The organism is Anaerobacillus sp. MEB173 (genome assembly GCF_052119505.1).
Taxonomy (GTDB): Bacteria; Bacillota; Bacilli; order Bacillales; family JBJMAU01; genus JBJMAU01.
This window is the reverse complement of the sequence record NZ_JBJMAU010000002.1, coordinates 1-115,343: the sequence shown is the minus strand read 5'-3', so window position 1 is coordinate 115,343 and position 115,343 is coordinate 1. Positions and strand designations below refer to the sequence as shown.

Sequence of the window (115,343 nt, the reverse complement as noted above, 5' to 3'; positions counted from 1 at the left end):
AGTATTATCTGTTAGCGGGTGGAGATTTTGCTACACTATCGAGGATTCTTGGACATTCAAGTGTAGATGTCACCATGAAAGCATACTTGGATTTCAGCGATGCTGAGGTTTCGAAGAAGTACCAGAAACATAGTCCGTTAAATTCATTGGATCTATAAAGGAGGTTACAACAATGGTGAGTGGCACTAAAACAAATAGCACTCACATCACGATAAACACAGAATTATTATTTACAAATGTTGAAACAGCAAGGAAGATGTATCGATTATCACCAACAGAACATGCAATTTGCATTGTGTATAACGATGAAAATGCACTTATTGCTCTATCAGTAGAACAAGCAGAGGAAACAGCGCACTCTTTACTGGAGTTGTGTCAATTAATTAAACAAGACGTAAACAAATCAGTAAACAAGTAAACAAAAAAGAGGCAGGAGCTGCAACTCCTGCCTCACACTGATTTGTCCCTTTTAGCCACGTCAATAACTAAATAGGAAACTATACTAACCTTATTTTATCGAAAAAAATTCGATAATGCAAGGGTTATTAAGTATTGCCTTTTTTAGGTACAAGTTTCCCAACGTGGTAGCCGTTAACACGTTGTAAAATAAGAAAACGTCAGGTATTGATCCAGCCAATGCAACTAAATGGAGATAGGCAACAAAGACACTCCCTATTGTGTCTGTTGCTGAATGGTGAAAGCTACCAGTAAGTGCTGTACGAAGGAAGGACAGTGGCAGATATGCCAGCAAGGTTTAATCATTCATGTAACTCTTATTCATGTTATATGACCACTCAGGGCTGTTTGAAAGTGCGTAGATTAACGAGAAGAATATTCTCCGACAAATAGGGTGTTACTATGACGAAACCATAGCATGATATACAAAAGTACAGTCGCTTGCCTATTGTCATTTGATTATTTTTATCATCTGACAGTAGGCAACAACTATGCCCTAATCCAAGTTTCCATGCAATCAACCAAAAGTATAAAAAATTCAAACCAAATGCAAGATAAAAATTAAGAAAGTTTAGTTGGTTTTGGTGGAGGATAGAGCCAGAGAAAATGAATATACGCATATGGGTATAATTGAGCAGATCAAAGGAAATCGATTTTACATGAGGATATAATTGAATCACAGGAGGTGATAAGATGACAACACTAGGACAAGCACTTACAGAAGCATATGAGGAAATGGATCAGGAAACTAAGGACGCATTGGATAAAGTAAATGAAGAGTATGAGCGAATGGAAGACATTGAAGATGATTATGTTAACTGGATGAAATAAATGTAGAAAAAAGTTTGCGGATTTCAAACTAATCGGTAAAATGAGATATAAGGGAACATTACTAGATGTAATATTATAAAATATAACTAAAACACGAACATTATTAGCATATTGTATTGTAACGTTCGGGAATTGGTGATATACTAAATTTACAGTTAATATTACATTTAGTAATGTTATTCACTAAAACATTAATCGAAAGGAGATAATCATTTGAACGTTGAGCAAGCACTATCCAAGTTAAAAGAAGCTGGTGTAACAGATAGTATTCAAACTGTTAGAAGGTGGCTGAGAGAGGGTAAAATCAAGGCTACAAGGTCAGAGTTTCGCAAAGCAGGATACTTGATTGACCATGAGGATTTGCAGAGATTTATCAATCAGAGGACTGGAAAAGACAAGGATAATGAGATTGAAGAATTGAGAAAGGAAATTGAAATGTTGAAGAAACAGAGGGATCTGTACCAATACTTTGTGAGCAATACCATATCGTTTGAATCAGAAAATCTAGTTTAAAGTAACATAGTACAACATTACATACGGTAACATTAAAAAAATTTAGCTATAGTTTGACTTTGACTAACTTTGACTATATACCTGTTCTTTGACAATTTAATACGAAAATTATTCCATATTGGAGGTGATGAATGTGAACAAGTCAGGCCGTGACATTTTAATTTTTAGTCAAGTTTTGGCAGGAAAATTATTAATTGAAGGATGTAAATTATTGAAGGTTGTGCCGAACAAAAACAATCCTGAATTATCTGTATTCTATTTCCCAAACACTGGATTTGTTAGACATAAAGCTAGTAAGTACATAAATTTAGATAATAATTAAACTAATCAAATTAAACTAATCTAATCGGAATAATAATATTTTAAACTACTGGAGTTGATTTAATGAAAATAGAAAATCTAGGGGAAGGTCAAATACTCAAGAATTACAAAGAGTTATGTGAAGTATTAGAAGTGTCAACTAAGACTGGCAACGCTAAAAAAGCACAATTAAAGGAATTAGAACGACATTTCAAATATCATAAGCAAGGTCACAAATACATAATAGAAGAAATTTATGATTCACCAAAAGAAAAGAAGGTCAGAAGAGGTAATAACGATATATTCAACAGTCACCTTCAGAAGTTGTTCATGGAAATTTTACTCAGTCATGATAGACAAGTCATTAACATCACAAGGAATAGGTTACTCAAATCAGCAGGGATGATTAATGAAAACTATGTTGAATGCTCCGATAAAGTCACACTGTTACATGATTATTCAGAAGTTGATAAGAAAATTATTTATGATTTCTACAACATAACAAGGGGCAGCTTTAAGAAACTAGTTGAGTCTGTTCTAGATAATTTACAAAAGCAATCACTACTCACATATAAGGTAATCACAATTGTCTGCATACGTGAAGATGATGAAGATGTACATAGACCAGCAGATTTAGATGAATTAGAAATAATATCCGATTGCGAGGAAAGTATTCTCAAGCAAATGAATTATGAAAAGTTATCAGAAGTAAGGGTTTCGTCACACTGGCATAAATTCAAAAAGGAAGCTAAAAAATTATTACATGATCAAAGTGACATTAACTATTATTACCTTGCCTATGAAGTCACACTTAATGAAAAGATGACCAGTGAATACGACAACTCACAGTTAATACATAAAGAAGAATTAAATCAAACTCACACTGACAAATTGCTTGTTAATGCTGAGAAGAGACATGAAAAAAGCAAATTATTTACATCGACAAAGAAAATAGATAGATACAGAAGAAGTAAGAGTTACATAGATGATTTTGAAAAATTAACTAACATACTTATAACTTATAATAAGCCTAATTTAATTCAGCAAATGAAAGAGAAGCAAAAGCAGAAACTAGAAGAGGAAATGGAAGATATTAAGTTGCTTGAATTGTTTGGATAGAAAATTTGTCCGTTCAAACTTCCTATATATATAAATACAATACATAACTAGGAACATTAAATGGACAAATTTTAATTTTATCAATTTTACATAATCGAATCAAGAAAAATATAAAAGAATCGTTATAGTTGGAATAAGTGACGATAGGAACGCATTCCAACTCCGTGTAGGAATTGACTGACCGTAGGGAAGTCAAGGGGGTCACGGGACACCCCGATCTTTTGAACTTGAATTAAACAAATTATAAATAATCTAAAGGAGTCGATTGTAAATGAAAAAAGTAAATGAAGTGGTAGCAAGTGAGATGGAGAATAAAGTAGTTGAAATGTTAGAAGAAAAGAATCTTAGTAAGCAAATTTATATTTATAGCATAAGCACAGACAATTTCATGAATGATGATGAGCATGAATTACATAGTGAAAAGCAAAGTTTAACCTTTTGCAAAAATAAACATATGGAAGAATTGAACAAGCTTGGGAACAAGAAAAGTTTAGAGCAAAAGGATATTGATAAATATTTGACCAAGCGAAATGAGATTAAAAACGATGAGTACAATGAAGCTATTATAAATTACTTTCTATTTTATGTTGATGCTGAACTTGAACAGGAATTATTTACACTATACTTAAATGGCTCTAAGAAAAAGGAGATTAATCGAAAGAAAAAGGAGTTATTCAAAAGTGTTAATGAGCGTATTGATTTACTTGATGGAATGGTAAAGAAACAACTTGATAAACATGAAGGTATTCGTACATTAAGAAAAGGGTCACTAAATGATAAAAATAAGATTGCTCAATTTGAATCAGCTTTAACACGAACACTTAATGTTGAAGACGATGAGACAAAAGATATTATTATGATTCGTACTTTTCATTATTCAGTGTTTAAGAATTTAGTAGAACATGGATTCAAGGGTGAATTTGGCGTGTACTATCGGTATTTTACGTCTAGTGCAGGAGCCATTAGAAATAAGAAATCAATCTTCATTAAGGAAACAGTGTTCGAGAAAATTAAAAACAAGCTATTTGCAGGGTTAACAACTGATAAGATAAATGAGCGTGGAGGGATGAACGTTAACAAATGGAATGCGTACACTGCCCTCACTATGACGGCTTCAATTCCATTTCATGACTTTTGTATAGACAAATGCATAGTTGTCGAAGACTTTGAAACTGATGTATGGGGTGAAGTTGATCATATTAATTCAGAAACCTATGAAATCAAACGTATTGAAAAGAATGTACCAATACCTCATACAGATGGAGCAGGAATAATGTTGACATCTGTGAGTAATAAAGCTATGCAGATCAGAATGCCTTACTTTAAAGGGTTGCTAATCCCTACAAATATACATAAATTCCTTGAAAGCTATGATGGTGCTAGTCCAAAAGTGAAGGACATCTATAATAAAGAGTGGGATATAATTAAAGATGAAATTTCTATAATATTCACCAAGTCACAATTTAAGGCTTGGAAATTCTTCATAAATGAAAATGATATTACGAAAAGTTGGGATGATTACAAGGCAACCTTCAAGAAATATCAATGTGAAGCTAGTATTGCTTCAACAGAACAAGAGGATCACGATGATAAGACGTTATCATATCAAGTACTACAGACACTCACAGACATGTCAGATGAGCAGTTGACAAGAATTGCTAGTAGAACAAGAAATGACATTGACAAAATGGGAAATGATCTTGATGTAATGATGGAAGTATTAGGTGTAACGGATAATGAAAATAAGAATAGTTTCCAACAGGCACTAGAAATTTATCCTAATTTACTCAATGATGTACATAGTAAAGAAGTGATTCGTGATACAAGGAAATCAATGATTAAACGTGCAATGGCAGGTAAATTGTTACTTGATGGTAATAAGAGAACATTCATTGCACCAGATGTCTATGCTTTCATGCAATGGCTATTTGCTAAAGAAGAGAAGCCTACAGGATTGTTAGCAGATGGTCAAGTTTCATGTAGATTATATGAGGATGAGGAACGTCTAAATGTGCTTAGATCACCGCACTTGTACCGCGAGCATTCACTGAATCAGAATGTTATCAATGATGACACAAAAGAGTATTTTATCACTGATTGTATTTATACGTCTACACATTCACTTATTAGCAAATGTCTGATGTTCGATGTGGACGGTGATGAAGCCTTGATCGTTAACCAGTCTGACATCGTGGATTTGGCTGAAAAACAAATGGAGAATATTGTTCCTCTTGATTATGAACTGGGTACAGCAAAGGCAGATGAAATTACTAATCCAAATATCTATAAAAGTTTAATTTCAGCTTATGAAAAGAATATTGGGGAGGGAGCAAATACAATAACTCGCTGCTGGAACAGTGATGTTTGGAGTAAGAATGATGAGAAGGCTAAAGAAGAAGCAATCCGTGTTATCCGTTGGCTAACATTTGAAAATAACGCAACCATCGATTACGCAAAAACTTTATGGATGCCAGAACGTCCAGATGACGTAGATGAAATTATCAAGAAATATACAGGTGGTAGAACTCCTCACTTTTTCATCTACTCGAAGGATAAGAAAGAAAAGAATGTAGCAGCCATTAACAATAGTGTTGTGAATAGATTAAATAAAAATAAAATCATTCCATCCACTAGAAAACATATTAAATTTGAAGAAGTGATTGAGGGATTCGACTACACAAAATTACTATACAATTCTAGTGTAAATATTGAAGGTAAACTAGCTACTGACATTATTAAAACATACGATGAATTAAATAAGAATAAGCATTGGGAAATTAAGAAACAAGCTAAACTACAAGACAAGAGCATTAAAAAGGTTGAATTCCATGTCATTAAGAAGATTCGAAATGAGCTTAGAAAAATAAAGAATGATGATATTTACATAACGGATGTATTAGTAAAGTATCTATATGAGAAAGAAAGCGAGAACAAAACATTATTATGGGATGCTTTTGGAAGTGTAATTGTTTGGAATCTAAAACGTAATGTACAGGAAGTAGTAGAATGTCTGGATTGTGGTTGTGAAGTAGATAAAACAAAGCAGAGACAAATAAGATGTGAATGTTGTCAAAAAGAGAGAAATAAGTACATGGAGAGGATCAGAAAGCAAAAAAGTCGGGCAAAGAAAAAAGTGTCCTGATGAGTTTCTGTAATGAAAAATAGCATGTCTAAGATAGCCTTATATTATCTTAGTATCGTAAGGTTAGAGATTTAAATGAAAATACCACTCTAAGGGAAGGCGATAAAAAGTTAATGGATCGTTAGAGGGCAATGTTATTGCCTTCTCTTTTATTTTCTTTTTGTCACTATGTACATAACCATTTGTTATTTTAGAAAATTATTAAAGTGTATTTTTCGATAAGCGCACAGATAATATAGAAGGTGATAGCTCTGAATCGTGTGTGCTTATCAAAGAATACTAGTCTGTAAAGTAGCAGACAACTATTTAAGACGGAAAGATCAGTTGAGACGAGATAAGAAGGAGTCACCGCCAGTAATGGTTGAAGGTGGCTTTTTGCTTATCCTTTTTTATTTTATGTAAGTTTGCATACTTATGGCTAATTATAATTATCATCTTACATTACATAGTTTATCAGAGTTAATTAGCTAATGCAAGTGAATTTTAAAAATTTATGGTTATGCTTTGTCCGAAAAGCACTAAGGAGATAATATGGAACAAATTATTGTAGAAAATGTTATTGAAGAAGTAGTTAACGCAGCGACAAAAAGACAACGTTATAAAGATTTGGCAATCAGTCGAGTAGGGGAGACGAGATTAAATAGACTTGGATCAATGATGATTGTTGACGAATATAACAATAGTCAGGATATCTGGGTACGATTTCCGCAAGGCAATATGGTTAAGTGTACATGGACTCAATTCTTGGCTGGTAATGTTAAGAATGTATGGGATCGTAGTTTGTATGGTGTTGGATATATTGGAGAAGGAAAATATAAGATTTCTGTAAATGGAGTACCTACTAAAATTTATAAGGTTTGGGCTAGTATGATACAAAGATGTTATAGTGTAAAACTTCAAGAAAAGTGTCCAACATATAAAGGCGTTACTGTTTGCGATGAATGGCACAACTTTCAAAACTTTGCTAAGTGGTACGATGCAAATATTTATGATATTGAAGGTTGTAGAATGGAATTGGATAAGGATATTCTTTGCAAAGGAAATAAAGTATATTCACCAGATACATGTGTTTTTGTTCCACATCACATTAATAATCTGTTTGTAAAGCGTGATAAATTACGTGGAGACTTACCGATTGGCGTTAAGTTATGCAGTCGATATGATAACAAATACGAGGCTAGATGTAGTAATAATAAGGGGCAACGCGTTTATATTGGGCGATATAATACACCTGAAGAGGCATTTCAGGCTTACAAGGAATACAAAGAGAAGTTAATAAAAGAAGTGGCTGAAGAGTTTAAAGGCTACATTCCTAATAAACTCTATACAGCAATGCTTGACTATAAAGTTGACATCAATGACTAATCTATTGGCGTAGATTAAATCATTTTCTATAACTATTGGCGTGGTTATAGTATAACATTTGATCGGAAAAATATACAAGTATGAAGTGAGGTGAATGTGTGATGGATAATTTGTCAGAGATTATTTTTGAATTACTGGATAAAGTTGATAAATTAGAAAACAAGATTGATGATTTAGAGTTTAAGAATACAATACTAGAAATTAAAGTCGCAGGTCTTAAAGATTCGTTAACTCTTACTCGTATTAATTTAGATCAAGGTGACATAGCGCAGGATTTAAAGTTGAGTGAAGTTAGGGATGAAATTAGAGAGTTGAAGCGTAAAAGAAATATATTGGGGTTATAGTTGTACATAATATTGTCACAATTGAATGATACATAAGATAGGAATATTGACTCCTTTTGTCCAAATAAGTAAGAAATTGGATGAAGGGAGGGTTTGTTGATGAGTGATTATACTGGCAGTTGGCATGTTGATAGAAGGTATACAAATTTTAGGAATGATGAGTTTATCTTAGATGTAGTTAGTAAAGGTGAAGGGTTTTATGTTATTGCTGAAAAACTCAAGACTGGTGAGAAAGAAACAGGATCACATAAAACAAGTGAAACAATAGCAATCAATAAGGCGTTGGACAAATTTTAATATTGGTAATTAGTGAAAGGCTACTCAAGTGATGAGTGGCTTTTTTATTTTTGTTTTGGAGTGAAAGTTAATGAAACAAACTAATCCATTCTACAAATCAAAGAAGTGGAAGCGTAAACGTGAAAGCATATTGAAGCGTGATGATTATGAGTGCAGGGAATGTAGGAGATATGGGAAGGTTCATGAAGCTAATACAGTTCATCATATCAACACATTAGAAGATAGACCAGAACTAGCCTTATTGGATGATAATCTGATTAGCTTATGTAATACACATCATGAAAAGATGCATGAGAGGATGTCAGGTGAACTTACAGCGCTTGGATGTGAGTGGATAGAAAGAGTGAAGGATAAAGTTAATCCCCCCACCTAAACAGCGCTAGAATAGGCTTATAGGAACCGGCGGAGGGGAACTTTTTCCAATAGACTGACTTCAGAGATAAAGGGGTGATAAAAAAATGACAAAGACAAAACGAGCAATTGAAAATGAAGTTAAACGGAAAATGAAGGAACTTGGTACATACAAAAAAGAATACGACCAAATTATTAAAATTTACTCAGGTATGCTTTATCAATATCAAATATTTGAAGAGCAATTTGAAGAATCGGGATTTAAAATTACTGAATCATACACTAACAAAGCTGGAGCCACAAATGAGAGAAAGGTTCCGCTTTTAACTGCAATGGAAAGTTTAAGAAAAGATATTGCTTCATACTCCGATAGACTTTGTCTCAATCCTAAATCTCTTGAAACAGTCACAACTGAGAAAGCTAATGGATCAAAATTAGCATCGGTGTTGAGTAATTTAAAATGAGTGAACATAAGAACTATGATACTGTAATGGAGTATGCTAAAAGCATTATTGAAGGTAGAAAGTTAGCTAACAAAGAACAGATTCAAGGCTGTGAAAGATTCTTTAAATACATAGACAATCCTGATTATGATTTTAGACCAAAAGAAGCTGAGTTTATCATACAAATAATTGAAAATACATTTGTTCATGCTCAAGGTGAGCGATTAGATGGCACTCCATTACGTGGAGAGCCTTTTTTATTGGAGCCATTTCATAAATATCAGATTTACAACATTATGTCATTCTTCTATAAAGGAACAAATGAACGAGTTATAAAAGAATGTTTCATTTACATACCAAGAAAGAATATTAAAACAAGTTTTGCAGCAGCTTTAAGTTGGGCGTTGAGTTTATATCATAGAAAGTCAGGTAGTAAATGTTACATAGTTGCATCGGCTTTAAAGCAATCATTAGAAAGTTTTAACTTTATTAATTACAACCTTGGTCAGATGGGTGAGAAAGAAAATTTCCGTGTCATTGATAACAATCAAGAACATAGTATCCAAGGTGATTTAGGTGATGGGTCTATTTTCATTCAAGCATTAGCTGCAAATCCAGACCGACAAGATTCTTTGAACTGTAATATCGCGATAGCCGATGAAATACATGCTTACAAGACACCGAAGCAGTATAACATCATCAAGGAAGCAATGAAGGCTTACACAAATAAATTGATGATTGGTATTACAACTGCTGGTGATGACATGACTAGTTTTTGTTATCAGAGATTGCAATATTGTAAAAAGATATTAGATGGCACAGTTAAAGATGAGGCGTACTTTGTATTTATTGCTAAAGCTGATGAGAATGAACAGGGTGAAGTTGATTATACAAATCCAATTGAACATGAGAAAGCAAATCCTGCTTATGGAGTTTCAATCAGACCAAAAGACATAATGAATGATGCACTTCAAGCTCAGAATGATCCGCAACAACGAAAAGATTTCCTTGCTAAATCATTAAATATCTACACATCTGCTATGAAAGCTTACTTTAATATTGATGAGTTTAAAGTAAGTGATAAAAAGTATGATTGGTCATTAGAACAACTAGCAAAGTTACCTATTGAGTGGTATGGCGGTTGTGATATGGCAAAGTTACATGATCTTAATGCAACTGCTCTATATGGAAGTTATGGAGATATAGATATTGCTGTTACTCATGCATTCTTTCCGATTACTCAAGCTTATAGAAAAGCAGACGAAGAAAATATTCCACTGTTTGGTTGGAAGGATGATGGACTACTAACAATGCCGAATACACCTACAGTCAGTCATAGTGATTTGGTAAGTTGGTTTGTTCAAATGAGGAATAAAGGATTCAATATTAAACAAGTCGGTTTTGATAGAAAGTTTGGTCAAGAGTTCTATTTGGCAATGAAACAAAAACGTTTTAACATTGTTGATCAGCCTCAATATTTTCATAAGAAGTCTCAAGGATTTAGACGAATAGAACAAAAAGCAAAAGATGGTAAGTTTTATTATTTACATTCATCTGCTTATGAATATTGTTTACAGAATGTAAGAGCCATTGAGAAAACAGACGATATGATCCAGTATGAAAAAGTTATGCCTGAACAACGCATTGATTTATTTGATGCGTCTGTTTTTGGTGCTGTTCGAATGCTTGAAAACATGGAAAGAGCCTCCACTGCTCAGAAGTGGTTAAAGAAGGGAGGTGAATAGATGAGTTGGTTAGATTACTTCAAACGTAGTAAAACACAACCAAGTAATGCAAGGAGTTGGTTTCTAACTCAAGAAGCACATGATACTTTAACCATTTCAGGGTATAAAAGATTGTCTGATAATCCTGAAGTGAAAATGGGTGTACATAAAATAGCAGAACTTATATCTTCAATGACAATTCACCTTATGCAAAATACAGATGATGGAGATATAAGAGTTAAAAATGAATTATCTAGAAAACTAGATATCAATCCATATAGCTTAATGACTCGTAAAGCTTGGATTTATAACATCGTTAATACTATGTTATTAGATGGTGATGGAAATAGTGTTGTATTTCCTAGATTTAAAGATGGATATATTGAGGAGTTAATACCGTTCAGTCCTTCAAAGCTAACATTCATTGATACTGACAATGCATACAAAATTCAACATGGAAATAAAGCATACAATTATGATGAAGTATTACATTTCACGATTAATCCTGATCCTGAAAGACCATATATCGGTCAAGGTTATAGGGTGGTTTTAAGAGATATTGTTAACAACCTTAAACAAGCAACAGCAACGAAAAAAGGATTCATGAGTGGAAAGTATATGCCTTCTCTTATCGTGAAAGTTGACTCGTTAACTGCTGAATTAGCAAGTGAAGAGGGGCGCGATGCAGTATACGACAAGTATTTAGAATCATCTGAAGCAGGTAAACCTTGGATTATTCCAGCCGAACTTTTAGAAGTAGACCAAGTTAAACCGTTGTCGCTAAAGGATTTGGCAATTAATGAAGCAGTTGAATTAGATAAGAAAACAGTAGCAGGGTTACTTGGAGTACCTGCTTTTTTTGTTGGAGTTGGAACATACAACAAAGATGAATACAACAACTTTATTAATTCAACAGTACTTCCAATCGCTAAGGGACTTGAGCAAGAGTTGACTAGAAAGCTGTTATATAGTCCTGATTTGTATTTCAAATTCAATCCAAGAAGTTTATATGCTTATGACCTTAAAGAATTAGCTGATGTTGGCTCCGACATGTATATAAAAGGGATAATGTCAGGTAATGAAACTAGAGATTGGATAGGTTTATCACCAAGAAAAGGACTTAGTGAACTAGTAATTCTAGAAAATTACATTCCATTAGATAAGATTGGCGATCAATCAAAACTGAAAGGTGGTGATGAAGGTGAATAGAGATACAGAAAGACAATTTAGAAGTGTTGCATCTGATTTAACAACAAGAGCAGAAGAAGATAAAGACATGTACATTGAAGGTTATTTTGCTGTATTTAATAATGCTACGGAATTGTGGCGTGGTGCATTTGAAGAGATTGATCCAAGTGCATTTGATAAGACATTGGGAAATGATATTCGTGCATTAATTAACCATGACACAAATTTAGTTTTGGGTAGAAACAAATCTAACACATTAGAATTGAAAGTTGACTCTCATGGATTATGGGGACGAATCAAAATCAATCCTAATGATTCTGATGCAGTAAACATGTATTCAAGAGTGAAACGAGGGGATGTAGATCAGTGTAGCTTTGGATTCAATATTCTCAATGAAGAAACAGAATTTCGTGAAGATGGAACAGTTAAGTGGATTCTAAAAGAAATTGACTTGCATGAGGTCAGTGTAGTTACATTCCCTGCATATTCAGATACAGGTGTACAGGCTCGTCAAGCTGAATACAACCAACATTTTGAACGTAAACGGGAACAAAAGAAAAATCAATTAAAGGAGAGGTTGAATAAATGCTTAAACAATTAATGTTATCGAAGAAAATTGAACAAAGGAAGTCATCACTTGCTGAATTACTAGTGACTGGTGAGAGTTTAACAACTCGTTCACAAGAACTTGAAGCTTCAATTAATGAAGCTAATACAGATGAAGAGGTTGTTACTGTAGAGGAAGCAATTAACAAGTTAGAAGATGAAAAGAGAGATTTTGATGAAAAGAAAACTAATCTCGAATCAGAAATTACTCAATTAGAAAGTGAATTAGATCAATTAAATAGTAAAGAACCAATTAAAAATGAGAGGGGAAATAAAGAAATGACAAAAGAAATTCGTAATGTAGTAGGGGAATATTTTACACGTGAGGTTGAAGAGTTTTATGGAGAATTACGTTCGCGATTAGAAGCACGTTCTAATGGTCAAGTATTACCAGCAGGTGAAGCAGGAGCGGAGTTAGTTATTCCTGATATCGTTGTTAGCCGTATTCGTAAGCGTATTGGTGACTTCACAACACTTTATCCATTAGTAGACTTAGTTAAGGCAGGTGGTCGAGTTAAATTAATTCTAGATGTAGACACTGCAGAAGCAACATGGTTAGATCAACGTGGAGCGCTTCCTGAGAACGATGATTCTGCTCTTACTGCTGTTGAATTTGATGGATTTAAAGTTGGTCGCGTAGTTTACATTGATAATTCATTACTTGAGGATTCTATTATCAATCTCGATGACTATTTAACTACTCGTATCGCTCGTAGTATTGCGAAGGCAGTAGATAAAGCAATTGCAGTTGGTGGCGGTGCATCTGTAAAGCAACCTGAAGGAATTATTCCTGCTATTCCTGTTGCAAATCAAGTAACTGCTTCTCCAACTTATGCAGAAATCATTCCACATTTAGGAAAGATTGATACTGGTGAAGATGCAAGTGGTGAAATTATTGCGGTGATGCATCGTCAAACTTACTACGCTAAAATTGCAGCATTAACATTAAACGTCAATTCAGAAGGTAAAGATGTTGTACAATTACCTAACCTTGCACAACCAAATTTCCTTGGTTTACGTGTAGTGTTTAGTAACTATGTACCACAGGACACTATTATCTTTGGTGTGTTTGATAAGTATACACTTGTTGAGCGTGAAGGAACACGTGTTGACATGAGTGGTCACTATAAATTCCGTGAGGATCAAACTGCTGTACGTGGTGTTGGTCGCTACGATGGAAAACCTGTTATGCCTGAATCGTTTGTACAAGTTACATTAGTTGAAGGAGCATAAAACACTCCTATAACTTGAAAGGGGTGAAGTAAATGAGTAAATACATAGTTGTAAAAGACTTCACCGATTTAGAAGATAATAATCACGTTTACCGAACGGGGGATAAATTCCCTCGTAAGGGACGTGTTAAGAAAGAACGACTTGAAGAATTGTCAAGTACACAAAATAAACGCGGTATTATCTTGATTGAAAAAGTCGGTGATGAATAATGAATAAAATAGAAGAGACTGTATTGCCAATAGTTAAAGAAAGAATTGGAATACGTTCTACTGTTCGAGATAACTATTTAATGTTTATCGTTGAGGGAGTAGTTAAAGAATTGGAAGAAGAGAAGGGGTTGGTGCTTAGTGCTACTAACCCTTATCATTTTATGTTTGTTGTAGATTATTCCGCTTGGAGATATGCAAATCGGGATAGTATGGATGGTATGCCGAGACACCTTCAATTCAGATTACACAATCTCATTTTGAACGGTGGTGTTAAAGATGACATTTGATTATGAGTTATCTTTAATTAATTCTACTAATGATACAAATGAAATTGGAGATGTAGTTTCAAGTGAAACGAAAGTAGATGTATTATGTGATGTGTTGTCTGTAACAAGGACTGAGCATTATTCAGCAGAAGCATCTGGATTAAAACCTGAAATTGTATTCATAGTTAATAAATTTGAGTATGACAATCAAAAAGAAGTTGAATTTGAAGGCAAAAAATACAGCGTTATAAGAGCGTATACACCTAAAAAGTCAAAAGATATTGGTGACTTTGAAAACATTGAGTTAGTTTGTCAGGGTGTGATTAACAATGGCACTTCCTAAGAGCGTAACAAAAGTTACTAAAGATGGTATCAAGTTTGTTGATAATGTAGATCGAACTAAATTTGTACTTTCTGAGCTTATACGTGCAGCGTTAAGAGATACAGCAAAATTACTTAGAAAAAGAATGATAGATAAGTTAAAGAACCTTAGAGGAATGAGAAGGTCAAAGCGTATATATAAAAGCGCTCAATACTGGCTTAGACGTAGAGAAGGTGATTTAGTTATTGGATTTAAGCACGGTACGTGGTACGGTGTTGACCAAGAATTAGGTACAAAAGGACAACCTGCTCGAAACATCCTAAGAGAAACAGTGAATGAGAATATTGATCAAATACGTTTGATACAGGGTAAATATCTCAGTGCTATCGAAGACGAGAATAGGGCAATTGGATTAATTGATGTTAATGGGGACGAAGTAAAAAGTCCAGAAGGTGAAGAATGATGATTGGAATAAGAAAAGCATTATTACCTTTCCTCAAAGAAATCCATCCACAAGTCTATTTTCAATTTGCTCCAAGTGATGCTCCATTTCCTTATCTAGTTTATGATTTACCAATGATTATAGATGAAGGTGAGTATGGACAACAGATTATAACACTTGATGTTGACGGATGGGATCGTCCAGTGAAAGGTGATACAACTGATTTAGAAATGTTAATGAGTAAAGTAAATGATTTGAATAAGAAAACGTTGACTACTGATGAATTGGTAGTCTCTTTTTATTTAGATCAGAAAATGACTTTAACAGATAATGATAAGAGTATTAGAAGAAGAAAGTATGTCTTCACAGGAAGATTAATAGAGAGGGGATAATAAATTGTTTTCGAAATTAAAAAAAGAACAAGTTGAAAATATTCAGATTGATCATGGATTAGTCTTTGTAAACTACGGAACAGATTCACAACGGCAATTGGGACCGACAAAAGGAGGATGTTCTTTTACAGCTTCAAAAGTAATTCGTGATATTGATTTTGACGGAAGTATGGGGAAAACAAAAGGCTTACAAGTAATTGAAGAGATGGGCGCAATGCTTTCATTCGCAATTATGGATACTTCACTTTCAACATTAGCTGTAGGTTTACCTGATGCAGAGTATGATGAAACTTTAAAAATCATTAAAAATGGTCAAGGTGGAGTTATTCCAACTTCAAAATATCTTGAAAATATCACTATGTTTGCAAAAACAGCAGGTGGTAAATACAAAAAGATTACATTGTTTAACGCATTAAATGAGAGTGACTTAGTATTATCTACTGCACCAAAGGCAGAAGGTGAGATTCCGTTTGAGGTTAACGCCCATTGGAATCCTGAAGATGAAAATGATTTACTTTATTCAATTGAAGATGTTGATGCATATGAGCCAGATTCTATTTAGAATTTGGTTCTTTATTTTTATGAGGAGGATCGATAAATGAAGGTAAATACAGAACAAGCATTTGATATGTTACCTTATGCTGTTGAATTGTACGAGAAATTAGACATTGAAGCGTATCGAAAGAAATTAGCGACAAAGTACAAAAATAAGAAGAATGTTGATGTTACTAAGGTTGGAATTGAAGTAATTATGTACATTGTAAAAAATTCAATGAAAGTTAAAGAGGAATTCTTCCAAATTGTCGCTATTGCCGAAAATAAGTCAATTGATGAAGTAAAAGCACAATCACCAATTAAAACAGCAATGACTTTCAAAGAGATTTTCTCAGATGAAGAATTAATGGCTTTTTTCAAAGCAGCTATGCAGTAGGATATTCTGAAACATTAAACCTACTGTGTAGCAATTATGACTTTAATTTAATCATGAGATTGCCAGTTGGAAACATAAATAAGTTACTTGTTGATGCACATGAAAAGGATCAAGAAAAAGTCGTTTGGGAACTATGGTTGTCATTATATCCATCTATGGTAACTCAAAAGATTGATTTCATTGAATTTGATGAGTTTAAGAAGAAGTTGAAACAAAATGCAACAAATCAATCTAATAAATCGAGTGAAGAAATTGAAGATGAAATGTTAAAAGTGGTGGCTCTTTACGAAAAGAAAAAGTAATTGGTTCGTTATCTCTAAAGAAAGGAGGTAATTAATTTGGAGATTTTTAAGTTATTTGGTTCAATCATGGTTGACAATGATAAGGCTGATAAAAGTATTGATTCAACTGGAAAGAAAGCTGGCAAATTAAAGGATACATTTGGTAAAGCAACTAAAGCTATTGCTGTAGGTGCAGCAGCGGTTGGAACAGCGGTAATCGGTGCAGGTGTGGCAATGGTTGGATTGGCTTCAAAGGCTGGAGATTATGCAGATAGAATACTTGATTTAAGTGCGATAACTGGCATGTCAACAGATAGTATCCAAGAATGGCAACATGTGGCAAAGATTGCAGGAGTTGAAACGGAGAGTGTAACAAAGGCACAAGAAAAACTAACCAAACAAATGAGTTCACTTGAAAAAGGAACTGGTAAGGGAGCAGAGGCGCTTAATAAACTTGGAATGAGCTATGATGATTTAAATTCTCTTTCACCAGACGAACAAATGGATACACTCATTAAGAAACTTAGTGAAATTGAAGATCCAGCTGAGAGAGCTAGAGTGGGTACAGACCTATTTGGTGGTAGTTGGAAAGATTTGGCTCCGATAGTCGATATGGGCGCAGATGCAATTGATGGAGCGAAGCAAGAGGCACACGATTTTGGAACAGTTTTAGATGAAACGAGTCTAAACAACGCAAACAATTTCAGGATTGCGATGGATCAAACAAAGGCGGCACTAGGGGGACTTGGTTTGCAAATTGGCGCTGGTGTTGCTCCCATGCTTACCGATGTTATGATCCCTGCTGTACAGGCTGTAATCCCCTACGTAGTTAAGTTTGGTGAAACTGTTGCTGAGTGGATTAAGGTTGCAATTAAGTGGATTGGAAATATTATTGAATGGGTCAAGGGTTGGCAAAGTGAAAATGCTTCATTGCTAGACAATATACGTGAAAAGTTTAAAGGGTTCTTTGATGCTGTAATTGGCTTTATTTCATCATTTATTGAATTAGCAAAGAAATCATGGGATAAATACGGTAAGGACATAATTGCTATTCTAAAATCAGCATTCGATGTGATAAAGAATATTTTTAATACGGTGTTTACACTACTTACAGATATTTTTAAAGTTTTCTCAAAGCTATTCCAAGGTGATTGGAAGGGACTATGGGAAGCGGTCAAAACATTATTTAAAAATATTTGGGACAATATCCTTTCATTACTGAAGAGTTTGCTTGATTTAATTATTAATGTACTAAAAACAGCACTAAAAGTAATAATTGATGCTGTGAAAAGTTACCTAAACTTAGTATTTGATGTTTGGAAAAATATTTTCAACTCAATTTTTACATTTGTAGGTAATATAGTAGGTAAGATTAAAGATTCAATTGTAAATGGCATAACAAGAGCCAAAGATTCAGTTTTATCGGTTTTCAGCGGTTTGAAAACAGGAATAATGAATACTTGGAATGGTATCTATAGCGGTATCAGATCGGTAATAAATAAGATTATTTCAGCTATGAACCGTATGATTGGCGGATTAAACAACCTTAAAATCAATATACCTGATTGGGTGCCAGGATTCGGTGGTAATACATTTGGAATTAACATTCCTAAAATTCCTATGTTGGCAAAGGGTACAAACTATCATAGAGGTGGTTTAGCAATTGTTGGTGAGCAAGGAGCAGAATTAGTTGATTTACCAAGAGGATCAAAAGTTTTCTCAAACAATAAAACGAAGAAAATGTTAGATAGTGAACAACCTGTACAACACATAACGAACATTACAGTCGAAGGTAATATTGACCGTGATTTATACGATGAGTTCATGAGAAAGCAAAGAGATGAAACTAAAATAAAAATGACTGCGAGAGGGGTGAAAGGCAGATGATACATAATTTCAAAGTAGTAAAAGGTGACAAAGTTTATGATTTATGGGATATGGGTGTAATAGTAAATTCCTTTATTGTTGAATCTCCTTCACCTGTACATAATGTTGAAACTATTGAAGGAAGACACGGACATGTGAACATGGGAATGACCTATGAAGGGCGCAGAATACATACGCGAATAACAATGAATGCAAAAGATAATGAAAGTTATCTGTTACTTAGAAATGAATTATTTCGGCTATTTGATAGCTTACAATCTTTTTACATACAACCAGACAATGAAAAAAGTAGACAATATTTAGTTAAAACTGATTCAACTTATTCATTTGAGAGGTTTGCTAATTCAGGTGAGACAAGTATTACATTTGTAAGTGCAAGTCCATTTGCTGAATCAATCAGTACAACACTAGATCCACTAACATTCAGGAATGACCACAAAATTAATGATATGGGACTACAATTAACAGAAAAAGACTACATACATACTACAAATACTTTCTCCATCTATTCCTCATCTGACACTATTACTGATCCAAGGGAGCATTCACTCATTATCACTTTCAAAGGTGCAAGTAATAATTTACAAATCAAAAATAATACTACAGGTGATACGTGGCAATATAACGGAACGACAATGAGTGAAGATATCATTGTACTAGATGGAATCAGAATGTTTAAAAATGGAACAAGTATTGTCCGTGATACTAATAAAAAATTAATAACGCTTGCTTCATCATCATGGAATGAATTTGAGATTAGCGGAACACAAGGAGAATTTGAGATCAGTTTTGATTTCAAGTTTTTTTATTTTTAAAAATTTATAGAAAGGGGTTAACAAATGACTTATACAAAACGTAATGATGTTGGAGATACGATATCATATAGAGCCGTGACTCGTTCTGGAAAAATTATTGATTTAACTGGATGTACAGCCATATTTAAAATGGAATCACGCAGTGGTGAATTATTAGTAAACGCTGAAGCGACAATTGATGTAGAAAATTCTACGTTAACATATCAACTTCGTGAAGGTGATTCGATCATTTCGGGTATACATAGAGGAGAATTCACTCTATTTTTTGAGGACGGTGTTACTCAGAAAACTTTTCCAGAAGATGGGTTTTTACAGATCAATATTACTAAAGATATTAATACTAATCGTGATACTGAATTAGTTGAAAGAATAGCAGTTGAAGTTACATTAATCGAAGATTTCAAGAATGCTATCTCAGCAGACAATGAACAATTCAAATCTCAAGCAACATCTTTATTAAATCAAACTGAAATGGCTAGAGATACATCTATTCAAGCTACAGACGATGCAATTACAGCTACAAATAATGCTAATGATAAAGCTACTTTAGCACAATCAAAAGCTGATTTAGTTGATCAACGATTATCAGAATTAGCAGGTGTGGAAGTTGTAGATGTAAATGATCGATTAACAGGTGTAGAGGAATCTATATTTACAAAGGATGCAATCCATTCAGGATTTGTTAATTTAGGTGATATCACATACTTACCAACAACAGTAAATACAATTCGTTTAGGTAAATCAGTAGCAAATGTTAACGGTTTTCGAGTAGAGATACCACAAACGGATATTGTACTTCCAAATGCACCTCTTACAGGTAAAGAAAACAACTTAGTTTATTTAAAAGGTGAGTTTTCAAACTACACAATGTCATGTGTTATTGAAACTGCAAAAGCTTCTAAGCTTGAAGATTTAGGTTATGTTCGCCAATCTAAGGATAAAGGTTTATACGTAAAAGATGGATTTTACGGGATTCCTATTGCGGTGATTAAGCGTAGAAATAGCGGTGGATATAGTGAGCAGAATTTGAATGGTGGTAGGAATCATATTAAGTTTGACATTGACCTTTCAACTAGTTTAGTTAATGGTCAATCAAAGATTTTTCCACTTAGAGCAGGTTTTACAACTAAAGGCGTTCAAATTGGTGATATTTTTAAAACAACAATTCCTGTATTCCGAGTAGTAAGAGTCATAGACGATAGTAACTTAGAAGTACTAGGTCTAACAAGCGTAACTAACTCAAGGCTAACAGTTGACTTAGATACAGCATTAAGACCCGATAACCTTTACGCCAACATCATCGCCCAACGTGACCTAACTGACCTACGCCACCAAGTATCACTAACAGGAGTAGATAAAAACTATCTTTTACAGAAAGAATTTGACCGTGTAATGCGTGGTGAAGGTGTTAATGAAGTCCTGCACAAAGAACGCTATAACTTAGAACGTGCGCCACATGATACGCCTGTACAGTTAATGCCTACGAAGGTAGCAACGCCTGATGGGGATAAGTGGATGGTGAATGAGTTGGGGTTAATAGGTAGATTTGACAGTTTACAGGGATGGACTAACTGGGCTAATGGTGGAACTCTATCGACAAACTATGTTTTATATGGTCAGAATAGTTTAAGAATATCCTCAACTAGTCAAAACAATGGGGTATGGAGAGAAGTATCTGGACTGTCTAACGATAAATATTATTTTGTTGCCTGTAATGTATTTATTGAAAGTTATACATCGGGAAATTTCCATTTGTGGGCAACTGAAAGTGGAACAACTAATAGTATACCTAATGTCAGTATGAAAGTTAACAGTTCATTAGTAGGACAGTGGCAAACATTAAGATTTAAAATCACAGGTAGAAGTGCGTTTCGATTATTTATAGCTAATGGTACTAGTTCTACATCTATAATTCATATTGACGGAGTTCGCCTATACGAAATCTCCCAAGCCGACTTCGATAAAATTGACGTTTTACCTGAATTTACAGGTGAGGAATTAGCGAAGAGATTTCCTTATGTGGATAGTGTGCCGAATGTGTTGGAGAATTTAGTTCCAACCGATGTTCTACAGTGGAGACAGGGTGGGTCTAATAATGTAGCAACTAATTCATCTATCAATGTTATCGGAGGGGGGACTTATTTTGTAGCATGTGACCAAAACTATCAGATTGGATTTGATGAAATTGATTCTAGTGGGAACAAGACATGGAAAAATTTCTCATCTAGCAGGTCTGTAACTCTTAGTTCCTCTACAGTACGAATCGATTTAGTGATTAGAAAAGTAGATTATTCTAATATAACACCTAGTATCATTTCAGAAGCAAAGCCACAACTAGTCAAAGGCTCACAACCTAACCCAGTATTCGTTCCATACGGCAAACACTACCTACCACACGACTACGCAACAGGACAAACGAAAACTCGCTTAGATTTATCGGGTAAAAGACAAATTTTATCGGATGCTCAAACGTCTGAAAACGTAGTAGATACGGTAAATCATGAAAGCAATAGTACGCTACCTCATATTGCAACAACGCAAGCTACAGTAGGGCAGTGGAGCGTAGGAGATACAATCAAGGTTAAGAGTACAGAAAGTGTATTAACAGGGGTTATTGATGCGGATACTGCTTTTGTGCAAGTTGTTGAACCTAAAGTAGGTCAAACAAGTCCTATAACAATAAAAGTTAATGATGTAAGTAAGCTATCAGTAGGTGATAAATTAAGACGATTCAACCCGACTACAGATTTATCATCGTTTGAATTTAATGTAGATGCGATTAATGAATCTACAAATGAAATTACGTTGTCTTGGGGTGGGGGAACACCTGGGTTTAATGCTCAACCACTTTACCTAATCGAATCAACCGCTTCCACATCATCACCTTCTGTAACAGCAACAGGCATCGCAGGAACATGGAGTGGTTTAGGTACTAAAGAAATGACGTACACAATCTCTACTGCACCAACTGACAATAAAACGAACATTTTAATCAACTATTCTCGTAACTATCCGAGTGGAAAAGGGATTGAACATGTACCGAGTGAAGTGTTAGAAGCGGAAGTTAACGGACAGAAGTTAACAAAGCAAGGAAATACGGTAGTGGTTAGAGCGAATTTTGAGGGGAAAACATTGGGAAATGTGGATAGAATTCCACACATGTTCAAGTCATACGGAACTATAACATTATTATCACCCTCAAGCTCTTCGTGGATCGAGAGAGCGGATTCTAAAATATCTAGTTTGGACAGCGCTGTATATTCTAGTGGAACGACCAATGACAATGGTATAGCCAAACACCTATTCTCCTTCAACCTCATTCGCTTAATCGAGGACAAGTTCGGTGAAGGATTCTTTGCGGATTGTTTGACAACTGCGGATAAGGTGGCGAAGTTGAAGAATGTATTAAGTAGGATTACAGCTAATTGGTATGGTTATGGTAGTAGTCCGAGTGGAAATAAGGCTACTCTAAAAGGTTGGGCGAATAACTCTTGGTTCGGTTCTCATGAACATACAAGTGGCTCAATTGATAAATTAACAAGATCTGTAAGAACAACTGACGCGGGGTTTGGTAATTTCATAGATAGTAACGGTTTCACAGACTTCCTAGCTCACGCAGAAGCATCAGACGGTACAACAGCTTCAACTATCCACACAGACTACGTAGAGTTAGAAGTAGAACTAAACGCAGCGGAAACAGGTTACGAAGTCTTACAACCTGTTCATAAAATGCCTGTTTTATCGGATAGTCCGTTGTTGCATAAAGAGGGAGAGAACATTCTTCCACCGTTTACTGACTCAAGATGGAGTCTCAGTGCTAATGCGAGAGTGTTAGATAATCCGTATGAGTTGGAATTGAGTGTTAATGATGGTAGCATTAGGTTTTCTGATTTATTTCTAAATGTGCAACAAAACACACTATATTCGTTCTCAATTCAAACTAATTCAGAGTTAACTAGAGCATACTTTCAATCAGTAGACTCAAACGGTACAACAACTAACTTAGGTACTGTAAACGGCTCTGGCAGTTTAACAAGAGCAGTTCCGACCAATAGATTAAGAATAAGAATTGATAATAACAGTAATAATGGAACATTCACATTCAAGCAACCTAAACTCGAACTAGGTTCACAAGCAACGCCATTCACACCTTCTAAAATTCGCAATAAAAGACGGAATTTATTGGACTTTAGAGGGAAGGTTGCAGGTAGTACGTGGGAGAATCCTAATAGGGCTTATCAAAGACCAAGAGCGACATTCGATTCTCCAAGTGATTTTATCGCACATAGCAATTCATCCGAATTTACTTCCTTTGACTATGGTAATGTGAATAAATTGGACGGTAACTTATCTTTCTTTTCATCTGTTACTGAAGGTATTTACAGACAAAATCTCTACGAGTTTGACCTATCACACTTAGGGTTATCGTTATCCGAACTAAAGAAAGCTCTCCGTAAAATAACAATTTCAGTTACAGGTTGGGGTGTCGGTGACAATGCAGGGGTGTTGACTTATGGGGCTAACTTGAAGATTTGGAGAGCAAGTGACTCAGTTTGGTTGAGCCAAGCTATAAATACATCAAATAGTCCATCAACAATGGCTTGGACAAATTCAACTAACTCTACTTTGTTGACGAGAATAACAAACAACCAAAAAATATATGTTCTTACGCACTCTACACATCCAGCAGGCGCAAGTAGCCCAAGTGAAATTTACAGTGATTACATTAAGTGTGAAGTTGAACTTTCTGACTATGTGGATTACCATAAAAGCAACATTTTAAAGATTCGCCCATCTACAAAAGAGATTAAACTGCAATATCCAACAGTAGATCATCGTGGAGGAAGAACAGATGATATCTCACTATTCTATAATCATAAACCTAAGCAGAAAATCACATCATTAGGTTCAAATGTGACTGAATTAACGCAACCTAACGAAATGTACATTACAACAGTCGGAACAGGTAAAGCGACAACTGAAACTAACCGATTAATCTATGAAATCCTGAACAATTCACACGAATATCTTGGACAAAGTTTACACGGATTTATTCAAAAGGGATTGAAGAAATTACCAATTGAAACAGATGAATTATTATCACAGTTGCCTGAAACTAATCACGCAGCTTATTTGGCGTTGACTCCAAAGTTAGTTAAGGATGTAAATGACCAATTGTATATGCGTATTTTCTACAAGGAATCAAAAGAGAATAGCGGTCATATTAACTTAACTAAAACAATTGACATTCCTCTCAGCAAGAATGTATTAGTGAAAGGGGATAACTAATTATGAATATTGTAATTGAAAAGGCTAATGGAAGGGTTGTCGGTGTAAATCGACAGCCTTTTAATGCTAGTGAGACGGTTATTGAAGGAATTAATCCATTAGATATACCAAGTAAAACAATTGAATATATGCTTGCAGAAGATAAAGTAGATGCAGATGGTAATTCACTTTATTTATTACCGCAACCAGATATTGAAGTAATTGATACAATCACAACTACTATTGAGATAACCGAAGTGACGGATAGACCAATTATCATTAAGAAGACTCGTCAAGTTCCTTTACTCGATGCTGATGGAAAACAAGTTGAATATTTTCCTGAATATACACGTATTGAACGAGAAGAAGTAATTGATGAAGAAACAGAAGAGGTTACTATTATTGAGCATGAGATTGTTGAAACATCTGAAACTCCAATTCTTTGCTGGACAACCGAAGAATACGTTGAACCTAAAACTGACAGTGATGGTAATCCACTGTATCTAAAGGATATCGATGAGGAAGTTGTTACTTTTGAGTCGCAATCTCCCTTGGAAATCACAGCAGAACATGAAGATTGGAATGAAGATTTAGAGAAAATTAGAGTTGAAGTCAATAAAACAAAGGTTGTTACGATTCAATCAGATCCAACAGAATTTACTTACAGTGATATTAAACCAATTCTCGATGAGAAAAATGCAGCTAAAGAAAATGAACAGATGCAATTGAAAGAAAATGTAAATACATTGGAAACTCGAACACAAGGAATGCAGGAGATTGATGAGTTTACATTAGATAAAACTTTTAAATTAGATGATAGAACTACTGGTCTTCAAGACATTGATGAATTTACATTAACTACTTTGATGCAATTGCAGATGCGTATTGAAGAACTAGAAAGTAAGTTGGATGGGGGTAGTGGAGAATGAGTGAAGAATTAATTGCAATTTTTGAAGATAAACGTTGGAACGTTCAAGATCAGAATTATTGGTGTAAAATGTGGGGATTTGGGTTTAGAGGAGTAAAAGAACCGTTCTTATACATTATTCAAGAGGGATTATGTAGCACATTTGAGCAGTTGTATCAAGATTACTTAGAGAGTAAATAGAAAATAAAAATGAACAGGATGAGGTGGTGAATATTGCTTACAATTACAACTTTAAATAATGAAACTGAGTTGTTAACTGATTATAAAGAATTACAACTTAAAGAGAGAGTGAATAGCGAATATACACTCTCTTTTATTTTGTTTCAAACAGATAATAATGAACATGCATATCCACTTGTTCAAGAAGAATCAATTGTCGAATATAACGGTCAAGAGTACAGAATCAAACAAGTCAATGAACGCTCAAGAGGAAACAAAGCAATTAAAGATGTACAGGCTCAACATGTATATTTTGATTTGATTGACGAATATCAGTATGAGTTGATTGGCGGTAATAAAACAATTAATGAATTAGTTGAATTTGCTCTTAATGGCACAGATTTTACATTTGAAATTGCTGATTCATTTGATGTACAGATTGTATTTAATTATGGAGAAAACAATGTCATTACACTAATCAATCAAATACTTGAAGTATTTCAATGTGAAGTTGAATTACAGAACAGACACCTAGTATTCAAGAAACAGATTGGAAGAGTATCGGATTTTCAGTTCCGTTACAAACACAATCTCAAAGCAATTAATAAGACAATTGAAACAAGAAACTTAACAACAAAAATCAGAGGCTATTGGCAAGGTGGATTTGTCAATTTCACTAGTCCAATGGCGGATATATATGGTATTAGACACGCTGAGCCAATACGTGATGACAATATAAGTGATGAAGCAACAATGTTACAGATATTAGAACGTAGCATTAATGACAAGCCAGAAATCAGTTTCACAATCGATTTTGTAGAGCTTCAGGAAGCTGGATATCCTTTTGATTCTCCAATGGTGGGCGATGATATTATACTTGTCTTTGAACCTTTGAACATTGATATTTCAGCAAGAATAATGGAAACAGATAAAATTGTTGATTGGAATGGGAATGTAATTAGATCACAAGTTACTCTTGCAAACTTCAAAGAATCAACTACAGATATTAATGCATTACTTCATGAAACTGTTAAAGAAGTTGAGAAAAGTAATGTAATTAATCGTTCAAGAATTGAGCAGACGAATGAGAAAATTTCTATGGAAGTTGAACGTATTGAAGGTGAAATTTCAACTGCTAGAAGTGATTTTAACATCACTGCAGCTGAGATACGTGGTGAGGTTAGTTTAATTGAAACAACTTTAGATGGGAAAATATCTGATAATACTTCTTTAATCTCACAAACTGCAAGCACAATCAACTTACGAATAGATGGGGTTGAAAGTGGTTTATTTGAAGAAGTAAGTGACCTACAAGAACATGTTGATAGTGAGTTTATTTTGGACAGGCAAAGAATGAGTACAATAGAGTTAAACTTGGATCAAATATCATTAGGTGTTAGTTCAAATACTGACTCAATTGTTTATTTATCAGATGAAGAGATTCCAGCATTGAAAAACAGGATTAGTACAGCAGAACAGAAAATTACGGACTCGGCTATTATCTCAACCGTAACTGGTAGCACAACCTATCAGAATGATTTAGGCGCAAAAGTTGATACGACAACTTACTCTTCAAAAGTTACTCAATTAGAAGATAGTATTTCATCAAAAGTAAGTTCAACCGACTACACAGGAAATACAATTGCATCATTGATTAATCAAACAGCCACGACCATTTCATTATCTGCAAGCAAGATAAATTTAGATGGAATTGTGAGAGTGGCAAGTACTTTAGACGTTGGATATAACTGGTCTGATAGTACAACAAAGAGAATTAGATTTAGAGGTGATTTAGGAGGGGTTTCAATAGAATCTCCTGCTAACACTGACAGTTTAGTTCTCAATTCATTAGGTGTAATTGATATGTACGCCAATTACGTATATATAAACAATAATCGAGTGTTGACAACTGCGGATTCCGTCACCGCTAAGTTCGGGTAGGTGATGTAGATGTCAGTAACTTTAACTTATATAAGGAGTACGTCTAGTTCAGTTACAGTTGAAGCAAGGCACACTTATTCAAGTGGGTCAAGGGCTTATTGGGACTATAGAGTAACAGGTACTACAAGTTGGCTAAATAGAGGTTATACATTATTATCTCCTAGCACTTACCAACAATACGAATTTACTAGTCTCCAATCATCTACAAGTTATGAGTTTAGAGTCAGAATAGTAGACGGCAGTAAAGCGGATTTACCAGTATTAGGGTCAGCAACTACAAGTGGTTCAACTACTGCATCCGCACAACCACCTTCATCACCTTCTTGGGTATCAGCATCTGCTATTAGTAAAAGTAGAGTTGATATGAGCTGGGGGACATCCAGTGGAGCAACAGGATACCATGTCTATGTTGACAATGTGTATAAGGCATCAACAACTTCTACAAATTATTCTGTAACAGGGTTAAGTGAATATACACAATATAAATTTAGTGTAGTTGCTTATAATTCAGCAGGGGATTCAGGTGAAAACTTCGTTCATGAAAGAACACTAGATGAAACAGCGCCTTCAATATGGAATGTTCAAGGAACTTCAAGATCAACGGAAATCGATGTAACATGGGATGCATCCGACAGTCATAGTGGATTAAGCTATTTCCGTGTATATCGAAGCGTAGGTGGGTCAACATCATACAACACTGTTAATAGTGGCTCAGCTAGATCGTATACTATGACAAGTTTAACAGAAAACACAACTTATACTGTTTGGGTTCGTGCCTATGATGGGGCAGGTAATTATACTGATTCATCGAGTAAAACAATTACAACTCTTAGTGGTAGACCTTCAAATTGGGCATGGTCAACAAGTAAAACATCGGGAGGTAATTTTAATTTAACGGCAACGGAATGGAACAATTTTCAAAACAGAATTAACGAATTCAGAAAGTGGAAAAGTTTATCAGAATATCAGTATAATTCTTATGGTTCATATACTGAAACTAGTCAATTTACTAGAGGGTCAAGTGGGCAAAACTATATGGCATATCAATTCAACCAATGTAGGAACGCTATTAATAGTATGATCGACACAGGAACAACGTTTAAATATAGTGGAGATACAGTAACAGCGAGTGATTTAAACACTCTCAGAGATAAATTAAACTCATTATAAGGAGATGAGAATATTGCAAATTGATGCAAATAAAGTAATTGATAAATTATTACTGAAGATTATGCAACTAGAAAAAGAGAACGTTATTTTATCAGTTCAGATTGATGAGTTAATAGGTTTAAATAATAAGATGAATAAGATAGAGGAGGCAAATAAATAATGATTACAAACCTTGAAAAAGATATTCGTGTACAAATGATTAACAATAGACTGCAAAACTTATCTAGACAATATTTTGAAGTGAAATTAGATTTAGTGCAAGCGGAAGCGAATGGATCAACTGGAGAGATTGAACATCATACTCAAAGGTTGACACAATTAGAAAAGTCATATGATGCAATTAAATTATTGTTGGATGAAGCCGAATAAGTAAGGCTTTTTTATTTTTGTCTAAAAGGGAGGGTGAGGAGTGGAACAAGCAAGTAATTTAGTAACTGGAATTGATATTACAATGGTTGTCGGGAATGTATGGTATATCGCACTTGGATTTATTTTGTTCGATATTATTACAGGGTTATTAGCGGCAGCTGTAGAGAAAAAGATAAACAGCAGTATTAATTACATAGGGATAATTAGGAAGGTAGGCTTATTTGTAGCTATAGCTTTTTTAGTTTTTGTCGATGCTTATATGGGTTCAAGTGGTTACATTATAAAAATTGGAGTTGGATTAATTGTAGTGTATGAAGGTATGAGTATTATTGAAAATTTCAGTCGTATAGGTATCAATCTAAAGTTTCTTACAAAATACTTTGATCCAAATAAAATTGGCAATGGTAAAGAAGGTGATAAGGAATGAATAGCTTTGTTATCAGTTCTGGACATGGTAAGTATGTTAGAGGTGCTGTAGGTTATATAGACGAGGTTACAGAAGCAAGGAGAATTACTGATAAGGTTGCTCAATATCTTAATCAATTAGGCTGTACTGTACATAAATTTCATGATGATACGTCTAGAAATGTAAGAGACAATATCAATACTATTGTTAGATACCATAATAGCAAGCAACGTGACTTAGATATTTCTATTCACTTTAACGCAGGAACAAAAGAAATAGGTGGAGTTGAAGTCTTATATTTGAGTGATGGGAATAGATCAATTTCAGCTAAAGTTTCCGCAGCGATTTCTGAAGCAATTGGAATTCGAGATAGAGGGGCTAAGAAAAGAACGGATTTAGGCTTTCTGAATAACACAAATAAACCAGCGATTCTTATTGAAGTTTGTTTCGTGGATACAAAGTCAAATACTGATGCTTATCAAAAATACTTTAATGAATGTTGTATAGCGATTGCTGAAGCTGTAACTGGTAAGCAATTGAAAAAAGGAGTTGTTAATGTGAGTACAAATCAGACTGTAAGTAGTTGGGCTGAAACGGCTCATAAGTGGGTAGTTGATAATAAAATTAGTGATGGATTACGCCCAAAAGATACAGTGACTCGTGAGGAAATGTGGACTATGCTGTATCGATTGGCGCAGATGAAGTAAGTGTTCACATTTTTGTAACAAAAAAACTATTTCAAATTATCTGAAATTTTATTATGATTAATTTGTCCTCTATCACTAGGACAAAAACCTTTAAAAGTAGTACCCTTTGAATAATAGCGATTCAAGGGAGAAAGTTGGTTTAACCAATTTTCACACACGTCCTTAGGTATGTAGTTTACCAGACTACTACCTAAGGGCTTTTAATTTTGTGAACAAAGCAACTATAAGAAGGAATTTACTGGATAAAAATAGAACTAATTACCTGTTACTAAAAACAGGAGGGGAAATTTATGAAAAAGATTATTTTATTTACAGTGGCATTACTTATAGCTTTTTCAGCAGGGACTATGGCATCATCTGGTGTGAATTTATTTGTTAATGGTAGTAAGATTACAAATGTTGAGGCAAAGATTGAAAATGGCGTTACCTATGTTCCTCTAAGAGCAGTTTCCGAAATGCTTGGTGCAAAAGTCAATTGGGATCAGAAAACAAGAACTGTAACAATTACTGGAGAATCAAGTTCAGGTGGAACAGCTACACCACCATCTAACTCTAATCTTTCCCAAACAGTAAACGGTGTAACAATCAAAATAGATAAAATTGAGCAAGACAATGATTCTTTAAGGTTGTATGTAACATACACGAATAATTCAAGTAAAGAAATTATGACGGGTGACAGCCTTGCTAAAATCGTAGCAAATGGAAAACAATACGCTTATGATATTGATTTTAACTTTGATAGATACTATGAAACTGGTGTAGATCATGCTCAGGATTTTATTGAACCAGGTGTCACAGAAAAATCGGTAATTTTCTTCAAACCAGTTAATGCAGATACGATAAACATAGTTTTAAATGCACACTTTGAAGATTATCGTTATAACAACGTTAAAATAAAGTGAAAAACAAGCCTCATTCCTTAATTGGGATGGGGCTTTTTTGCTTAAATATCAAAGAAATCATCTGATTTGGCATTAGGATCTATTTCTTTACGTATCACATTCATTACCTTTTTTATAGTTCGCGCAGTAGGTTCGTGATCAGAATCACCAGAGCATAAACGACTTATTGTATTTCTTCCAAGTCCTGATTTCTTTATTAACCATTCTTGTGATATTCCATTCTTATCTAAAAATTTACCTAGTTTTGAGCGTGGTTTTCCAAAAAATAAACCAAACATTTTAAATCATCTCCTATATTATTTTATCTAAAGTATGGACAAGGAAATGATATCTTAAACCAAATTTGGTGAAAGTTATTACTAAGTTTGGTGAAACATGTACATGCAGTCTGCATAAGTTAATAATAAATCAGCTACTTAATTAACTAATTGATTTAAAAATTAAGTTTCTAATGAAGTAATGTTAATTCATTATTAGTCTACTTTTCGTTGATTTAATAGGTATTTTGAATTTGTTTAAAGAAGGGAGGAAGAGGGAGCGAAGCGAGTGGCGACCAATGCCCATTTGAATTTAGTTTTATACGTGGAAATCAAAATTTCCTAAATTATTTTCGGGAGGAATAAAATTGAAAACTCAGGTGATTGACTTCAGAGAATTTGTCAGCGGTGAATATAGACAACAAAAGAAAATCATTAATTCTATCCCATTATTTACATTAGCTTACAATCCATTTGTTGTTTCACCTTCTTCAATTTTTAGTCCACCACCAATGATAACAAAAGCTTATCTACTTATGATTAGCGTTGGAACATTGTTAATTGGAATGGCAACAATCGAAAAATATCTAGGAACAAATGGTTTTACTAAGATAGCAAGTTCAATTTTTAATACGATTCAAACTTTAATGCCACTGATTCTGATTGGAGCGATAATATACTTTGTTTTTGCAAATCCGTTATTAGGAGGTCTGTAACGTGATTAAAGGGTTTTTAGAGAAGCAAAAAGCAAAAGGGAAGTTATTACAAGCATTTAGAAGTGGTGAGCTGTATCTCACTTATAAGAGTGGAAAGAATACTCATTTAATACTTCCTATCATTCATTATGTGGGGATTGATAAAGAGGCTCAGTTATTGACCTATGTATTCTCCATTCCATTAGGATTAGATCCAAAAGAAGTCATCAAGAAGCGGTGGTTGTTTGAACAACAGTTTGGACAGAATTTAGAAATTGAACAAGAGAATAAGCGATTTACTTTAAAGATATTCGGTAAAAGTTATCCTAAAAAATTAAAGTGGGATTTTGAAAAATTAACTGAGTCATTCGAAGGTCAGATTCCAATTCCGTGCGGTATAGATAGACATGGAAGAATTATTTGTATTGATCTTGTTGAAAATCCTCATCTATTGATAGCAGGTTTTACTGGCTCAGGGAAGTCAACACAAGTTAGGTCAATACTTGCAACACTAATTCAATATTTTTCTCCTGAAGAGTTGGAATTATGGTTAATTGATATGAAAATGGTGGAGTTTCAGTTCTATCGCAATGTAAAGCATGTTAAAGAAGATATTGTTGTAAAAGGTAAAGACGTAAAACCTTTACTTCAAAAGATTGATGATGAATTAGAACGTAGACAGGAATTAATGTTTAATGAAGGAGTTACTCATATTACTCAACTTAAAGAGAAGCAGCCATTTATCATTGTTGCAATCGATGAAGTAGCAAGTTTACCTAATGATAAGGAAATTGATGAATATTTAGTTGAAATATCAAACAGAGGTCGAGCATTGGGAGTTTATTTAATCCTTTCATTATTAAGACCTGATTCGAAGAACATTGATAGTCGATTAAAAGGTAATTTAACGTGTACTATGGGATTTAAAGCAAGAGATCGAATTAATGCAAGTGTAATTGGAATGAAGGGTGCTGAAAATTTAGCTGGTGATGGTCGTTTCTTAATGAGCATACCTGATTATGATGATTTAGTTGAATTGCAAGCACCGTATTTAAGTGAAAAAGGCTTAGAAAAATTATTAAAGGATTATAAGAAAACTGATGAAGAGATAAAGAAGGAAGTGGAACAGAAGCAAATTGATGAGGTAAAGGGAGAGTTAAGTGAAAAGAATATTTTCGGGGTGTTGGATAATGAAAAAGCGTGATAAAGCTATCCTAGAAGATTTAAATCGTTTCCGTTGTCTTTCCCGTGATGATATTGTTGATCTTCATTTTTCTAATTTAAAATATCCTATTCCAACAGCTAATAATGTATTAAAAAGAATGAGGTTACAAGGTCATATTAGAGCTGTGACAGATCGGCAACAGTTTATCTATTTACCTGCTGAATCTGGTATGAAAAATGACTCAGCAAAAATACCTCACTTCTTGAAGATTGTTCAATTTTATCGTGATGTAAGGAAACATGATAAGCCAACAATCTTCAATGTAGAACCTAAGTATGGTAACAAAGGAACAGTTGAACCAGACATTTTCATGTTATGGAAAGGTGCGCCCTTCTTTGTTGAAATACAAAGATCAGTCTATTCTAAAAAGGTATTTGATGCAAAAATGGAACGTTATAAACAATTTTTCGATAGTATGATATGGGAGAATGAAACATGGCAGCCAAAAGATAAAAAGTATTTCCCTTACATTTGGATTATTACTGATACTCGTTACAGTGTTGAAAATAAACCATTTAAAGTATTCCAATCCCGCAATGTTAAAGAATTTCTTGAATCATTAAAGTAATAAAGGGAGTGTTAAAATGACTAAGCGTAAGATGATTAGTTTTGACACCGATGAAGAGCATCTATTGAATCATGCGTTGAGTCAAGAAAACTTCTCAGAGTATATTAAACAATTGATCAAGTTTGATATGGAGAAGAAATCATTTAAGGAGCAAGTGAGAAAGCCAAATATCTATGAAGTTTATATAGCTAAATTAAAAAAGACTACTTAGTTTATTCTAGGTAGTCTTTTCTTCTGGCTTATTATGTTCTATTAGATCAGAAATGTCACATTCAAGCGCAATACAAAGTTTGTCTAGAGTATCAACAGTAATTGAATTCACATCACCGTTAACCCACTGAGATATAGTATTAGGTCTTACACCTGATTCTTTTGATAACCAATACATAGTCTTACCTTTACTTTCAAGCAATTCATTAAGTTTAAATTTAATCAATGTTATCACCACCGAAACAATATTTAATTAATTTAATTATATCACATATTAACTCTTGACGTTAATAACTTAATGAGTTACTATTAACTCAACAAGATAACAACTCTACAAGTTATTAGTTGAGGAGGTTAATATATAATGACAATTAACGAGTTCTTAGAATTTGTTGGAGGATTAGTTTTATTAACAATGATTTTAATTATTCCATATTTTGTAACATTGTTTTTATAAAAACCTCAGTTAATCACTTGGAATTTGTAGTATTATTGTAATATAGTTAAAGGTTTTGTAATAATTCAAATAATTAAAAGGGAGAGGGTTTAGGATGACAATGGTAGCTGAGAAGAAAAAGACGTTTGGGGAGTTAAAATTAGTATTTTCACATGACGGTGATGTAGTGGATACTTTGGACAATGTTAATGAGTTAAATATAGATTTACATGAGTTGCAAATGTTTCTACATAGCAAAGGACACAAAGTTGATTTGCATGATGTGAATGTGGAGATTACAGAGGAATAATTGTAAATTAATGCTTGTCCATTTCTCGATAACTGTGTTATATTATAGAAAATTACTAACGCTATTGACCAACAAACACACAAATTCCATACCAATAAATAAGAGAAATTATAATTATTGTTAATTGAACAAACCCTTGGTACATAAGGCTCTACACTGTAAGCGTTTCAAAAGCGAAGCCAACAAACTCAGAATTTATCGCGATGGTTGCTGATAAATTACGGATTGAGCATAAGGTAAGCTGAAAGGGTAAGGGAGAATAGAGTTAAAAGTTGAAAGTTGAAAAGCTCCCAAAATTGGGAGCTTTTTTCGGTGTCGGTACACTGTACTATAGATCGAACTGACAATGGGCTATTACGTAGTAACATAGTCAAGAAAAGCTCCCGTCCGGGAGCTTTTTTAGTTTAGCTTACTGCTTCTTTGATTGTTTGTTGGATGGCGTTTCTTAATGTTTGCATTTCGATATCATTTAATGGAACAAGTGGTAATCGTACGCTGCCTACATTGATGCCGTTCATATTTAATGCCGCTTTTACCGGTGTTGGGTTTGGTGCAGCGAATAATGCTTTCATCATCGGCAGTAGGTCACGATGCATTTGAGCTGCTGTTTTTACATTCCCATTCTTGTAGTTTGAGACCATTTCTTGCATTTGATTCCCAAGGATATGTGAGGCTACTGATACTACTCCAACGCCTCCTATGGCAAGTGTAGGTAATGTTAAGCCGTCATCACCAGTATATAGGCTGAAATCTTCTGGTGTTTCACTTATAATTTGGGTCATTGCATCTAAATCACCACTCGCTTCTTTCACTGCTACAATATTTTTAACTTGTGACAGTCTGACAACTGTTTCTACATTAATGTTAATAACACTTCGGCCTGGGATATTGTATAGCATTACAGGTAGTGTTGTTGATTCAGCAATTGTTTTGAAATGCTGGTAAAGCCCTTCTTGAGAAGGTTTATTATAATATGGTGCAACGAGCATGATTCCGTCGACACCTGTTTCTTCTGCTAATTTTGTTAACTTTATTGATGCATTTGTATTATTTGATCCGGTACCTGCAATTACAGGTACTCGTTTATTGACAACTTTAACTACAAAACTAAAAAGTTCAACCTTTTCTTCTGTCGTTAAAGTAGGCGATTCACCGGTTGTTCCTGCTACAACGAGCGCATCAGAACCGTTCGTAATAAGATAGTTAATTAAAGTTTCACAAGCATTGTAATCAATTTCACCATTTACATCAAAAGGGGTAACCATTGCTGTTGCTACTTGACCAAAACACATTGAAAATTCCCTCATTTCGTTTAGTATTTTCTAGTAATCCTTTGTCATTAGTAATTAAATCCGCTTATATTCATAATTGTTTTAAAAATAAAAAAGCACCAATGAGGTATCTCATTGGTGCATAGGAATCGTTGTTCTATGCGTGAGATAGCCCTCCATATAGTTGATCTATATGACAGTTCTGCACTTATTCAATAACAGAACCAGCTAACAAGAATAATGAGTTCTTGAAGCTTCGGCAAAGGCCCCCTTTCAGCAATGATCAAAAGAGCTCATTCTCCTCCCATTGCATACTGATGGTCTTTGCACCTCTATCCTCACTTCAAACGTACTAATTGAAGTTAAGAAAAATATTAATTTGTATATAATTTAACAAATATTAAGACGAAATGCAATGGTTTTTGAAAAATACTAAAAAGATATTTACTTTCAATTTTAACTTCATTTGGTTGAAAACGGATTTCGTTGCTCATACTAAGTGTAGTTACGTTTAGGAATATATGTAAAACTGAAAATCCTCAAAAGGGGGGAATCGGTTTGTTTTATAACCAACAGGAGATTGAGGGAATTGCTTACCAGGGAAAACGAACAAAAGTATTAGCGGAGCGATTGCCTTCTAGAAGTATTGCTGTTATAAGTCATGAAGACATCGATGTTGTAGCAGCAGAGACACTGATTGAAAAGAAAGTTCAAGCCGTTCTTAATTTAAAGATATCAATGACCGGTGAGTTTGATCATAATGGTGTGCAGTTACTTTTAAAGTCGAATATACCAGTCTTTGATCTTCAAGTACAAGGTGATGAGATTCATATTGATGGGAAACAAATAAAAATAACAAATAATTTATTATTTGTTTTTGATAAACAAAGATATTGGAAAAAAGATGTGACGTTAAAAGAATATGACATCAATATGGTTGAACAGTTAAAGGAAAAAGCAACAGAAAAATTTCCACAACAATTTGAAAGTTTCGTCCGAAATTCATTTTCTTTTGGAGAAAAGGAATTGACGAATTTTATAAAAGGGTTTCCAGAATTAGTTGACTTTAAGGAAATGAAGGGTAAGGATGTACTAATTGTTGCCAGGGGTGGCAGTTATTTAGAGGATTTAAGAGCGATACGCCCTTTTTTAAAGGGAAAGAATATGGTTCTTATTGCGGTCGATGGCGGGGCGGATGGTTTATTAAAATTTCGGTTAAAGCCTGACTTTATCATTGGTGATATGGATTCAGTCAGTATGAAGGCACTGCGTTGTGGTGCCACGCTTGTTGCCCACTGTTACCCAAACGGACATTCACCTGCAAGTGCAAGGCTTTCTGCTGCTCGGTTACCTTTTCAGCGTTTACCTTTCATTGGCACGAGTGAGGATGTTGCCCTCCTTTGCGCTTATTGTGCAGGAGCAAATATGATTTATTTAATTGGAAGTCATCTTAGTATGAATGAATTTTTGGAAAAAGGGAGAAAAGGAATGGGTTCTAGTCTTCTAACAAGGATGAAGGCAGGACATCAAGTGATTGATCTTAAAGGTGTACATCACTTATATAAGAAACATGTTTCTGCTTTTGAGCCAATTCCATTTCTGCTGCCAGCTGTTGTACTTATGGGTGTTTTATTATTCAATCCGAAATTCGAATTGTTAGTCTCAATTATCATGCATTGGTTAAGGATGGAGGTATTTTAATGAGAAAAAACCTCGTTCATATAGGTACATTAATATGTACTCTTTGTATCGGAATCGTCGTAGGTATTTCCATGGACAAGCAGTGGTTAACTGACCAGCAATTATCCTATGTAAGTGCGATTCAATCGGAAAATAAACAATTGCAAGAGCAACAAGAGCAATGGTTAACATTTGTAGAGGATGAATTAAAACAAATGAATATTTTCATCCCTTCAAAAAACGAGCAATATCAAGGGATTGCACAGTTATTAACTCACATTGGGATTGAAGCTGAGAGAATGTACAGCTTAGATGCTGTCTTGCAAAATAAAGGGATTATTATTACGTTAGGTGAAGAAATGGACTTCCCGACTGATATTCCACACCTTTCGCTTGAGATGATTCCAGAGCAAGAGAAGGATATAAATCAATTTTATGTATCACTATTACGCTTGAAAGAGAATATAAACAAAAACGACGAATAAGGGGCAATGTCTGTGAAAGTGAGTGTGATTATTCCAGCTTATAATGAAGAACATTTGTTACCAAAGACATTGCAGTGCTTGACGCATTGTTCTTGGGCAGATGAAATCATTACGGTTAATGATGGTAGTAATGATCAGACGGCAATAATTGCTGAAATGTATAGTGATAAAACCATTCATCTGCAAAGTAACTTTGGGAAGGCATATGCACTTAAGCAAGGATGGAAGATAGCGAGTGGTGACCTTATTATGTGTCTAGATAGTGATCTCGCACATTCAGTCATCGAGGGGGAGAAGCTGCTCAACCCAATAGTGAGTGATCCAACTGTTGATTGTGTAATAGGGAAACTTCCAACTCCTAAACGAAAAGGATTTGGAATGATGAAGAGAAGAGCGCAGAAGATTATTTATTCAAAGACCGGACAATGGATAACCGCTCCTCTATCAGGTCAAAGGGTATTTAAAAGAAAATGGCTAGAACTATTAATGAAAAAAGGTTATGTCGGATATGGTGTCGAGGTAGCGATGACGATTGACCTTATCAGTGCTGGTGCAAATGTCATCGAGACAGATACAAATATTTATCATAGAGAAACAGGGAAAGATTTATCTGGTTTTTTTCATCGGGGTAAACAATGGTTAGAGATGGAACGGACATTACGGAAAATGGAGTATAATTCATGACTATCTTAGTTATTACAGTCTTTTATATCGTGATTGCCCTTTTAATGAATGATTTGTATAGAAAAATGGGTTGGACAGTTAGAAATTTTGAAGGGAAGGAAATTCCATACAGCTTAGGGATGATGGTTGTTGTAGCTGCGTTAGTTATTATTACAATAGAATCAGTGACTCCGGAGTATATGTATTATATTAGTATTATCTGGTTATTAGGTTTTATTGATGACCGCTATGGCCTGCCAACACCGAAAGGATTGAAGGGGCATTTCCGTCTTTTTTTACAAAAAGGGACAATGACTACCGGACTGCTTAAGGTCGTCGGTACAATATGTGCAGGAATTTTCATGCTTGCATTACTACAGCCAGATGGTTGGTTTTCTTTTATTCGTTATTCATTCTTATTGCTATTGACGCCACATGTAATGAACTTATTTGATACCCGACCGTTACGGGTTTGGAAACTGACGATTCTTCATGTGGGTTTTTTTCTTACTTTGTTTTTTTCCTTACCTTTTTCGGTGATGTTCTTTTTAGTTGTGGTTACTCTCTTATTTTATATAGCTGAAGGGAGAAAATGGACGATGTTAGGAGATAACGGGGCAACGGCCATCGGAGCAATATTATCATTGCTAATAATCACACATGTAGAACCAACTATACAATGGGGGCTTGTTATTTGCTATGCAGGTTTAACGATTACAGCTGAAAAAATATCATTTACGAATTGGATCGAAAAGACGACGTGGATTAAGCGAATCGATAAGTGGGGAACTTCTTGAAACAATGTAAAATTTAAAATGTAGAATGTAGAATTAAGAATTAAGAATTGTGTGGGCGGATGCTTGGAAGTCAGTTTAGCGTTTAGAATTTAGAGTTTAGGGTTGAAAGTTGAAAGTGAAATGAAGAAGCGATCTTTTTGGGATCGCTTTTATTGTGGTTTTTTTTGAAATCTTGGTGCTACTTTGTTTCTTTTTCGGTCACGATGGAAGATGAAGCCGCCAATAAATGCTAGTCCGCCAATAAAAAGTAATAAACCGGCAATGAACTGGATCCATAAAGCTGGAAACGGTGAATGAAGGACATTAAAGAATATATCGCGCATAAGCTTTATTCCTAAACCTGCAAAAAATCCCGGGATGACTAAAACGAGTAACGCAATTAAACGCATAGTAAGAACCCTTTCATTAATAAAATATCTATCATTTATTGTAACTGAACTTTTCTTTACTGTCTATTTGTCATCTTACAAATAAAACGGTATGATGATAAGGAGAACTATGCAAAAAATTGCAGTTTTTTTTGGGGTGATCAAATGAAGAATATCATGATTGTTGGAGCTGGTAAGGGTGGAATGGCTCTATTAAAAATAGTAAGAGAAGCAGGGAAGATGGATGTTGTTGCTGTTTCAGATATCAACATTGATGCCCCTGGAATGATTTTAGCAAGAACATTAGGAATAAAATCCGATACGAACTGGAAACAGCTCTTAACTAAAGAAATTGATGTTGTCATTGAAGCTACCGGTAAGCAAGAGGTATTTGATGAAATTCTTAAACATTGCAGTCCGAATACAGTTCTTATTCCTGCGTCTGTTGCCAGTCTTATTTTTAATTTAATAGAAGAAAAAGAAGCGTTAATAACAAAATTAACTGAGCACTATACAACCCAGGACATTATTTTGAACTCTACACATGATGGAATGATGGCAATTGACCACAATGAGCGAATCACATTATTGAATAAGAGTGCAGAACGAATGACTGGTTTAGTGCGGTCTAAGGTGATTGGAAAATCTATTAAGGAAGTCATGCCATCAAGTTTATTACCAAGAATTTTAGAAACGAGAAAAGAAGAATCAAACCAAAAGCAAATCTTAGAAAATGGCCGTAAAATTATCACAACACGAGTGCCTATGATCGATAATAAAGGCCAGATTATCGGGGCATTAGCTGTTTTTAAAGATATAACAGAGATTGTGAACATGGCTGAAGAGGTTACAAACTTAAAAAGTATCCAAACAATGTTAGAAGCCATTATCCAATCATCTGACGAAGCAATTTCGGTTGTAGATGAAAATGCAAATGGTCTTATGATTAATCCTGCTTATTCGAGGTTAACGGGCCTTTCACCTATTGAGGTAATCGGAAAACCGGCAACAGCGGATATTTCCGAGGGAGAAAGTATGCATATGCACGTGTTAAAAACGCGTAAACCCGTTCGAGGTGTTCGCTTAAAAGTCGGACCGAAAAAGCGGGATGTTGTCGTTAATGTTGCCCCTGTGATTGTTGATGGCAAATTGAAAGGTAGTGTCGGTGTCATTCATGATATGTCGGAAATCAAATCATTAACGGATGAGCTAGAAAGAGCAAGGCAAATCATTCGAACTTTGGAGGCTAAATATACATTTGATGATATTATTGTCCGGTCTGAGGAGATGAACTTTGCTATTCAACAAGCAAAATTAGGTGCAAAAACACCAGCAACAGTGTTACTCCGTGGCGAATCAGGAACAGGGAAAGAGCTTTTTGCACATGCGATTCATAATGCGAGTGACCGCAAGTATAACAAATTTATACGAGTCAATTGTGCAGCGATATCTGAAACATTACTCGAAAGTGAACTCTTCGGGTATGAAGAAGGAGCATTTTCGGGTGCAAAAAGAGGTGGAAAAAGAGGTTTTTTTGAGGAAGCTAATGGAGGAAGTATTTTTCTTGATGAAATAGGAGAGCTTTCTAGTAATACGCAAGCAAAGCTGCTTCGGGTATTGCAGGAGAATGAAATTGTCAGGGTAGGTGGAACGAAGGCTATACCAATTAATGTGCGCGTGATTGCTGCAACGAATGTTAATTTAGAAAAAGGTATAATTGATGGTTCATTTCGGGAAGATTTATATTATAGACTTAACAAATTACCAATACATATTCCTCCCTTAAGAGAGAGAAAAGAAGACTTACCGGTCTTGTGCTCTTACTTAATTTCAAAAATTAATCAAGATTATGGTCGAAATGTTGAGGGGATTACGGATGAGGCCCTTAAACATTTACAACAATATGAATGGCCGGGAAATGTAAGGGAATTAGAAAATGTTTTAGGACGAGCCATGATCTATATGCATTTTCATGAAATGTTTATAGATAAGCGGCATATTCCGCCATTACAAATGAATGAACAACAAATGAAACAAGGGCAAGTGAACAATCAAATTACTTTGTCAAACAAAGACTGTACATTAAATGAAATGATTGAAGAATATGAGAAGAAAGTAATCGAACAAGCGTTAAAAGAGAATAAAGGTAATAAGACTGCTACTGCAAAATCGTTACAAGTATCGATTCGCAATCTATATTATAAGATTGAAAAATACAATATTGAAAATAATAGCATGCAATAATTTGCGCGATGTGATAAAAATTGCATGGTGGTGTGATGATATTTAAATGGTAATGTAGCGTAAATTAAGCGCTTTCATGATTATGGGAAGTTGGCACGAGTCTTGCATATATAAAAGGTGAACATAGAAAGGTGGAGATTTAGTGAAGTTGGAGCAATTAATTGATGATGCAAAAGGCCTTCAGAAAAAGATAGTGGCTGTTGCGGCTGCACATGATGAAGAAGTTATTGCAGCAGTAGCGGCAGCGGTCGAAAAAGGGCTTGCTTCATTTATACTTTTCGGAAATGAAGAAAAGATTAAATCTCTCCTCCATCATTGGAATTGTCTCAATGAAAATCAAGAAGTTATAACAATTATTCATACTCATGATGACACTGAAGCAGCCCAAAGCGCTGTTCGGGTTGTGCATGAAGGAAAAGCACACGTATTAATGAAAGGGATGGTGGCTACTGCCGTAATTTTAAAAGCAGTTCTAAACAAAGAATTTGGGTTAAGAACAGGAAATGTATTATCACATGTTGCCGCATTTGAAGTTAACGGATATGAACGCCTTTTATTTATCACTGATGCTGCAATGAATATTTCTCCGGATTTAAAACAGAAAATGCAAATTATTACAAATGCTGTTGAGATTGCCAGGAAAATTGGTGTGGAAACTCCAAAAGTTGCACCGGTTAGCGCTGTAGAAGTTGTTAACCCGGATATGGCAGCTACATTAGATGCTGCAGCATTAACACAAATGAATAAGAGGGGTCAAGTCAAAAATTGTATTATAGATGGTCCTCTTGCACTTGATAATGCTGTATCACTGGAAGCTGCACAACATAAAGGAATACAAAGCGATGTTGCAGGTCAAGCGGATATTTTGCTTGTTCCTTCGATTGAAGTTGGAAACGTGCTGTATAAATCATTAGTCTACTTTGCAAATGCAAAAGTTGGTGGAATTATTGCAGGTGCCAAGGCGCCAATTGTCTTAACATCAAGGGCAGATTCTGCAGAAAGTAAATTGTATTCGATTGCTTTAGCGGTTCGTTCTGCTTACTAAAAGAGAGAAAAATAAGAGATCATTTATCTAGCGATTATACGCTAAATACAGGAGGAGTCTGACATGGAACTTTTTAAATATATGGAGAAATATGATTACGAGCAAGTAGTAGTTTGCCAAGATCAACAATCAGGATTAAAAGCAATTATTTGTATCCATGATACAACTCTTGGGCCAGCACTTGGTGGTACAAGAATGTGGACATATGCTTCAGAAGAAGAAGCTTTTGAAGATGCATTACGCCTTGCAAAAGGAATGACGTACAAAAATGCAGCGGCTGGTTTGAATTTAGGTGGAGGAAAAACTGTTATTATCGGTGACCCGCGAAAAGACAAAAATGAAGAAATGTTTCGAGCCTTTGGACGTTACATTCAAGGACTAAATGGTCGTTATATCACGGCTGAGGATGTAGGAACAACAGTGCAGGATATGGATTTAATCTATGAGGAAACAGATTATGTAACAGGTATTTCTCCGGCGTTTGGCTCATCAGGAAACCCTTCTCCAGTAACAGCTTATGGTGTTTATGTAGGGATGAAAGCCGCTGCTAAGGAAGCATTTGGAACAGACTCATTAGAGGGAAAAACAGTTGCTGTCCAAGGAGTAGGAAATGTAGCGTATACGCTTTGTAAACATCTTCATGAAGAAGGTGCAAAACTAATTGTAACTGATATTAATAAAGATGCTGTAAAACGTGCTGTAGAGGATTTTGGTGCAAAAGCAGTTGATATTAACGATATTTACAGTGTTGATTGTGATATTTATGCACCATGTGCACTAGGTGCAACGATAAATGATGAAACAATTCCACAATTAAAAGCAAAAGTTGTTGCTGGTGCAGCAAATAACCAATTAAAAGAAGCGCGCCATGGCGATATGCTGCAAGAATTAGGGATTGTTTATGCGCCTGACTATGTTATTAATTCCGGTGGAGTGATCAATGTTGCTGATGAATTAAACGGCTACAACCGTGAACGCGCACTAAAGAAAGTAGAGCTTATTTACGATAAGATTTTAAAGATTTTTGAGATCTCTAAGCGTGATCAAATTGCCTCACATTTAGCTGCTGACCGTTTGGCTGAAGAGAGAATTGAAAAATTAAGAAAGTCACGCAAACAATTTTTGCGTGATCCACACAGTATTATAAGCCGACGAATTAACAGGTAAAACAAATGTAAAATGTAGAATTTAGAATGTAGAATTGTTTGAGGGTGGTTTCATAGATGTACTTGATGCCATGTCCCTGTGAAACTACTTCAACAATTTTATTTAGCTCTTTCAAAGAGTTGCAGGTTTTTAATTCTAAATTCTAAATTATAAATTGAGTTTAAAATTCTCAATTCTAAATTAATCATTTGGAGGTTTGATTCTTGCAACCGAGAGAATATCGCATATTAGCTATTAATCCAGGTTCAACCTCAACAAAAATCGGTGTTTTTGATAATGAACGTTCGATATTTGAAAAAACCATTCGTCATGACAGCGAAGTCATTAATCAATTTGAACATATTATTGATCAGTATTCTTTTCGGAAAGAAACCATTTTAGAAGCATTGCATGTTGAGGGGATTAATATCTCTAAACTTCATGCAGTTGTTGGCAGAGGAGGATTGTTACGTCCAATAGAGGGCGGGACATATGTAGTGAATGATTCCATGCTGGCTGATTTGCGAAAAGGATATTCTGGAGAACATGCTTCAAATCTAGGAGGGATATTAGCCTATGAAATTGCTGCACAGCTAAACATATCCTCTTATATTGTTGACCCGGTTGTTGTTGATGAAATGGAGCCGATTGCCAAAATATCAGGCTTTGCTTCAATTGAACGGAAAAGTATATTTCACGCCTTAAATCAAAAGGCAGTTGCTAGAAGAGTGGCAGCCGGATTAGATAAGGATTACAAAGAGTTACAATTAATCGTTGTACATATGGGTGGAGGGATTACTGTAGGTGCTCATCGTAACGGCAGAGTAATTGATGTTAATAATGGTCTCCATGGAGAAGGGGCATTTTCTCCAGAGCGTGCCGGTACGATACCTGCTGGTGATCTCGTTTCACTTTGTTTTTCAGGTCAATATTATGCTGATGAAGTGATGAAGCAAATTGTTGGTAAAGGTGGCCTTGTAGGTTATCTTGGTACAAATGATGCCGTGAAAGTTGAAAAAATGATTGAAGCTGGTAATGAAAAGGCTAAGCTCGTCTATGAGGCTATGGCTTATCAAGTAGCCAAGGAAATTGGAGCAGCTAGTGCAGTTTTATCAGGCAGGGTAGATGCAATCGTTTTAACTGGCGGTTTAGCATATGGAAAAGATTTTGTGAAGTCAATTATTGAGCGCGTAAGCTGGATAGCTGATGTGATTGTTCATCCAGGGGAAGATGAAATGCAAGCACTAGCTGAAGGCGGTCTGAGAGTTTTACGAGGGGAAGAAGAAGCGAAAGTTTACCCATCGCATAGTTTACTTTAATTAAGGGGGATTTCTTATGGCAGAAGAATACGATCTGGTCATTTTAGGTGCAGGTACAGGTGGTTATGTCGCAGCGATACGTGGAGCGCAGCTAGGATTGAAAGTTGCTGTTGTTGAAAAAGGGAAACTGGGAGGAACTTGCCTTCACCAAGGGTGTATTCCGAGTAAAGCATTACTTCGAAGTGCTGAAGTTTATGCAACAACAAAACGTTCAGAAGAATTTGGTGTGTTGGCCAACGATGTTACTGTTGATTTTTCAAAAGTACAAAGCCGAAAGCAGAAGATTGTTGATCAACTTCACAAAGGTGTTCAGCATTTAATGAAGCAAGGAAAAATTGACGTATTTGAAGGAACAGGCCGTATTCTTGGACCGTCAATTTTTTCACCGACTCCTGGAACAATTTCCGTTGAATTGAAGAGCGGTGAAGAAAATCAGATGCTTGTTCCGAAAAATGTCATTGTTGCCACAGGCTCAAGACCACGAGTTCTTCCAGGGCTTGAAGCAGATGGTGAGTATGTATTGACATCTGATGAAGCCCTTCAAATGGAATCCCTGCCAGAATCAATGATTATTGTTGGTGGCGGTGTCATTGGAATGGAATGGGCGTCAATGTTGGCTGATTTTGGTGTAAACATTACAGTGTTAGAGTATGCAGATCGAATTTTACCGACGGAAGATCATGAGATTTCCAAAGAAGCTACTCGTTTAATGAAGAAAAAAGGTATAAAAATCGTTACAAATGCCAAGGTCTTACCAGAAACATTAGTCAAAGATAACGGAGTAATAATTAAAGCAGAGCATAAAGGCGAAGAAAAAAGCTATTCAGCTGACCGCCTCCTCGTTTCAGTTGGCCGTATTGCTAATGTTGAAGGTATCGGGCTTGAAAATACAGAAATTAAAGTAGTGAATGGTGTTATTGAGACGAATGAATATTTCCAAACGAAAGAATCCCATATTTATGCAATTGGAGATGTTATTGGTGGATTACAACTAGCACATGTTGCTTCACATGAAGGAATTGTAGCGGTCGAGCATTTAGCTGACAAAAATCCTGAACCAATTAATTATCTCCATGTTTCGAAGTGTACGTATAGTAATCCAGAAATTGCCAGTGTGGGGTTAACTGAGCAAGAGGCAATTGATAAAGGATTTAAAGTTAAGAGTGGGAAGTTTTCTTTTAGAGCAATTGGGAAAGCTCTTGTTTTTGGAGAATCAGATGGCTTTGTGAAATTAGTTGTAAATGAAGAAAATGATGATTTATTAGGTGTTCATATGATTGGACCTCACGTAACAGATATGATTTCAGAAGCGGCCCTTGCACAAGTACTTGATGCAACTCATTGGGAAGTAGCTCATACGATTCACCCGCACCCGACATTATCAGAGGCAATCGGTGAAGCAGCACTAGCTGTTGATGGAAAGGCAATTCACTCTTAATTTGTATAAAGTTAAGTTAAAGAAAAAAAGGAGGCTATAAAATGGCTGAAAATCGTCATGCTCAACTGGGCTTAACAGATGACAATGTGTTAGAGATGTTCGAAACAATGTTACTTGCCCGTAAAATTGATGAGCGTATGTGGTTATTAAACCGAGCAGGTAAAATTCCTTTCGTAATCTCTTGTCAAGGGCAAGAAGCTGCTCAAGTAGGTGCGGCAATGGCTTTAGATCGTACAAAGGATTATATTCTGCCATATTATCGTGATATGGGTGTTGTACTGACATTTGGAATGACAGCACGTGATTTAATGTTATCAGGGTTTGCGAAAGCAGAAGATCCCAATTCAGGTGGCAGACAAATGCCTGGACATTTTGGGCAGAAGAAAAACCGTATTGTTACAGGTTCTTCCCCAGTAACAACGCAAGTTCCGCATGCGGTCGGCGTTGCCTTAGCAGGAAAAATGGAAGGTAAAGACTTTGTTACCTTTACAACATTTGGTGAAGGATCTTCAAACCAAGGGGACTTTCATGAAGGTGCCAACTTTGCTGGGGTTCATAAATTACCGGTTATCTTTATGTGTGAAAATAATAAATTTGCCATTTCAGTACCAATTCATAAGCAGTTAGCATGTGAAAAAGTATCTGACCGTGCAATTGGTTATGGTATGCCTGGAGTAACGGTTGATGGTAATGACCCGCTCGCTGTCTATGCTGCGGTAAAAGAAGCAGCCGATCGTGGACGCCGTGGCGAAGGACCGACATTGATTGAAACCGTTTCTTATCGCTTAACACCGCATTCTAGTGATGATGATGATCGTGCGTATCGTTCACGTGAGGAAGTGGAAGAGGCGAAAAAGAAAGATTCAATTATTACATTTGCAGCGTATTTAAAAGAGTTAAATATATTAACGGATGAAAGAGAAAAAGAAATTAATGACCGTATTGCAACAATTGTGAATGAGGCAACAGAATATGCGGAAAATGCACCGTATGCTGATCCGGAACATGCCTTAAAGCACGTGTATGCAGAATAAGGAGGGGGAGAGTTATGCCAATAATTTCATATATTGAAGCTGTTACTCAAGCTTTACGCGAAGAGATGCAAAGAGATAAGCGTGTATTCGTATTAGGTGAAGATGTAGGAGTACGTGGTGGTGTATTCAGAGCAACAAACGGGCTTTATGAAGAGTTTGGAGAAGAGCGGGTAATTGATGCGCCTTTAGCAGAATCAGCCATCGCTGGGGTTGGTATCGGTGCAGCGATGTACGGTATGCGTCCTGTTGCTGAAATGCAATTTGCTGATTTTATTATGCCTGCAGTTAACCAAATTGTTTCAGAAGCTGCAAAAATTCGTTATCGTACAGATAATGATTGGAATTGTCCAATTACCATTCGTGCACCGTATGGCGGTGGGGTACATGGGGCTCTGTATCATTCCCAATCTGTTGAGGCGATGTTTGCAAGCACTCCGGGATTAAAGATTGTCATGCCTTCTACTCCCTATGATGTGAAGGGATTATTAAAAGCTGCAATTCGAGATGATGATCCAGTTCTTTTCTTTGAACATAAACGTGCATACCGTTTAATTAAAGGGGAAGTACCAGAGGAAGATTACACATTACCAATTGGCAAAGCTGATGTGAAGCGTGAGGGTGATGATGTAACAGTCATCACGTACGGATTATGCGTTCATTTTGCTTTGCAAGCGGCAGAAAGGTTAGAGAAAGAGGGGATATCTACTCACATTCTTGATCTGCGCACGGTTTATCCATTGGATAAGGAAGCGATTATTGAAGCGGCTAAAAAGACTGGAAAAGTGTTACTTGTTACAGAGGACAATAAGGAAGGAAGTATCATAGGTGAAGTAGCAGCAATTATCGCTGAGCATTGCCTGTTCGACCTTGATGCACCTGTTAAACGTCTTGCAGGTCCAGATGTTCCAGGTATGCCATATGCACCTACAATGGAAAAGTTCTTTATGGTGAATCCAGATAAAGTAGAAAATGCAATCAAAGAACTGGCAGAATTTTAAGCTATAGAATATGCAGATTTCATGAAAAACAAGGAGGTACATTTGAATGGCTACCGAAATTACCATGCCCCAGCTCGGTGAGAGTGTTACTGAGGGAACAATAAGTAAATGGCTTGTTAAACCGGGCGACAAAGTAAATAAATATGATCCAATTGCAGAAGTAATGACTGATAAAGTAAATGCGGAAGTACCTTCATCCTATACAGGAACAATTAAAGAATTAATTGCCGGTGAAGACGAAACGCTTGAAGTAGGAAAAGTTATTTGTACTATAGAAGTTGAAGGTGAAGCAACAACAGCATCGACACAACAAGAAACAAAAGAAGTCAATCAAGCTCAAACTGAAGAAAATGCTGATCAATCACAAAAAAGAAGATATTCTCCAGCTGTATTAAAAATGGCTCAAGAGAATAACATAGATTTAGAGCAAGTGAACGGATCGGGTAAAGGTGGACGAATTACTCGTAAAGATTTACAAGTGATTATTGAAGGTGGAAACATCCCGACTCCTGAAGCAGCACCAAAACAAGAGGAAAAAGCGGCATCGACACCGGTTGTGGAACGAACAGAAGGATCAACAGCACCAGCTGTTACACAAAAACCAGCGCCAACGGCACCAATTCCGGTTGCGCCTGGTGATAAAGAAATCCCGGTTAGTGGCGTACGTAAAGCCATTGCTGCAAACATGGTGAAGAGTAAGCACGAGGCACCACATGCTTGGACAATGGTGGAAGTAGATGTTACAAATCTAGTGAACTATCGCAGTTCAATTAAAAACGACTTTAAAACTAAAGAAGGGTTCAATTTAACGTTTTTACCTTTCTTCATTAAAGCTACAGTTGAAGCATTGAAAGAATTCCCGCAAATTAATTCCATGTGGGCAGGCGATAAGATCATTCAAAAGAAAGATATTAACATCTCAATTGCAGTAGCTACTGACGACGCTCTATATGTTCCGGTGATTAAGCATGCTGACGAGAAGAGTGTGAAAGGAATTGCACGCGAAGTAAATGACTTAGCTGAAAAAGTAAGAACAAACAAATTAACAAGTGCTGAAATGCAAGGCGGCACATTCACTGTTAATAACACAGGATCATTTGGTTCAGTCCTTTCAACACCAATTATTAATCACCCACAAGCAGCAATACTTTCAGTAGAATCAATTGTGAAGCGCCCAGTCGTTATGGCAAATGACATGATCGCTGTCCGTCACATGGTAAACTTATGTTTATCACTTGACCATCGCGTCTTAGACGGCCTTGTATGCGGCCGCTTCCTCGCTCGTATTAAAGAAAAACTTGAGAATATTACTGCCGAAAATACTCCAATTTATTAAAAGAAAGAAGCTGTTTCGCAAGGTCGAAACAGCTTTTTTCTTTTAATTTAGAGTTTAAAGTGTAGAGTTTAGAGTTATTGAATGTGTTTCACAGAAGAAATTCTAGCTGCTCATGAAGTGTCCTTTTATTCTACTTAAATGAGCTAAAAGCAACTCTAAACTCTAAATTCTAAATTCTAAACTTTTTGCATGTTTTCTCCATTTCTGGTTATCCTATGAACTGTTGAATAACATGTTATGAAGGGATGATCATTGATGAACATTGAACAGCAAAAAGTGCGGTTTTTACTAGCGGTTGTTGCTATTATGCTAGCTTTTGGCAGTATTACGATGATTGCTAACGCAGAAGGGGAAGAAAGTGCGAAGAAAGAATCACTTTGTGATCAAATGAAGCAAGTGTATCATGATCATGAAGCAATTTCTGTACATATGGATTACTATTACCAACTATTAGCACAAAAGCATGCACCTAATACAGAGAAAACATGGCAAGAAATTCGAAAAGAGAGAGATTTAATCGATAAAAAGTTAAAAGAAGCAACACAACAAGGGAAATTGCTTCATGCCGAAACGATCGATAAAGAATGGTTAGATAAGCATGGTGAACTACAAAAAGAGTTTACAAAAGCAATTAAGAAACAAGATGGAGAAAAAATCAAAGAAATTTTACCTCAGTTATTTGAACAACATAAAGAGTTAAATAACATTCTAAAATCAAGATTAGACATGGTTAAATAAGTCCATAGAAAAAATCACTTTTATTTGAGATAAAAGTGATTTTTTTATTGAATACATTCTCTTTGCAAAACATAGAATGACCAAGAAAAAACTTTGAAGAAACAATGAACTATGAAGGACTTTTATTATTTACAAAACGTAACTATTACGATATAATCCAATTTGTTGATATAAATCGTAATGATTACGAAAGGGGATTGTAATGAAAATCAAGGCTTTCTTATTTGCAATAATCTTAATTTTATCCACATTTATAGTAGCATGTGGAAATGAGTCAAACGGAGAAGAAATTAAAAATGGAACGGGAACAGAAACGGTTGATGAAAATCTAGCGGAAGTTGTTGAACCATTAAAAATCTATACTACTATTTTTCCATTAGAAGACTTTACGAATAAAATCGGTGGGGAATACGTGAATGTAATGAATGTTGTTCCAGTTGGAGCAGACGCTCATACGTTTGAACCGACCGCAAAAACAATGGTTGAAGTTGCTGAGGCAGATGCTTTCATCTACAATGGTGCTGGAATTGAAGGTTTTGCAGATGCTTTAATTAACTCGGTAGAAAATGAAAAAGTTGAAATTGTTAAAGCTTCAGAAGGTGTTGCTTTTACTGATTATGTGCACGATGATAGTCATGGAGAAGATGAGAACGCGCATGACGATCACGCACATGAAGATGACGATCACGCACATGAAGATGATGATCATGGACACGAGCAGGATGATGAACACAGTCATAAGGAAGATGAACATGATGATCATGAACACGGAGATTTAGATCCTCATGTTTGGTTAGATCCAATTCTAGCGATTACATTAGCTGAAAATATCAAAGAGGTATTAGTAGATTTAATGCCAGAAGCTGCTGAAGAGTTTGAAGCTAATTTTATCGAAGTAAAAGAAGAGCTTGAAGCATTAGATGCTGAATTTCAAGAAATGGCGTCCGAAGTCTCTCATGATACATTCCTTGTTTCTCATGCAGCGTATGGGTACTGGACAGAGCGTTATGGAATCAAACAAATCGGAATTTCAGGTTTGTCACCTACAAACGAACCGTCACAAAAACAATTACAGGAAATTATAAAGTATGCTGAAGAATATGGGATTAATTATGTATTCTTTGAGCAAAATGTATCCTCAAAAGTGGCTGAAGTTGTAAAGGGTGAAATCGGTGCAGAAGCATTACGAATCCACAATCTTGAAGCAGTTACCCAGGAAGATATCGATAATCAAGAAGATTATTTTAGTTTGATGAGAAAAAATATTGAAGCATTACGGACAGCGTTGCAATAAGAGAAAAAATAACCAATCGGAGACTTGATTGGTTATTTTTCTTTAAGTTGGAAAATATGAGTAGTGTATGTAAATTATTTAGAAACAATTAAAATCTAAATTAGTAAGCAATTTATTTGGAGATTGCCTGTAAGAAAGGTACAATAATGTAAAGTCTTACAGAATATATTGAAGTTAGGAGTGTTATCATGGATTTTAACTTTTTGATGAATGATGTCGTGAATACTGCTCGAAAAGAAATGGTTGATGCAGGCTATCAGGAGCTTAAAACGGCTGAAGAGGTAGAAAAACTGTTTAATGAAAAAGGTTCTATCTTGGTTATGATAAATTCAGTTTGTGGTTGTGCAGGAGGAATTGCTCGTCCTGTTGCTTCATATATGAAGAACTATGAAAAAAAACCAGATCATTTTGTTACAGTATTTGCTGGACAGGATCGTGAAGCAACTGAAAAAGCTCGAACGTACTTTACTGGTTATCCACCATCATCACCATCATTTGCTTTATTAAAAGACGGTCAAATTCAAACAATGGTAGAACGACATGAGATCGAAGGTCACGAACCAATTGAAGTTGCCCAAAAGCTAGAAAAAATCTTTGACACATATCTTTAAAGATTAATTTAGAATTGAGATTTAAGAATTTAGAATTACTTAAGCAGTCTCAAGAGAAGTGTTATATAGGACATCAATGATTAGACTGTCAAAGATTTAAATTCTAAATTTTACATTCTACATTTCCCAAAGGGTATACTTCCTGCAAAAACAGGTTGTATGCTCTTTGCTTTTTTGTGCTATAATGTTTTTGTAAAAAATAAAGGAGTGTGTCTGATGCAGGATTTATATGTTGAGATTCATGGCTACTTAAATATGGACGACGAGATCCCATATGAGGAATTTGATAAATTTTATAAAAAAGTAATTAAATATTTAAATGATAATAGTGAGAATTTAAGTGAAGATGAAGTATGGAAAGGGCTATTTATGGTGGAAAATATTTTATCCAACGCAGATAGTCGCATGAAAGAGAAAGATTCTAAAGCGAAAAAGTATAAAAAAATTGCTGAGCGCAGTTCGTTATGGTCACAAAATTTAGCAACTCGTCTTTATAAGTTGGGCTACAAAGAAGATGAAATCAATAATCGATTTGAACAAATGTTTGAAGAAGAGGTTGTTCAACAATAGTCTTTCCTTAATAAAGAGTTGTTAGTGAGCAGCTTTCAACTCTTTTCTATTCTTATCTTGACATAAAGTTAGAATTTAAGTATACTATCAAAGTGTCCAATAATTATATGCGTCCATAGTGAAATGGATATCACACGAGATTTCGGCTCTCGTATTCTGGGTTCGAATCCTGGTGGGCGCGCCAATACATAAGAGTAAAGGCCTTTAGCTTACTAACAGTTAAAGGTCTTTTTTGTTATAGTTTTTTTGCAAGTTGAATCCGTAAGTGCTAAATAGATATGATATATTAAACTTAACTATAGATATGTTTTACATCATGATAGTAGGAAAGAGGAGGATAATTGAGGAAATTATTAAATTTGCCCATTCGTTGGAAAATAACTGGACTTGCATTTGGAATCGTTTTGTTTTCTTTACTGATTGGGGGGATTATTCTTCTCGGCTATATGATGAAAGTACAAGAGGAAGAATTATCACACCGCTCAATGATTACAGCGCAACTTGTTGCGCAAATAAATACGGTCCAAGAAGAGATCAATGCTGAAAATGCTTCAGAGATACTTCAACCAATTGCAGAACGGATACGGGTGTTAAATAATAACGACTATATTGTTATTTTGAATATGGATCGGATTCGCTTAACGCACCCTATAAAAGAACGAATTCATACCCGATTTGCTGGTGGAGATGAAGACGCAGCGTTTGCTGAACATATTTATTTATCGAAAGCCAAGTCTGATAATGGTCATCAAACAGTACGAGCATTTGTTCCAATTATTAATGAAGATAGGGAACAGGTTGGCGTTGTAGTTGTAGGAAATATATTACCAACTATTTTCACACTTATCGAGGAACTGAAGAATGCTGCGATTGTTATTTTTATTATTGTTACGTTATTTGGAATGTGGGGCGCATGGTTACTGGCAAATCACATTAAAAGGCAAACATTCCACATGGAGCCAGACGAATTAGCAAGAGTACTAGTAGAGAGAAATGCGACATTTAATGCAATTGATGATGGTGTCATTGCCATTGATGATAAGGAAGATATTACCGTTATTAACCAAGCAGCAATGACTATGCTCAATATAAATGGTAATGTTTTTGGGAAAAAGATACGAGACGTAATACCAGGGATAAAGCTTACAGAAATATTGCGATTAGATGAACCGCAATATCAAAAAGAGTTTTATATCGAAAACCGCCTTATTATGAGCAATCGGATACCGATTACAGTTGCGGGAGAGACAGTTGGTGCAGTCGCCATTTTTCGTGATAAAACCGATGTTACTCGTTTAGCAGAGGAGTTAACAGGTGTCCAAGCATTTGTAGATGCGTTAAGGGTTCGAAATCATGAATTTTCAAATAAACTCCATACAATAGCAGGGCTTTTGCAATTAGGTCAAGGTGAAAAGGCACTTGATTATATTTTTCAATTGTCAGAGGAACAAAGCGAAATGTCTCATGTTTTTACAAATCAAATTCATGATGATAGTCTCGTAGGTCTTTTGCTTGGAAAAGTAAGTAGAGGAAAAGAATTAGGAATACAGGTGGCAATCGATAAAAATAGTGTCTTTCTAAATTATCCAGATGGAACAGATATCCATGATATGGTTGTTACAATAGGAAATTTAATTGATAATAGCTTTGATGCATTATTACATTCCGAGGAGCAGGACAAGAAAGTAGAGGTTCTCATCAAAGAACAGGATGAGTATCTTCTGCTTCAAGTAGAAGATAATGGATCGGGAATTTCAGAGAATATTAAAGAGGAGATTTTTGTAAGAGGATTCTCTACAAAAGAAAAAGAAGGACGAGGTATTGGTCTATTTCTAGTGAAGGCGATTGTTGATCGAGTAGACGGGATATTGACAATTGATAGTGAGGTCGATAAAGGGACAAGAATTACAATAAAACTGCCAATGAAAAGGCGAACGGGGGATCAGAATGAGCAAACAACATAATATTACTGTTCTACTTATTGAGGATGATCCTATGGTTCAGGAAGTCAACCGTATGTTTATCGAAAAAATAGAAGGTTTCCAAATAATAGGTGTAGCTTCAAATGGTGAAGAAGGGCGTCAAAAAGTAAAAGAATTAAATCCGGATCTAGTATTATTAGACATTTTCATGCCTAAAGAAGACGGACTTGAAACGATTGCCAGGTTAAGGCAAGATCAATATGACGTTGATATTTTAGCAGTTACAGCAGCGAATGACACACAAACTGTTAAAACGTTATTACGCTATGGAGTGGTGGATTACATTGTAAAACCTTTTACGTTTGATCGATTGAAGCAAGCATTGTACAAGTATAAAGATGTTTATGTTCAACTAAATCAAACAGAACAATTTTCTCAAGATAAATTAGACCAAGTAAGACTTCAAAAGGAAAGCCCGAAAAGTGACCAGCTGCCAAAAGGATTGCAATTGCCTACGTTAAATCAGATTGTGGAGTACTTGAATCATATCGATAGTGCAAAGTCAGCAGAGGAAATTGGGTCAGAAGTAGGACTAGCCCGTGTAACAGTAAGACGATATTTGAATTATTTGGAATCAACAGGAAAAGTTGAGATGCAGTTAACATATGGAACAATTGGGAGGCCGATACAATTGTACAGGTTAGCGAACAAAGGTAGGTGAACGTTCCGATGAGAGGTCTTCTTGTTATATTCTCTTTTCTATTTATTGGAGTTGCAACAGCCATTTACGTTGGATTTGGTTATGAAAGACCTCAACAGCCAATTGCCATTGATAAAGAATTAGAAGGTTTGAATGAGAAGTATGTTATTCGGTTTAGTCATGTTGTTGCAAGGAACACACCGAAAGGACTTGCAGCTGCTTATTTTGCGAAGTTAGTAGAAGAAAAAACAAACGGTTGGGTAAAAGTCGAATTGTATCCTAATGGTGTATTGTATCAAGCTCAAGAGGAGTTTGAAGCATTGAAAAAAGGGGAAATTGAAATGATCGCCCCTGCATTGTCAGAAATAACGGTTCATGATCCAAAGTGGGTGGTGATGGATCTCCCATATTTATTTGATAATGAAGAAAAGATTGAAAAAGCTTTCGATGGTCAAATAGGAGAACTGTTATTTGAAAGCATCGAAAAACGTGGATATAAAGGTCTTGCTTTTTGGGATAATGGATTTAAGCAAATTACAAACAATTTACGTCCAATTATGTATCCAGAGGATGTAGAAGGCTTAACGATAAGAGTGATGCCTAGCGATGCTCTATTAAAGACGTACCGGGAATTAAATGCTTTTCCTCGTGTCCACCCTTTTAATGAAGTGTACAGTCTTTTAAAGGATGAGGCGATAATGGGCCAAGAAAATACTCTATCAAATATTTATTCAAAAGGCTTTTATCAGAAGCAGAAATATATGACGGTCAGTAATCATAATTATTTAGGCTATGCTGTTTTAATGAATCCGGAATTTTGGAGTTCATTACCATCCGAACATCAAGCAAGTATAGAAGAAGCTATGCAGGAAGTGACCGAATGGTTGCGGCAGCATGCTAAGGAGATTGATGAGGAAATGCTCGGTCGAATTTATGATAGTGGTATGATCGAAATTTATGTACAAACTGAAGATGAAAAAACGATTTGGCGCAATGCTCTAAAGTCAGTTTACGAAGAATATGAGCCTATTATAGGGGAAGAAATCATGGGCGAAGTACGCAAATTACAACAATGAATTAAAGTGAAGCTGTGACATATTATTATGTCTACAGCTTTTTTCTTTATTATCTAAATAGTTTAAAATTCAAGAACAATATGAACAAAATGATTGTTATGTTCAAATAAAGACAGAACTTATGAAAGCGCTTTATAATTTGAATTATAGAAAAATAAAAAATATTTAGAGGGGGAAGAAAAATGAAAAGATTCAAAAGATCTCTGTTAACAGCTGTTGCTGGATTAGGTTTGGTATTTGCAGCTGCTTGTGGTGGTGGGAGCAGCGATACGTCTGGAGGAAGTTCTTCAACAGATAACGGAGGAGATGCTCCTGCAGCAGAATCTGCAGCACCAACAACTGTAACAATCGGTACTGCATCACAAGGTGGAACGTACTTTATTTATGGTGGTGGACTAGCACAGCTTCTCGATAAAATGGGAGTAACTTCAAACGTTGAGGTAACAGGTGGACCAGTTCACAATATGCAATTAACACAAATTAAAGATATTGATATTGGATTAGTAACTCTTGGTCCAGCATATGAAGGATATACAGGTACAGGTGAGTGGACACAAGGTCAAAAGATGGAAGATATCCGTATTATCTTCCCTATGTATGACACACCATTCCACTGGTGGTCTTTAGAAAGTAGTGGAGTCACTACATTAGAAGATATGAATGGAATGCGTGTAGGAGTTGGTCCAGCTGGAGGAACATCTGGAACGTACTTACCGTTAATCCACGAAGCATTAGGATTAGATGTAACACCAGTACAAGCTGGAGCAAGTGATATGACAAGTCAACAAATGGATGGTCAGTTAGATGTAATCGGATTTGCTGCTGGAATTCCAATTTCTGCAGTATCTGAAGTAGAAGCGCAACGTGACCTTAACTTCTTTGGAATTGATGGTGAACAGCGTGATAAAGTGATTGAGCTATATCCATTCTTTGAGCCATTTACAATTCCTGCTGGAACTTATGGTCAGCTTGAAGAGGATTTAGAAACAATTGCAATGTTTAACTTTGGTGTTGTTCACAAAGATATGAACGAAGACTTTGTATATGAGCTTGTAAAATCTTACCATGAAAATCAAGATTTATTAATTACAACTCACAGCTCAGCTGAGGAAGCTGTACCTGAAGCAATTCTTAAAAATACAGTATTACCATTACACCCAGGTGCAATTCGTTACTACGAAGAAATCGGTATTGAGTTACCTGAAGCAGTTTATCCACAATAATATACTATGATTCTACTATTCACCTGCTAAACGTTTTTGGCAGGTGAATATTCATAATCAGCGATTTAGTAACTTTATGAACAAAAGTGTTAAAAAAGGTTAGATATATGAATAAGTTAAAAATGTGTTGTAACTATCGCAGCGAAAGCTCTACCAGCGCTAAAGGCTTGGGGTAAACCTAAGTTAATAGATGGGGGGAGATGCCGCAATACAGTTTAGATAGGAGGGTCTTCTTATGACTAAAGAAAATCAACATCTAGAAATCAATTCTGTTGTTAGCGAAGATAAAGTAAAAGAGTTAGAAGAGGCAGTTGAAGTATCTGGTAGTACAAGGGAACTAACGGGTTGGACGAAAAAGTTATTTGCGATTATTGCCATTACTGGTGCTTTGTTTCACTTATGGATCCTGAACTTTAATCCGATAGATCCATGGATTTTCCGTAGCATCCACCTTGCATTTGGTGCAATATTAGCATTGCTACTGTTTAAAGGATGGAACACAAAATCAAATAAAGTTCATGTTATTGATTGGTTATTAATTGCCGCGACGATTTATGTAACTTATTATGTTTTTGCAAATCTTTCAGCACTTTTATTCCGTTTCGGAGTTATGCCAACAACAATGGATACGGTAGTAGCTATCGTTGGTTTATTAATTGTATTGGAAATTACAAGACGTACAAGTGGTTGGACATTACCAATCTTAGCCGGAGTATTTATCGCATATGCATTCCTTGGACCTTATTTACCTGGTATCTTAAATCATAATGGATATAGTTTACAACGTTTTGTGACGTATATTTACGGTTTAGATGGCGTATTTGGTGTAACTCTTGACGTTTCCTCAAAGTATATTCTTTTATTCATTATTTTCGGGGCATTTCTACAAATGTCAGGTGTAGGCCGGTACTTTATTGACTTTTCATTCTCTTTAGCTGGGGGAATGCGTGGTGGACCAGCAAAGGTTTCTGTTATTTCGAGTGGATTAATGGGAATGATGAACGGAACATCTGCAGGTAATGCCGTTGCGACAGGTTCTCTAACAATTCCATTAATGAGAAGAGTAGGATACAGCGGACGATTCGCTGCAGCGACAGAAGCTACAGCATCAGCTGGTGGTCAAATTATGATCCCGATCATGGGTGCCGGTGCTTTCTTAATGGCTGAAATTACAGGGATTAAGTATTCTGAAATTATTATTGCAGCAACGATCCCAGCCCTGTTATACTTCTTATCCGTTTATTTCATGGTTGACTTTCAAGCGTTAAAAGAGAATATGAAAGGTCTATCTCGTAAAGAGTTACCTCCTTTAAGCGGGATTATGAAGCAAGCTTACTTATTTATACCAATTATTTTATTAATAGGTGCACTCCTTAGTGGCTACTCAGTTATTAGGTCAGGTACAGTTGCAATTTTAGCGTGTTTAATCATTAGTTGGGTGAACCCAAAAACAAGAATGGATTTAAAGAAGGTTTTAGCAGCTCTTGAGCTTGGTATGAAAAACGTCATTGGATTATTAGCAGTCTGTGCGGCTGCAGGGATCATTGTTGGTGTTATTGCATTAACAGGGGTTGGTCTACGCTTTAGTTCGATGCTTTTAAGTGTTGCTGATCAAAATACGTTACTGGCTCTAGTATTTGCGATGGGTATATCGATTCTCCTTGGTATGGGGATGCCAACAACAGCTGCTTATGCAGTTGCAGCATCAGTTGTTGCGCCTGGACTTATTCAAATTGGAATTGAACCATTATTTGCTCACATGTTCGTGTTTTACTATGCAGTAATGTCAGCAATTACTCCTCCAGTTGCCTTAGCAGCATATGCAGCAGCAGGAGTTGCCGGAACAGATCCATTTAAGACAGGTGTGACGGCATTTAAGTTAGGAATAGCAGCATTTATTGTACCGTTTATGTTTATGTATAGCCCGCAACTAATGATGTTTGGATCATTAGGTGAAATTGCACTTGCAACATTAACAGCTTCATTCGGTATCTATCTATTATCAGCTTCTGTTCAAGGATGGTTTGCAGGTAAAAATGCGGGATGGATTGTTCGATGCTTATTAATTGTTGCATCATTATCACTGATTAATGCTAATATTATATGGGATGCTATTGCATTTGCCATCGTTATTGGAACATTCTTTATTCAAAAAATCGCTAAAAGCAAACAGAGTCAAACACAAAATGCGAGTGTCACTTCATAAGGTATATTTAACAACCTGCAGCCATTATGCTGCAGGTTGTTTTATTTTTCTGAAAAAATAGAATACTATAATTCATATAAAATTATTATGCATAGATATTACAGTTTAAATACACAATAAGGAAAGCATATAGTTGTAAATAAGCGATTTTGAGTTATTTCTTTTATACAGAAAATGTAATAATTATTTACGATTTTATTTAAAGTTTTGTAAAAAAACCTTTGAAAAATAATAAAAAAGTGTTAAGATACATCTAGTTGAATAAATATAAAAAATAAATTTAATGATAAGAGAGATTAATAGGGGGAAATAGAAAATGAAAAAGATAAACAAATTATTTTCGTTTGGCTTAGCTGCTGTGATGTCTTTAGGAATTCTTGCAGGATGTGGAGCATCAGATCAAGAGGGTGCTGATAACGCTGAAAACAATGATGGACAAGCTGGTGAAGAAAAGGTAACTCTTGTAATGGGAACATCTGCTGACTATCCACCGTTTGAATACATTGATACTGCAAAAGGCAGTGACATTATTGGCTTTGACATTGATATTGCTGATTACATTGCAGAGCAATTAGGCTTTGATTATGAAATTACGAATATGGACTTTAATGGACTTGTTGAAGCGGTTCGTACTAATCGTGTTGACTTTGTACTTTCTGGAATGACACCTACTGATGAGCGTCGTGAAAATGTTGATTTTTCAGATGTTTATTATGAAGGTAGTCAAATGATTGTAACAATGGCTGATAGTGGCTTAGAGTCACTCGAAGATCTTAACGGTAAAAAGGTAGGCGTACAATTAGGTTCGATTCAGCAAGAAGAAGCTGAGGCAATTGAAGGAGCAGTTGTTGAAAAACGAGATAAAATTCCGCAAATTATTCAAGAGTTAAAAATTGGTCAAATAGATGCAGTAGTATTAGAAGATACGGTTGCTGACGGGTATTTAAAGAGTAATGATGATCTTGTAGGCTTTATGATGCCAGCATCAGAGGAAGCAGGTTATGCGATTGCTTTCCCTAAGGACAGCGAATTAACGGAACAATTCAACGCAGTTATTGCTGAAATGATTGAAAACGGAACAATGGAAGAATTAATTAACAAGTGGTTTGGTGGCGAAGAATAAAGAAGAGAGTTTGCTGAATAATAAGATAACAAAGGCGTTAGCGCTTTTCATAGGAGAAAGGATGAATAGTGGGCATGGATTTTTCACAAATCGTGCCCTCTATCCCGTTTATATTGAGTGGGATATGGGTCACAATACAGATTGTTTTTGTATCGATATTAATCGGTTTAGTGTTAGGAACGATCCTGGCATTATTTAAAATTTCGCGGGTAAAGGCATTAAATATTTTTGCTGATTTTTATACATCACTATTTCGTGGAACACCGCTAATTTTGCAATTATTTATCATTTACTATGCAGTGCCAGAAATAACTGGCTACAAAATTCCAGCCTTTCTAGCAGCTATTCTTGCTTTTGGCTTAAATTCATCAGCTTATGTTTCAGAGATCATTCGTGCTGGAATTCAAGCTGTTGATAAAGGACAAAGAGAGGCTGCAGAAGCATTAGGAATCCCATACCGTCGCATGATGTGGAAGATCATCTTGCCACAAGCTTTAAAAAATATTTTGCCGGCACTGGTAAATGAATTCATCACCTTAACGAAAGAGTCAGCAATTGTTTCAACAATTGGCGTTATGGATATTATGCGAAATGCATACATTGTCGGGGCAGATAAGTTCTCATTTTTACCAGCACTTTTAGTGGCTGGTGCAATCTATTATGTGTTAGTTATGGTATTAACCCTCCTTGGCAAAATGTTGGAGAGGAGAATGAGACGCAGTGATTAAAGTAAAAGAGTTACACAAATCATTTGGAAAAACCGAAGTACTAAAAGGGATTTCAACAGAGATTCATAAAGGTGATGTTGTTGCAATTATCGGGCCTTCAGGATCGGGAAAATCAACATTTTTGCGCTGTATGAATTTATTGGAACAGCCAACATCAGGACAAATTTGGTTTGGCGAAGTTGAGTTAACAAGTCCAAAAACAAATATTATGAAGATGCGTCAGAAAATTGGGATGGTGTTTCAGCATTTCCATCTTTTTCCACATATGACAGTGCTAGAAAATTTAACGTATGCTCCGATTACTGTGAAAGGAATATCTAAGGCAGAAGCAGAGTCACATGCAAGGGAATTGCTTAGTAAGGTTGGTTTAGCAGAAAAAGAAGGGGCATATCCTACACGTTTATCAGGTGGACAAAAGCAAAGGGTAGCGATTGCTCGTGCTCTTGCAATGAAGCCTGAAGTGATGTTATTTGATGAGCCAACATCAGCCCTAGATCCTGAAATGGTAAAAGAGGTGCTTGACGTTATGAAATCATTGGCGCAATCAGGAATGACGATGGCGATTGTTACACATGAGATGGGCTTTGCAAAGGAAGTCGCTGATCGTGTCTGTTTCTTAGATGAAGGTATCCTATTAGAAGAAACATCTCCGACTGAATTTTTTAGTTCTCCAAAAACAGAGCGGGCAAAAATCTTTTTGGAGAAAATACTATAATATTGAAGGAATGATCAATAGAGGTCATTCCTTTTTGCATATGTTCTTTTCATTAATCTAGTTAATTTGCAATTCATCCTGTATTCTATTTATAATGCAGGGAAAATTTTCTAATAGTAGAAATGAAGGCGATGAACAATGTTTAAAATTGGTTACAGAACAATTAAAACAGCTGTTGGCACAGCAATATCAATAGCAATTGCACAATGGCTAGATCTACAATTTTATGTTTCGGCAGGTATATTAACAATACTTTGTATCCAAGTGACGAAACAGAGGTCATTACAAATTTCAGGAGAACGCTTTTTAGCATGTGTAATCGGGATGATTTTTGCCATTGTGTTTTTTGAGATCCTTGGGTATCACCCTCTTGTACTAGGAGTTCTTCTATTGTTGTTTATTCCTACTATGGTGATGTTCAAAGCAAAGGAAGGTATTGTAACCGCTATTGTTATAATTTTACATTTCTATGTATTACAAGAGGTATCGACAGGAATTGTTGTTAATGAATTAAAGTTAATCGTAATAGGGATAGGGGTAGCCTTGCTCGTTAATCTTTATATGCCAAGCGTTGAAAAAGAATTAAAGAAAGATCGTATTTTATTAGAACGGAACTTTAACGAAATTTTTAAACAGGTGGCTATTTATTTGCGAAATGGAGAAAGTGATTGGAATGGTGAAGAAATTACAGAGACAGCTCACCTGATAGAAAAAGCAAAAAATACAGCGTTACGAAATATTGAAAATCATTTTTTACGATATGAAGATAAATACTATCATTACTTTAAAATGAGGGAAAAACAGTTTGAAATCATCGAACGAGTTATGCCGGTAATATCGTCACTCGATGAAACAGTGATACAAGGGGAGCGAATTGCCAGTTTTTTAGAGGAATTATGTCAAAATATTCACCCGGGAAATAATACGGAACAACTATTGCAAAGTCTTTATGAAATGAAAGGTGAATTTAAAGAAATGGAATTACCTAAAGATCGTCGGGAATTCGAGATTCGGTCAGCCTTATTTTATTTTGTTAATGAAATGGAGCAATATCTATTTGTGCAATATCAATATAAAAAAGGTAAGTAGGAAATATCTTCTTCTAACTATTTTTGCTAGTCCAGTATAATTTTTAATTTCAATTCTCACTCTAATAAAAAAGTAGTAGGGGTGAGTTGGTTGGCGGCTCTAAAATTAATCGCTGTATTGATCGTGATGGTTGCTTCCCCTTTATGGCCATTAGGAGAAAATCCGCTGTTAGGAGATCCCTTGATTATTGTAAATAAGCAAACGAATAAGCTGGCATTTATTAATGATGGAAAGATTGAGAAAGTTGTATCTGTAGCTACTGGTAAAGAAGAAAGCTTGACTCCTGAAGGGGAATTTACGATTACTGTAAAAGCGATTGATCCTTACTATCGAAAAAAGAATATTGAAGGAGGAGCAAAAGAAAATCCGTTAGGCACAAGGTGGATGGGATTTGATGCGGAGGGCACAGATGGTAGGATATTTGGCATTCATGGGAATAACAATCCTGCTTCAATTGGTCATTATTTAACAAATGGCTGTATTCGTATGTATGAAGAGGATGTGCAAGAGCTCTTTGAAAAAGTACCACTCGGAACTAAAGTATTAGTCGTAAAAAATGGTAAGTCTTTTGAAGAGTTAGCCAGGGAGCAGGGAGCGATTTATTAATTTAGAATTGGTGTAGAAAGATTTTTTTTTATCGATTTTTTCATTTAAAAATTTAGGAGGACTAGAAATGAAGAAAAGGCAGGAGAAGAATGAGGGTTTTAAGCGTAAAGATGTAAATAAGGAACAGCAGAAGCGCCGGTCTTATCAGGAGGGACCTTTGCCACAGCCAAAGGATTATGAGGAAATTGAATATTGAATAGAAAAAGGGATGTCTCATGTGACATCCCCTTTCTTTCAGTCATCCTATTAGAACATGAATGCTGCTCCGGCAAACAATGAACTTAATACTAATGATGCGATCATAATATAAATAATAATTTTTCTATATTTACGGGGCATAAAAAAACCTCCCTAATCTATTTTTTAGCTACCTACTATTTTACTTTGCAATGGACGAAGAAACAAGGCTATTCAAGAAGTTTCAAGAAATTGACTGCAGAAAACCGTTTTATTATTTATTTGAAATTTTGAAAAACATCTGAAAAAAGTGTAGGAAAATGCAGGATTTTTTCGTATTTTAACGAAAATTAATAAGATATAGAGAAAGGTATACTATGGGTAAAGGGGAAATAACAATGGAGAAGCAAGCGCCTAAAAAAATTGATCACATTGGAATTGCAGTATCGTCATTAAATGATTCATTACCGTTTTATGTTGATCATTTAAATTTATCACTGGAAGGTATTGAGGAAGTTCCATCACAAGGTGTCAAAGTCGCGTTTTTAAAGATTGGTGAATCTAAAATTGAATTACTTGAACCATTATCATCAGAAAGCCCGATTGCGAAATTCATTGCAAAACGTGGCGAAGGAATCCACCATATTGCACTTGGTGTATCAGATATTGAAGGTCGAATTGAGCAATTAAAAACAGATGGCATTCAAATGATTAATAATGAACCTGTAAAAGGTGCAGGAGGAGCAAAAGTTGCTTTCCTTCATCCGAAATCATCTGGTGGTATCCTTTATGAGTTATGTGAAAAAACAAAACAAAATGTAGAATAGAGTGAACAAGACGCTAATCCAGGCTGTAACCGGGATAGCGTCTTTTTAATGATTAGCTTCCGCGTCTATTGGCAATTTTACAATCACAATAAATTAATATAATGTAGTATAGAGGTAATATTTACATAAAAAATATACATAATGATTTTGGAGAGACGTATAGGAGGGAAATGAAAAAATGATTAATCAAGAACGATTAGTGAATGAATTTTTAGAACTAGTACAAGTTGACTCTGAAACAAAAGATGAGGCCAAAATATGTGAAGTATTAAAGGGAAAATTTTCAGCTTTGGGAATTGAAGTAATAGAGGATGACGCAGCTGAGAAGACTGAGCATGGTGCCGGTAATTTAATTTGTACCCTGCCTGGTCAAGATGAAGGTGTTGATACAATTTACTTTACAGCTCATATGGATACGGTAGTTCCAGGAAAAGGTGTTAAGCCTTCGATTAAAGACGGCTATATCGTAACAGATGGAACAACAATACTAGGGGCAGACGACAAAGCCGGAATTGCTGCAATGATTGAAGCAGTAAAGGTTCTTAAAGAGCAAAACGTAAAGCATGGAACGATTCAGTTCATTATTACTGTGGGTGAAGAATCAGGGTTGCAAGGAGCGAAAGTTCTTGACCCTGCATTCATCAAAGCAAAGTACGGCTATGCCCTTGATAGTGACGGAAAGGTTGGGGATATTATTGTAGCTGCACCAACGCAGGCAAAAGTAAAAGCGACTGTTTATGGAAAAACAGCACATGCCGGAGTTGCACCTGAGAAAGGAATCTCTGCAATTACAGTAGCAGCCAAAGCGATCTCAAAAATGCCATTAGGTAGAATTGATAAAGAAACAACGGCAAATATCGGGCGTTTTGAAGGTGGATCGCAAACAAATATTGTCTGTGATCGTGTTGATATTTTGGCAGAAGCACGGTCACTTGTTCCTGAAAAAATGGAAACACAAGTAGCAAAAATGAAGGATGCATTTGAAAGTGTTGCAAAAAATATGGGGACAACTGCTGATGTTCAGCTTGACATTATGTATCCAGGCTTTAAATTTGGTGAAGGGGATCACGTTGTTGAAGTGGCGAAAAAAGCAGCTCGTGCAATTGGACGTGAGCCGAAACTACTTACAAGCGGGGGAGGCAGTGATGCCAATATTATTGCAGGACACGGTATTCCAACAGTAAATCTTGCAGTTGGGTATGAAGATATTCATACGACAAATGAAAAAATACCTGTAGAAGAATTAGTAAAAACTGCAGAAATGGTCGTTGCTATTGTCAATGAAGTGACAAAATAATAATAAAAAAAGGAAGTCATTGTGTTTTAATAAAAACATGATGGCTTTTTTTTATGTAATTAGGATGTTTTATAGGAAAATACGAAAAATAAAACTGTTGACATTATTAATGTTCGTATTTTTATTGATTTTTTTAAAAAACTTTTGTAAGATAGAAAAGGATTGAAGAAGAAAATGTGATGGGGGAACCATTAATGAATAAATATGATGTTGTCGTCGTAGGTGCTGGTCCTGCGGGAATTTTTACAGTTTATGAATTAACAAAGTTACAGCCTGATTTAAAAGTACTTTTTATTGATAAAGGGCATTCGATCTATCATCGCCGTTGTCCAATAAATGAGAAAAAAATTGAAAAATGTCCACCACCTGCTGGACGTAAAGATTTTGCAGGATGCTTACCTGCTTGTTCAATCACGAGTGGCTTTGGTGGAGCAGGAGCATATTCAGATGGAAAGTTTAACATTACAACTAACTTTGGTGGCTGGCTTCAAGAATATTTACCGTCATCCAAAGTATTGGAACTAATAAAATATGTTGATTCTATAAATATTGAACATGGCGCACCAGATGAAATTACGGATCCAACAACTGAAAAAGTACGTCAGATTGAAAAACAAGCAATTGGTGCCGGATTAAAGTTACTAAGAGCCGAGGTGCGTCATTTAGGGACAGAAAAGAACTTAGAAATTTTAACGAGTATTTTTGAATACCTTGAAGATAAGGTAGAGGCTCGTTTCCGTACTGAAGTTGAGGACATTATGACGGAAAAGACAGCAGATGGACATCAAGTGACTGGGATTCTTTTGAAAAATGGGGAAGAAATCCTTGCTGATCAAGTTGTTATCGTTCCAGGTAGAGATGGTTCGGAATGGTTAGGGAACATTTTAAGAAAACGTAATTTACGAATGATTAGTAATCAGGTTGATATCGGTGTTCGTGTTGAAACGTCTGATGTCATTATGGAGGAAATTAATAAACACCTTTATGAAGCAAAATTTGTTTTTAACACATCTGTTGGGACAAAAGTAAGAACATTTTGTTCAAACCCATCAGGACATGTTGTTGTTGAAAATCATAGCGGTATTATGACAGCAAATGGGCACGCTTACAAAGCAGCAGAATTAGGCTCGGAAAATACAAACTTTGCGTTATTAGTTTCTCATAGATTTACAGAACCATTTGATCAACCAATCACGTTTGCCAAAGGTGTTTCTAAGCGTGCAAACGAGCTATCAAACGGTGGTGTAATGGTTCAAAAATATGGAGATATTTTACGAGGAAGAAGATCGACGAAAAACCGTATTGAAGAAGGCTTTATTGAACCTACGTTAAAAGAAGCTGTTCCAGGCGACCTTGGACTCGTTCTTCCTTATAATACGATGAAAAGTTTAATTGAAATGGTCGAAGCCTTGGATAAAGTGACACCTGGTATTGCTTCTGAGCACACGTTATTCTATGGTGTCGAGGCGAAATTCTATTCAGCAAGACCAAACTTAACAGATGAACTTGAAACAGATATCGCAGGCCTCTATGCAGGTGGCGATGGTGGTGGCGTGACACGTGGACTTGCTCAAGCTGGTGCCAATGGGGTTCATATCGCACGTGCAATCATTAACAAACGCAATAACCAATAGAATGTATTCATTGAGGAAAGCTTCTAGGCATGCAGAGGCTTTCTTTTTTTGTTTCAATGTAAAGGTTAATGTATGATAGAAGGGTAGGGTTGGTGATGAACTAATGACTCAGAAAAAAGGGCGAGTTATTCTGCATATTGATATGAATAGCTTTTATGCTTCGGTTGAAGCGGCACACGATCCGAGTTTAAAAGGAAAACCATTAGCAATCGCTGGTAATGTAGAAGAAAGACGAGGAATTATCGTCACAAGCAGCTATGAAGCAAGAGCAAAAGGTGTAAAAACAACAATGCCAGTCTGGAAGGCAAAACGGCTTTGCCCAAATCTTATTGTTAAAGCTCCTAATTTTGACCGGTATCGAACAGCTTCAATTCGAATGTTTCAAGTTTTGTATGAATATTCTCCATTGGTCGAGCCTGTGTCGATCGATGAAGGTTATGTAGATATTACGAATAATACACATGGTCATCCATTAGCGTTAGCAAAGGAAATTCAAAAACGCATTAAGCAGGAATTGGACCTCCCATGTTCAATTGGAGTAGCGCCTAATAAATTTTTGGCTAAAATGGCCAGTGACATGAAAAAGCCAATGGGAATTACAGTTCTTCGTAAACGAGAGATTGAGCAAGTTCTATGGCCTTTAAAAGTTGGAGAAATGCACGGTGTTGGAAAACAAACTGGGCAGAAATTAAACAACCTTGATATCTATACAATAGGTGATCTAGCAAAGGCAAACATTTACCTATTAAAAGAAAAGTTCGGGATTAATGGAAGTAAGCTGCATGAACGTGCAAATGGAATCGATACGAGGGCGGTCGATCCTGATGCTGTCTCCCAATTTAAAAGCATTGGGAATTCAACGACATTACCTCAAGATACAACGAGTGAGGAGCGAATTAAAACGGTATTAACGAATCTTGCGGATTCAGTTGGTCGACGGTTACGTAAAAAAGGTGTCTGTACTGAAAATATTCAGATTACGATTCGTTATAACGACAGAAAAACAGTCACACGAAGTAGGAAATTAGATAACCCGATCGATACACATGCTGAGATATTAAATGCAGCCTTACTATTATGGAAGAAATATTGGAACGGTGAACCGATTCGACTGTTAGGTGTGACAGCCATGGATTTAATTGAGAAAAGTCAAGCCTACAAGCAGCTGGATTTATTCTCCTATAAAGCAGATATAAAACAACATCGACTTGCCGAAACAGTTGATACAATTCGAAATCAATTTGGTGAGGAAGCACTCATGAAAGGCTCACAGCTAATAAAAGATCGGACAAATTTATTACGTGATAAACAGAAACGAGGCACTAGTTTAGAAAAAGATTTTCTAAGAGATAATATTTTCGAGTGAGGCAAGTACGCTAAAATGGTGTACTTGTTTTTTTGGTGGCTAGTTGCGGCGCCCCCGCTTTTCTTGTTAAATATTGTTATCTGTCAATCTAATAAACATTCTCCCAGAGTCAACCGATAATAGAAATAACAAAGGTTAAGAGCGGGAGCGTGACGTCAATGCAAGTAAATAATCAAACTTTACGCAATCAAGTAAGAACGAATGAACGCCCACTTGAATTACGGCAAGGTGAAGTGTATCAAGCTACGGTTAAAGAGCACAAGGGAAGTAATGAAGCGATTCTTTCGATTAGAGGAAGAGATGTTCATGCAAAATTTGAGGGGAATATCCCTTCAGGTGATCGAGTCACAATTCAAGTAGGAGAAACAAGAGAACAGGTTGTCCAAGTACGAACAATTGCTGAACACCATCAATTACCTAATAGTAAACCGGTACCAATTGCATCGGAAACGATGGATGTGAATCGGGTTTTACGAAATTTAGGAGCCGGAACAAATCAAAGCGCTGAACTTCGGCAATCAGCACAAGCCCTGTTGGATAAAGGTATTCCATTAACAAAAGAGACAGTTCAGGAATTACGAATGTTTTTAAATGAAGCAAAAGGGACATCTGAGCAAAAGGTAAATACAGTACAAGCTGTAGCAAATAAACGTTTAGAGGTAACACACAACCACCTTCGCTCTGTACATGAAGCTTTGAACGGAAGACCGTTAAATCAAGTACTCACTGACTTAGCAAAGGAAATAGATCCGAAGTTTGAAGTGGGTGGAAATGATCGCCGTTCTACTGAAGGAGTTCGTCAAAGCGAGCAACGTCCAAGTGAAGTTGTGAGACAAAGTGTACAACGTGAGCCGAACCTAGGTCAAGCAATGGACCAAGTTCGCGAGCAAGTGGTGAATAATTCTCGAGTGGATCAAGAGACAGCGAGGCAAGTGGAGAAAGCAGTAATTGAAGCCAAATCTACAGATATTCGACCAAGTGAAATTGTAAAACAAGCGGTGGAACAGCTTCAGCGTGAAGCTAATTTTCAAAAAGCAATTGAACAAGTTAGATCACAACTCACGAATCAATTCATTGATCAAGAGATGGCGGAGCAAATTGGAAAAGTAACAGATCAAGCGCAGCAGTTACAACAGCAAGGTCGGGAACTTGCCGCCCGTCAACAAGTGATGCAAATGCTGACTCAAATTGAACAGGAATTAGTAACAAAAGAACAAATTCAACCAAATAATATAGATTTTAGACCAACCGCTGATGCTCAGCAGCAATATCAAAACAATGAACTGATTCAGAGCCAGCAATTAAACAGCAAAGACCTCATTGTAAATAGAATCACTGAAAAGCTGTCACAAGCTGCGATTGATTTTAAAGACTTAAAACGTGAAATAACTAGAAACCTGGATAATGTTGAACGGTTCATTCAACAATTTAGAACAAACTCCTATCCACAAGTTAAACCAATGTTAGAATCAACGATTAATAAGCTAGATAATGCGATATTAAAAAGCGAAATGATGCTTTTAACTGATATGAAAACTGAGAAACAGCTTATGCAAGCAAGCAGCCAGCTTGCTGATGCAAAGAAACTATTAAGTAAAGGCGATTATCGCAGTGCCGAAAAGATTGTCAATGAAGTAAAAGGAATGCTAGAAAGACTGAATTTCAAACCTTCAGAAACAAAAGTCATGCATTTTATAAGAGAAAGCCAAAATACAGAACAGCGACCAGCACCGCAGCAGCTTCTGCAGCAATTTGAAGAGACATCACGAATGACTACGAGTCAAGAGCCTTCTGCAAGACAAACATTTGAAATGATTCGGAGTTTAGGATTGAATCGCGATAGTGAAGTCGGTCAATTGTTAGCATCACGTGAGCAGGGACAGCAGGAAGCAAATCAACGAAACATGAAGTCTGTCCTGATGCAGCTACTTCAAAATGAAGAGCTCCAAGGCAGAGCATCAGAGCAAGCCAAGCAAGCACTGAGTAATATAACAGGTCAGCAATTATTAAGTAAGTCGGACCATGCAAATCATTTACAGACAATGATGTTTAATTTACCAATCCTACTTAAAGAACAGCCAGAAAATCTCCAAATTTATGTAAACTCTCGTAATAAAGGAGAAGAAGTAGATTGGGAGAATTGCAGTCTTTATTTTCTGATTGAAACAAAAAAATTAGGTGAAGTAGGAATAATGGTTAACGTTATTGATCGTAAGCTCTCATTAACCTTGAAAAATGACATGCCTCTTTTTAAAGAAAAAATGGAACCGTTAGCTGACCATTGTAAAGACCAGTTAAAAGAGGTTGGCTATATTATCGCTGGAATCAATTTCACTAAGATGACTGCAACAAAGCCAAATATAAAGGCAGAATCAAGCCAGCAACTCTCTCCTAGTGAACATTCAGCCAAGCAAACAGCAACATATACGAAGAAGGGGTTTGATTATAAAGTATGATGATTTCCAAGCATTTTAACCATAAACAACGTAAAAGAACGAATGGTCCAACAGCAGCCGTCATCCGTTATGATGAAGAAACAGGTAAGGGACCAGCAGTAGTCGCTCATGGATCAGGTCATGTTGCCAATCAAATTATTGAACTGGCAAAAAAGAACAATATTCATATGCAAGAGGATCCATTACTCGTTGAAAATCTGTTAGATATGGACTTGGGGGAGAATATCCCCCCGCAGCTGTATCAAGTGATGGCAGAAATATTATTATTAATTGAAGAAATGGAAAAGAAGTATTAAATATCGACAATTTTCAACCGATAAAAGAAATAGAAAGCTTGATGGAGGTGTACTTCGTGACACTATTTATTACGGAAGAAGCACTACATAAAAAATCACCGCAAGAAATTACAGCTTTATTATATGAAGCATGTATGAATAATTTAGAGCTTGCGATAACTGCGATAAATGAACAGGATTTGCTTGAAGCAAACGAGAAGCTAAAAAAAGCAATTGATATCCTTCACCGTCTTGGAGCAGGATTAAACTATGAAGCTGGTATTATCGCCGATCAATTAGATGCTGTCTATAACTATATGGTCGATAAATTAATACAAGCAAATTATAATAAGGAAATTACACCAATTGAAGAAGTATTAAACATGCTGCAAACAATTACAATTGCCTGGAATCAAGCAATGGCAAAAAAATCAGACACACAGCCAAGAGCAATCAGACAAAAAGCATCAGCATACGAAAGAAGCGTAATGTTTGAAAGATAGATACCAATATTTAAGGAGCAATTAAAATGAAAATTAATAACAATATTCAAGCATTAAATGCATATAGAAACTTAAACCAAAACCAGTTTAATACATCGAAAAACCTTGAAAAATTATCATCAGGTTTACGTATTAACCGTGCTTCGGATGATGCAGCTGGACTAGCGATTTCCGAAAAAATGCGCTCACAAATTAGAGGTCTGAAAATGGCTGAACGTAATGCGATGGACGGCGTATCATTACTGCAAACAACAGAAGGTGCAATGACGGAAGTACATTCAATCCTTCAGCGTATGCGTGAGTTAGCTGTTCAAGGTGCAAATGATACGAATACAGATCAAGATCGTGCGGAAATTCAAAAGGAAATTCGTGAATTACAAACTGAGATTGATAGTATTGCAGAAAAAACTGAGTTTAACACAAGAAAATTACTTAATGGTGAAAGTGCTGTATTAACTGTCTTAAATGAAAATTACAGTAATATCGTTGGTTTACCAGAAGTAATTGACCCTAGCTTAAAAAGTGGCAATTATGAGTTAAACATTAAAATGGCGGATTTTTCTAATCCTAACTCATATCTAAAATATAACATTACACAACCAGCAGCAGGCTTACAATCTGATGGAGATATTAGATTTTCTGATCCGCAAAACAACAGCTATGCACTTGGAGAATATACAATTAATGTTAGAGGGTTAAGCGAATCAGGTGGAAAAAATTATGCAAACATTGAGGTTCTCGGTCCAGATGGATTATTAATTGAAAGTAAAGCGGTTCAAGTTGGAGCTGGAGCAGGGCCAAAACCAGAAGTTGTTGGTGGTTTAGAAATCAATAAAGCAAAGATTCAAAATGCGGGATCAGTAAAGGTTAATATTGAAGTTGAAGCAACGTTAACGTTAAAACAGAATACGAATACGGATACTGTAGCGAGTGTTACCGTTATTGATAGTGATGATGAAAAAGTAGTAAAGGTTACAGGAGGTAATACGGCTGATACAGTTGGAGCTGTTAAAGGTGCTTTTAGTGATGGCACTGCTAGTGTTTATGCAAAAGAAACGGACCTGAAAAAGGCGGCATTAGTTGACAACCAATTTTATTTTACTGCAAATGGAATCAATGGCCCATTTATTTTAATAGATGATATCCCAGCAGATAAGGCAGCTGGTGATATTGATGGAAATAAAGTTTACATTGATGCTAATACAACCTTAGAACATGTTAAAAATGCATTAATGAACGCTGAGTATGCTGAAGTAATGGCTTGGTCAAAGATAGATGATAACAATGCAGATGTTACAAGCAATATGATAGTTATCAACCATTCAGATCCCGAGTCTCCAGTTAAATTCAATATCCAAACAACATCCGACCAAGCAGTATCAGCTACGAAAACATTAACATCTCGTAATGGTGTAATTGAATATGCGGGAATGAACTTTACGTTCGCTAGTAATATTAAAGAAGATAATTCAGAGTTTAATATTATTAACAACGCACTTGCATTCCAAATTGGTCCAAACACGAACCAAAATGTGATGATTGATGTTCCTGAGCTTAACACTGTTCGTCTTGGTATTGAGGACGTCCGCGTAACGACACAAAAAGAAGCCAATGAAGCGATTTTTAAGCTCGATAAGGCAATTCAACAAGTGTCATCAATCCGTGCTAAACTTGGAGCTACTCAGAACCGTCTAGAGCATACAATTAGTAACCTGCAAACAACACATGAAAACTTAACGGCATCAGAATCCCGTATTCGTGACGCAGATATGGCTTTAGAAATGACTCAATTCACGAAAAACAATATTCTTAACCAATCAGCAACAGCAATGCTTGCTCAAGCAAACCAATTACCACAAGGTGTTTTACAATTATTACAATAATATTAGCGGGAGAGAAGGGCTAACTGGGCTTATCTCTCCTTTTTACATATGATAAAATAGTACTATTGAATTCAACAAAGGCGGGGAAGTATATGGATGTTCAACGCATTGGCAGAGCGGGTTTAAATCGAACAAATGTTAAGAAGGAAGTAGCAACGGAGAAGGTGTCGTTTTCAGAAGTGATGGCAAAAGGGCGCGAACAGCAAACGTATGATAAATTAAGTAAGCTGATGGAGCAAATTGAAGATCAGGGGAAAATTTTATCGGAAACCAGAACGGTTGATGAGCTTCGAAAATATAAACAGCTAGTTAAAGAATTTATGGATGACGCGGTTAAGTTCGGGTTGAGCTTAGAGGAACGACGGGGCTTTAATCGCCGTGGGCGAACTAAAATCTATAAGATCGTGACCGAAGTTGATCGGAAGTTATTAGATTTAACGAACGCTGTCCTTGAAAAAGAGAAAAAGGGTCTTGAAATTCTCGATATGGTTGGGGAGATTAAGGGGCTGATGGTGAATATTTACGCGTAAAAGCAATTAATAATTTAAAATGTAAAATGTAAAATTTTTTAAAAAAACGAGTGTCGCTCCTTAGTTGAGGGCACTCGTTTTTTTAATCTTATAACAAAGGAAAGATAACTAGTAATAATAAGTTAAAAACAAAGTGGGAGATGATGCAGAGGGTGATATTTTTTTTCCATAGGTATAGTGCACCCCATATTGTTCCTGCAACAAGGGCTGCGATTAGTAATAAGGTACTGCCTGCGTATATATGTGCTGAGGCGTAGAGTACTGAAGCAAACAGGATCGCTGGTATCGGCTCCCAAGCCATTGCTAGCCGTTTTAAAATAAAGCCGCGCCAAAATAATTCTTCACCGGGTACAATGATTAAAAATAATACAATATAGTGCCATGTTTCAATTGGCTTGACTAAGGCATACAGCTCCGTTAATTGATCTAATAATGGGATTTGTAATGTGACAATCAACCATTTTCCGAATGCGAATAATAAATAGATCCCGACCCCGGTTCCTATTCCAAAAGAGATTGAACTTACCCAACTGCCTTCTGTATCCATTGATTCCTGCTTTATTGAATAAAGTATTAACAAAAATAATGACAATGAGAAGATGAGCCAAAAGGTAATCGGTTGCCAAGAAAAACTAATCCATAAGAGGAAATGAGCTAGTATGAGGGCGTGAAGAGTACTCCTGTTCATTTGACACATCCTTTTTATAAGAGTTTAGAATTTAGAGTTTAGAGTTTAGAGTTTAGAGTTTAGAGTTGTTTTTAAGTGATTTCAGTAATGTATATCCTAAACTAATTCCCCCTACACGATATGTTGTTTACTAATACCTCAATACAATATATTTCTATCTTCGCCTTACCAACTGTGATTTGCAACTAAATTATTTGAAGAAAATTCTACATTTTTCACTGATCTAAATAAATGATTTACTTGTAAAAAATTAAACATATAATTACCAATATTTATTAGTCGCTGTATCGAGTTTTTTAGAAAAAATCCGTTCATACTTATTAGTAGGAATAGTTAGAAGGGAATGGGTATGTATTGAAACATATTAAGCCATTGTTATTAAAGTTTTTTTTCATAAGTGTCATTATATCCATTGTATTTGTTTTCTATGGTTTCTCTTTTCGGGCTATTTTATTTTATAGTGCAGCATTAGCGGTTGTTACATATGTTCTCGGAGATCTTATTATCCTGCCGCTAACAGGTAATACTACGGCAGTTTTGGTCGATGGGATAACAATATTAGCAGGGATAAGTTTGTTGTTTGCGCCGCAATTTGGTTTGAATTTTTCACTTATTGGTGGGGCGTTATTTTGCGCCATTATTGTAGCAGTTTGTGAGTCATTTCTTCACAAATATGTAATAAGTAACCGGCGTAATCAAAAAGAACCGACATATGAATAGATTAAGTCTGCTAATAAAAAAATGCCTGTTTCAAAAAGAAACAGGCATTAAGACTATGTCTTTCTTAAATACCGATTAACAAGCGCAAGGATTGAACGACGGGTTAGAATTCCAATAAATGAACCATCTTCGTCTTCGATACATACAAATGGATGATTAATTGATAAAGTTAATGCTCTGGCGAAGTTCTCGTGGTGCTTCATTCGTGCAATTTTTGTATCGACAACGTCTTTTACTTTATAAACATTCAACCGTTCTAATTCAATTCGCTCGAGGCCCAGTATAGAATCTAAGATTAACGCTTTACTAATTTGCCCATGTAATCGAAATGATGTATCCAATACAGGAATTGCCGAATAGCCAGATTTAATTAACACTAATAGTGCATGCTCTAATGGATTATCTAATTGAACATGGGCTACTTTATCAATAGGGATCATCAATTCTTTAATTTCTTCATTCATGATATTACTATTTTTAAGGTTCTGCATCATATTCGCATCCACTTTCCTTTTGAGATTTTGACCAAGGTAAACCATACCGTTCATTTTAGGTTACTAGTTTTATACTAGATTTAGCCTAATTATTTGTCAAGGTTAAAATGAAAGCGCTTACTCCAAATAATGTGCAGAATACTACCTCCACGTAGTTATTGCACACTATTATATAATATTTCAATATAACATAACTTCCTTTCAACCTTTTCCTTTATTTAACTTCTTCAACTCCTTCAGGTCATAAAACGTACCTCTCCATATAATTCCACCTCGCATAAAGGTTAGTGCTACGGCACGTATTATCGTATAAATAAAGAGTAAGGCAGTCAGTGGAAAAACAATAAAATTGAGGGTCGGCAAAGCTGATATTTTTCTTGTTGTTAAGCGGTAAAGTAGAAAAAGGAGCAGGATCGAAATAAGGTACAGTAATTGTACAATTCCGGAATAGATGAAGACAGCAAAAAAAGGCCAAACTTGAGACAAAAACACACCAACAACTGCCAGTATCACCATTGAGAAACGAAAATGAAGTCCAGCGAATGTATTTTTCTCTAATCCAGCAATAGCTTCTGATAAACTGTGATACCATTTCACACTAACTAAAGTTACAGCTGAGGCAATCCGCTGTTTTAAGCCGTGTTCCTTTATTTTTAGACCAAGCTGTAAATCATCATCAGGACGGTGGGCAATGCCCTCATGTGTCCCAATCTGCTCATATGCCCTCCTTGTGATTAAATTAAAGGCACCTATCCCCATGCCTTGTTTCGATTTATCATTGTTGGCAGCCCATGGTCGTTTGAAATAACTTAGCCCAAAGAAAAAGAAACTAACAAACGCCTGTAACCAAAACCCTTTTACATTCATATGAGGGGCAAGTGTTAAGTGTTCAATCTTTTCCTGCTCTAAAAAAGAAAGAGCTTTAGCGAAGGCTTCTTTCTCAAATATTACATCAGCATCCGTAAACAGCAGGTATTCACCAGATGAATGGAGATAGCCCTCATATAATGCATAGTTTTTTCCCAACCAACCCTTTGGTAATTGTTCGATATGAATAGGTGTAATTTGCTTGTATTTTTTTGCCAAATTATCAATTGTTTCTCCTGTATTGTCAGTTGAGCGATCATTAACGATAATCCATTCAACGTAGCGATACGTTTGCTGTAATTGGGATTCGACGCTTTTTAATAAATCAGCCTCTTCATTTCTTGCTGCAATAATCACTGATAATTTTTTGCTGTTTGTCGTCGTTTCCGCATAATCTTCTAGTTTATAGAGTGTACGAAAGCCTATTAAAGCATCAATAAGAACTACTCCCCAAAAGAGAACAGTAATCAAACTAAGAACGAACATAGGGCCACATCCTATCTTATTCAATAAGTAATGAAAAAAGTACAGTTTTAGTATAGACGTTTTAAAAATGAGTTAACATGAATATATGGAAAATTTTTTTTAAGTAACAATTGGTTGAAAAATGAAAGTAAAAAGGATGATGACAATGGAGAAAAAACGCTACTATATAACAATGAATACGGAGCTTTTGGGAATTCGTGAAGAGAAAATTCCTGATATGCATTTAATCCAGCACGAGATAGAGGCAACAGAAGATGAACTTGAAGAATTGAAAAAAATGCTGATTGAAACGAAGGACGAAGATATGGTCATTAGTGATTTTTTCCTACACCCATTAAATGAAGGTTTTGCAGAACACGACCGTAACGACTTTGAAGAAGATTTTCAAAAATTGCACGAAATGATATATCAACTAGGAACTCCTGAAACAAAACGAAAGCTTGAGAACCAAATAAGAAACGAGTGAGTGAATACGATGCATTCAAAAAATACAGTGAGATACATATGTAAGGAATACAACTCTGGAAATCGCTACTATTACAAGCAAGAAATCATAACGCATGATTCATGGGGAAATCTTGATTCATTGACTTGGTCAACACCGCGACCTATTTCAAAAGCAACGTATGATAAAAGGAAAAAAGAAGGATTTAAGACTGAGCATCAGTTTATAAAGAAAAATCCTGCACCGGTTATACCGCTAAGAACATAATTTACCAATAAAATTATAAAACCTACCTGAAAACTAGGGTTGACTTTTGAAGTTCCATAAATTACAATACTTATAACATAGTAAACAAGTAAGAATTGTCTATTTTGGAGAGGGAACCTAGATGGAGGGAAAAAAGAATGAAAGACAACAAAGATTTTGATCAAGTATGTGCGAAGCTTCAGCATATGCTTAAAGATCTAAAATATGGCTCCATAACACTCGTTATCCAGGATGGAAAAGTGATCCAAATGGAAAAAAATGAAAAGGTAAGATTGAAGTAGTTAGCTGACTAGAAAAACTAGAGGCGACGCTTTAATTGGGAAGTAGCCAATTAACGTCGTCTTTTATTTAGTCCTAATACCAAGAAAACGGATAGGAATTATATAAGGGGGCAAGAAGGTGGGACAGCAATTAACACATGAACAATTGACGGTTGATGTTCTAAATGAAATTAATGAAACAACGTTGGCTAGAAAGGATGCCATTGATGTATTAAAGTGGGCCTATAATCATTTTGATGATAATCTCGTATATGCTTGTAGTCTTGGTGCAGAAGGAATTGTACTCATTGATTTAATCTCAAAAGTACGTCCTAATGCGAAGATTGTCTTTTTAGATACTGATTTTCACTTTAAAGAGACGTATGAACTTTTTGACAGAATAAAGGAAAGATACCCACAGTTACAGCTTGAAATGGTTAAGCCAGAACTGACTGTTGCAGAGCAAAATGAACAATACGGTGAAGATTTATGGAAATCAAAGCCGGATCTTTGTTGTCAGCTGCGAAAAATTAAACCGCTCGAAACTACATTAGCGAAATATGATGCTTGGATATCAGGTTTAAGACGTGAACAATCACCAACACGGAAAAATACACAGTTTGTAAATAAAGATAATCGTTTTTCTTCGATTAAAATTTGCCCGTTAATTCATTGGACGTGGGAGGAAGTTTGGCTTTATATAAAACTTCACAATTTAACATACAACGAACTTCATGATAAAAATTATCCGAGTATCGGCTGTGAGAACTGTACACTGCCAGTAGCCGACGGAAGTGACTCACGAGAAGGACGCTGGGCAGGAAGCGGTAAGACGGAATGTGGACTTCACGGTTAAATGTAAAATGTAAAATGTAAAATTTTGTAGTGAAATCATAGGAGATTTTAAAGCATCACTGAGTTACTTAAGACATTTTAAATTTTAAATTAATAATGGGGGTTTTATAAATGAGTTTAAGTCAACCGCATGGTGGAGAATTAGTAAATCGAATTAACGTAGATTTTGAGTTATCAACGGTAAGCAAAGAGGTGGAAATTGATAACTTTGCACTGTCTGATTTAGAGTTAATTGCAATTGGAGCATATAGCCCGATTACAGGATTTCTTGGACAAGAGGACTATCAATCTGTTGTTGAATCTATGAAACTAGCAAGTGGTCATGTATGGAGCATTCCAATTACATTACCTGTAACAGAAGAGGTTGCTGGAAGTATTGAAGTTGGTGAAACTGTAAAGTTAGTGAACAATGGTGTTGTCTATGGGATTCTAGAGCTTACAGAAAAATATAGCCCAGATAAAACGGTTGAAGCCAATAACGTCTATCGAACAGATGACCTTGCACACCCTGGTGTAAAAAAATTATTTGATCGTCCGAATGTTTACTTGGCTGGACCAATTACGCTAGTAAAACGTGTTGAAAATCGTAATTTTGCAGAGTTTCACCTTGATCCGAAAGAAACTCGGGCTGAGTTTGAAAAACGCGGTTGGAAAACGGTTGTTGGTTTCCAAACGAGAAATCCTGTTCACAGAGCACATGAGTACATTCAAAAAACAGCATTAGAAATCGTTGATGGACTGTTTTTAAACCCGTTAGTTGGTGAAACGAAGTCTGATGATATTCCAGCTGATGTACGAATGGAAAGCTACCAAGTATTATTGAAAAATTATTACCCTGAAAACCGTGTCTTCTTAGCTGTTTTCCCAGCAGCGATGCGATATGCAGGACCTAGAGAAGCGATTTTCCATGCGATGGTTCGAAAAAACTTTGGTTGCACCCACTTTATCGTTGGTCGTGATCATGCTGGTGTTGGTGATTACTACGGAACATACGATGCACAGCTTATTTTTGGTAACTTTACAGCTGAAGAACTAGGGATTACGCCTTTGTTTTTTGAACATAGCTTTTATTGCACAAAGTGCGGCAATATGGCTTCAACAAAAACATGCCCACATGGCAAAGAAGATCATCTTATCCTATCTGGAACAAAAGTAAGAGAGATGCTAAGAAGCGGTCAAACACCACCACCAGAATTCAGCCGCAAAGAAGTCGTAGAAGTACTTATTAAAGGAATGAAAGAAACGGTAACAAATTAGTTAAGAGTGTAGAGTGTAGAGTTTAGAGTTGTTTTGGACAGTTCAAGAAGTTACTTCTTTGGATATGCCTTAGTATAACTCTAAACTCTAAACTATCAACTCTAAACTTTAAAAGTTGGTAGTTGAAAGGAAGATGATGATTTATGTTGTTGTATATAGCTTTTGCAGTTGCTTTGTTTTTTGCAATGAATATTGGTGCTAGTGGAACGGCAGCTTCGATGGGGCCGGCATATGGGAGCGGTGCAATTAAAAGTAGAAGAATTGCTATGTGTTTGGTCGCATTTGGTGCTTTTCTAGGTGCCTTATCTGGAGGAGAGGTTGTGCGGACAATTGGTTCGGGAATTATTCCTACAGATATTGTTGATGTAAAAGTTGTTATCATTATCCTTTCAGCTGCTTGCTTAACGTTATTTATCTCAAATTTACTTGGAATTCCATTATCAACAAGTGAAGTTGTTGTTGGAGCAATCGTCGGAGCAGGAATTGCTTTTCAAGCTCTTTACGTCAATAAATTAATTATTATTGTCTCATTTTGGGTTATTGTTCCTATTGTTGCCTTCTGTTTAGCGTATGTCTTTGGAAAATTTATACTTTATTTAGAAAAGCGCTGGCCAGAATTAAAAGGAAAAGGGAAGTATCATCGCTGGTTGGTCGCACTCATTATCATTACAGGATTTTTAGAAGCATATGCAGCAGGAATGAACAATGTTGCCAATGCTGTAGGACCATTAGTAGGTGCGGGTTTAATGGATGTAACAACTGCTGTTTGGCTAGGAGGGGCTTTTGTCGCATTAGGAGCAATTCTATTAGGTGGTAAAGTACTCGAAACGAATGGGAAGAAGATTACAAAATTATCTTTGCTCCAAGGAAGTACTGTATCAATGACTGGCGGCAGCCTCGTTATTATCGCTTCTATTTTCGGAATGCCTGTCCCGTTAACTCAGGTTACGACGTCAGGGATTCTTGGAATCGGTACATCCGAAAATGGTTTTCGACTTTGGCAAAAGGGTGTTATCAAAAAAATTATGAAAGTATGGATTGTTTCTCCTGTATTTTCATTAGTAATGTCCTATGGACTTATTCAACTATTTCTAAAAGCAGATATCTATACGATTGTTGTAATTATCAGTGTATTTATTGCAACAGTAGGTTCAATTAGCTTAATACAGGCCGCTAGGAAAGAAAAAAGTACAATACATGATCAAGGTGGAGGGATTTAATCTATTAATCATAAGTGAATGATCGTAAATAGAGTTAGTCAATCCCTTGTATATTACATTGATGGAGGGTATCAAATGGCACAGCAGAATTCAAATATTGTATGGCATGAAACAACAATTACGAAGGAAAATAGACAAGAATTAAAGGGACATAAGAGTGCAATCTTGTGGTTTACAGGTTTATCAGGGTCTGGGAAATCGACGTTAGCTAATGCGGTCGAAAAACGTTTGTATGAGGATGGATTAAGTAGTTATGTATTAGATGGTGACAATGTTCGTCATGGTCTAAATAAAGGCTTAGGTTTTAGTGATGAAGACCGTAAAGAAAACATTCGTCGTATCGGTGAAGTTGCTAAGCTCTTTGTTGATGCAGGTGTTTTAACTTTAACTGCTTTTATTTCACCTTTTAAGGAAGATCGAGACGGTGTTCGTAATATTGTTGAAAGCGGAGAGTTTATTGAAGTCTATGTTAAATGTTCATTAGAAGAATGTGAGAACAGAGATCCAAAAGGATTGTACAAAAAAGCAAGAAATGGAGAAATTCCTGAATTTACAGGTATTAGTTCACCATATGAGGAACCAGAAAATCCTGAATTAATTATCGAATCAGACAAACTAACGATTGAACAATCAGTTGATGCTGTAATCAATTACTTAAAAGAAAAATCAATTTTAAAGTAGGTTGGAGTTTAGAGTGTAGAGTTAGAAAAAGCGTTGCAGCTTTGCTGCAGCGCTTTAACTTTTAACTTCATCTTCTAAGATTCACCCACAGCAATTCTAAATTCTACATTTTAAAAAATCAGTATTGCCAAAATTTATCAGGCTGCTTTTCGATACTTGGCTTTAAAAGCTCGGATACAGGAACGACTTCAATTTTATTTGGTTCAAAGAATTGCTTAATGCCTTTCTTTACACCTTTGACGGTTTCATCCCCTTTAACACCAACATGACCAATTCCAATGGCTGTTCCTTTCTTTTTTGCTACTTTTGCAAGTTTGTTCATTTGTTTATACACATGACTGCTAGATGAGTGTGTATCGTCGAGAAATGTATCTCTTACAGTCCACGGAATTCCCATTTCTTCGGCTAATCGAGGAAGAACAGATTTGCCACTTGTTCCACTATCAACAACATAAAGTCCTCGCTCTTTAACTACTTCTAATATAGCTCTCATCATTGCTTCATCTTCTACAATTAAAGAGCCCATATGATTGTTAATACCTTTTACATGAGGAACGTCATCAAGAGCCATTGTTACTCTATTCTTAACTTCTTCAAGGGAGAGGTCTTTTGTAATTGGATTAGGTCCTAGCCAGGAGGCTTTCCCTTTCTTCGGTTGTAATGGAAGATGGAGCATAACCTCTAATCCTAAGTTATGTGCTGTATTTGCTTGTTCTTTTGTTTCTTCGAGAAAGGGCATTACTGCGACAGTAATCGGAATTTCAGACTGAAAAAACTGCTCGACCCCATGAACATCACCTCCAAAATCATCAATAATTATCGCAGCTTTTAAGGGGGCATCTTCAGCATATACTTGACTATCAATAAACGGACCTGATAATAACAAGACAAAAATAAGTAAAAGAGCTATTCTTCTCAATAAAAATCCCTCCACAAATCATAGTAAACTGTCGTTAGCTTTCCCTTATTTACTAGTTATTTGCATCCTTTTTTCTAAATACAAAAAATCATAGCGGGGACACCACTATGACTTCACCAAAAGCTTTTTTATTTGCGGATATTGAATGCAGCATTGATTTGTCCCTTTAACATGCGATCGCGCAGTTCATTTTTATGCTGCTTCTTTTTTTCCATTTTTCTAATTTCAAAAGTTTGCATTCCGTCTTCCATCTTATTGGCAATATCAACTAACCGCTCTACATCCTGAAATGAAAACTTTCTTGTACCACCTTTTGTTCTTTCAGGGAATATTAGTTTTCGTTCTTCATAATAACGAATTTGTCTTTCAGATAAACCAGTCAACTCACTTACAACACCAATAGTAATTACTTTCTTTTCTTTATAGTTATAGGCCACAGCTATATATCAACTCCTTTAATTCGGACTTTCCATATAAGCATTAATTTTCTTTTTTCTACTATAACATATTTAGTAAAATTCAGTGAATCGTTTTGTTAGATAATCTAACAATAAACAAGTAGTGTTAGGTATTATACCAAAGTTTGTGATTTAACTTTACGATTAAAAATAAAGGAGTTCATTATTGTTCATGAAATTGTGATATAAAGTCTATCTCTTTAATGATATTATTTATTAAAGTAAAAGCATTAAAATAATTAGAAAATATACCAAATTAATGAAATAATTGATTTATATACTGTGAAGGTAAGGTAAAATAGTAGACAAGAGAGATTCCCAGTAAAAAATGACTATTTAGAAAAGCAGTTGAGTTGATTTGCTATGAAAGAAGGAACTATTATGAATGCTCAAATGTATAAACAACTAAATGACATAAAGTTTGCTATCGATCAGGCTTCAATTGTTGCTATTACAGATGCTAAAGGGGTTATTACATATGTTAATGAGAAGTTTTGCCGCATATCACAATATAATCGTGATGAACTATTAGGCAAAACGCATCGAATCCTTAATTCTAATTTCCACTCTGAAGCATTTTTTAAGGAAATGTGGTCGACTATTTCAGCAGGTGAAATATGGAGAGGCGAAGTGAGAAATAAGAAGAAGGATGGGAATTTTTATTGGGTTGATACGACAATTGTTCCTTATATGAATAATGAAGGTATTCCTTACCAATATGTTTCAATTCGTAATGATGTGACAGAACGAAAACGTGTGGAAGAAGAAATTAAGTATTTAGCTACCCATGATGAGTTAACGGACTTGCCAAATCGCCGTGTGTTTAAAGAACAGTTAAATAATGTTTTGAGGACGGCGAAGGAAAACGGTGAGAATGTGGCGGTATTATGCTTGCAGTTGGACCGGTTTAAAACAATGAAAGATTCATTAGGTAGTGCATTAGGTGATCAATTAATTATTGGGATTACCGAGCGACTCAAGTTATGTATGAAAGATACGGATATGATTGCCCGTCATGATGGGGGAGAATTTTTTATTTATCTAAATCACACAACAAATGAACTTACAACTGCTTTTTTGCAAAATTTGATGATAGAGTTGGATCAATTTTTTCATGAACAGAAAAATGATTATTTTACGACATTTGGAATCGGAGTAAGTATGTTTCCTCGTGATGGTGAAACGGTGGAAGAGTTGGCGAAGAAGGCTGACATGGCTATGTACTATGCAAAAAGGAGAGGAGAAAATAGTTATCAATTTTTTATTAGTGACTTTCATACAGGGGTAAGTCGTGAAATTGAAATTGAAAAAAATCTCCGTGAGGCGTTAGTAAACCAGGAATTTGAAGTTTTTTATCAGCCGAAAGTTAGTTTAATAACAGGAAAAGTCATTGGAATGGAGGCATTGCTAAGATGGAATCACTCTCAATTTGGGAATATTCCACCTTCAGAATTTATCCCGATTGCCGAAGAAACAGGTTTAATTATTCCGATTGGCGAATGGGTGTTACGTACTGCTTGTAAACAAAATAAAGCTTGGCAGGATAGCGGGTTTGATCCTTTACGAGTTTCGGTAAATTTATCAGTCCGACAATTTCAAGATCCATTATTGGTTAATTCGATTAGTGAAATCTTAAAGGAAACAAGGCTTGATCCGATGTATTTGGAATTAGAAATTACTGAAACGATTGCGATGCATAAGAAGGATTATGTCAGTCAAAAGCTGCAGCAAATTAAAGAAATTGGTGCTCATATTTCGATTGATGATTTTGGTACGGGGTATTCATCGTTAAGTTATCTACGCGATTATCCGATTCAAACGTTAAAAATTGATAAGTCTTTTATCGATGACATTACAACGTCAGGTGATACGTCGATAGTACGGGCAATAATTGCAATGGCCCATAGCTTAGGTCTTAAGGTTATCGCTGAAGGTGTTGAGGTTGAAGTCCAAACATCCTTTTTAAAGAAGCAACAATGTGATGAAGTGCAAGGATATTTTTTTAGTAAGCCGTTGCCCGTTAAAGAATTTGAACTTTTTTATCATTCTCATGTTTAATATTTTAACTTGAAAAAGATTTTAGAAACTCTGCTACTTAAGCGGAGTTTTTTATTTGTGATAATTTCTGCCAAAGAAACGGTTAAGTAGAATGATGTATGAAATAATGTACTATAATAGTTTACCTTTTAAACGTGCTTCTTTAAATGGAATAGGAAAGGTATTAATTGAGAAAATAGTTGTATAATTGTAAAAAATACATTATACTTTATTAAACCTACCAGTTAAGTCAGAAATGAAATATAATGTAACGGGGGAAGTTAGGAATGAAACAATGGATAAGAGCGGTTGGGCGTGGGAGAAATGGAGCAAGAGACTTAACACTTGCTGAGGCAACGGAAGCAGCAAAATTAATTGTTGCTGGAAATTCAACAGAGGCACAAACCGCCGCTTTTCTTATTGCTGAGCGGATTAAAAAGGAAACACCAGATGAATTATTAGCATTTGCAACTGAGTTTGGACATGCATCTCGGAAAATTCATCTATCTTCTGCAAAGAGTAGTGAAACGATTGACTTTGCCGGACCTTATGATGGTCGCAAAACTTTTGCGGCTACTGTTCCTGTTTCAATTTTACTCGCAGAAAGAGGTTTGCCGGTCTTTTTACATGGCATTGATACATTGCCGCCTAAGTATGGCAGTACATTAAAGGCAATTTTTGAAAAATTGAAGGTGCCTGTTGAGGCATCTGCTAAGCAAATTGCCCAATCAATTGAGGAAGTAAACATTGGTTTTGCATGGACTGAAAAATTTTGCCCGCCGTTAGCGGCAATTCGTCCTGTTCGTGAACAAATTGGACTTAGAACAATTATTAATACAACAGAAAAACTATTAAATTTAACAAATGCGAATTCAGTGATGATCGGTGTTTTTCATAAATCAGCTGTTGATAAACTGATTCCTATTTTTCAAAAGTTATCATACAAATATTCTTATATCGTTCAAGGAGCAGATGGATCTGAGGATTTACCTATCCATCGTAAGAGCTTTATTTATAAAGTGAGTCAATCAACTGTTGATCAAATGACAATTAATCCTGAAGACTTTGGTTTGAAACATGAAAAATCAGAAGAAAAAGAGAGTCTAACATTAGATCAACAAGTTTCAATTATAACGAAAATAGTAGAAGGCGACTCTTCAGAGGAGTTAGCATATTATAGAGATCAAGTTATTTTCAATGCTGGAATCCGTTATTATTTATTTGGCAAATCAGCTTCGATTGAAGAAGGGATTGCTTATGCCAAACAGCAACTAAGCGGGAAAAAAGCTTTCCTTCATTTACAGACTTGGAGGAGGATTTTGCAGCAAGTATAGTGTTCGTAAGTGGGGGGAGAAAAACATGGGTAGTGTAGGAAAAGTGTTTTTAGTAGGAGCGGGACCTGGTGATGTTGGGCTAATAACTGTGAAAGGAATGGAGAGCATTCGTCAAGCTGAGGTTATCCTTTATGACCGTCTCGTAAATCCGCTTTTGTTAGAACATGCCCGACCTGATGTGGAGTTAATCTATTGCGGAAAATTACCTGACCGCCATATTTTAAGACAGGAAAACATTAATGATCTATTAGTGGAGAAGGCAATGGAAGGGAAGATGGTTGTTCGACTTAAAGGTGGCGATCCTAGTGTTTTTGGCAGAGTAGGGGAAGAAGCTGAAACATTGACAAAAAACAAGATTCCATTTGAGATTGTACCAGGGATCACTTCTGGGATTGCGGCAAGTACATACGCCGGAATTCCAGTTACTCATCGGGATTATGGAAGTTCCTTTGCGATGGTAACGGGCCATGACAAATCAAAAGATGGAAAGCCCGCGATTGATTGGGAAGCGTTGGCTAGAGGTATTGATACGATAGCCTTTTATATGGGTGTTGGAAATATCGCACATATCTCTGAAAAGCTCATCCAAAATGGTCGTTCTCCGCTAACGCCAGTTATTCTTATTCAATGGGGAACGACGAGCCGACAAAAAACGCTTGAGGGGAATTTAGGGAATATCGCTGCCTTGGTGGAAGAGACGAAATTCAGCAATCCAGCGATTACGTTAGTCGGTGATATTGTAAAGCTGCGTGAAAAAGTCAAGTGGTTTGAGCATCAGCCATTATTTGGTCAACAAATTGTAGTCGCAAGGACTGGGGAAGATAAAGGACGATTAGCAGAAACTTTATCTGAGCAGGGAGCAGATGTGTTTGAATATCCACGGATACAATGTCAATCACTAGTGAAAGATATTGCATTTTTAAACATTATTAAGCAGATTGAAAGTTATGATCGGATTGCCTTTTTATCACCTGAAAGTGTTCGCTTTTTCTTCGAAGGAGTACAACATTACGGGGTTGATATTCGTTCGATAAGTGCAGAATTATTTGGGGGTTCTATCAAGTCCAAGAAAGCAATTGAAAGCCGGGGCTTTTTAGCAAAGACAATTAATGTAATGCCTGAAACAGGTAAGCTGCTTATTGTAAGCGAGCATTTACTGACCGACAGAAAAGAAAAATTAGCTGCAAAATGGACTTCTTTCGATCTGTTGGAAGCTTATGAAAAAGTAGAAGTCGAACAATCTCATGTAACAATGCGACGCGTTTTAGCTGAGGGGAAATTGGATAAAGTTATTTTTCCAAGTGCTGCTTCAGTCAAGCAATTTATAACATCAATCGTGAATGCCGGTATTGATCCTCTACAATTGCTGACTGAAACTGATGTCGTTTGTATGGGAGAACAGTCAGCAAAAGCAGCCAAGGAAGCCGGAATTCAAGTCGTTGATATTCCGCATGAACCAACGGTAGAAGAACTTATAACAACACTTACTTCTAAAAAATCAGCAGTCGCAAAAGCTTAATTGACTTGTTTGAAAAGGCTATCCTTTCTTGTGATAGCTTTTTTTTCAAATTTTAAATAGATAATAAAGAAGGTGAGAAAGTGAAAGCAGTATTATACGTAGGACACGGCAGTCGCGTAACAAAAGCAAATGACCAACTGATCACATTTATACAAAAAGTCATGCCAAACATTGAGACTGAGATACAAGAAATATGTTTTCTTGAATTAGCAGCACCAAGCATAGTAGAGGGAATAGAAAAATGTGTTCAACGAGGAGCTGAAGAAATTGCTGTTATTCCAGTCCTACTATTAGCTGCTGGTCACGCGAAGGTTGATATCCCAAGGGAATTGAATAAAGCACAACTTCGCTTTCCGTACATTACGTTTTCGTATGGTCGTCCGTTAGGGATTAGTGAATCAATCATATCAGTATTAGGAGAACGATTAGAGGAGCAAGGATTAGAATTAACCAATACCACTAATCGGCACGATGTCACAGTTCTGTTAGTTGGCCGGGGCAGCAGTGATCCAGAAGCTAATAGTGATCTTGCAAAATTAGGTCGATTACTATGGGAGTATTATCCAATTAAAGATGTGGAAACTTGCTATTTAGCAGCAACAGAACCATCGTATGAGGAAGGTCTGCATAAGGCGTTGCGTTTAGAAGGTAAAAAGGTATATGTTTTGCCATACCTTTTATTTACGGGTATACTCATGAAAAAAATGCAAAACACGTTAACTCAGTATCAAAATAAATGTGAAAAAGAATTAGTGCTTTGTAATTATTTAGGCTATCATCCGAAATTGGCAGATGTTGTTGTTCAAAGAGTAAATGAAGTCTTGTAAGAATACTTACATTTTTAATTTAGAAGCTGTGTTATCGTTTGATGTTCATTCTAACCTCCAAACCTTTCAGTACCTGAAAGGCGTGTGAATTTAGTAATTCACACGAACGAGCCAAAAATCAACATCAAACGATAATTGAGCCAATTTAAAAAATATTGATAATAACAATTATTAAGAAAAAAGTAGACAATTTTAAGAATCATTGTTACTATACTTCATAGTAGAAAATTTCATAGTTTTGGAATAGGTGTTGATAAAGATATGCTTTATCAGCTTAATAGGGAAGTTCGGTGTAAATCCGACGCGGTCCCGCCACTGTAATTTGGTTGTTAACCTGTATAGGTCACTGTTCTTATTAAGAATGGGAAGACACAGGAAAACTAGAACCATAAGCCAGGAGACCTGCCTATTCTCATAACACTGTTCAACCTACGGGGATATAGGGAGGTGTTAGGGTGCGAGTTACACTTATGTACATATTAACAAAGCATTTCTAACCGATAACCGAGGTTGGAAATGCTTTTTTTTATGAAAAAAAGAAAGTTTAGAGTTTAGAGTGTAGAGTGTAGAGTTATTTATGTATTTCAAGAAGGTTTTTTTATACCTCTTTGAATTCCCCCTCTTCAACTCTAAACCCTACATTCTAAACTCTAAACTAAAAAATGGGGGAATGACGTTGTCTAGTAAACGTGGAAAATTACTTATCATTGGTTTTGGTCCTGGAAATGAAAAACATATGACGTTTCGAGCGAGAGAGGCATTTTTGGAATGTGATAGTGTAATTGGCTATAACACCTATGTTGATTTGATTAAGCCAATCCTAACAGATAAACAGCAGATTGTTCGAACGGGAATGACAGAGGAAGTAAGTCGGGCTCAGGAGGCTGTCCGTCGTGCTGAAAAAGGAGAGGTCGTCGCTGTTATTTCAAGTGGTGATGCTGGTGTTTATGGAATGGCAGGGTTAGTTTACGAGGTACTAATGGAGAAAGGCTGGAAGGAGGATGAGGGAGTAGCGGTCGAAATAATTCCCGGAGTTTCTGCTGTGAATTCTTGTGCCTCCCTACTCGGAGCTCCGATAATGCATGACGCTTGTACAATCAGTTTAAGTGACCATCTAACACCATGGGAGTTAATTAAAAAGAGAGTAGAAGCAGCGGCACAGGCCGATTTTGTGATTGCTCTGTATAATCCGAGAAGTGGACGGAGAACACGCCAAATTGTAGAAACACAGCAAATTCTGCTTCGGTATCGTTCACCTGATACACCAGTAGGACTTGTAAAAAGTGCCTACCGGGAGCGCCAACATGTCGTACTCACTGACCTCGCTCATATGCTTGATCATGAAATCGGAATGCTGACAACAGTCATTATTGGAAATCAGTCGACATTTTTCTATGACGGAAAAATGATAACACCACGAGGATACCAGAGAAAATACACTTTAACAGCAATGGAGCAATCTTTAAAACCGCATGAGCGTTTAAAGGAAGAAGCAGAACCGTGGGCGCTGCATCAAGGGATAGTGGAGGAAACAGAATCTAGTAAACGAACGTCAACGGAGTTAGCAGAAGAAGCTTTAGCATTATTACATCAAGAAACTCCGACTGAAACGGTCGGTATAAATGGGTTATCGGTATTTAAACAGGAGGAGATTTTTGAATTTGCGGTTTCTCCTGGAGTCATTGCAAAAACGTTTACAGCAGAGCAATTGCTTGCTATAGCCAATGTTGTTGGTAAAGAGGGAACAATGGAATATACAACTGACCACCGCTTGAAGATTTCCGTCCCAACAAATGATCCTACGCAAATCATTGACGAACTAAACGCCCAAAATTTAATGCTTCATCCAATTGGCGATGTTATTCAAGTTAAGGCATGTGATTTTTGTAATGGAGAAAAAGTCGATGCGATTCCATATGCGGAAGAAATTCAGCAACAATTAGGTGGGAAGTCAGTTGCTAAGCAATTAAATATTGGAATAAATGGCTGCGGTATGGCTTGTTATGGAGCAGTTACCGATGATATTGGGATCGTTTTCCGTAAAGGAAAGTTCGACTTATTTTTAGGAGCAAAAACCATCGGCAGAAATGCACACGTCGGGCAACCTGTTGCTGAAGGGATTGAGAGGGAGAAAATTGTTCCAACATTGTTAGCAATTATTAAGCAATATGAGCAAGAAGCTATACCAAATGAGCGTTTTTATAAATTTTTTAAGCGGGTAGGACAAGTACAAGGATATCCATACCGTGAAGTACCGGCACAAGTCGTTGTTGATGCAGTTTGTGGTGATTAGAGAGGAGGAGGAAAGGTGATTCTTGTTTTATCAGGAACAAGTGACGGCAGGGAACTCGCAATAAAAATAAAAAGTGAGGGCTTTCCTCTACTTGCAACCGTTGTCACGGACAATGCGGCAATTTCCTTAAAAGAAAAAAACATACCAGTCCGAGTGGGGCGTTTAACTACTGAGGAGATGGTAGAACTCATAAATGAGAAAGAAGTAAATACAATCGTAGATGCGAGTCACCCTTATGCGGAAGAAGCATCAAGAAATGCGATAAAAGCAGCAGAAATGGCTAAAATTCCATACATACGTTTTGAGCGTGAAATAACGAATGTAAACGATCACCCATTGATTACGGTTGTGAAAAATTACGAGCAAGCAGCTGAATTGGCAGCAACAAAGCAAGGTGTTGTCATGCTTACAACAGGCAGTAAGACATTGGCGACTTTTGCGAAGAAACTAATAGGAAAGCCTAATCTAACAATGGTCGCTCGGATGCTGCCAAGAAAAGATAATATGGAAAAGTGTGAACAGCTAGGAGTTGAGCAAAAGAACATTATTGCGATCCAAGGTCCATTCTCAAAAGAGCTGAATATTGCGCTATACAAGCAATTTGGTACGACATTAATGGTCACGAAGGAAAGTGGCAAAGTCGGTTCAGTTGACGAAAAAGTTGAAGCGGCTCTTGAGTTAGATATTCCAATTATTATGATAGAACGTCCAAAAATTAACTATGGAAAAGAATATTCAAAACAAGAAGAAGTGATTTCAGAATTAAAAATTTTAAACAGATAAAGGAGAGGGAAAAAATGGATTTCTCGACAAAATTTAAGCCAATGACAACACAACCACAGGAAATTGAAGGATTAAGCTTTGAAATGATAACGGAAGAGATCGGTGAGCACCCATTTACAGAGGAGCAATATCCTGTTGTACAACGTATTATCCATGCATCAGCTGATTTTGAGTTAGGTAGAAGTGTTCTGTTTCACCCGAATGCCATTCAAGCAGGAATTGAAGCGATTCGCTCAGGTAAGAAGCTAGTCGCTGATGTACAAATGATTCAATCTGGGGTGAGTAAACCGAGAATTGAGAAATTTGGGGGAAGTGTTCATGTCTATATTTCCGATCCCGATGTCATTGAGGAAGCGAAACGTCTAAACACGACACGAGCAATTATTGCGATGCGTAAGGCGGTCAAAGAGGCAGAAGGAGGCATTTTTGCGATTGGGAATGCTCCTACTGCATTATTAGAGCTCATTCGTCTAGTGAAAAGTGGAGAAGCGAAACCTGGTCTTATTGTTGGGATGCCAGTTGGCTTTGTCTCTGCTGCAGAATCGAAAGAAGAACTTGCATTATTAGATGTGCCGTTTATAACAAATGTTGGTCGTAAGGGTGGGAGTCCAGTCACTGTTGCTGCAGTGAATGCAATTTCGATTATGGCCGAAAAGGTTGGGTCATAAGGGGATAGCTCATGGAAAAAATTGCGTTAGTTTCAATTACGAAACACGGTGTACAGATGATCCGAGAGCTGCAGTCATTAATGCCAACTGCAGATCTATTTTATATGACTAAATTTTCACAAGGTGATGAGGAAGAACGGGGAATTACCATGTTTGAAGGTTCGGTTCGAAAGATAATCCCCCAGTTATTTGAACAGTATGATGGGATAACTTTTGTCGTTTCATTAGGTGCGGTTGTCAGAATGATTGCTCCTGTCTTGAAGGATAAAAAAACAGACCCAGCCGTTGTTGTCATTGACGATAAAGGGGAATTTGTCATAAGTGTACTTTCTGGTCATTTAGGTGGAGCAAATGAATTAACACGGACAATTGCCAAGTTGCTGCAAGCGACACCTGTTATTACGACGGCTTCTGATGTTCAGAAAACAATCGCAGTTGATTTATTAGGAAGAGATTTCGGCTGGGTAATCGATGGTGATGAATACGTCACACCAGTGAGTGCAGCGGTTGTCAATGAGGAGCCAGTTGTCGTGATTCAAGAGTCTGGGGAGAGAAACTGGTGGAAGTACAGCCATCCGCTTCCTGCAAACATTAAATGTGCTGATTCATTGGAAGAGGCGAAGGATCTTGATGTTAATGCATCGTTAATCATTACTCACCGGCTTTTCAATTTTGATTTTGAAAATAAATGGCTATCAAATTATGTTATTTATCGCCCAAAATCTGTTTATTTAGGGATGGGATGCAACCGTGGCACAAGTGCTGAAGAAATTGAGCAAGTTATTATTGATACGTTAGCCGAATTAGAGATCTCATTTTTTTCTGTAAAAGGGATTTCAACCATCGATCTAAAGAAAGATGAACAAGGCATGCTGGATGTTTGTAAAAAATTTGGTTGGGACTTTGTCTATTACACTCCTGAACAATTAAACAAGGTAGAAATTGAAAATCCTTCAGAGACTGTTTTTAAATATACAGGAGCTTATGGAGTAAGCGAACCTGCTGCAAAGCTTTCATCAGGAGAAAGCAAACTTTTGCTAGAAAAGAAGAAGTCTGGAAATGTAACGATATCTGTAGCGGTAGTAGTAAGGTAACAATAATCGTCATAAAGCAACAAAAAAGATTGACAAAAATAGCAGATTTCTATACTGTTAAATTATAATTTCATAATGTTTGGGAAAAGGTGAAGATTCTAGTAATCTTCAAGAGGGAAGCCGGTGAGAATCCGGCGCGGTCCCGCCACTGTAATTGGGTTGTTTTTTGTAAGTATGCCACTGTTTTTTTATGGGAAGGCACAGAAAACGTAAACCAAAAGCCAGGAGACCTGCCTTTTCTAGCAACACTGTTTAACCTACGGGAGATGGGGAAGTGTTAGAGTGCAGGTCTTATTCATTTTTAGTGTAGTTTAAGCTGATCAATGAGATATGGAAGCATTTCTAACCTCTTATGTAGGTTAGGAATGCTTTTTTTTTATGAAATATCGACTAATGAAGGAGAGTTGGGAAATGGATTTGAGCGTTTGGTCAGTACTTGGATTTAGTTTATTACTTGGGTTACGCCACTCTTTGGATGCAGATCATGTCATTGCAGTGTCGACAATTATGACTCGTACAAAGAGTGTTTTTAAAGCGGGAATGACGGGTGCCGTATGGGGATTAGGGCATTCAGTTATGATTCTAGCTGTTGGTCTTCTTGTACTGTTTTTTGGTATTTCAGTTCCGCAGCATCTGGAGCTTTATTTCGAATGGTTAGTAGGGCTGTTGTTAATCTATCTAGGTTTACAGGCGATCATCACTGAATATGTCAATAAGAAAAAGAGCGTGAATGAGAGTGTTGGGGTAGAGCATTTTCATCGCCGTTCATTCTTTGTTGGAATGATTCATGGCTTAGCAGGCAGTGGTGCTCTCATGTTACTAATGTTAACTCAAGTAAGTAATATAGGAGTTGGGTTTACGTACTTACTACTATTTGGTTTTGGTTCAATTGTTGGGATGTTTCTCGTTGCCATGGTGATTGGAGTTCCGTTTAAGGCAGCTACGACTAATCTTCGGTTACAACGACTTGTCATTTCAATTGTAGGATTAATAAGTATAGGCTTTGGTATTTCTATTTTCATATAACAAGAGGGGGAGTTTCGTATGAACAAGCAAGAGGGGAAAGTAATCGTTGTAGGTATTGGTCCTGGACACGAGGAGCATATGACTGTACGTGCGAGGGAGGCAATCATTGAAAGTGATATTGTCGTTGGTTATAAGACATATATGGATTTAATTGAACCCCTTATTACGAAGCAAGAAGTGATAAGTAACGGTATGACTGAGGAAGTAGGACGAGCAAGGGAGGCAGTAAGACAAGCTGAGCTTGGGAAGATTGTTTCAGTCATATCAAGTGGTGATGCTGGTTTATATGGTATGGCAGGTTTGATTTACGAGGTATTAGCTGAACAAAGTTGGAAGGAAGCAGATGGGATTATAGTTGAGATTGTTCCAGGTATTTCAGCAATTAATTCTTGCGCTTCACTTTTAGGGGCACCAGTCATGCATGATGCTTGTACGATTAGCTTGAGTGATCATTTAACACCATGGGAGATGATCGAGAAGCGTGTGAGGGCTGCAGCTCAAGCGGATTTTGTTATAGCACTGTACAATCCGAAGAGCGGAAAGCGAACGCGGCAAATTGAGGAGGCCCAAAAAATCCTATTAAACTATCGCTCGTCAGAAACACCAGTTGGTCTTGTAAAAAGTGCGTACCGAAATCGTCAGCAAGTGATTTTCACAGATTTAGCACACATGTTAGAACATGAAATCGGAATGCTATCAACCGTCATCATTGGCAATGAATCCACATTTATGTATGACGGAAAAATGATCACACCACGTGGATATCAACGAAAATATACATTAAGTGCAGATGAACAAAAGTTAAAGCCGCATCAACGATTAAGCGCAGAAGCAGAACCATGGGCGTTGAAGAGCAAATAATAATTAATAATTTAGAATTTAGAATTGATTTGGGTGAGTCTAAGAAGTTGAGTTTAGAGTTTAGAATTTAGAGTTGGTGAGGGCAAATGCAGTGAAGGTTTTAAAAATCTTCTTTAGAGTTACTTTCAATAACTCTACACTCTACACTCTACACTCTACACTAAAAAAGGGGTGTGACGAACGTGAATGCTGTTTTATTTGTTGGGCATGGGAGTAAGGATCCGGAGGGTAATGAGGAGATTATAAGGTTTGTAGATATGATGAGGGAAAAGATTGATGCACCGGTCATTGAAACATGTTTTCTTGAGTTTGCAAGACCAACGATTGAAGAGGGGATCAAGCGCTGCGTTGAGCGTGGTGCTTCTCATGTTGCATTAATTCCGATGATGTTCTTTTCTGCAGGACATGCGAAGATTCATATTCCGCATGAAATAGATCATGCAAAAGAGCATTATCCTCATGTCAAATTTACATATGGTCGTCCGATTGGTGTTCATCAGCAGTTAATGACGATTTTCATAGAACGTCTTTCTGCGGTAAATGTTGATCGTTTTGAAGCTGATGAGAGAACGGCTCTTCTAGTAGTAGGTCGTGGCAGCAGTGACCCTGATGCGAACAGTGATCTTTTTAAGATTTCAAGATTATTATCAGAGCAGTTTGAAAAGGAAGTTCTGGTTGAGACAGCCTTTATGGGAGTGACGACACCAACAGTTGAACAAGGTATTGAACGTTGTCTTCGTTTAGGTTCAGAAAAGGTGATTATTGTTCCATATTTTCTTTTTACCGGAGTTCTTATTAAACGATTGGAACGAAATCTAGTAACCTATCAACAGCGATATGAAAATATCGAGTTTCAAATGACCCAATATTTCGGGTTCCATCCAGGATTAACAGATATTTTTCTGGATCGAGTGACCGAAGCATTAGGAGATGAAGCTAAATTAAACTGTGATATGTGTCAATATCGTCTTCATGCGCTTGAGCATATGGATATTCACCATCATCACCATCACGATGATGATCATGAGCATGGTCACCATCACCACGAAGTAAAAGTACAAAAATAATAAGAAGGAGTGCGGTTTCTTTGGACTTTTTAACAGAATTTAAACCAACGACGATTCATCCTGAAGAAATTGAACAACTGAGTCATCAAACCGTAACAAACGAGCTGGGTGTACATTCGTTTACTGCTGATCAATATCCGGTTGTTCAGCGGGTCATTTACGCCTCTGCTGATTTTGAGCTTGGGAAAAGCATGCTCTTTCATGAGGAAGCAATTGAAGCCGGCATTCGTGCGATCCGAGCAGGGGAGAAAATTATTTGTGATGTCCATATGGTTCAAGTCGGAATCAGTAAACCGAGAATCGAGAAATTTGGTGGAAGTGTTCACGTCCATATCACGGATGAGGATGTCGCAAAAAAGGCGAAAGAGCTGCAAATAACAAGAGCGATTATGGCAACAAGAAAGGCAGTGCGAGAAACAGCGGGTGGAATTTATGTGATTGGAAATGCACCAACTGCTTTACTAGAACTGATTCGCTTAATTAAGTTAGGGGAAGCGCGCCCTTCACTAATTGTAGGTGTACCCGTTGGATTTGTTTCAACAGTAGAATCAAAGGAAGAATTAGCAAAGCTTGATGTACCTTATATTACGAATGTTGGTCGTAAAGGTGGAAGCCCAGTAGCAGTGTCGATTGTTAATGCCCTCGCAATTCTTGCAGAAAAGCTGGGAGAAAGATGACAAAAGAAACGAAAAAATTAAGACATGGGTACACGACTGGCGCGAATGCTACAGCAGCGTCAAAGGCCGCATTATTATCATTACTGCTGCAAAAGGAAGTTAAACAAGTTCAGATTACGTTACCTCGTGGTGAAAAGGTTCTCTTTACAATGGAACAGGTACGATTTACTGATCAAGAAGCAGAAGCGACAGTGATCAAAGACGGTGGAGATGATCCCGATGCGACCCATTTGGCAAAAATTGTTTCAACCGTATCGTTTCGGCATAAACCAGGAGTTTTTCTTGAAGGTGGGATCGGGGTTGGTCGGGTCACAAAGCCCGGATTACCTGTACCTGTTGGTGAGCCGGCGATTAATCCCGTTCCACGTCATATGATTAAGCAAACTGTCATTGAAGTGTTACATGAATATGAGTGTCCAACTGGTGTAAATGTAACGATTTCGGTACCTGATGGTGAAGAAATTGCCAAAAAAACATTAAATGGCCGTCTAGGAATTATTGGTGGGATTTCGATATTAGGCACAAGAGGAATCGTAGTCCCGTTTTCAACATCCGCATATAAAGCTAGTATTGTAAGAGCGATCTCGGTTGCTGTAGAGGCAGCGGGATGTAGCCATGTGATCTTGTCGACTGGGGGAAGAAGTGAAAAGTTCGGTATGACTCTTTATCCAGAGCACGCAGAAGAAGCGTTTATTGAGATGGGAGAATTTGTCGGCTTTTCTCTTAAGCAATGCAAAAAAGCTGGGATAAAAAAGGCAACATTAATTGGGATGATTGGAAAATTTTCAAAAGTTGCCCAAGGAGTAATGATGGTTCATTCAAAAAGTGCACCTATTAATTTTGAATTTTTGGCTAATGTTGCCAAAGAGGTAGGGGTGCCGACATGTTTGTTAGATGAAGTAAGGGGAGCAAATACGGCCTCCCAAGTTGCAGATATGATGATGGAGAATGGATATTCTGAATTTTTTAATCGATTGTGTCATTATGCCTGTAAAGAAGCGAGGAAGGAAGTCGGAGATGGCTTGGAGGTTGAAGTCATCTTAATGACGATGAAAAATGAATTGTTAGGAAGGGAGACGATATCATGACGAAGGCGATCAAAGTCATTGGAATCGGTGAGCAAGGGAAAGCCAGTCTTCTCCCAGTATATTTAAACTGGATTGAGGAGTGTGAGCTTCTTGTTGGCGGCGAGCGCCATTTAGCGTTTTTTCCTGATTTTCAAGGTGAGAAGCTTCCAATTAAAGGTGGGCTTTCAAAAGTAATTGAGAGAATTCAGGAATTAGGAAAAGAAACGGTTGTTTTGGCGAGTGGTGATCCGTTATTTTTTGGTATTGGATCCTATTTAGCGAAGAAAATGCCTGTAGAAATATACCCAGTACTAAGCTCCATTCAGGAAGCTTTTGCACGCATCCAAGAAAGCTGGCAAGATTGTACGTTCATCAGTGTGCATGGACGCAGCATGAAAGGACTCGCTCAAAAGATGGATGGCAATGATAAAGTTTGCTTACTCACTGATGCGATTAACAGTCCTAAGGAGATTGCACGTTATCTCCTTTCGTTTGGGATGAATGAATACAAAGCATTTGTTGGGGAAGCTCTAGGGGGCTCTACCGAGAAAACGGCATGGATGAAGCTTGAAGAAATGGCCGATTATGAGGCCGATCCGTTAAATGTAGTGATATTAAAACGAAAAGAAGCCGGCCCAACATGGACGCTTGGGATACATGATCATGAATTTTACCAGCGTAAGCCTGATAAAGGGCTACTCACAAAAAAAGAGATTCGGGTGTTAAGTCTTTCACTTTTACAGCTTACACGTACAAGTACAGTATGGGACATTGGGACATGTACTGGTTCAATGGCGATTGAAGCAGCAAGAATTTCACGTGATGGGGCAGTGTTTGCGATTGAAAAAAATGAAGCTGACCTTGAAAATTGTCTGAAAAACAGTAAGAAATTCCGTACTGATATTACCGCAATCCAGGGGAAAGCACCAGAAAGGCTTGAAGAATTTCCTGACCCTGATGCGATATTTATCGGTGGAACGGGCGGAAATATGAAAGAGTTACTTCAAGTTTGCTGCTCCCGTCTAAAACAAGATGGGCGGATTGTTCTAAATGCCGTAACAATTGAGACACTTTCAGAAGCATTGCAAACGTTTAAAGAGCTAGGTTTTCAAACAACGGTTACACAAGCAAATATTGCTCGCAGTAAACCTATTTTACATATGAACCGATTTGAATCGTTAAATCCAATTTATATGATTTGTGCACATAAGGGGGAAAACACAGAATGACAGCGATAGGAACAGTATACGGAATTGGGGTAGGTCCTGGAGATCCAGAGTTAATTACGGTAAAAGCCTACCGGTTAATGAAAGAATCACCAGTTATCGCTTATCCGAAAAAAAGAAGAGGCAGCAAAAGCTATGCGTTTCAAATTATTGAGCAGTACGTCAACACAAACGAAAAAGAAATGCTTGGTCTTGTATTTCCAATGACAAAGGACCAAGAAATCCTAGATCGCGAATGGAATCAAATTGTTGTAGAAGTTTGGGAGTGTGTAAAAGAAGGCAAGGATGTCGCCTTTGTAACGGAAGGCGACCCGATGCTGTATAGCACGTTTATTCATATGTTCCGTTTGATGAAGGAGCTTCATCCGGAAGTAGAAGTGAAATCGATACCTGGTATTTCTTCAATTAATGGGGTGGCTTCACAAATTGGTGTTCCGCTTGCCGATGGTGACGATTGGACGGGAATTATTCCGGCAACAAATGATCGTGAACGAATGAAGAAGGCACTACTTGATCATGATGGAATTATTTTTATAAAAGTAGCAAAAGTCATCGACATGATGATTGATTTACTTGAAGAGTTGGACTTAGTCGATAAAGCTGCCGTTGCGACAAAGGTAACTTCTAATGAAGAAGTAATATGGAGAAATGTAAGAGATTTACGCAATGCGGATTTAGAATATTTAACATTAATGCTTGTGAGAAAGTAAAAAGAAAGGGGTATTCTATGAAACTGGAAGCGAAAGTTTACATCGTTGGAGCTGGCCCTGGAGATCCCGATCTCATTACTGTAAAAGGGTTAAAGGTTTTAAACTCAGCGGATACAATCATTTATGCGGATTCACTAGTCAATCCTGACTTAATGACTGATGTAAAACAAACCGCAACAATCGTAAAAAGTGCCGGAATGGCTTTGGAAGAGATTGTTGACCTTATGGAACAGGAAGTGAAGGAAGGAAAGAGTGTCGTCCGGCTTCACACAGGTGACCCGGCCATTTATGGTGCCATTTTGGAACAAATGAGTCATCTTTATCGTCGCGGGATCCAGTATGAGATTATACCGGGAGTGAGTTCTGTCTTTGCTTCTGCTGCGGCAGCAGGTGTTGAATTAACCGTACCTGATCTTACGCAAACAGTCATCTTAACGCGAGCAGAAGGCAGAACTGCAATGCCTGAACGTGAAAAGCTGAAGGATTTAGCAAGCCATCATTGTACAGTGTGCCTATTTTTAAGTGCGACGTTAATTAAAAAAGTTGTCAAAGAGTTTTATGAGGCCGGCTGGGAAGAGAATGCTCCGGTTGTCGTTGTCTACCGAGCATCATGGCCTGATCAAAAAATTATCCATACAACTTTAGCAAAATTACACGAGGACATGAGAGCAAACGGAGTAACGAAACAAGCGATGGTCATCATCAGCAAAGCCGTAGACCAAAAACTATTAAAAGAAGGAAAATACGAATCAAAACTATATGATAAGACGTTTACACATGGGTATCGAAAGGGAGTTACTTCGGGGAAGTAAAAATAAATGTATAATTTATAATGTAGAATTTAGAATTGGTGTGGGTGAATTCAAGAGGTTGTTTAAAGCCTGACATCTAATGATTTACTTTTATTAATTATTAATTATACATTTTACATTTCACATTGAAAAAAAGGGGTGTTTTACATTGCAATCGAGATTGGTTATTGCGGGGACTGGCAGTGGGGTTGGGAAGACGACGTTGACGATTGGGTTAATGGCGGCTCTAAAGCAGAAGGGGTTAAACGTACAAGGGTTTAAGTGTGGTCCTGATTATATTGATCCTAGCTATCATACTGCAGTTACAGGAAGGCAATCGCGTAATTTGGATAGTTGGATGCTGACTGAAGAGACAATGAAGGAAATTTTTGTTCGCGGCAGTACGGGTGCAGATATATCGATTATTGAAGGAGTCATGGGTTTTTATGATGGAAAAAGCCCGACAAGTAATAAAGGCAGTACGGCTGAAATTAGCTGTTTACTATATGCCCCTGTGCTGCTTGTGATCAATATTGCAAGTATGGCTAGGAGTGCGGCGGCGATTGTCAAAGGCTATCAGCTTCTTGATCCGAACGTAAATATTGCCGGTGTGATTCTTAACCAAGCTGGAAGTAAAGGGCATTATGAGCTTTGTAAAGAGGCAATTGAGCAAGAGTGTCATGTTCCGGTCTTGGGCTACTTACTTCGTGGTGATGGTCCATCAATTCCAGAACGTCATTTAGGTCTCATACCAGCGATTGAGCGTGGAGAATTAGATACATTTTTTCATGAATTAGGAGTGACGATTTCTGAAAAGGTTGATCTTGAACAAATTGTAAATATTGCCAAGCAAGCGCCAATTATAGAAGTTGAAGAGAACCTTTTTAAAAATAACGAAACAAGGAAAGAGGATTCAGTCAAAATTGCTGTGGCCAAAGATTCGGCATTTAACTTTTATTATCAAGAAAATCTAGAATTACTAGAACAGGCGGGAGCAGAGTTAGTGTACTTTAGTCCTGCTGCAGGCGAATTATTACCTGAACATATAGATGGCTTGTATATTGGCGGAGGTTTTCCTGAGGAATTTGCAGTACAACTTGCTGAAAATGTTGCTCTTAAAGAGCAGATTAGAGAGAAAGTGGAGCAAGGGTTACCAACGTTTGCGGAGTGTGGCGGTTATATGTATCTAACCGAATCGATTACAACAACAGAAGATCAGACGTATCCAATGGTTGGTATTATTCCAGGACAAGTTTCGATGCAAAAAAGGTTTGCCGCTCTTGGTTATCGTGAAGTTACAGCACTTGAAACAAACATTTTACTTGAAAAAGGTGAACAAGCGAGAGGCCATGAATTTCACTATTCAACATTTACAAGTGATGATGAGTTACCGTATGTTTACCATTCAAAGGGATTACGGGGAGAAGGAAAGGAAGGGTATGTTCGAGAGAACCTTGTTGCCGGTTATACGCACATTCACTTTGCCTCAAATTCATCAATTCCAGCCCGTTTTGTAGCAGCATGTAAAAGCTATCGAGAGGGGAATTAAAATGGGGAGATCAAGAGAAAATCAAGAAGGTTATTGCCTCGTCTATACTGGCGATGGTAAAGGGAAGACAACGGCAGCGATCGGTACCGCCTTAAGAGCTGCCGGCCGAGGATTAAACGTGATTATTTTGCAATTCATCAAATCTTCTGAACGCACGTATGGAGAAAAGCTGGCCTTTGAAAAGGTAGGTGTTGAAATGCTCCAATTAGGTGAGGGGTTTACATGGACAAAAACGCCGGAAATTCACCGAGAGGCATTAAAGGCTGGATGGAGTAAAGCGAGGGAAGTTATTGAGTCAGGTGATTATGACCTTATTGTTCTGGATGAAATAAACAATGCTCTGGCGATTGAAAAGTTTCCTATTGATGACTGCTTACCATTAGCTGAAGTGATTGACGTTGTAAAAAACAGACCCAAGCATACACATATGATTCTCACCGGCCGTAATGCGAAGCCAGAAATCATTGAAATTGCTGATCTTGTTACGGAGATGAAACCGGTGAAGCATTATTATGAAAATAATGTACCCGCAGTTTACGGGATTGAGTTCTAAAGAGGGGATATATAATGGAAAGAATTGAAAATATACTTAATCGAATTACACCTTTAAACCATGAAGTAATGGAAAGAACAGGTGCTTATATTGACCAATTAACAAAGCCGGTCGGCAGTTTAGGAAAGCTTGAAGAAATTGCGATTCAACTAGCAGGAATTACAGGAAATGATTACCCGGATATTTCTGCTCCAGCAGCACTTGTTTTTGCAGGTGATCATGGAATTGTTGCTGAAGGTGTTTCTGCTTATCCACAGGAAGTGACGAAATTAATGATACATAATTTCTTGAATGGCGGAGCAGCGATTAATGTATTCACAAGACAAATCAATGCTACTGTTCATGTAATTGATGTCGGTGTTAATGGTGAGATTGAACACCCACAATTAATCAGTCGTAAGGTTCGGAACGGCACAGCGAACTTTTTACGAGAAGCTGCGATGACAACTGATGAAGCAATAGAGAGTATTCTCGTTGGTATGGAAGAAGCTGAGAAGGTAATTAAAACAGGGAGTAACATTTTGATCATTGGGGAAATGGGGATTGGAAACACGACGGCTAGTAGTGCATTGGTCGCAGCTTTTACTGATGTTTCTGTTAATGATTTAGTAGGTCACGGAACAGGACTTGATGAAAAAGGACGTCTCCAAAAGGCTGAAGTGATTAATGAAGCATTAGCATTTCATCAGCCAAATGAAAAAGACCCAATTGATGCTTTTACAAAGGTGGGCGGTTTGGAAATTGGAGCCATGGCCGGCGCAATGTTAAAAGCTGCTTCATTAAAAATTCCTGTTTTAGTAGATGGTTTTATCTCAGCAACAGCAGCATTACTTGCTTATAAGCTATGTCCGCTAGTTAAAGAATACTTGTTTATTAGTCACCAATCAGTAGAAGCAGGGCAAAGGGCGGCGGTGAAAATGTTGGAAAAAGAACCTCTTTTGAACTTGCATCTGCGTCTTGGTGAAGGAACAGGTGCAGCGTTAGCTTATCCAATCCTTGATGCATCGACGAGAATGGTTAGAGAGATGGCGACATTTGCAGATATTGGGATTGAAAAATAATTGGAGGTGTGAGGGTTGGGTACTACAACGTTAGTGAAACATCAGCGTACCGAGCAACAGAATAAGAAGGAAACTCAGCGCTTCCCTCATGTCTATTATTCAATATTTCTTGGTAGTTTAGCTGTTATCTTATTATTTTCAATCACAATGTCAGTCATGTTAGGACCAGTATCAATTCGACCTGATACTGTATGGAAGATTGCGTTAGTGAAGCTGCCAATCATGGAACATTTAATTACCGTTGATTGGTCTAAGTCTTATGAACATATTATTTGGGACATACGTTTTCCGCGTGCTTTTCTAGGTGCTATTGTTGGAGCAGGCTTAGCAATTGTTGGGGTTGCGATTCAAGCATTAGTCAGAAACTCGTTGGCGGATCCCTTTATTTTAGGGGTCTCGTCAGGGGCTTCTGTTGGGGCAACATTAGTGATCATCTTCGGTACATTTAGTCTGTTTGGACACTATGCACTATCTATTGCGGCGTTTTTAGGATCATTACTGTCGGTTGTTATTGTCTTCTTTCTTTCTCAAGTGGGAGGAAGAATTTCCACAGTCAGGCTTCTATTAGCTGGAATAGCAGTGTCAATGATTCTATCAGCAGTAACTAGCTTTATCGTCATTTCTTCACCTAGAGAAGAAGGGATACGCAATGCTCTTTTTTGGATGATGGGAAGTTTAGCAGGGGCGAAGTGGGAATATATAACGATTCCTGCTATCGCAGTTTCTCTTGGAATCATATTTTTACTAACACAGTCGAGATCGTTAAACACTTTACTAATGGGAGAGGAAACAGCGAAAACATTAGGTGTAAATATTGATGTTTTTCGAAAGTTACTTATTATAGTTACTGCTTTACTAACTGGAGTAATCGTCGCTGTCAGTGGGGCGATTGGTTTTGTCGGTTTAATGATCCCGCATATCGTACGTCTCATAATTGGCTCTGATCATCGGCGTGTCTTGCCGGTTAGTGCTTTTGTTGGAGCTATTTTTATCATTTGGGCAGATGTGTTTGCTAGACTCATATCTTCACCTGAGGAATTACCAATTGGTATTGTTACAGCGATTTGTGGTGGTCCGTTTTTTATTTGGTTACTAAGGAGGAGCTCATATTCGTTTGGAGGTGGAGACCGATAATGTTAAAGGTACAAGGTGTAACCGGAATCGTTAATGAGAAAACGATTATCGAAAATATTCATTTACAGGTGAGTTGCGGCGAATTTGTTGGATTAATTGGTCCGAATGGGAGCGGTAAATCCACCTTATTAAAGCATATGTATCGTGTTCAAAAACCCGATGCCGGTTTTATTACCTTAAAAGAACAGGAGATATTTAAGCAATCAGCAAAGAAGATCGCCAAGCAAATGGCCGTTGTTAGTCAGGAGTCACCTATCCTTTTTGATTTTTCCGTTTATGAAATTGTCCTGATGGGAAGATCGCCACATAAACGTTTATTTGAACAAGACACGAAACGTGATCAAGAACTCGTCTATGATGCATTAGAAAAGGTAGGAATGTTTGAGCATAAAGATCGCAGCTATATGACGCTTTCAGGTGGTGAAAAGCAACGTGTGCTTATTGCCAGAGCGTTAGCGCAACAAGTGGATCTTCTGGTCCTGGACGAGCCAACAAATCATTTAGATATCCAACATCAACTTCAAATTTTAGACTTGGTGAAATCGTTAAATTTTACAGTAGTTGCTGCCCTTCATGATTTAAATCTTGCTGCAGCTTATTGTGATTATCTCTATGTTATTGATAATGGACATATCGTAGCCTCAGGTCCTCCGGAAGAAGTGCTTAGATCGGATTTGCTTCGACGTATCTTTCGAGTTGAAACAGATATCGTGATCCATCCAATTACAGGGAAAGTACATATTACCTTTTTATCAGACTATATGATCAATACGCATCAAAGGTCGAGAAGCTTTTTACAAACTAGAAGTAGGTAGAGGAGAATTTTTATAATGACAGTTTTAAAACGTTTTGTTTTCTGCAGTGCGTTCTTATTCCTGCTTATCGTAACCGCCTGCAATCAAACATCATCGACTACAGAGGAACCAGTGGAGTCAGATGATCAAGCAATCGAAACAGAGGCACAAGAATACACTGAGGTCACGATCGAAAATGCAGATCGCACAGTTACATTTACTGAACAACCGCAGCGTGCAGTGACGTTAAATCAACATACAACAGAAGTCATGCTAGCTCTTGGCCTAGAAGAATTTATGGTAGGTACAGCATTTTTAGATGATGAGATTTTACCAGAATTTCAAGAAGCATATCAACAAATTCCAGTTTTATCTGATCAATATCCATCTCAGGAAGTCTTTTTAGCTGAAGAGCCTGATTTTGCTTATGCCGGCTGGAGCAGTGCTTTTCATGAAGATCATATTGGATCAATTGAACAGCTCGAGCAGTATGGGGTTAAATCATACTTACACAATTCTTCGACGATTATTGGTCCAACGATTGAAGATGTATACGATGATATTTTACTTATCGGAAAAATTTTTAATGTTGAACAACGTGCAGTAGAACTAATTAAGACAATGAAGAATCAAATGGAAAATATTCAAAGCACAATTCATCCTAATGAAAAGCCGATTCAGGTCTTTGTATATGATAGTGGCGAAATGGCACCACTTACGTCCAGTCAAAATTTTTTAAAAGAACTAATTGAAATGGCTGGAGGAGAAAATATTTTTGCTGATATTAATAAAAACTGGGCTGAAGTAAGCTGGGAAGAAGTCGTCGATCGAAATCCAGAGCTTATTATTATCATTGATTACGGCGAAACAACGGTTGAGCAAAAGAAAGAATTTCTCTTAACTCACTCGGCCCTGGAGAATGTACCAGCAATCCAAGAGGAACGGTTTGTTGTTATGCCGTTATCGGCTGCTGCGGAAGGAATTCGAGCACCATTGGCATTAGAAATTTTAGTGAACGGATTTTACTCGAAATAATAGATTGATTGAATCAACCAGTCGTTGTTGTGGGACGGCTGGTTGTTGTTTAGGCTGTTGTAGGAGGAATAATATGGCTGATATTGGAAAAGTGTATTTAGTAGGAGCTGGTCCTGGAGATGTAGGGTTAATTACTGTAAAAGGAATGGAAAGCATTCGCCAAGCGGATGTGATCTTATATGATCGATTAGTGAATCCTCTTTTGTTAGAGTATGCAAAACCAAATGTAGAATTAATTTATTGCGGAAAACTGCCGGATCGTCATATTCTCAGACAAGAAAAAATTAATGAAATCCTTGTGGAACAAGCGAAAGCGGGTAAAACTGTTGTCCGTTTAAAAGGGGGAGATCCAAGCGTATTTGGGCGTGTAGGAGAAGAAGCAGAGTCCTTAGTAGATCATGGGATTGCATTTGAAATTGTACCTGGTATTACGTCGGGAATTGCCGCTAGTACGTATGCGGGGATACCGGTTACGCATAGGGAATATGGGAGTACATTTGCAATGGTCACAGGCCATGATAAATCAAAAGACGGAAAGCCGACAATTCAATGGGAAGCACTAGCCAAAGGAATTGATACAATTGCTTTTTATATGGGAGTAGGAAACTTAACCTACATATCAAATAAGCTCATCGAAAATGGCCGTTCTCCTTTAACTCCAGTCATTTTAATTCAGTGGGGAACTACGAGTCGGCAAAGAACACTTGAAGGGAATTTAGAGAATATAGCTCGATTAGCAAAAGAGGAGAACTTCAGCAATCCATCAATAACGTTAGTCGGCGATATTGTACAACTCCGGAAAAAGGTACAGTGGTTTGAAAGCAAGCCTTTGTTTGGACAACAAATTGTAGTGGCTAGGACAGGTAATAACATTGACAGATTGGCTTCAGTATTAAGAGGACAAGGGGCTGAAGTGCTGGAATATCCACGAATTCAATGCTGTTCTCTCGTTAAAGAAACAGCCTTTCTTAACGTCATGGAAAAAGTAGCTAGCTACGATCGAATTGCGTTTTTATCTTCTGAAAGTGTCACCTTTTTTATGGAAGGCATTCAACATTACAACATTGATATTCGCTCAATTAAAGCCGAGCTGTACGGAGGGACCATAAAGGTAAAAAAAGCGTTGGAGAGCAGAGGCTTTTTAGCGAAAACTGTAAATGTCATGCCTGAAATGGGAAGATTACTCGTTGTTAGCCCCCACTTACAATCTGATAAAAAAGAACGCTTTATGACCGACTGGGGACCATTTGATGTTTTAATCCCCTATGAAAAACAAGTGGTTGATCAGTCGCATGCAACACTTCAACGTGTTTTAGATGAAGGGAAGTTAAATAAGATTATCTTTCCGAGCGCGACATCTGTTAAACAATTTATGTCTGCATTAGAGCGTTTCGGTCAAGATCCTCAACAACTTCTCGCGGAAACAGAAGAAGTGATTTGTATGGGAGAACAGTCAGCTCAATTAGTAAAGGATGCGGGTGGTGTTTGTAGAGAGATTTCGCACGAACTAACAGAAGGTGAGTTAGTTCATGTTCTCTTGTCGAACGCCATTGAAATCGTTTAGGATTAAAGTAGCTACTACATCCTTATGATTAGGGGGTACGAATGAAGCAAAACTATCCTGTACTGTTAAATTTAGATGGAAGAAAAATCATCGTCATCGGTGGAGGGACAATTGCTGAGCGAAAGGTTCAAGGAATACTAGAGACCGGTGCAATGGTAGACGTTGTATCTCCAGACATTACTGAAGAACTAAAGAGGTTAGTTTCTGAAAAGAAAATTACTTGGAAGCAAAAAGAATTTAAGAAAAAGGATCTAGAGGATGCCTTTATCGTTATTGCTGCAACAAATAATAGCAACATTAATAAGTGTGTTTACGATTCAATACTTCCTCATCAACTTATCAACATTGTCGATCGTCCTGATTTGTGTAGTTTCCATGTTCCTTCTGTCATTAGAAGAGGAAAGCTTGTCATAACGGTCTCAACGAGTGGCGCAAGCCCCAGTTTGGCGAAAAGAATTCGAAAGGATCTTGAAAAGACATATGATGAGAAGTATGAAAGTTTTGTAGAGTTCCTTGACTGGGCTAGACAGCTTGTTTTAGCGGAAATAGAAGATGCTGCAATGAAAAAAGAATTGTTAGCTTCCTTAACTGAGCCTTCAATATTGACAATGAGAAATCGAAAAGAGGTATTTTTAGGTCGCCTTCAACAAGCAAAAACAAAATAAAAATAGATGAAACTACCTTTTAGTACGAGAGTATTGATGAGGTAGTTTTACTTTGAATATGATAATTAAAAAATTCCTTGCCAAATAAAACCAATAATGTTAACTTAAAATATATATAGGTTAACAATAAGCGGTAAAGGATGTGGCAAAGGTGACAATAAATGCTGTGTTGAAAAATGAATGGGATCGATTAGCAGATAAGGCTCTTGCTGGGGAGTTATTAACGTTAGATGAGGGATTACGGGTTCTTCAGGCAGATGATGATGAAGTATTACCAATTTTACATGCTGCTTTTAAAGTGAGAAAACAATACTATGGGAAAAAAGTAAAGCTAAATATGATTATTAATGCAAAAAGCGGAATGTGTCCAGAGGACTGTGGTTATTGTTCACAATCTATTATTTCAGATGCACCAATTGAAAAATATACATTTATGGATAAACAAACCCTTATTGACGGAGCAAAAGAAGCCCTTAACAGAAAAGCAGGGACATATTGTATCGTTGCAAGTGGACGCGGACCATCTGAGAAAGAGATTGACAATGTAATAGAAGCTGTAAAGGAGATCAAAGATACGATGCCCTTAAAAATTTGTGCTTGTTTAGGAATCGTTGGTGAAGAAAAGGCGAAAAAACTAAAAGAAGCAGGGGTTGACCGTTATAATCATAATTTAAACACGCATCAGGATAATTTTTCGAATATTACGTCAACACACAACTATGACGATCGAGTTATGACAGTTGAAACAATTAAAAGCGCAGGAATGTCACCATGTTCGGGCTGTATTATCGGGATGGGTGAGACTGACGAACAAATTGTAGAAACGGCTTATGCATTACGGGATGTTGAAGCAGATTCAATTCCGGTTAACTTTTTAAATCCGATTAAAGGAACCCCGCTAGAAAGTCAGAGTACAACAAAACCTATGAAAGCATTAAAAGTACTTGCTTTAATGAGGTTTATTAATCCGAAAACAGAAATACGAGTTTCAGGAGGCAGAGAGATCAATTTACGCACATTACAGCCGATGGCGTTTTATGCAGCAAATTCAGTCTTTGTAGGTGATTACTTAACAACAGAAGGACAGGCTGTAACCTTAGATCATCAAATGATTGAAGACCTTGGCTTTGAAATTGAAGAATGTGCTCTTTAACAAAAAACAAGTCATTGTAGAGTGATACTTTACAATGGCTTTTTCTTTTACAGTTTATTGAATATTTAAAAAATAAATAGTATAGTTATATCTATCAATACTGCAGTATAAACAATCTAGTTAATGACATCTAAGTTCCTTCATCTAGTAACCGTCTTTAGAACAATGAGTAATGTATTTCAGGAAAGAGTGATAAAAAGATGTCAACAAAAAACAAAATATATTTAACAATTACTATCCTTTTTTCGGTTACAATGATATCTGCACTATCAATAACTTCTTATATTTATTTGCAAAATTTTAAAGAAGAAAACTACAGTGATCTTGAAGCAATTGGTTCAATACTCCTTTTTACTATTGCGGCACTAGTTGGATTGTTTTTAGCTTTTAGAGTATATAATAGTGGGCTATCTGAAAGTCAGAGACGAACGGATACGGTCAGCGGACAAAAAACAAGTCAAAGTCTTGTATCACAACAAGAGGTGGAGGATGCTTTAAAAGATAGGGAAAGTTATCGACGTTTAGTGGAGTTTTCTCCTGATGGGATTATGATTCACTGTGAAGAAAAAATAGTTTATATTAATCAGGCAGGATTAGATCTTTTTGGAGCAAGCTCTAGCAGTGAGATTATTAATCGTTCAATATTAGATATCATTCCACAACGCTACAAACAGGTTGTAAAAAAACAGGTGCAAAAATCTTACTCTAGTAGAGAGTTTGCTTACCGCTATAATCAAAAGTGTATCAGGTTGGATGGAACTCTTTTTGATGTAGAAGTTAGTGGAATTCCAATAGATTATATGGGGAAAGATGCAACATTAGCTTTAATGCGGGATATAACAGAGAAAAAGCTTAATGAGGAGTTGCTTCGAAAATCAGAAAAGCTTTCAGTTGTTGGCCAATTATCAGCGGGGATTGCCCATGAAATTAGAAATCCATTAACGTCAGTCAAAGGTTTCCTACAGCTATTACAAAAAGATATCGTGACATCTGATATCAAAGAAAAAGGAAAATATGTTGAGATTATTCTTTCTGAATTGGATCGTGTTGAATCGATTATTCATGAGTTTCTATTTTTAGCTAGACCAAATCAAGATATTGCTTTTAAAGAAAAAAGCCTATTATCAATCATAGAACAAATCAAAACCTTATTAGATTCACAGGCTATACTGCATGATGTTCAAATTGTCTTAGAAGCTGATGATGAGACTTTACCAAACATCGATTGTGAAGAGAGTCAGCTAAAGCAAGTGTTTATTAATATTATTAAAAATGCGATTGAATCGATGCCAAATGGTGGTCTTATTGTTATCGAAGTTCGAAAAAAAGATGAAGAACATATCTATATTAAAATCGCTGATCAAGGAAAAGGGATATCGAAAGAAAGAATTAAAAAGCTTGGTGAACCTTTTTATTCAACGAAAGAAAAAGGGACTGGCCTTGGATTAATGATCAGCTATAAAATTATTGAAAGTCATAATGGAAGAATTGTTGTAGAAAGTGAAGAAAATAAAGGTACAGAATTTACAATTATACTTCCTGTTCATCCGAATTTTATTGAAAAGAAACAGAGGATTAATCAGGAAACGGAAAATTTGGTCCATTCTTAAATTTAAGTATGCTTTTCCAATCGCATGTGATTTTCGTAAAGTAAATCATGTGCGGTTTTTTTTATGAAATAAGTAAAAAAAGTCTTGCGTAAGAAAAATGGATGTGTTATATTATTTCTTGTCGCTAATAAGCGATAGTGTTGGTTTAGCATTCTGTTTTAGAAGTCATGAAAAAAACTTTTCAAAAAAAGACTTGCGCAGAATTAGATAAAGTGATACAATAAATTCTGTTGCTGAAATGACACAT

The 115,343-nt window shown here is 36.5% G+C and carries 120 protein-coding genes, 1 tRNA gene, 2 pseudogenes and 3 riboswitches (1 of these 126 running past the window's edge); of the genes and pseudogenes, 113 read left to right on the top strand and 10 right to left on the bottom strand.

The genetic code is table 11. The features are described from left to right. From ACJ2A9_RS04965 to ACJ2A9_RS04790, 36 genes are all read left to right on the top strand, one after another. On the top strand, positions 1-158 hold the 3' end of the coding sequence (locus ACJ2A9_RS04965) for a tyrosine-type recombinase/integrase (protein WP_441421030.1). The gene continues 805 nt to the left of window position 1, outside the view; the window shows 158 of its 963 coding nt (coding positions 806-963); its start codon lies off the left edge, out of view; it ends in the stop codon at positions 156-158. A 14-nt stretch (positions 159-172) separates the two neighbouring features. Beyond that, the gene (locus ACJ2A9_RS04960; protein WP_441420515.1) at positions 173-418 is read left to right on the top strand and encodes a hypothetical protein; all 246 of its coding nucleotides are present in this window, start codon (positions 173-175) and stop codon (positions 416-418) included. Positions 419-1,149: 731 nt separating this feature from the next. Continuing rightward, the gene (locus ACJ2A9_RS04955) at positions 1,150-1,287 is read left to right on the top strand and encodes a hypothetical protein (protein WP_441420514.1); all 138 of its coding nucleotides are present in this window, start codon (positions 1,150-1,152) and stop codon (positions 1,285-1,287) included. A 213-nt stretch (positions 1,288-1,500) separates the two neighbouring features. After that, a complete protein-coding gene (locus ACJ2A9_RS04950; RefSeq protein ID WP_441420513.1) occupies positions 1,501-1,800 on the top strand; it encodes a helix-turn-helix domain-containing protein in 300 nt (99 codons plus the stop codon). 133 nt (positions 1,801-1,933) lie between these two features. Further along, positions 1,934-2,122: a hypothetical protein gene (locus ACJ2A9_RS04945; protein WP_441420512.1), complete on the top strand. Its 189-nt coding sequence runs from the start codon at positions 1,934-1,936 to the stop codon at positions 2,120-2,122. Between the two features lie 62 nt (positions 2,123-2,184). Beyond that, a complete protein-coding gene (locus ACJ2A9_RS04940) occupies positions 2,185-3,219 on the top strand; it encodes a hypothetical protein (protein ID WP_441420511.1) in 1,035 nt (344 codons plus the stop codon). A gap of 271 nt (positions 3,220-3,490) precedes the next feature. After that, positions 3,491-6,361 (top strand): hypothetical protein, encoded by a 2,871-nt coding sequence (locus ACJ2A9_RS04935; RefSeq protein WP_441420510.1) that lies wholly within the window; start codon positions 3,491-3,493, stop codon positions 6,359-6,361. A gap of 531 nt (positions 6,362-6,892) precedes the next feature. Next, positions 6,893-7,726 (top strand): hypothetical protein, encoded by an 834-nt coding sequence (locus tag ACJ2A9_RS04930; protein ID WP_441420509.1) that lies wholly within the window; start codon positions 6,893-6,895, stop codon positions 7,724-7,726. Between the two features lie 101 nt (positions 7,727-7,827). Continuing rightward, on the top strand, positions 7,828-8,070 hold the full coding sequence (locus ACJ2A9_RS04925) for a hypothetical protein (RefSeq protein WP_441420508.1): 243 nt from the start codon (positions 7,828-7,830) through the stop codon (positions 8,068-8,070). A gap of 99 nt (positions 8,071-8,169) precedes the next feature. After that, positions 8,170-8,367: a hypothetical protein gene (locus ACJ2A9_RS04920; protein WP_441420507.1), complete on the top strand. Its 198-nt coding sequence runs from the start codon at positions 8,170-8,172 to the stop codon at positions 8,365-8,367. A 70-nt stretch (positions 8,368-8,437) separates the two neighbouring features. Next, positions 8,438-8,740 carry an HNH endonuclease gene (locus ACJ2A9_RS04915; protein ID WP_441420506.1) on the top strand — a complete coding sequence of 101 codons (303 nt, stop codon included), beginning with the start codon at positions 8,438-8,440 and terminating at the stop codon, positions 8,738-8,740. A gap of 85 nt (positions 8,741-8,825) precedes the next feature. Further along, positions 8,826-9,182, top strand: coding sequence for a P27 family phage terminase small subunit (locus tag ACJ2A9_RS04910; RefSeq protein WP_441420505.1), 357 nt, complete (start codon positions 8,826-8,828; stop codon positions 9,180-9,182). Further along, positions 9,179-10,906, top strand: a complete 1,728-nt coding sequence (locus tag ACJ2A9_RS04905; protein WP_441420504.1) for a terminase large subunit — start codon at positions 9,179-9,181, stop codon at positions 10,904-10,906. The genes ACJ2A9_RS04910 and ACJ2A9_RS04905 overlap by 4 nt, the downstream gene beginning before the upstream one ends. Continuing rightward, positions 10,907-12,094: a phage portal protein gene (locus tag ACJ2A9_RS04900; protein WP_441420503.1), complete on the top strand. Its 1,188-nt coding sequence runs from the start codon at positions 10,907-10,909 to the stop codon at positions 12,092-12,094. After that, complete coding sequence (locus ACJ2A9_RS04895; RefSeq protein WP_441420502.1) at positions 12,081-12,674, top strand: HK97 family phage prohead protease; 594 nt, start codon at positions 12,081-12,083, stop codon at positions 12,672-12,674. The genes ACJ2A9_RS04900 and ACJ2A9_RS04895 overlap by 14 nt, the downstream gene beginning before the upstream one ends. After that, complete coding sequence (locus tag ACJ2A9_RS04890) at positions 12,659-13,912, top strand: phage major capsid protein (RefSeq protein WP_441420501.1); 1,254 nt, start codon at positions 12,659-12,661, stop codon at positions 13,910-13,912. The genes ACJ2A9_RS04895 and ACJ2A9_RS04890 overlap by 16 nt, the downstream gene beginning before the upstream one ends. Before the next feature lie 32 nt (positions 13,913-13,944). Beyond that, positions 13,945-14,121, top strand: a complete 177-nt coding sequence (locus tag ACJ2A9_RS04885; protein WP_441420500.1) for a hypothetical protein — start codon at positions 13,945-13,947, stop codon at positions 14,119-14,121. Positions 14,122-14,144: 23 nt separating this feature from the next. Then, a complete protein-coding gene (locus ACJ2A9_RS04880; RefSeq protein ID WP_441420499.1) occupies positions 14,145-14,408 on the top strand; it encodes a hypothetical protein in 264 nt (87 codons plus the stop codon). Beyond that, on the top strand, positions 14,398-14,730 hold the full coding sequence (locus tag ACJ2A9_RS04875) for a phage head closure protein (RefSeq protein WP_441420498.1): 333 nt from the start codon (positions 14,398-14,400) through the stop codon (positions 14,728-14,730). The genes ACJ2A9_RS04880 and ACJ2A9_RS04875 overlap by 11 nt, the downstream gene beginning before the upstream one ends. After that, positions 14,717-15,172: an HK97-gp10 family putative phage morphogenesis protein gene (locus ACJ2A9_RS04870; RefSeq protein ID WP_441420497.1), complete on the top strand. Its 456-nt coding sequence runs from the start codon at positions 14,717-14,719 to the stop codon at positions 15,170-15,172. Before ACJ2A9_RS04875 ends, ACJ2A9_RS04870 begins: the two co-directional genes overlap by 14 nt. Then, positions 15,169-15,543, top strand: coding sequence for a hypothetical protein (locus ACJ2A9_RS04865; protein ID WP_441420496.1), 375 nt, complete (start codon positions 15,169-15,171; stop codon positions 15,541-15,543). The genes ACJ2A9_RS04870 and ACJ2A9_RS04865 overlap by 4 nt, the downstream gene beginning before the upstream one ends. A 4-nt stretch (positions 15,544-15,547) precedes the next feature. Beyond that, positions 15,548-16,105 (top strand): hypothetical protein, encoded by a 558-nt coding sequence (locus ACJ2A9_RS04860; RefSeq protein WP_441420495.1) that lies wholly within the window; start codon positions 15,548-15,550, stop codon positions 16,103-16,105. 36 nt (positions 16,106-16,141) lie between these two features. Beyond that, positions 16,142-16,474 carry a hypothetical protein gene (locus tag ACJ2A9_RS04855; RefSeq protein WP_441420494.1) on the top strand — a complete coding sequence of 111 codons (333 nt, stop codon included), beginning with the start codon at positions 16,142-16,144 and terminating at the stop codon, positions 16,472-16,474. 53 nt (positions 16,475-16,527) lie between these two features. After that, the gene (locus ACJ2A9_RS04850) at positions 16,528-16,776 is read left to right on the top strand and encodes a hypothetical protein (protein ID WP_441420493.1); all 249 of its coding nucleotides are present in this window, start codon (positions 16,528-16,530) and stop codon (positions 16,774-16,776) included. A gap of 36 nt (positions 16,777-16,812) precedes the next feature. Continuing rightward, entirely contained in the window at positions 16,813-18,642 is a 1,830-nt protein-coding gene (locus ACJ2A9_RS04845) for a phage tail protein (RefSeq protein ID WP_441420492.1), read from the top strand. Continuing rightward, positions 18,639-19,457, top strand: coding sequence for a phage tail family protein (locus tag ACJ2A9_RS04840; RefSeq protein WP_441420491.1), 819 nt, complete (start codon positions 18,639-18,641; stop codon positions 19,455-19,457). Before ACJ2A9_RS04845 ends, ACJ2A9_RS04840 begins: the two co-directional genes overlap by 4 nt. Before the next feature lie 471 nt (positions 19,458-19,928). Then, a complete protein-coding gene (locus ACJ2A9_RS04835; RefSeq protein WP_441420490.1) occupies positions 19,929-24,746 on the top strand; it encodes a hypothetical protein in 4,818 nt (1,605 codons plus the stop codon). Positions 24,747-24,748: 2 nt separating this feature from the next. Next, positions 24,749-25,654, top strand: a complete 906-nt coding sequence (locus ACJ2A9_RS04830; protein WP_441420489.1) for a hypothetical protein — start codon at positions 24,749-24,751, stop codon at positions 25,652-25,654. After that, positions 25,651-25,833, top strand: a complete 183-nt coding sequence (locus tag ACJ2A9_RS04825; protein WP_441420488.1) for a hypothetical protein — start codon at positions 25,651-25,653, stop codon at positions 25,831-25,833. Before ACJ2A9_RS04830 ends, ACJ2A9_RS04825 begins: the two co-directional genes overlap by 4 nt. A 33-nt stretch (positions 25,834-25,866) precedes the next feature. Then, positions 25,867-27,753 (top strand): phage tail spike protein, encoded by a 1,887-nt coding sequence (locus ACJ2A9_RS04820; RefSeq protein WP_441420487.1) that lies wholly within the window; start codon positions 25,867-25,869, stop codon positions 27,751-27,753. A gap of 9 nt (positions 27,754-27,762) precedes the next feature. Continuing rightward, entirely contained in the window at positions 27,763-28,923 is a 1,161-nt protein-coding gene (locus ACJ2A9_RS04815) for a fibronectin type III domain-containing protein (protein ID WP_441420486.1), read from the top strand. 13 nt (positions 28,924-28,936) lie between these two features. Then, on the top strand, positions 28,937-29,083 hold the full coding sequence (locus ACJ2A9_RS04810; RefSeq protein ID WP_441420485.1) for a hypothetical protein: 147 nt from the start codon (positions 28,937-28,939) through the stop codon (positions 29,081-29,083). Beyond that, positions 29,083-29,292: a hypothetical protein gene (locus tag ACJ2A9_RS04805; protein ID WP_441420484.1), complete on the top strand. Its 210-nt coding sequence runs from the start codon at positions 29,083-29,085 to the stop codon at positions 29,290-29,292. Before ACJ2A9_RS04810 ends, ACJ2A9_RS04805 begins: the two co-directional genes overlap by 1 nt. A gap of 40 nt (positions 29,293-29,332) precedes the next feature. Further along, complete coding sequence (locus ACJ2A9_RS04800; protein WP_441420483.1) at positions 29,333-29,719, top strand: phage holin family protein; 387 nt, start codon at positions 29,333-29,335, stop codon at positions 29,717-29,719. Beyond that, entirely contained in the window at positions 29,716-30,405 is a 690-nt protein-coding gene (locus tag ACJ2A9_RS04795) for an N-acetylmuramoyl-L-alanine amidase (RefSeq protein ID WP_441420482.1), read from the top strand. The genes ACJ2A9_RS04800 and ACJ2A9_RS04795 overlap by 4 nt, the downstream gene beginning before the upstream one ends. Positions 30,406-30,695: 290 nt before the next feature. Further along, positions 30,696-31,307 carry a stalk domain-containing protein gene (locus tag ACJ2A9_RS04790; protein WP_441420481.1) on the top strand — a complete coding sequence of 204 codons (612 nt, stop codon included), beginning with the start codon at positions 30,696-30,698 and terminating at the stop codon, positions 31,305-31,307. 41 nt (positions 31,308-31,348) lie between these two features. Here the strand turns inward: ACJ2A9_RS04790 and ACJ2A9_RS04785 are convergent, their stop codons facing one another. After that, on the bottom strand, positions 31,349-31,585 hold the full coding sequence (locus ACJ2A9_RS04785; RefSeq protein ID WP_441420480.1) for a helix-turn-helix domain-containing protein: 237 nt from the start codon (positions 31,583-31,585) through the stop codon (positions 31,349-31,351). 347 nt (positions 31,586-31,932) lie between these two features. Here ACJ2A9_RS04785 and ACJ2A9_RS04780 point away from each other — a divergent pair, with 347 nt between their 5' ends. From ACJ2A9_RS04780 to ACJ2A9_RS04765, 4 genes are read left to right on the top strand one after another with little or no spacing between them, the layout of a single operon-like run. Next, positions 31,933-32,280, top strand: coding sequence for a hypothetical protein (locus ACJ2A9_RS04780; RefSeq protein WP_441420479.1), 348 nt, complete (start codon positions 31,933-31,935; stop codon positions 32,278-32,280). A gap of 1 nt (position 32,281) precedes the next feature. Continuing rightward, positions 32,282-33,463, top strand: coding sequence for an FtsK/SpoIIIE domain-containing protein (locus ACJ2A9_RS04775; RefSeq protein WP_441420478.1), 1,182 nt, complete (start codon positions 32,282-32,284; stop codon positions 33,461-33,463). Then, a complete protein-coding gene (locus ACJ2A9_RS04770; protein ID WP_441420477.1) occupies positions 33,450-34,052 on the top strand; it encodes a replication-relaxation family protein in 603 nt (200 codons plus the stop codon). Before ACJ2A9_RS04775 ends, ACJ2A9_RS04770 begins: the two co-directional genes overlap by 14 nt. A gap of 16 nt (positions 34,053-34,068) precedes the next feature. Beyond that, positions 34,069-34,263 carry a hypothetical protein gene (locus tag ACJ2A9_RS04765; protein ID WP_441420476.1) on the top strand — a complete coding sequence of 65 codons (195 nt, stop codon included), beginning with the start codon at positions 34,069-34,071 and terminating at the stop codon, positions 34,261-34,263. 6 nt (positions 34,264-34,269) lie between these two features. Here the strand turns inward: ACJ2A9_RS04765 and ACJ2A9_RS04760 are convergent, their stop codons facing one another. Next, positions 34,270-34,488: a helix-turn-helix domain-containing protein gene (locus tag ACJ2A9_RS04760; RefSeq protein WP_441420475.1), complete on the bottom strand. Its 219-nt coding sequence runs from the start codon at positions 34,486-34,488 to the stop codon at positions 34,270-34,272. A gap of 325 nt (positions 34,489-34,813) precedes the next feature. On the opposite strand from ACJ2A9_RS04760, the gene ACJ2A9_RS04755 reads away from it, so the two are divergent. Then, on the top strand, positions 34,814-35,008 hold the full coding sequence (locus tag ACJ2A9_RS04755) for a hypothetical protein (RefSeq protein WP_441420474.1): 195 nt from the start codon (positions 34,814-34,816) through the stop codon (positions 35,006-35,008). 152 nt (positions 35,009-35,160) lie between these two features. Continuing rightward, a pseudogene (locus ACJ2A9_RS04750) lies at positions 35,161-35,253 on the top strand (sporulation transcription factor Spo0A); the annotation flags it as partial. A 159-nt stretch (positions 35,254-35,412) separates the two neighbouring features. Here the strand turns inward: ACJ2A9_RS04750 and dapA are convergent. Then, positions 35,413-36,300 carry a 4-hydroxy-tetrahydrodipicolinate synthase gene (gene dapA, locus ACJ2A9_RS04745; protein WP_441420473.1) on the bottom strand — a complete coding sequence of 296 codons (888 nt, stop codon included), beginning with the start codon at positions 36,298-36,300 and terminating at the stop codon, positions 35,413-35,415. Positions 36,301-36,440: 140 nt separating this feature from the next. Beyond that, positions 36,441-36,622: riboswitch (Lysine riboswitch) on the bottom strand. Positions 36,623-36,837: 215 nt separating this feature from the next. On the opposite strand from dapA, the gene steA reads away from it, so the two are divergent. The 4 genes from steA to ACJ2A9_RS04725 are packed head-to-tail and all read left to right on the top strand — an operon-like array spanning position 36,838 to position 39,904. Beyond that, positions 36,838-37,980, top strand: coding sequence for a putative cytokinetic ring protein SteA (gene steA / locus ACJ2A9_RS04740; protein WP_441420472.1), 1,143 nt, complete (start codon positions 36,838-36,840; stop codon positions 37,978-37,980). Further along, positions 37,980-38,444: a hypothetical protein gene (locus ACJ2A9_RS04735; RefSeq protein WP_441420471.1), complete on the top strand. Its 465-nt coding sequence runs from the start codon at positions 37,980-37,982 to the stop codon at positions 38,442-38,444. The genes steA and ACJ2A9_RS04735 overlap by 1 nt, the downstream gene beginning before the upstream one ends. Positions 38,445-38,456: 12 nt before the next feature. After that, positions 38,457-39,128, top strand: a complete 672-nt coding sequence (locus tag ACJ2A9_RS04730) for a glycosyltransferase family 2 protein (protein ID WP_441420470.1) — start codon at positions 38,457-38,459, stop codon at positions 39,126-39,128. Continuing rightward, positions 39,125-39,904, top strand: a complete 780-nt coding sequence (locus ACJ2A9_RS04725) for a hypothetical protein (RefSeq protein WP_441420469.1) — start codon at positions 39,125-39,127, stop codon at positions 39,902-39,904. The genes ACJ2A9_RS04730 and ACJ2A9_RS04725 overlap by 4 nt, the downstream gene beginning before the upstream one ends. Before the next feature lie 149 nt (positions 39,905-40,053). Here ACJ2A9_RS04725 and ACJ2A9_RS04720 read toward each other — a convergent pair whose 3' ends face one another. Then, positions 40,054-40,293, bottom strand: coding sequence for a DUF2627 domain-containing protein (locus ACJ2A9_RS04720; protein ID WP_441420468.1), 240 nt, complete (start codon positions 40,291-40,293; stop codon positions 40,054-40,056). Between the two features lie 144 nt (positions 40,294-40,437). On the opposite strand from ACJ2A9_RS04720, the gene ACJ2A9_RS04715 reads away from it, so the two are divergent. The 24 genes from ACJ2A9_RS04715 to ACJ2A9_RS04600 all read left to right on the top strand — a co-directional run bounded on the left by ACJ2A9_RS04715 (position 40,438) and on the right by ACJ2A9_RS04600 (position 65,629). Next, positions 40,438-42,516 carry a sigma 54-interacting transcriptional regulator gene (locus ACJ2A9_RS04715; RefSeq protein WP_441420467.1) on the top strand — a complete coding sequence of 693 codons (2,079 nt, stop codon included), beginning with the start codon at positions 40,438-40,440 and terminating at the stop codon, positions 42,514-42,516. Positions 42,517-42,658: 142 nt separating this feature from the next. Beyond that, entirely contained in the window at positions 42,659-43,561 is a 903-nt protein-coding gene (yqiS, locus tag ACJ2A9_RS04710; protein ID WP_441420466.1) for a phosphate butyryltransferase, read from the top strand. 63 nt (positions 43,562-43,624) lie between these two features. Next, positions 43,625-44,728: a branched-chain amino acid dehydrogenase gene (gene bcd / locus ACJ2A9_RS04705; protein WP_441420465.1), complete on the top strand. Its 1,104-nt coding sequence runs from the start codon at positions 43,625-43,627 to the stop codon at positions 44,726-44,728. 203 nt (positions 44,729-44,931) lie between these two features. Continuing rightward, positions 44,932-46,026, top strand: coding sequence for a butyrate kinase (buk, locus tag ACJ2A9_RS04700; protein WP_441420464.1), 1,095 nt, complete (start codon positions 44,932-44,934; stop codon positions 46,024-46,026). A 16-nt stretch (positions 46,027-46,042) separates the two neighbouring features. Continuing rightward, entirely contained in the window at positions 46,043-47,464 is a 1,422-nt protein-coding gene (gene lpdA / locus ACJ2A9_RS04695) for a dihydrolipoyl dehydrogenase (protein WP_441420463.1), read from the top strand. 41 nt (positions 47,465-47,505) lie between these two features. Further along, entirely contained in the window at positions 47,506-48,498 is a 993-nt protein-coding gene (locus tag ACJ2A9_RS04690; RefSeq protein WP_441420462.1) for a thiamine pyrophosphate-dependent dehydrogenase E1 component subunit alpha, read from the top strand. Between the two features lie 14 nt (positions 48,499-48,512). Continuing rightward, a complete protein-coding gene (locus ACJ2A9_RS04685) occupies positions 48,513-49,496 on the top strand; it encodes an alpha-ketoacid dehydrogenase subunit beta (protein WP_441420461.1) in 984 nt (327 codons plus the stop codon). A gap of 46 nt (positions 49,497-49,542) precedes the next feature. After that, entirely contained in the window at positions 49,543-50,832 is a 1,290-nt protein-coding gene (locus ACJ2A9_RS04680; RefSeq protein WP_441420460.1) for a dihydrolipoamide acetyltransferase family protein, read from the top strand. Between the two features lie 255 nt (positions 50,833-51,087). After that, entirely contained in the window at positions 51,088-51,570 is a 483-nt protein-coding gene (locus ACJ2A9_RS04675; RefSeq protein WP_441420459.1) for a hypothetical protein, read from the top strand. A 202-nt stretch (positions 51,571-51,772) separates the two neighbouring features. Beyond that, complete coding sequence (locus tag ACJ2A9_RS04670) at positions 51,773-52,864, top strand: metal ABC transporter substrate-binding protein (RefSeq protein WP_441420458.1); 1,092 nt, start codon at positions 51,773-51,775, stop codon at positions 52,862-52,864. 188 nt (positions 52,865-53,052) lie between these two features. Next, entirely contained in the window at positions 53,053-53,475 is a 423-nt protein-coding gene (locus ACJ2A9_RS04665) for a BrxA/BrxB family bacilliredoxin (RefSeq protein ID WP_441420457.1), read from the top strand. A 216-nt stretch (positions 53,476-53,691) separates the two neighbouring features. Further along, positions 53,692-54,045, top strand: coding sequence for a hypothetical protein (locus ACJ2A9_RS04660; protein WP_441420456.1), 354 nt, complete (start codon positions 53,692-53,694; stop codon positions 54,043-54,045). Between the two features lie 109 nt (positions 54,046-54,154). Further along, a tRNA-Arg gene (locus ACJ2A9_RS04655) sits at positions 54,155-54,229 on the top strand. Between the two features lie 157 nt (positions 54,230-54,386). After that, positions 54,387-56,009, top strand: a complete 1,623-nt coding sequence (locus tag ACJ2A9_RS04650; protein ID WP_441420455.1) for an ATP-binding protein — start codon at positions 54,387-54,389, stop codon at positions 56,007-56,009. Then, positions 55,993-56,688, top strand: coding sequence for a response regulator (locus tag ACJ2A9_RS04645; protein WP_441420454.1), 696 nt, complete (start codon positions 55,993-55,995; stop codon positions 56,686-56,688). The genes ACJ2A9_RS04650 and ACJ2A9_RS04645 overlap by 17 nt, the downstream gene beginning before the upstream one ends. An 8-nt stretch (positions 56,689-56,696) precedes the next feature. Next, entirely contained in the window at positions 56,697-57,743 is a 1,047-nt protein-coding gene (locus ACJ2A9_RS04640; RefSeq protein ID WP_441420453.1) for a TRAP transporter substrate-binding protein, read from the top strand. Between the two features lie 182 nt (positions 57,744-57,925). Further along, positions 57,926-58,966 carry a TAXI family TRAP transporter solute-binding subunit gene (locus tag ACJ2A9_RS04635; protein WP_441420452.1) on the top strand — a complete coding sequence of 347 codons (1,041 nt, stop codon included), beginning with the start codon at positions 57,926-57,928 and terminating at the stop codon, positions 58,964-58,966. Positions 58,967-59,201: 235 nt separating this feature from the next. Next, positions 59,202-61,172, top strand: coding sequence for a TRAP transporter permease (locus tag ACJ2A9_RS04630; protein WP_441420451.1), 1,971 nt, complete (start codon positions 59,202-59,204; stop codon positions 61,170-61,172). A gap of 316 nt (positions 61,173-61,488) precedes the next feature. Further along, the gene (locus ACJ2A9_RS04625; protein WP_441420450.1) at positions 61,489-62,295 is read left to right on the top strand and encodes a transporter substrate-binding domain-containing protein; all 807 of its coding nucleotides are present in this window, start codon (positions 61,489-61,491) and stop codon (positions 62,293-62,295) included. Between the two features lie 68 nt (positions 62,296-62,363). Then, positions 62,364-63,023 carry an amino acid ABC transporter permease gene (locus ACJ2A9_RS04620; protein WP_441420449.1) on the top strand — a complete coding sequence of 220 codons (660 nt, stop codon included), beginning with the start codon at positions 62,364-62,366 and terminating at the stop codon, positions 63,021-63,023. Beyond that, entirely contained in the window at positions 63,016-63,738 is a 723-nt protein-coding gene (locus ACJ2A9_RS04615; RefSeq protein ID WP_441420448.1) for an amino acid ABC transporter ATP-binding protein, read from the top strand. Before ACJ2A9_RS04620 ends, ACJ2A9_RS04615 begins: the two co-directional genes overlap by 8 nt. A gap of 138 nt (positions 63,739-63,876) precedes the next feature. Beyond that, positions 63,877-64,827: an aromatic acid exporter family protein gene (locus tag ACJ2A9_RS04610; RefSeq protein ID WP_441420447.1), complete on the top strand. Its 951-nt coding sequence runs from the start codon at positions 63,877-63,879 to the stop codon at positions 64,825-64,827. Positions 64,828-64,953: 126 nt separating this feature from the next. Then, entirely contained in the window at positions 64,954-65,433 is a 480-nt protein-coding gene (locus tag ACJ2A9_RS04605; protein WP_441421029.1) for a L,D-transpeptidase, read from the top strand. Positions 65,434-65,500: 67 nt separating this feature from the next. Beyond that, the gene (locus ACJ2A9_RS04600) at positions 65,501-65,629 is read left to right on the top strand and encodes a hypothetical protein (protein WP_441420446.1); all 129 of its coding nucleotides are present in this window, start codon (positions 65,501-65,503) and stop codon (positions 65,627-65,629) included. 50 nt (positions 65,630-65,679) lie between these two features. On the opposite strand, the gene prli42 is transcribed toward ACJ2A9_RS04600, so the two are convergent. After that, a complete protein-coding gene (prli42, locus tag ACJ2A9_RS04595; RefSeq protein ID WP_441420445.1) occupies positions 65,680-65,772 on the bottom strand; it encodes a stressosome-associated protein Prli42 in 93 nt (30 codons plus the stop codon). Between the two features lie 236 nt (positions 65,773-66,008). Between prli42 and mce the strand changes: the two genes are divergently transcribed. The 9 genes from mce to ACJ2A9_RS04550 all read left to right on the top strand — a co-directional run bounded on the left by mce (position 66,009) and on the right by ACJ2A9_RS04550 (position 76,381). Continuing rightward, positions 66,009-66,437, top strand: a complete 429-nt coding sequence (mce, locus tag ACJ2A9_RS04590; RefSeq protein ID WP_441420444.1) for a methylmalonyl-CoA epimerase — start codon at positions 66,009-66,011, stop codon at positions 66,435-66,437. A 178-nt stretch (positions 66,438-66,615) separates the two neighbouring features. Further along, the gene (locus tag ACJ2A9_RS04585; protein WP_441420443.1) at positions 66,616-67,734 is read left to right on the top strand and encodes a M20/M25/M40 family metallo-hydrolase; all 1,119 of its coding nucleotides are present in this window, start codon (positions 66,616-66,618) and stop codon (positions 67,732-67,734) included. A 194-nt stretch (positions 67,735-67,928) separates the two neighbouring features. Beyond that, positions 67,929-69,368 (top strand): NAD(P)/FAD-dependent oxidoreductase, encoded by a 1,440-nt coding sequence (locus ACJ2A9_RS04580; protein ID WP_441420442.1) that lies wholly within the window; start codon positions 67,929-67,931, stop codon positions 69,366-69,368. Positions 69,369-69,471: 103 nt separating this feature from the next. Further along, positions 69,472-70,734 (top strand): DNA polymerase IV, encoded by a 1,263-nt coding sequence (locus tag ACJ2A9_RS04575; protein ID WP_441420441.1) that lies wholly within the window; start codon positions 69,472-69,474, stop codon positions 70,732-70,734. A gap of 158 nt (positions 70,735-70,892) precedes the next feature. Beyond that, complete coding sequence (locus ACJ2A9_RS04570; RefSeq protein ID WP_441420440.1) at positions 70,893-73,190, top strand: hypothetical protein; 2,298 nt, start codon at positions 70,893-70,895, stop codon at positions 73,188-73,190. Then, positions 73,187-73,486 (top strand): EscU/YscU/HrcU family type III secretion system export apparatus switch protein, encoded by a 300-nt coding sequence (locus tag ACJ2A9_RS04565; RefSeq protein ID WP_441420439.1) that lies wholly within the window; start codon positions 73,187-73,189, stop codon positions 73,484-73,486. The genes ACJ2A9_RS04570 and ACJ2A9_RS04565 overlap by 4 nt, the downstream gene beginning before the upstream one ends. 56 nt (positions 73,487-73,542) lie before the next feature. After that, complete coding sequence (gene fliS / locus ACJ2A9_RS04560) at positions 73,543-73,968, top strand: flagellar export chaperone FliS (protein WP_441420438.1); 426 nt, start codon at positions 73,543-73,545, stop codon at positions 73,966-73,968. Positions 73,969-73,994: 26 nt separating this feature from the next. After that, positions 73,995-75,851: a flagellin N-terminal helical domain-containing protein gene (locus ACJ2A9_RS04555; RefSeq protein ID WP_441420437.1), complete on the top strand. Its 1,857-nt coding sequence runs from the start codon at positions 73,995-73,997 to the stop codon at positions 75,849-75,851. Positions 75,852-75,943: 92 nt separating this feature from the next. Next, positions 75,944-76,381, top strand: a complete 438-nt coding sequence (locus tag ACJ2A9_RS04550; RefSeq protein WP_441420436.1) for a YaaR family protein — start codon at positions 75,944-75,946, stop codon at positions 76,379-76,381. Positions 76,382-76,469: 88 nt separating this feature from the next. Here the strand turns inward: ACJ2A9_RS04550 and ACJ2A9_RS04545 are convergent, their stop codons facing one another. Beyond that, positions 76,470-77,069, bottom strand: a complete 600-nt coding sequence (locus ACJ2A9_RS04545; protein ID WP_441420435.1) for a CPBP family intramembrane glutamic endopeptidase — start codon at positions 77,067-77,069, stop codon at positions 76,470-76,472. 354 nt (positions 77,070-77,423) lie between these two features. Here ACJ2A9_RS04545 and ACJ2A9_RS04540 point away from each other — a divergent pair, with 354 nt between their 5' ends. Beyond that, a complete protein-coding gene (locus ACJ2A9_RS04540; RefSeq protein ID WP_441420434.1) occupies positions 77,424-77,789 on the top strand; it encodes a DUF2512 family protein in 366 nt (121 codons plus the stop codon). A gap of 53 nt (positions 77,790-77,842) precedes the next feature. Here the strand turns inward: ACJ2A9_RS04540 and cbpB are convergent, their stop codons facing one another. After that, complete coding sequence (gene cbpB, locus ACJ2A9_RS04535; protein ID WP_441421028.1) at positions 77,843-78,280, bottom strand: cyclic-di-AMP-binding protein CbpB; 438 nt, start codon at positions 78,278-78,280, stop codon at positions 77,843-77,845. 204 nt (positions 78,281-78,484) lie between these two features. Beyond that, a complete protein-coding gene (locus tag ACJ2A9_RS04530) occupies positions 78,485-79,636 on the bottom strand; it encodes a glycosyltransferase (RefSeq protein WP_441420433.1) in 1,152 nt (383 codons plus the stop codon). Positions 79,637-79,781: 145 nt separating this feature from the next. Between ACJ2A9_RS04530 and ACJ2A9_RS04525 the strand changes: the two genes are divergently transcribed. From ACJ2A9_RS04525 to cysC, 7 genes are all read left to right on the top strand, one after another. Beyond that, positions 79,782-80,102 carry a hypothetical protein gene (locus ACJ2A9_RS04525; RefSeq protein WP_441420432.1) on the top strand — a complete coding sequence of 107 codons (321 nt, stop codon included), beginning with the start codon at positions 79,782-79,784 and terminating at the stop codon, positions 80,100-80,102. Between the two features lie 9 nt (positions 80,103-80,111). Then, complete coding sequence (locus tag ACJ2A9_RS04520) at positions 80,112-80,348, top strand: hypothetical protein (RefSeq protein WP_441420431.1); 237 nt, start codon at positions 80,112-80,114, stop codon at positions 80,346-80,348. A 137-nt stretch (positions 80,349-80,485) separates the two neighbouring features. Continuing rightward, on the top strand, positions 80,486-80,629 hold the full coding sequence (locus tag ACJ2A9_RS04515; protein ID WP_441420430.1) for a YezD family protein: 144 nt from the start codon (positions 80,486-80,488) through the stop codon (positions 80,627-80,629). Between the two features lie 118 nt (positions 80,630-80,747). After that, a complete protein-coding gene (locus ACJ2A9_RS04510; protein ID WP_441420429.1) occupies positions 80,748-81,464 on the top strand; it encodes a phosphoadenylyl-sulfate reductase in 717 nt (238 codons plus the stop codon). Positions 81,465-81,574: 110 nt separating this feature from the next. Next, positions 81,575-82,720 carry a sulfate adenylyltransferase gene (gene sat, locus ACJ2A9_RS04505; protein ID WP_441420428.1) on the top strand — a complete coding sequence of 382 codons (1,146 nt, stop codon included), beginning with the start codon at positions 81,575-81,577 and terminating at the stop codon, positions 82,718-82,720. Between the two features lie 143 nt (positions 82,721-82,863). Beyond that, on the top strand, positions 82,864-83,940 hold the full coding sequence (locus ACJ2A9_RS04500) for an anion permease (protein WP_441420427.1): 1,077 nt from the start codon (positions 82,864-82,866) through the stop codon (positions 83,938-83,940). Positions 83,941-84,015: 75 nt separating this feature from the next. Beyond that, positions 84,016-84,621 carry an adenylyl-sulfate kinase gene (gene cysC / locus ACJ2A9_RS04495; RefSeq protein ID WP_441420426.1) on the top strand — a complete coding sequence of 202 codons (606 nt, stop codon included), beginning with the start codon at positions 84,016-84,018 and terminating at the stop codon, positions 84,619-84,621. A 118-nt stretch (positions 84,622-84,739) separates the two neighbouring features. On the opposite strand, the gene ACJ2A9_RS04490 is transcribed toward cysC, so the two are convergent. Both ACJ2A9_RS04490 and ACJ2A9_RS04485 read right to left on the bottom strand, forming a co-directional pair. Then, the gene (locus ACJ2A9_RS04490; RefSeq protein WP_441420425.1) at positions 84,740-85,540 is read right to left on the bottom strand and encodes a divergent polysaccharide deacetylase family protein; all 801 of its coding nucleotides are present in this window, start codon (positions 85,538-85,540) and stop codon (positions 84,740-84,742) included. A 128-nt stretch (positions 85,541-85,668) separates the two neighbouring features. Next, positions 85,669-85,983, bottom strand: a complete 315-nt coding sequence (locus ACJ2A9_RS04485; protein WP_441421027.1) for a MerR family transcriptional regulator — start codon at positions 85,981-85,983, stop codon at positions 85,669-85,671. A 396-nt stretch (positions 85,984-86,379) separates the two neighbouring features. On the opposite strand from ACJ2A9_RS04485, the gene ACJ2A9_RS04480 reads away from it, so the two are divergent. The 26 genes and pseudogenes from ACJ2A9_RS04480 (at position 86,380) to ACJ2A9_RS04355 (ending at position 115,096) form a co-directional block, all read left to right on the top strand. Then, the gene (locus ACJ2A9_RS04480; protein WP_441420424.1) at positions 86,380-88,056 is read left to right on the top strand and encodes a sensor domain-containing protein; all 1,677 of its coding nucleotides are present in this window, start codon (positions 86,380-86,382) and stop codon (positions 88,054-88,056) included. Between the two features lie 266 nt (positions 88,057-88,322). Beyond that, positions 88,323-89,369: an anthranilate phosphoribosyltransferase gene (locus ACJ2A9_RS04475; RefSeq protein ID WP_441420423.1), complete on the top strand. Its 1,047-nt coding sequence runs from the start codon at positions 88,323-88,325 to the stop codon at positions 89,367-89,369. Between the two features lie 25 nt (positions 89,370-89,394). Continuing rightward, entirely contained in the window at positions 89,395-90,888 is a 1,494-nt protein-coding gene (gene cobA, locus ACJ2A9_RS04470; RefSeq protein ID WP_441420422.1) for a uroporphyrinogen-III C-methyltransferase, read from the top strand. Positions 90,889-90,968: 80 nt separating this feature from the next. Then, positions 90,969-91,715 carry a sirohydrochlorin chelatase gene (locus ACJ2A9_RS04465; protein WP_441420421.1) on the top strand — a complete coding sequence of 249 codons (747 nt, stop codon included), beginning with the start codon at positions 90,969-90,971 and terminating at the stop codon, positions 91,713-91,715. A gap of 228 nt (positions 91,716-91,943) precedes the next feature. Then, positions 91,944-92,139, top strand: a riboswitch (cobalamin riboswitch). Positions 92,140-92,391: 252 nt separating this feature from the next. After that, positions 92,392-94,008, top strand: coding sequence for a precorrin-3B C(17)-methyltransferase (cobJ, locus tag ACJ2A9_RS04460; RefSeq protein WP_441420420.1), 1,617 nt, complete (start codon positions 92,392-92,394; stop codon positions 94,006-94,008). Between the two features lie 15 nt (positions 94,009-94,023). Then, positions 94,024-94,791, top strand: a complete 768-nt coding sequence (cobK, locus tag ACJ2A9_RS04455; RefSeq protein WP_441420419.1) for a precorrin-6A reductase — start codon at positions 94,024-94,026, stop codon at positions 94,789-94,791. Positions 94,792-94,805: 14 nt separating this feature from the next. Further along, positions 94,806-95,459, top strand: coding sequence for a precorrin-8X methylmutase (locus ACJ2A9_RS04450; RefSeq protein ID WP_441420418.1), 654 nt, complete (start codon positions 94,806-94,808; stop codon positions 95,457-95,459). Positions 95,460-95,470: 11 nt separating this feature from the next. Next, the gene (locus ACJ2A9_RS04445) at positions 95,471-96,553 is read left to right on the top strand and encodes a cobalt-precorrin 5A hydrolase (protein WP_441420417.1); all 1,083 of its coding nucleotides are present in this window, start codon (positions 95,471-95,473) and stop codon (positions 96,551-96,553) included. 70 nt (positions 96,554-96,623) lie between these two features. Next, positions 96,624-96,805, top strand: a riboswitch (cobalamin riboswitch). A gap of 159 nt (positions 96,806-96,964) precedes the next feature. Beyond that, the gene (locus ACJ2A9_RS04440) at positions 96,965-97,579 is read left to right on the top strand and encodes a hypothetical protein (RefSeq protein ID WP_441420416.1); all 615 of its coding nucleotides are present in this window, start codon (positions 96,965-96,967) and stop codon (positions 97,577-97,579) included. Between the two features lie 18 nt (positions 97,580-97,597). After that, positions 97,598-98,428 (top strand): annotated as a pseudogene (gene cobJ, locus ACJ2A9_RS04435) (precorrin-3B C(17)-methyltransferase); the annotation flags it as partial. Between the two features lie 194 nt (positions 98,429-98,622). Further along, entirely contained in the window at positions 98,623-99,507 is an 885-nt protein-coding gene (locus ACJ2A9_RS04430) for a sirohydrochlorin chelatase (protein ID WP_441420415.1), read from the top strand. A gap of 20 nt (positions 99,508-99,527) precedes the next feature. After that, positions 99,528-100,184, top strand: a complete 657-nt coding sequence (locus ACJ2A9_RS04425; RefSeq protein ID WP_441420414.1) for a precorrin-8X methylmutase — start codon at positions 99,528-99,530, stop codon at positions 100,182-100,184. After that, complete coding sequence (locus ACJ2A9_RS04420) at positions 100,181-101,272, top strand: cobalt-precorrin-5B (C(1))-methyltransferase (protein WP_441420413.1); 1,092 nt, start codon at positions 100,181-100,183, stop codon at positions 101,270-101,272. Before ACJ2A9_RS04425 ends, ACJ2A9_RS04420 begins: the two co-directional genes overlap by 4 nt. After that, positions 101,269-102,480: a precorrin-6y C5,15-methyltransferase (decarboxylating) subunit CbiE gene (gene cbiE / locus ACJ2A9_RS04415; RefSeq protein ID WP_441420412.1), complete on the top strand. Its 1,212-nt coding sequence runs from the start codon at positions 101,269-101,271 to the stop codon at positions 102,478-102,480. The genes ACJ2A9_RS04420 and cbiE overlap by 4 nt, the downstream gene beginning before the upstream one ends. After that, a complete protein-coding gene (gene cobI, locus ACJ2A9_RS04410; protein ID WP_441420411.1) occupies positions 102,477-103,187 on the top strand; it encodes a precorrin-2 C(20)-methyltransferase in 711 nt (236 codons plus the stop codon). Before cbiE ends, cobI begins: the two co-directional genes overlap by 4 nt. A 17-nt stretch (positions 103,188-103,204) precedes the next feature. After that, positions 103,205-103,999 carry a precorrin-4 C(11)-methyltransferase gene (gene cobM, locus ACJ2A9_RS04405; protein WP_441420410.1) on the top strand — a complete coding sequence of 265 codons (795 nt, stop codon included), beginning with the start codon at positions 103,205-103,207 and terminating at the stop codon, positions 103,997-103,999. Between the two features lie 148 nt (positions 104,000-104,147). Then, positions 104,148-105,527: a cobyrinate a,c-diamide synthase gene (locus ACJ2A9_RS04400; RefSeq protein ID WP_441420409.1), complete on the top strand. Its 1,380-nt coding sequence runs from the start codon at positions 104,148-104,150 to the stop codon at positions 105,525-105,527. Between the two features lies 1 nt (position 105,528). Further along, a complete protein-coding gene (gene cobO / locus ACJ2A9_RS04395) occupies positions 105,529-106,080 on the top strand; it encodes a cob(I)yrinic acid a,c-diamide adenosyltransferase (protein WP_441420408.1) in 552 nt (183 codons plus the stop codon). Positions 106,081-106,094: 14 nt separating this feature from the next. Then, on the top strand, positions 106,095-107,141 hold the full coding sequence (gene cobT, locus ACJ2A9_RS04390) for a nicotinate-nucleotide--dimethylbenzimidazole phosphoribosyltransferase (RefSeq protein ID WP_441420407.1): 1,047 nt from the start codon (positions 106,095-106,097) through the stop codon (positions 107,139-107,141). 102 nt (positions 107,142-107,243) lie between these two features. Continuing rightward, a complete protein-coding gene (locus ACJ2A9_RS04385) occupies positions 107,244-108,275 on the top strand; it encodes a FecCD family ABC transporter permease (protein ID WP_441421026.1) in 1,032 nt (343 codons plus the stop codon). After that, positions 108,272-109,090 (top strand): ABC transporter ATP-binding protein, encoded by an 819-nt coding sequence (locus ACJ2A9_RS04380; protein WP_441421025.1) that lies wholly within the window; start codon positions 108,272-108,274, stop codon positions 109,088-109,090. Before ACJ2A9_RS04385 ends, ACJ2A9_RS04380 begins: the two co-directional genes overlap by 4 nt. 15 nt (positions 109,091-109,105) lie before the next feature. After that, positions 109,106-110,104, top strand: coding sequence for an ABC transporter substrate-binding protein (locus ACJ2A9_RS04375; RefSeq protein ID WP_441420406.1), 999 nt, complete (start codon positions 109,106-109,108; stop codon positions 110,102-110,104). Between the two features lie 73 nt (positions 110,105-110,177). Beyond that, positions 110,178-111,668, top strand: a complete 1,491-nt coding sequence (gene cobA / locus ACJ2A9_RS04370; protein WP_441420405.1) for a uroporphyrinogen-III C-methyltransferase — start codon at positions 110,178-110,180, stop codon at positions 111,666-111,668. 41 nt (positions 111,669-111,709) lie between these two features. Continuing rightward, positions 111,710-112,333, top strand: a complete 624-nt coding sequence (locus tag ACJ2A9_RS04365; RefSeq protein ID WP_441420404.1) for an NAD(P)-binding protein — start codon at positions 111,710-111,712, stop codon at positions 112,331-112,333. Between the two features lie 166 nt (positions 112,334-112,499). Continuing rightward, a complete protein-coding gene (gene bioB, locus ACJ2A9_RS04360; protein ID WP_441421024.1) occupies positions 112,500-113,486 on the top strand; it encodes a biotin synthase BioB in 987 nt (328 codons plus the stop codon). A gap of 200 nt (positions 113,487-113,686) precedes the next feature. Beyond that, entirely contained in the window at positions 113,687-115,096 is a 1,410-nt protein-coding gene (locus ACJ2A9_RS04355) for an ATP-binding protein (protein WP_441420403.1), read from the top strand. The last annotated feature ends 247 nt before the right edge of the window (positions 115,097-115,343 follow it).

Bases quoted from the DNA above. Each gene is read 5' to 3' on its own strand.
- ACJ2A9_RS04960 (WP_441420515.1), top strand. From the start codon at position 173: ATGGTGAGTGGCACTAAAACAAATAGCACTCACATCACGATAAACACA.
- ACJ2A9_RS04955 (WP_441420514.1), top strand. From the start codon at position 1,150: ATGACAACACTAGGACAAGCACTTACAGAAGCATATGAGGAAATGGAT.
- ACJ2A9_RS04940 (WP_441420511.1), top strand. From the start codon at position 2,185: ATGAAAATAGAAAATCTAGGGGAAGGTCAAATACTCAAGAATTACAAA.
- ACJ2A9_RS04935 (WP_441420510.1), top strand. From the start codon at position 3,491: ATGAAAAAAGTAAATGAAGTGGTAGCAAGTGAGATGGAGAATAAAGTA.
- ACJ2A9_RS04930 (WP_441420509.1), top strand. From the start codon at position 6,893: ATGGAACAAATTATTGTAGAAAATGTTATTGAAGAAGTAGTTAACGCA.
- ACJ2A9_RS04925 (WP_441420508.1), top strand. From the start codon at position 7,828: ATGGATAATTTGTCAGAGATTATTTTTGAATTACTGGATAAAGTTGAT.
- ACJ2A9_RS04920 (WP_441420507.1), top strand. From the start codon at position 8,170: ATGAGTGATTATACTGGCAGTTGGCATGTTGATAGAAGGTATACAAAT.
- ACJ2A9_RS04915 (WP_441420506.1), top strand. From the start codon at position 8,438: ATGAAACAAACTAATCCATTCTACAAATCAAAGAAGTGGAAGCGTAAA.
- ACJ2A9_RS04910 (WP_441420505.1), top strand. From the start codon at position 8,826: ATGACAAAGACAAAACGAGCAATTGAAAATGAAGTTAAACGGAAAATG.
- ACJ2A9_RS04905 (WP_441420504.1), top strand. From the start codon at position 9,179: ATGAGTGAACATAAGAACTATGATACTGTAATGGAGTATGCTAAAAGC.
- ACJ2A9_RS04900 (WP_441420503.1), top strand. From the start codon at position 10,907: ATGAGTTGGTTAGATTACTTCAAACGTAGTAAAACACAACCAAGTAAT.
- ACJ2A9_RS04895 (WP_441420502.1), top strand. From the start codon at position 12,081: ATGAAGGTGAATAGAGATACAGAAAGACAATTTAGAAGTGTTGCATCT.
- ACJ2A9_RS04890 (WP_441420501.1), top strand. From the start codon at position 12,659: ATGCTTAAACAATTAATGTTATCGAAGAAAATTGAACAAAGGAAGTCA.
- ACJ2A9_RS04885 (WP_441420500.1), top strand. From the start codon at position 13,945: ATGAGTAAATACATAGTTGTAAAAGACTTCACCGATTTAGAAGATAAT.
- ACJ2A9_RS04875 (WP_441420498.1), top strand. From the start codon at position 14,398: ATGACATTTGATTATGAGTTATCTTTAATTAATTCTACTAATGATACA.
- ACJ2A9_RS04870 (WP_441420497.1), top strand. From the start codon at position 14,717: ATGGCACTTCCTAAGAGCGTAACAAAAGTTACTAAAGATGGTATCAAG.
- ACJ2A9_RS04865 (WP_441420496.1), top strand. From the start codon at position 15,169: ATGATGATTGGAATAAGAAAAGCATTATTACCTTTCCTCAAAGAAATC.
- ACJ2A9_RS04855 (WP_441420494.1), top strand. From the start codon at position 16,142: ATGAAGGTAAATACAGAACAAGCATTTGATATGTTACCTTATGCTGTT.
- ACJ2A9_RS04850 (WP_441420493.1), top strand. From the start codon at position 16,528: ATGAGATTGCCAGTTGGAAACATAAATAAGTTACTTGTTGATGCACAT.
- ACJ2A9_RS04840 (WP_441420491.1), top strand. From the start codon at position 18,639: ATGATACATAATTTCAAAGTAGTAAAAGGTGACAAAGTTTATGATTTA.
- ACJ2A9_RS04835 (WP_441420490.1), top strand. From the start codon at position 19,929: ATGGCTAGAGATACATCTATTCAAGCTACAGACGATGCAATTACAGCT.
- ACJ2A9_RS04830 (WP_441420489.1), top strand. From the start codon at position 24,749: ATGAATATTGTAATTGAAAAGGCTAATGGAAGGGTTGTCGGTGTAAAT.
- ACJ2A9_RS04825 (WP_441420488.1), top strand. From the start codon at position 25,651: ATGAGTGAAGAATTAATTGCAATTTTTGAAGATAAACGTTGGAACGTT.
- ACJ2A9_RS04815 (WP_441420486.1), top strand. From the start codon at position 27,763: ATGTCAGTAACTTTAACTTATATAAGGAGTACGTCTAGTTCAGTTACA.
- ACJ2A9_RS04805 (WP_441420484.1), top strand. From the start codon at position 29,083: ATGATTACAAACCTTGAAAAAGATATTCGTGTACAAATGATTAACAAT.
- ACJ2A9_RS04795 (WP_441420482.1), top strand. From the start codon at position 29,716: ATGAATAGCTTTGTTATCAGTTCTGGACATGGTAAGTATGTTAGAGGT.
- ACJ2A9_RS04790 (WP_441420481.1), top strand. From the start codon at position 30,696: ATGAAAAAGATTATTTTATTTACAGTGGCATTACTTATAGCTTTTTCA.
- ACJ2A9_RS04785 (WP_441420480.1), bottom strand. From the start codon at position 31,585: ATGTTTGGTTTATTTTTTGGAAAACCACGCTCAAAACTAGGTAAATTT.
- ACJ2A9_RS04770 (WP_441420477.1), top strand. From the start codon at position 33,450: ATGAAAAAGCGTGATAAAGCTATCCTAGAAGATTTAAATCGTTTCCGT.
- ACJ2A9_RS04765 (WP_441420476.1), top strand. From the start codon at position 34,069: ATGACTAAGCGTAAGATGATTAGTTTTGACACCGATGAAGAGCATCTA.
- ACJ2A9_RS04755 (WP_441420474.1), top strand. From the start codon at position 34,814: ATGACAATGGTAGCTGAGAAGAAAAAGACGTTTGGGGAGTTAAAATTA.
- dapA (WP_441420473.1), bottom strand. From the start codon at position 36,300: ATGTGTTTTGGTCAAGTAGCAACAGCAATGGTTACCCCTTTTGATGTA.
- ACJ2A9_RS04735 (WP_441420471.1), top strand. From the start codon at position 37,980: ATGAGAAAAAACCTCGTTCATATAGGTACATTAATATGTACTCTTTGT.
- ACJ2A9_RS04725 (WP_441420469.1), top strand. From the start codon at position 39,125: ATGACTATCTTAGTTATTACAGTCTTTTATATCGTGATTGCCCTTTTA.
- ACJ2A9_RS04720 (WP_441420468.1), bottom strand. From the start codon at position 40,293: ATGCGTTTAATTGCGTTACTCGTTTTAGTCATCCCGGGATTTTTTGCA.
- ACJ2A9_RS04715 (WP_441420467.1), top strand. From the start codon at position 40,438: ATGAAGAATATCATGATTGTTGGAGCTGGTAAGGGTGGAATGGCTCTA.
- bcd (WP_441420465.1), top strand. From the start codon at position 43,625: ATGGAACTTTTTAAATATATGGAGAAATATGATTACGAGCAAGTAGTA.
- lpdA (WP_441420463.1), top strand. From the start codon at position 46,043: ATGGCAGAAGAATACGATCTGGTCATTTTAGGTGCAGGTACAGGTGGT.
- ACJ2A9_RS04690 (WP_441420462.1), top strand. From the start codon at position 47,506: ATGGCTGAAAATCGTCATGCTCAACTGGGCTTAACAGATGACAATGTG.
- ACJ2A9_RS04685 (WP_441420461.1), top strand. From the start codon at position 48,513: ATGCCAATAATTTCATATATTGAAGCTGTTACTCAAGCTTTACGCGAA.
- ACJ2A9_RS04680 (WP_441420460.1), top strand. From the start codon at position 49,543: ATGGCTACCGAAATTACCATGCCCCAGCTCGGTGAGAGTGTTACTGAG.
- ACJ2A9_RS04675 (WP_441420459.1), top strand. From the start codon at position 51,088: ATGAACATTGAACAGCAAAAAGTGCGGTTTTTACTAGCGGTTGTTGCT.
- ACJ2A9_RS04670 (WP_441420458.1), top strand. From the start codon at position 51,773: ATGAAAATCAAGGCTTTCTTATTTGCAATAATCTTAATTTTATCCACA.
- ACJ2A9_RS04665 (WP_441420457.1), top strand. From the start codon at position 53,053: ATGGATTTTAACTTTTTGATGAATGATGTCGTGAATACTGCTCGAAAA.
- ACJ2A9_RS04660 (WP_441420456.1), top strand. From the start codon at position 53,692: ATGCAGGATTTATATGTTGAGATTCATGGCTACTTAAATATGGACGAC.
- ACJ2A9_RS04645 (WP_441420454.1), top strand. From the start codon at position 55,993: ATGAGCAAACAACATAATATTACTGTTCTACTTATTGAGGATGATCCT.
- ACJ2A9_RS04640 (WP_441420453.1), top strand. From the start codon at position 56,697: ATGAGAGGTCTTCTTGTTATATTCTCTTTTCTATTTATTGGAGTTGCA.
- ACJ2A9_RS04635 (WP_441420452.1), top strand. From the start codon at position 57,926: ATGAAAAGATTCAAAAGATCTCTGTTAACAGCTGTTGCTGGATTAGGT.
- ACJ2A9_RS04630 (WP_441420451.1), top strand. From the start codon at position 59,202: ATGACTAAAGAAAATCAACATCTAGAAATCAATTCTGTTGTTAGCGAA.
- ACJ2A9_RS04625 (WP_441420450.1), top strand. From the start codon at position 61,489: ATGAAAAAGATAAACAAATTATTTTCGTTTGGCTTAGCTGCTGTGATG.
- ACJ2A9_RS04610 (WP_441420447.1), top strand. From the start codon at position 63,877: ATGTTTAAAATTGGTTACAGAACAATTAAAACAGCTGTTGGCACAGCA.
- ACJ2A9_RS04605 (WP_441421029.1), top strand. From the start codon at position 64,954: ATGGTTGCTTCCCCTTTATGGCCATTAGGAGAAAATCCGCTGTTAGGA.
- ACJ2A9_RS04600 (WP_441420446.1), top strand. From the start codon at position 65,501: ATGAAGAAAAGGCAGGAGAAGAATGAGGGTTTTAAGCGTAAAGATGTA.
- prli42 (WP_441420445.1), bottom strand. From the start codon at position 65,772: ATGCCCCGTAAATATAGAAAAATTATTATTTATATTATGATCGCATCA.
- mce (WP_441420444.1), top strand. From the start codon at position 66,009: ATGGAGAAGCAAGCGCCTAAAAAAATTGATCACATTGGAATTGCAGTA.
- ACJ2A9_RS04585 (WP_441420443.1), top strand. From the start codon at position 66,616: ATGATTAATCAAGAACGATTAGTGAATGAATTTTTAGAACTAGTACAA.
- ACJ2A9_RS04580 (WP_441420442.1), top strand. From the start codon at position 67,929: ATGAATAAATATGATGTTGTCGTCGTAGGTGCTGGTCCTGCGGGAATT.
- ACJ2A9_RS04575 (WP_441420441.1), top strand. From the start codon at position 69,472: ATGACTCAGAAAAAAGGGCGAGTTATTCTGCATATTGATATGAATAGC.
- ACJ2A9_RS04570 (WP_441420440.1), top strand. From the start codon at position 70,893: ATGCAAGTAAATAATCAAACTTTACGCAATCAAGTAAGAACGAATGAA.
- ACJ2A9_RS04565 (WP_441420439.1), top strand. From the start codon at position 73,187: ATGATGATTTCCAAGCATTTTAACCATAAACAACGTAAAAGAACGAAT.
- ACJ2A9_RS04555 (WP_441420437.1), top strand. From the start codon at position 73,995: ATGAAAATTAATAACAATATTCAAGCATTAAATGCATATAGAAACTTA.
- ACJ2A9_RS04550 (WP_441420436.1), top strand. From the start codon at position 75,944: ATGGATGTTCAACGCATTGGCAGAGCGGGTTTAAATCGAACAAATGTT.
- ACJ2A9_RS04545 (WP_441420435.1), bottom strand. From the start codon at position 77,069: ATGAACAGGAGTACTCTTCACGCCCTCATACTAGCTCATTTCCTCTTA.
- cbpB (WP_441421028.1), bottom strand. From the start codon at position 78,280: ATGCAGAACCTTAAAAATAGTAATATCATGAATGAAGAAATTAAAGAA.
- ACJ2A9_RS04530 (WP_441420433.1), bottom strand. From the start codon at position 79,636: ATGTTCGTTCTTAGTTTGATTACTGTTCTCTTTTGGGGAGTAGTTCTT.
- ACJ2A9_RS04525 (WP_441420432.1), top strand. From the start codon at position 79,782: ATGGAGAAAAAACGCTACTATATAACAATGAATACGGAGCTTTTGGGA.
- ACJ2A9_RS04520 (WP_441420431.1), top strand. From the start codon at position 80,112: ATGCATTCAAAAAATACAGTGAGATACATATGTAAGGAATACAACTCT.
- ACJ2A9_RS04515 (WP_441420430.1), top strand. From the start codon at position 80,486: ATGAAAGACAACAAAGATTTTGATCAAGTATGTGCGAAGCTTCAGCAT.
- sat (WP_441420428.1), top strand. From the start codon at position 81,575: ATGAGTTTAAGTCAACCGCATGGTGGAGAATTAGTAAATCGAATTAAC.
- ACJ2A9_RS04500 (WP_441420427.1), top strand. From the start codon at position 82,864: ATGTTGTTGTATATAGCTTTTGCAGTTGCTTTGTTTTTTGCAATGAAT.
- cysC (WP_441420426.1), top strand. From the start codon at position 84,016: ATGGCACAGCAGAATTCAAATATTGTATGGCATGAAACAACAATTACG.
- ACJ2A9_RS04480 (WP_441420424.1), top strand. From the start codon at position 86,380: ATGAATGCTCAAATGTATAAACAACTAAATGACATAAAGTTTGCTATC.
- ACJ2A9_RS04475 (WP_441420423.1), top strand. From the start codon at position 88,323: ATGAAACAATGGATAAGAGCGGTTGGGCGTGGGAGAAATGGAGCAAGA.
- cobA (WP_441420422.1), top strand. From the start codon at position 89,395: ATGGGTAGTGTAGGAAAAGTGTTTTTAGTAGGAGCGGGACCTGGTGAT.
- ACJ2A9_RS04450 (WP_441420418.1), top strand. From the start codon at position 94,806: ATGGATTTCTCGACAAAATTTAAGCCAATGACAACACAACCACAGGAA.
- ACJ2A9_RS04445 (WP_441420417.1), top strand. From the start codon at position 95,471: ATGGAAAAAATTGCGTTAGTTTCAATTACGAAACACGGTGTACAGATG.
- ACJ2A9_RS04440 (WP_441420416.1), top strand. From the start codon at position 96,965: ATGGATTTGAGCGTTTGGTCAGTACTTGGATTTAGTTTATTACTTGGG.
- ACJ2A9_RS04420 (WP_441420413.1), top strand. From the start codon at position 100,181: ATGACAAAAGAAACGAAAAAATTAAGACATGGGTACACGACTGGCGCG.
- cbiE (WP_441420412.1), top strand. From the start codon at position 101,269: ATGACGAAGGCGATCAAAGTCATTGGAATCGGTGAGCAAGGGAAAGCC.
- cobI (WP_441420411.1), top strand. From the start codon at position 102,477: ATGACAGCGATAGGAACAGTATACGGAATTGGGGTAGGTCCTGGAGAT.
- cobM (WP_441420410.1), top strand. From the start codon at position 103,205: ATGAAACTGGAAGCGAAAGTTTACATCGTTGGAGCTGGCCCTGGAGAT.
- cobO (WP_441420408.1), top strand. From the start codon at position 105,529: ATGGGGAGATCAAGAGAAAATCAAGAAGGTTATTGCCTCGTCTATACT.
- cobT (WP_441420407.1), top strand. From the start codon at position 106,095: ATGGAAAGAATTGAAAATATACTTAATCGAATTACACCTTTAAACCAT.
- ACJ2A9_RS04375 (WP_441420406.1), top strand. From the start codon at position 109,106: ATGACAGTTTTAAAACGTTTTGTTTTCTGCAGTGCGTTCTTATTCCTG.
- cobA (WP_441420405.1), top strand. From the start codon at position 110,178: ATGGCTGATATTGGAAAAGTGTATTTAGTAGGAGCTGGTCCTGGAGAT.
- ACJ2A9_RS04365 (WP_441420404.1), top strand. From the start codon at position 111,710: ATGAAGCAAAACTATCCTGTACTGTTAAATTTAGATGGAAGAAAAATC.
- ACJ2A9_RS04355 (WP_441420403.1), top strand. From the start codon at position 113,687: ATGTCAACAAAAAACAAAATATATTTAACAATTACTATCCTTTTTTCG.